The organism is Pollutimonas thiosulfatoxidans (assembly GCF_004022565.1).
Taxonomy (GTDB): Bacteria; Pseudomonadota; Gammaproteobacteria; order Burkholderiales; family Burkholderiaceae_B; genus Pusillimonas_D; species Pusillimonas_D thiosulfatoxidans.
This window is the reverse complement of the sequence record NZ_CP022987.1, coordinates 1,366,893-1,482,235: the sequence shown is the minus strand read 5'-3', so window position 1 is coordinate 1,482,235 and position 115,343 is coordinate 1,366,893. Positions and strand designations below refer to the sequence as shown.

Annotated in this window: 96 protein-coding genes, 1 tRNA gene and 2 pseudogenes (2 of these 99 cut by a window edge); 71 read left to right on the top strand and 28 right to left on the bottom strand. The window is 59.9% G+C overall.

Annotated features, from left to right (window positions below; all coding sequences use genetic code 11):
• The 8 genes from paaG to CKA81_RS07040 all read left to right on the top strand — a co-directional run.
• On the top strand, window positions 1-466 hold the 3' portion of the coding sequence (gene paaG / locus CKA81_RS07075; RefSeq protein WP_128354671.1) for a 2-(1,2-epoxy-1,2-dihydrophenyl)acetyl-CoA isomerase PaaG. The gene continues 323 nt to the left of window position 1, outside the view; the window shows 466 of its 789 coding nt (coding positions 324-789); its start codon lies beyond the left edge, outside the window; its stop codon occupies window positions 464-466.
• Window positions 466-942, top strand: a complete 477-nt coding sequence (gene paaI, locus CKA81_RS07070; RefSeq protein WP_128354670.1) for a hydroxyphenylacetyl-CoA thioesterase PaaI — start codon at window positions 466-468, stop codon at window positions 940-942. Before paaG ends, paaI begins: the two co-directional genes overlap by 1 nt.
• Before the next feature lie 43 nt (window positions 943-985).
• Window positions 986-2,302, top strand: coding sequence for a phenylacetate--CoA ligase PaaK (gene paaK / locus CKA81_RS07065; protein WP_128354669.1), 1,317 nt, complete (start codon window positions 986-988; stop codon window positions 2,300-2,302).
• 71 nt (window positions 2,303-2,373) lie between these two features.
• Complete coding sequence (gene acpS, locus CKA81_RS07060) at window positions 2,374-2,811, top strand: holo-ACP synthase (RefSeq protein WP_128354668.1); 438 nt, start codon at window positions 2,374-2,376, stop codon at window positions 2,809-2,811.
• A gap of 11 nt (window positions 2,812-2,822) precedes the next feature.
• Complete coding sequence (gene nagZ, locus CKA81_RS07055; protein ID WP_128354667.1) at window positions 2,823-3,881, top strand: beta-N-acetylhexosaminidase; 1,059 nt, start codon at window positions 2,823-2,825, stop codon at window positions 3,879-3,881.
• The gene (gene uvrC / locus CKA81_RS07050; RefSeq protein ID WP_128356656.1) at window positions 3,844-5,667 is read left to right on the top strand and encodes an excinuclease ABC subunit UvrC; all 1,824 of its coding nucleotides are present in this window, start codon (window positions 3,844-3,846) and stop codon (window positions 5,665-5,667) included. The genes nagZ and uvrC overlap by 38 nt, the downstream gene beginning before the upstream one ends.
• A gap of 15 nt (window positions 5,668-5,682) precedes the next feature.
• The gene (gene pgsA, locus CKA81_RS07045) at window positions 5,683-6,264 is read left to right on the top strand and encodes a CDP-diacylglycerol--glycerol-3-phosphate 3-phosphatidyltransferase (protein WP_128354666.1); all 582 of its coding nucleotides are present in this window, start codon (window positions 5,683-5,685) and stop codon (window positions 6,262-6,264) included.
• A gap of 21 nt (window positions 6,265-6,285) precedes the next feature.
• On the top strand, window positions 6,286-7,584 hold the full coding sequence (locus CKA81_RS07040) for an MFS transporter (protein ID WP_128354665.1): 1,299 nt from the start codon (window positions 6,286-6,288) through the stop codon (window positions 7,582-7,584).
• A 3-nt stretch (window positions 7,585-7,587) separates the two neighbouring features.
• Here the strand turns inward: CKA81_RS07040 and queF are convergent, their stop codons facing one another.
• Window positions 7,588-8,412 carry an NADPH-dependent 7-cyano-7-deazaguanine reductase QueF gene (gene queF, locus CKA81_RS07035; RefSeq protein WP_128354664.1) on the bottom strand — a complete coding sequence of 275 codons (825 nt, stop codon included), beginning with the start codon at window positions 8,410-8,412 and terminating at the stop codon, window positions 7,588-7,590.
• A gap of 313 nt (window positions 8,413-8,725) precedes the next feature.
• On the opposite strand from queF, the gene aceA reads away from it, so the two are divergent.
• From aceA to CKA81_RS06985, 10 genes are all read left to right on the top strand, one after another.
• Window positions 8,726-10,051 carry an isocitrate lyase gene (gene aceA / locus CKA81_RS07030; protein WP_128354663.1) on the top strand — a complete coding sequence of 442 codons (1,326 nt, stop codon included), beginning with the start codon at window positions 8,726-8,728 and terminating at the stop codon, window positions 10,049-10,051.
• Between the two features lie 156 nt (window positions 10,052-10,207).
• Window positions 10,208-11,176 (top strand): P-type ATPase, encoded by a 969-nt coding sequence (locus tag CKA81_RS07025; RefSeq protein WP_128354662.1) that lies wholly within the window; start codon window positions 10,208-10,210, stop codon window positions 11,174-11,176.
• Window positions 11,177-11,178: 2 nt separating this feature from the next.
• On the top strand, window positions 11,179-11,355 hold the full coding sequence (ccoS, locus tag CKA81_RS07020; RefSeq protein ID WP_128354661.1) for a cbb3-type cytochrome oxidase assembly protein CcoS: 177 nt from the start codon (window positions 11,179-11,181) through the stop codon (window positions 11,353-11,355).
• Between the two features lie 29 nt (window positions 11,356-11,384).
• A complete protein-coding gene (gene ccoN / locus CKA81_RS07015) occupies window positions 11,385-12,869 on the top strand; it encodes a cytochrome-c oxidase, cbb3-type subunit I (RefSeq protein ID WP_128354660.1) in 1,485 nt (494 codons plus the stop codon).
• Between the two features lie 11 nt (window positions 12,870-12,880).
• A complete protein-coding gene (ccoO, locus tag CKA81_RS07010; RefSeq protein ID WP_128354659.1) occupies window positions 12,881-13,537 on the top strand; it encodes a cytochrome-c oxidase, cbb3-type subunit II in 657 nt (218 codons plus the stop codon).
• On the top strand, window positions 13,537-13,710 hold the full coding sequence (locus CKA81_RS07005; protein ID WP_128354658.1) for a cbb3-type cytochrome oxidase subunit 3: 174 nt from the start codon (window positions 13,537-13,539) through the stop codon (window positions 13,708-13,710). The genes ccoO and CKA81_RS07005 overlap by 1 nt, the downstream gene beginning before the upstream one ends.
• The gene (ccoP, locus tag CKA81_RS07000; protein WP_128354657.1) at window positions 13,703-14,626 is read left to right on the top strand and encodes a cytochrome-c oxidase, cbb3-type subunit III; all 924 of its coding nucleotides are present in this window, start codon (window positions 13,703-13,705) and stop codon (window positions 14,624-14,626) included. The genes CKA81_RS07005 and ccoP overlap by 8 nt, the downstream gene beginning before the upstream one ends.
• Window positions 14,627-14,635: 9 nt before the next feature.
• Window positions 14,636-16,132, top strand: a complete 1,497-nt coding sequence (gene ccoG / locus CKA81_RS06995) for a cytochrome c oxidase accessory protein CcoG (protein WP_128354656.1) — start codon at window positions 14,636-14,638, stop codon at window positions 16,130-16,132.
• A gap of 15 nt (window positions 16,133-16,147) precedes the next feature.
• Window positions 16,148-16,402, top strand: a complete 255-nt coding sequence (locus tag CKA81_RS06990) for a hypothetical protein (protein ID WP_128354655.1) — start codon at window positions 16,148-16,150, stop codon at window positions 16,400-16,402.
• A 25-nt stretch (window positions 16,403-16,427) separates the two neighbouring features.
• On the top strand, window positions 16,428-16,682 hold the full coding sequence (locus tag CKA81_RS06985; RefSeq protein ID WP_128354654.1) for a hypothetical protein: 255 nt from the start codon (window positions 16,428-16,430) through the stop codon (window positions 16,680-16,682).
• 5 nt (window positions 16,683-16,687) lie between these two features.
• Here the strand turns inward: CKA81_RS06985 and fnr are convergent, their stop codons facing one another.
• Both fnr and CKA81_RS06975 read right to left on the bottom strand, forming a co-directional pair.
• Window positions 16,688-17,416, bottom strand: coding sequence for a fumarate/nitrate reduction transcriptional regulator Fnr (fnr, locus tag CKA81_RS06980; RefSeq protein ID WP_128354653.1), 729 nt, complete (start codon window positions 17,414-17,416; stop codon window positions 16,688-16,690).
• Between the two features lie 55 nt (window positions 17,417-17,471).
• Window positions 17,472-18,404, bottom strand: coding sequence for a LysR family transcriptional regulator (locus CKA81_RS06975; protein WP_128354652.1), 933 nt, complete (start codon window positions 18,402-18,404; stop codon window positions 17,472-17,474).
• 93 nt (window positions 18,405-18,497) lie between these two features.
• Between CKA81_RS06975 and clpB the strand changes: the two genes are divergently transcribed.
• A complete protein-coding gene (clpB, locus tag CKA81_RS06970; protein WP_128354651.1) occupies window positions 18,498-21,092 on the top strand; it encodes an ATP-dependent chaperone ClpB in 2,595 nt (864 codons plus the stop codon).
• 21 nt (window positions 21,093-21,113) lie between these two features.
• Here clpB and CKA81_RS06965 read toward each other — a convergent pair whose 3' ends face one another.
• Both CKA81_RS06965 and glnE read right to left on the bottom strand, forming a co-directional pair.
• The gene (locus tag CKA81_RS06965; protein ID WP_128354650.1) at window positions 21,114-21,800 is read right to left on the bottom strand and encodes an epoxyqueuosine reductase QueH; all 687 of its coding nucleotides are present in this window, start codon (window positions 21,798-21,800) and stop codon (window positions 21,114-21,116) included.
• Between the two features lie 53 nt (window positions 21,801-21,853).
• On the bottom strand, window positions 21,854-24,631 hold the full coding sequence (glnE, locus tag CKA81_RS06960; protein WP_128354649.1) for a bifunctional [glutamate--ammonia ligase]-adenylyl-L-tyrosine phosphorylase/[glutamate--ammonia-ligase] adenylyltransferase: 2,778 nt from the start codon (window positions 24,629-24,631) through the stop codon (window positions 21,854-21,856).
• A 46-nt stretch (window positions 24,632-24,677) separates the two neighbouring features.
• Here glnE and CKA81_RS06955 point away from each other — a divergent pair, with 46 nt between their 5' ends.
• On the top strand, window positions 24,678-28,232 hold the full coding sequence (locus CKA81_RS06955; RefSeq protein WP_164878363.1) for a YhdP family protein: 3,555 nt from the start codon (window positions 24,678-24,680) through the stop codon (window positions 28,230-28,232).
• Here the strand turns inward: CKA81_RS06955 and gdhA are convergent.
• The 3 genes from gdhA to trxA all read right to left on the bottom strand — a co-directional run bounded on the left by gdhA (window position 28,226) and on the right by trxA (window position 31,366).
• Entirely contained in the window at window positions 28,226-29,566 is a 1,341-nt protein-coding gene (gene gdhA, locus CKA81_RS06950) for an NADP-specific glutamate dehydrogenase (RefSeq protein WP_128354647.1), read from the bottom strand. The genes CKA81_RS06955 and gdhA overlap by 7 nt on opposite strands.
• A 153-nt stretch (window positions 29,567-29,719) precedes the next feature.
• The gene (gene rho, locus CKA81_RS06945; RefSeq protein WP_128354646.1) at window positions 29,720-30,976 is read right to left on the bottom strand and encodes a transcription termination factor Rho; all 1,257 of its coding nucleotides are present in this window, start codon (window positions 30,974-30,976) and stop codon (window positions 29,720-29,722) included.
• A 63-nt stretch (window positions 30,977-31,039) separates the two neighbouring features.
• Entirely contained in the window at window positions 31,040-31,366 is a 327-nt protein-coding gene (gene trxA / locus CKA81_RS06940; protein WP_128354645.1) for a thioredoxin TrxA, read from the bottom strand.
• 219 nt (window positions 31,367-31,585) lie between these two features.
• Here trxA and CKA81_RS06935 point away from each other — a divergent pair, with 219 nt between their 5' ends.
• From CKA81_RS06935 to CKA81_RS06910, 6 genes are all read left to right on the top strand, one after another.
• Window positions 31,586-33,547, top strand: a complete 1,962-nt coding sequence (locus tag CKA81_RS06935) for a DNA topoisomerase IV subunit B (protein WP_228255840.1) — start codon at window positions 31,586-31,588, stop codon at window positions 33,545-33,547.
• Window positions 33,548-33,568: 21 nt separating this feature from the next.
• Window positions 33,569-35,872 (top strand): DNA topoisomerase IV subunit A, encoded by a 2,304-nt coding sequence (gene parC / locus CKA81_RS06930; protein ID WP_128354643.1) that lies wholly within the window; start codon window positions 33,569-33,571, stop codon window positions 35,870-35,872.
• Between the two features lie 58 nt (window positions 35,873-35,930).
• Window positions 35,931-36,965 (top strand): CDP-6-deoxy-delta-3,4-glucoseen reductase, encoded by a 1,035-nt coding sequence (locus tag CKA81_RS06925; protein ID WP_128354642.1) that lies wholly within the window; start codon window positions 35,931-35,933, stop codon window positions 36,963-36,965.
• 18 nt (window positions 36,966-36,983) lie between these two features.
• The gene (locus CKA81_RS06920) at window positions 36,984-38,237 is read left to right on the top strand and encodes a D-amino acid dehydrogenase (RefSeq protein WP_128354641.1); all 1,254 of its coding nucleotides are present in this window, start codon (window positions 36,984-36,986) and stop codon (window positions 38,235-38,237) included.
• A 5-nt stretch (window positions 38,238-38,242) separates the two neighbouring features.
• Window positions 38,243-39,562, top strand: coding sequence for an extracellular solute-binding protein (locus CKA81_RS06915; protein WP_128354640.1), 1,320 nt, complete (start codon window positions 38,243-38,245; stop codon window positions 39,560-39,562).
• Between the two features lie 836 nt (window positions 39,563-40,398).
• Window positions 40,399-40,620, top strand: a complete 222-nt coding sequence (locus CKA81_RS06910; protein WP_128354639.1) for a hypothetical protein — start codon at window positions 40,399-40,401, stop codon at window positions 40,618-40,620.
• 282 nt (window positions 40,621-40,902) lie between these two features.
• Here CKA81_RS06910 and CKA81_RS06905 read toward each other — a convergent pair whose 3' ends face one another.
• From CKA81_RS06905 to uraH, 8 genes are all read right to left on the bottom strand, one after another.
• On the bottom strand, window positions 40,903-41,571 hold the full coding sequence (locus CKA81_RS06905) for a uracil-DNA glycosylase (protein WP_128354638.1): 669 nt from the start codon (window positions 41,569-41,571) through the stop codon (window positions 40,903-40,905).
• The gene (locus tag CKA81_RS06900) at window positions 41,568-42,713 is read right to left on the bottom strand and encodes a nucleoside triphosphate pyrophosphohydrolase family protein (RefSeq protein WP_128354637.1); all 1,146 of its coding nucleotides are present in this window, start codon (window positions 42,711-42,713) and stop codon (window positions 41,568-41,570) included. The genes CKA81_RS06905 and CKA81_RS06900 overlap by 4 nt, the downstream gene beginning before the upstream one ends.
• Window positions 42,706-43,329: an Nmad2 family putative nucleotide modification protein gene (locus tag CKA81_RS06895; RefSeq protein ID WP_128354636.1), complete on the bottom strand. Its 624-nt coding sequence runs from the start codon at window positions 43,327-43,329 to the stop codon at window positions 42,706-42,708. Before CKA81_RS06895 ends, CKA81_RS06900 begins: the two co-directional genes overlap by 8 nt.
• Window positions 43,330-43,337: 8 nt before the next feature.
• Window positions 43,338-43,808, bottom strand: a complete 471-nt coding sequence (locus tag CKA81_RS06890) for a TIR domain-containing protein (RefSeq protein ID WP_128354635.1) — start codon at window positions 43,806-43,808, stop codon at window positions 43,338-43,340.
• 54 nt (window positions 43,809-43,862) lie between these two features.
• Window positions 43,863-44,675, bottom strand: coding sequence for a hypothetical protein (locus CKA81_RS06885; RefSeq protein ID WP_164878362.1), 813 nt, complete (start codon window positions 44,673-44,675; stop codon window positions 43,863-43,865).
• Entirely contained in the window at window positions 44,672-45,856 is a 1,185-nt protein-coding gene (locus tag CKA81_RS06880) for a toll/interleukin-1 receptor domain-containing protein (protein WP_164878361.1), read from the bottom strand. The genes CKA81_RS06885 and CKA81_RS06880 overlap by 4 nt, the downstream gene beginning before the upstream one ends.
• Before the next feature lie 323 nt (window positions 45,857-46,179).
• Window positions 46,180-47,433: a urate hydroxylase PuuD gene (locus CKA81_RS06875; protein WP_128354634.1), complete on the bottom strand. Its 1,254-nt coding sequence runs from the start codon at window positions 47,431-47,433 to the stop codon at window positions 46,180-46,182.
• Window positions 47,434-47,445: 12 nt separating this feature from the next.
• Entirely contained in the window at window positions 47,446-47,799 is a 354-nt protein-coding gene (uraH, locus tag CKA81_RS06870) for a hydroxyisourate hydrolase (protein ID WP_128354633.1), read from the bottom strand.
• 110 nt (window positions 47,800-47,909) lie between these two features.
• Here uraH and CKA81_RS06865 point away from each other — a divergent pair, with 110 nt between their 5' ends.
• From CKA81_RS06865 to trmD, 13 genes are all read left to right on the top strand, one after another.
• Window positions 47,910-48,659, top strand: a complete 750-nt coding sequence (locus CKA81_RS06865; protein WP_128354632.1) for a GntR family transcriptional regulator — start codon at window positions 47,910-47,912, stop codon at window positions 48,657-48,659.
• Window positions 48,660-48,684: 25 nt separating this feature from the next.
• On the top strand, window positions 48,685-49,626 hold the full coding sequence (puuE, locus tag CKA81_RS06860) for an allantoinase PuuE (protein ID WP_128356650.1): 942 nt from the start codon (window positions 48,685-48,687) through the stop codon (window positions 49,624-49,626).
• Entirely contained in the window at window positions 49,623-50,144 is a 522-nt protein-coding gene (gene uraD, locus CKA81_RS06855; RefSeq protein WP_128354631.1) for a 2-oxo-4-hydroxy-4-carboxy-5-ureidoimidazoline decarboxylase, read from the top strand. The genes puuE and uraD overlap by 4 nt, the downstream gene beginning before the upstream one ends.
• Window positions 50,145-50,147: 3 nt before the next feature.
• Window positions 50,148-51,206, top strand: a complete 1,059-nt coding sequence (alc, locus tag CKA81_RS06850; protein WP_128354630.1) for an allantoicase — start codon at window positions 50,148-50,150, stop codon at window positions 51,204-51,206.
• Complete coding sequence (locus CKA81_RS06845; RefSeq protein ID WP_128354629.1) at window positions 51,203-51,730, top strand: ureidoglycolate lyase; 528 nt, start codon at window positions 51,203-51,205, stop codon at window positions 51,728-51,730. The genes alc and CKA81_RS06845 overlap by 4 nt, the downstream gene beginning before the upstream one ends.
• Before the next feature lie 9 nt (window positions 51,731-51,739).
• A complete protein-coding gene (gene xdhA, locus CKA81_RS06840; protein WP_128354628.1) occupies window positions 51,740-53,185 on the top strand; it encodes a xanthine dehydrogenase small subunit in 1,446 nt (481 codons plus the stop codon).
• A gap of 11 nt (window positions 53,186-53,196) precedes the next feature.
• A complete protein-coding gene (xdhB, locus tag CKA81_RS06835; protein ID WP_128354627.1) occupies window positions 53,197-55,563 on the top strand; it encodes a xanthine dehydrogenase molybdopterin binding subunit in 2,367 nt (788 codons plus the stop codon).
• Window positions 55,556-56,509: a xanthine dehydrogenase accessory protein XdhC gene (gene xdhC / locus CKA81_RS06830; protein ID WP_128354626.1), complete on the top strand. Its 954-nt coding sequence runs from the start codon at window positions 55,556-55,558 to the stop codon at window positions 56,507-56,509. Before xdhB ends, xdhC begins: the two co-directional genes overlap by 8 nt.
• 59 nt (window positions 56,510-56,568) lie before the next feature.
• A complete protein-coding gene (gene alaS / locus CKA81_RS06825) occupies window positions 56,569-59,190 on the top strand; it encodes an alanine--tRNA ligase (protein ID WP_128354625.1) in 2,622 nt (873 codons plus the stop codon).
• 15 nt (window positions 59,191-59,205) lie between these two features.
• A complete protein-coding gene (locus CKA81_RS06820; protein WP_128354624.1) occupies window positions 59,206-59,457 on the top strand; it encodes a sulfurtransferase TusA family protein in 252 nt (83 codons plus the stop codon).
• A 107-nt stretch (window positions 59,458-59,564) separates the two neighbouring features.
• Window positions 59,565-59,819 (top strand): 30S ribosomal protein S16, encoded by a 255-nt coding sequence (gene rpsP / locus CKA81_RS06815; protein WP_128356648.1) that lies wholly within the window; start codon window positions 59,565-59,567, stop codon window positions 59,817-59,819.
• A gap of 42 nt (window positions 59,820-59,861) precedes the next feature.
• Window positions 59,862-60,479 (top strand): ribosome maturation factor RimM, encoded by a 618-nt coding sequence (rimM, locus tag CKA81_RS06810; protein WP_128354623.1) that lies wholly within the window; start codon window positions 59,862-59,864, stop codon window positions 60,477-60,479.
• A 29-nt stretch (window positions 60,480-60,508) separates the two neighbouring features.
• A complete protein-coding gene (gene trmD / locus CKA81_RS06805) occupies window positions 60,509-61,279 on the top strand; it encodes a tRNA (guanosine(37)-N1)-methyltransferase TrmD (protein WP_128354622.1) in 771 nt (256 codons plus the stop codon).
• Here trmD and CKA81_RS06800 read toward each other — a convergent pair.
• A complete protein-coding gene (locus tag CKA81_RS06800; RefSeq protein ID WP_128354621.1) occupies window positions 61,276-64,149 on the bottom strand; it encodes a valine--tRNA ligase in 2,874 nt (957 codons plus the stop codon). The two genes, trmD and CKA81_RS06800, sit on opposite strands and share 4 nt — an antisense overlap.
• A gap of 228 nt (window positions 64,150-64,377) precedes the next feature.
• Between CKA81_RS06800 and ndk the strand changes: the two genes are divergently transcribed.
• The 20 genes from ndk (at window position 64,378) to CKA81_RS06700 (ending at window position 86,046) form a co-directional block, all read left to right on the top strand.
• Window positions 64,378-64,803 carry a nucleoside-diphosphate kinase gene (gene ndk / locus CKA81_RS06795; protein WP_128354620.1) on the top strand — a complete coding sequence of 142 codons (426 nt, stop codon included), beginning with the start codon at window positions 64,378-64,380 and terminating at the stop codon, window positions 64,801-64,803.
• 32 nt (window positions 64,804-64,835) lie between these two features.
• Window positions 64,836-65,993 carry a 23S rRNA (adenine(2503)-C(2))-methyltransferase RlmN gene (rlmN, locus tag CKA81_RS06790; RefSeq protein ID WP_128354619.1) on the top strand — a complete coding sequence of 386 codons (1,158 nt, stop codon included), beginning with the start codon at window positions 64,836-64,838 and terminating at the stop codon, window positions 65,991-65,993.
• A complete protein-coding gene (locus CKA81_RS06785) occupies window positions 65,990-66,484 on the top strand; it encodes a helix-turn-helix domain-containing protein (protein ID WP_128354618.1) in 495 nt (164 codons plus the stop codon). The genes rlmN and CKA81_RS06785 overlap by 4 nt, the downstream gene beginning before the upstream one ends.
• On the top strand, window positions 66,481-67,797 hold the full coding sequence (gene ispG, locus CKA81_RS06780) for a flavodoxin-dependent (E)-4-hydroxy-3-methylbut-2-enyl-diphosphate synthase (protein ID WP_128354617.1): 1,317 nt from the start codon (window positions 66,481-66,483) through the stop codon (window positions 67,795-67,797). Before CKA81_RS06785 ends, ispG begins: the two co-directional genes overlap by 4 nt.
• Window positions 67,798-67,807: 10 nt before the next feature.
• A complete protein-coding gene (hisS, locus tag CKA81_RS06775; RefSeq protein ID WP_128354616.1) occupies window positions 67,808-69,097 on the top strand; it encodes a histidine--tRNA ligase in 1,290 nt (429 codons plus the stop codon).
• A gap of 3 nt (window positions 69,098-69,100) precedes the next feature.
• Entirely contained in the window at window positions 69,101-69,736 is a 636-nt protein-coding gene (locus tag CKA81_RS06770) for a YfgM family protein (RefSeq protein WP_128354615.1), read from the top strand.
• Between the two features lie 4 nt (window positions 69,737-69,740).
• A complete protein-coding gene (bamB, locus tag CKA81_RS06765; RefSeq protein ID WP_128354614.1) occupies window positions 69,741-70,895 on the top strand; it encodes an outer membrane protein assembly factor BamB in 1,155 nt (384 codons plus the stop codon).
• Between the two features lie 5 nt (window positions 70,896-70,900).
• Window positions 70,901-72,328 carry a ribosome biogenesis GTPase Der gene (der, locus tag CKA81_RS06760; RefSeq protein ID WP_128356646.1) on the top strand — a complete coding sequence of 476 codons (1,428 nt, stop codon included), beginning with the start codon at window positions 70,901-70,903 and terminating at the stop codon, window positions 72,326-72,328.
• Window positions 72,325-73,407 (top strand): histidinol-phosphate transaminase, encoded by a 1,083-nt coding sequence (hisC, locus tag CKA81_RS06755; protein ID WP_128354613.1) that lies wholly within the window; start codon window positions 72,325-72,327, stop codon window positions 73,405-73,407. Before der ends, hisC begins: the two co-directional genes overlap by 4 nt.
• A 115-nt stretch (window positions 73,408-73,522) precedes the next feature.
• Window positions 73,523-73,759, top strand: a complete 237-nt coding sequence (hfq, locus tag CKA81_RS06750; RefSeq protein WP_013742471.1) for an RNA chaperone Hfq — start codon at window positions 73,523-73,525, stop codon at window positions 73,757-73,759.
• An 84-nt stretch (window positions 73,760-73,843) separates the two neighbouring features.
• Entirely contained in the window at window positions 73,844-74,947 is a 1,104-nt protein-coding gene (gene hflX / locus CKA81_RS06745; RefSeq protein WP_128354612.1) for a GTPase HflX, read from the top strand.
• Window positions 74,916-76,232: an FtsH protease activity modulator HflK gene (gene hflK, locus CKA81_RS06740; protein ID WP_128354611.1), complete on the top strand. Its 1,317-nt coding sequence runs from the start codon at window positions 74,916-74,918 to the stop codon at window positions 76,230-76,232. Before hflX ends, hflK begins: the two co-directional genes overlap by 32 nt.
• 9 nt (window positions 76,233-76,241) lie before the next feature.
• Window positions 76,242-77,138 (top strand): protease modulator HflC, encoded by an 897-nt coding sequence (hflC, locus tag CKA81_RS06735; protein WP_128356643.1) that lies wholly within the window; start codon window positions 76,242-76,244, stop codon window positions 77,136-77,138.
• A 172-nt stretch (window positions 77,139-77,310) separates the two neighbouring features.
• The gene (locus CKA81_RS06730; RefSeq protein ID WP_128354610.1) at window positions 77,311-78,489 is read left to right on the top strand and encodes an ATP phosphoribosyltransferase regulatory subunit; all 1,179 of its coding nucleotides are present in this window, start codon (window positions 77,311-77,313) and stop codon (window positions 78,487-78,489) included.
• Between the two features lie 38 nt (window positions 78,490-78,527).
• A complete protein-coding gene (locus tag CKA81_RS06725) occupies window positions 78,528-79,823 on the top strand; it encodes an adenylosuccinate synthase (RefSeq protein ID WP_128354609.1) in 1,296 nt (431 codons plus the stop codon).
• A 144-nt stretch (window positions 79,824-79,967) separates the two neighbouring features.
• Window positions 79,968-80,513, top strand: coding sequence for a phosphoribosyltransferase (locus CKA81_RS06720; RefSeq protein WP_128354608.1), 546 nt, complete (start codon window positions 79,968-79,970; stop codon window positions 80,511-80,513).
• Between the two features lie 69 nt (window positions 80,514-80,582).
• Window positions 80,583-80,795 (top strand): 30S ribosomal protein S21, encoded by a 213-nt coding sequence (gene rpsU, locus CKA81_RS06715; protein ID WP_013742464.1) that lies wholly within the window; start codon window positions 80,583-80,585, stop codon window positions 80,793-80,795.
• Window positions 80,796-82,736, top strand: coding sequence for a DNA primase (gene dnaG / locus CKA81_RS06710; RefSeq protein WP_128354607.1), 1,941 nt, complete (start codon window positions 80,796-80,798; stop codon window positions 82,734-82,736).
• A gap of 242 nt (window positions 82,737-82,978) precedes the next feature.
• Complete coding sequence (rpoD, locus tag CKA81_RS06705) at window positions 82,979-85,372, top strand: RNA polymerase sigma factor RpoD (protein ID WP_394342535.1); 2,394 nt, start codon at window positions 82,979-82,981, stop codon at window positions 85,370-85,372.
• A 128-nt stretch (window positions 85,373-85,500) separates the two neighbouring features.
• Complete coding sequence (locus CKA81_RS06700) at window positions 85,501-86,046, top strand: NADPH-dependent FMN reductase (RefSeq protein ID WP_128354606.1); 546 nt, start codon at window positions 85,501-85,503, stop codon at window positions 86,044-86,046.
• On the opposite strand, the gene CKA81_RS06695 is transcribed toward CKA81_RS06700, so the two are convergent.
• Window positions 86,043-87,962 carry a sigma-54-dependent Fis family transcriptional regulator gene (locus CKA81_RS06695; protein WP_128354605.1) on the bottom strand — a complete coding sequence of 640 codons (1,920 nt, stop codon included), beginning with the start codon at window positions 87,960-87,962 and terminating at the stop codon, window positions 86,043-86,045. The genes CKA81_RS06700 and CKA81_RS06695 overlap by 4 nt on opposite strands.
• Window positions 87,963-88,174: 212 nt before the next feature.
• Here CKA81_RS06695 and exaC point away from each other — a divergent pair, with 212 nt between their 5' ends.
• On the top strand, window positions 88,175-89,701 hold the full coding sequence (exaC, locus tag CKA81_RS06690; RefSeq protein WP_128354604.1) for an acetaldehyde dehydrogenase ExaC: 1,527 nt from the start codon (window positions 88,175-88,177) through the stop codon (window positions 89,699-89,701).
• 187 nt (window positions 89,702-89,888) lie between these two features.
• Window positions 89,889-90,647 (top strand): LamB/YcsF family protein, encoded by a 759-nt coding sequence (locus CKA81_RS06685; RefSeq protein ID WP_128354603.1) that lies wholly within the window; start codon window positions 89,889-89,891, stop codon window positions 90,645-90,647.
• A gap of 32 nt (window positions 90,648-90,679) precedes the next feature.
• Here the strand turns inward: CKA81_RS06685 and CKA81_RS06680 are convergent, their stop codons facing one another.
• Entirely contained in the window at window positions 90,680-91,864 is a 1,185-nt protein-coding gene (locus CKA81_RS06680) for a benzoate/H(+) symporter BenE family transporter (protein WP_128354602.1), read from the bottom strand.
• A gap of 148 nt (window positions 91,865-92,012) precedes the next feature.
• Here CKA81_RS06680 and CKA81_RS06675 point away from each other — a divergent pair, with 148 nt between their 5' ends.
• Window positions 92,013-94,769, top strand: coding sequence for a PQQ-binding-like beta-propeller repeat protein (locus CKA81_RS06675; protein ID WP_128354601.1), 2,757 nt, complete (start codon window positions 92,013-92,015; stop codon window positions 94,767-94,769).
• 93 nt (window positions 94,770-94,862) lie between these two features.
• Here CKA81_RS06675 and CKA81_RS17060 read toward each other — a convergent pair whose 3' ends face one another.
• The 5 genes and pseudogenes from CKA81_RS17060 to CKA81_RS17055 all read right to left on the bottom strand — a co-directional run bounded on the left by CKA81_RS17060 (window position 94,863) and on the right by CKA81_RS17055 (window position 98,811).
• A complete protein-coding gene (locus CKA81_RS17060; protein WP_164878360.1) occupies window positions 94,863-95,000 on the bottom strand; it encodes a hypothetical protein in 138 nt (45 codons plus the stop codon).
• 149 nt (window positions 95,001-95,149) lie between these two features.
• A pseudogene (locus CKA81_RS06670) lies at window positions 95,150-96,949 on the bottom strand (BCCT family transporter); the annotation flags it as partial.
• 142 nt (window positions 96,950-97,091) lie between these two features.
• Window positions 97,092-97,604: a hypothetical protein gene (locus tag CKA81_RS06665; RefSeq protein ID WP_394342534.1), complete on the bottom strand. Its 513-nt coding sequence runs from the start codon at window positions 97,602-97,604 to the stop codon at window positions 97,092-97,094.
• Between the two features lie 675 nt (window positions 97,605-98,279).
• On the bottom strand, window positions 98,280-98,327 hold the full coding sequence (locus CKA81_RS17285) for a hypothetical protein (RefSeq protein WP_228255839.1): 48 nt from the start codon (window positions 98,325-98,327) through the stop codon (window positions 98,280-98,282).
• A 325-nt stretch (window positions 98,328-98,652) separates the two neighbouring features.
• Window positions 98,653-98,811, bottom strand: a complete 159-nt coding sequence (locus tag CKA81_RS17055) for a hypothetical protein (protein WP_164878304.1) — start codon at window positions 98,809-98,811, stop codon at window positions 98,653-98,655.
• 163 nt (window positions 98,812-98,974) lie between these two features.
• Between CKA81_RS17055 and CKA81_RS06655 the strand changes: the two genes are divergently transcribed.
• Window positions 98,975-99,169, top strand: coding sequence for a hypothetical protein (locus CKA81_RS06655; RefSeq protein WP_128354600.1), 195 nt, complete (start codon window positions 98,975-98,977; stop codon window positions 99,167-99,169).
• A gap of 37 nt (window positions 99,170-99,206) precedes the next feature.
• Here the strand turns inward: CKA81_RS06655 and CKA81_RS06650 are convergent, their stop codons facing one another.
• Window positions 99,207-99,647, bottom strand: coding sequence for a PACE efflux transporter (locus tag CKA81_RS06650; RefSeq protein WP_128354599.1), 441 nt, complete (start codon window positions 99,645-99,647; stop codon window positions 99,207-99,209).
• A 309-nt stretch (window positions 99,648-99,956) separates the two neighbouring features.
• On the opposite strand from CKA81_RS06650, the gene CKA81_RS17545 reads away from it, so the two are divergent.
• The 3 genes and pseudogenes from CKA81_RS17545 (at window position 99,957) to CKA81_RS06635 (ending at window position 101,861) form a co-directional block, all read left to right on the top strand.
• Complete coding sequence (locus CKA81_RS17545) at window positions 99,957-100,118, top strand: DUF1016 N-terminal domain-containing protein (RefSeq protein WP_128354598.1); 162 nt, start codon at window positions 99,957-99,959, stop codon at window positions 100,116-100,118.
• Between the two features lie 158 nt (window positions 100,119-100,276).
• Window positions 100,277-100,578: pseudogene (locus tag CKA81_RS06640) on the top strand (PDDEXK nuclease domain-containing protein); the annotation flags it as partial.
• A gap of 233 nt (window positions 100,579-100,811) precedes the next feature.
• A complete protein-coding gene (locus CKA81_RS06635; protein ID WP_128354597.1) occupies window positions 100,812-101,861 on the top strand; it encodes a RelA/SpoT domain-containing protein in 1,050 nt (349 codons plus the stop codon).
• A 657-nt stretch (window positions 101,862-102,518) separates the two neighbouring features.
• Here CKA81_RS06635 and CKA81_RS06630 read toward each other — a convergent pair.
• From CKA81_RS06630 to CKA81_RS06620, 3 genes are all read right to left on the bottom strand, one after another.
• Complete coding sequence (locus CKA81_RS06630; protein ID WP_164878359.1) at window positions 102,519-103,712, bottom strand: AAA family ATPase; 1,194 nt, start codon at window positions 103,710-103,712, stop codon at window positions 102,519-102,521.
• 645 nt (window positions 103,713-104,357) lie between these two features.
• Window positions 104,358-104,996, bottom strand: a complete 639-nt coding sequence (locus CKA81_RS06625; RefSeq protein WP_237183411.1) for an SOS response-associated peptidase — start codon at window positions 104,994-104,996, stop codon at window positions 104,358-104,360.
• Window positions 104,997-105,249: 253 nt separating this feature from the next.
• Window positions 105,250-105,328 (bottom strand) — tRNA-Ile (locus tag CKA81_RS06620).
• A 134-nt stretch (window positions 105,329-105,462) separates the two neighbouring features.
• Between CKA81_RS06620 and CKA81_RS06615 the strand changes: the two genes are divergently transcribed.
• The 5 genes from CKA81_RS06615 to CKA81_RS06595 form a co-directional block, all read left to right on the top strand.
• Window positions 105,463-111,405: an alpha-2-macroglobulin family protein gene (locus CKA81_RS06615; RefSeq protein ID WP_228255811.1), complete on the top strand. Its 5,943-nt coding sequence runs from the start codon at window positions 105,463-105,465 to the stop codon at window positions 111,403-111,405.
• Window positions 111,350-113,587, top strand: a complete 2,238-nt coding sequence (pbpC, locus tag CKA81_RS06610) for a penicillin-binding protein 1C (protein WP_228255810.1) — start codon at window positions 111,350-111,352, stop codon at window positions 113,585-113,587. The genes CKA81_RS06615 and pbpC overlap by 56 nt, the downstream gene beginning before the upstream one ends.
• A gap of 112 nt (window positions 113,588-113,699) precedes the next feature.
• The gene (locus tag CKA81_RS06605; RefSeq protein WP_128354593.1) at window positions 113,700-114,311 is read left to right on the top strand and encodes a SecDF P1 head subdomain-containing protein; all 612 of its coding nucleotides are present in this window, start codon (window positions 113,700-113,702) and stop codon (window positions 114,309-114,311) included.
• Between the two features lie 35 nt (window positions 114,312-114,346).
• Window positions 114,347-114,688 carry a hypothetical protein gene (locus CKA81_RS06600; protein ID WP_128354592.1) on the top strand — a complete coding sequence of 114 codons (342 nt, stop codon included), beginning with the start codon at window positions 114,347-114,349 and terminating at the stop codon, window positions 114,686-114,688.
• Between the two features lie 111 nt (window positions 114,689-114,799).
• On the top strand, window positions 114,800-115,343 hold the start of the coding sequence (locus CKA81_RS06595) for an aspartate carbamoyltransferase (RefSeq protein WP_128354591.1). Its footprint extends 749 nt past the window's final position; only the first 544 of its 1,293 coding nucleotides appear in the window; the start codon lies at window positions 114,800-114,802; its stop codon lies off the right edge, out of view.

Genomic DNA, 115,343 nt, shown 5'->3' with positions numbered 1-115,343 from the left:
CGTGGCGGCGGGTGCAGGTGCCAATTTGGCCCTGGCTGGCGATATCGTCATTGCGTGTGAGTCGGCCAGCTTCATCCAGCCGTTCTGCCGCCTGGGCTTGCTGCCCGATACCGGCGGCACCTATGTCTTGCCCAGGCTGGTCGGGCAGGCGCGCGCGGCCGGGTTGGCTTTGCTTGGCGACAAGCTCAGCGCCCGCAAGGCCGAACAATGGGGGCTGATCTGGGAATGTGTGACAGACGATCAACTGAGCGCACGCCTGGATGAGCTAGCCCAGCATTTTGCCGCGGCGCCTACCAAGGGCCTGGCCTATACCAAGCGCGCGCTCAATCAAAGCCTGGCCAACACCCTGGATCAGCAACTTGATCTGGAGCGCGACCTGATGCGCGAACTGGGCGCAACGGCCGACTACGCCGAAGGCGTATCGGCTTTTCTTGGTAAACGCCAGCCTGTGTTCAAGGGTAAATAATGAGCTTGCCTTCTTCCGTCGCCGCCGCTGCCGGCGCGTCGACCTTGCCCGATGATCCCCAGGCACTGGCCGAGCTTACTGCCAGAACCATGTATGACGGCGATGCCGCCTCAAAGGCACTGGGGGCCAAGGTGGTGTCCGTGGCGCCTGGCGCCGCATCCATGAGCATGACCGTACGCACCGATATGCTTAACGGTCACAAGACCTGTCATGGCGGCTTCATATTTGCCTTGGCCGACAGCACCTTTGCCTTTGCCTGTAACTCGCGCAATGCCACCACGGTGGCATCGGGCTGCACCATCGATTTTCTGGCACCCGCCTTCCAGGACGATGTATTGACGGCAACGGCCAGCGAGTACTCACTGGCAGGCCGTACGGGTGTCTACGATGTACAAGTGACCAATCAGGACGGCAAGCGAATTGCCATTTTTCGTGGCCGTTCGTACCGCATCAAGGGCCAGGTCGTGGCCGACTGAATTCCGTGCAACTAATTTAAACAGCAAAGGGTAGGAGTGGAAAATGTCTGAATCCGAATCGTCGGGCGCCGGTCGCGACGCCATAGAGCATGCCAGTAAAGACGAGTTGCAGAACCTTCAGCTGGAGCGCATGAAGTGGTCCTTGAAGCATGCTTACGATAATGTGCCGCATTATCGACAGGCGTTCGATCAGGCAGGCGTACATCCGGACGATTTGAAACAGCTATCCGATCTTTCACGCTTTCCGTTCACGACCAAGCAAGACCTGCGCGATAACTATCCCTTCAAGATGTTTGCCGTCCCGCGCGAGCAGGTGCTGCGTATTCATGCATCCAGTGGCACCACAGGCAAGCCCACGGTGGTGGGCTACACGGCCAAGGACATCAGCGTCTGGGCCGACCTGGTCGCGCGCTCGATTTGGGCCGGCGGCGGTCGGCCGGGAGACATCGTCCACGTGGCCTATGGCTATGGACTGTTCACAGGCGGCTTGGGGGCGCATTACGGAGCCGAGCGCCTCGGTTGTTCAGTCGTGCCCATGTCCGGCGGACAGACCGAGAAGCAGGTGCAACTGATCACCGACTTCCAGCCAGACATCATCATGGTCACGCCTTCCTACTTCTGCAATATTATCGAAGAGATGGAACGGCAGGGCATAGATCCGAGCAGCAGTTCCTTGCGTATTGGCATATTTGGTGCCGAGCCGTGGACCGGGCAGATGCGCCAGGACATTGAGCAGCGCGGCGGCATAGATGCGGTCGACATTTATGGCCTGTCTGAAGTCATGGGGCCGGGTGTGGCAATGGAGTGTGTCGAATCCAAGGATGGCCCGGTCGTGTGGGAAGACCACTTTTATCCAGAGATCATCAACCCGAACACGGGCGAGGTGGTGCCCGATGGCGAGGAAGGCGAGCTGGTGTTCACGTCCTTGACCAAGGAAGCCATGCCCGTGATCCGCTATCGCACCCGCGATCTCACGCGCTTGCTGCCGCCCACATCACGCAGCATGCGCCGCATCGGCAAGATCACCGGTCGCAGCGACGACATGCTCATCGTACGCGGGGTTAATTTGTTTCCCACCCAGGTCGAAGAGATCGTTCTGAAAACGCCCGAGCTCGCTGCACAGTATCAGTTGGTGCTGACGCGCAGCGGCAATATGGACGAACTGGAGATCCTTACCGAGGTGCGGCCCGAGTTCGATCACCTTAGTGTGGCCGATCGCGATGTCGTCGCCGGCAAGCTCAAGCACGCCATCAAGACCTATATCGGGGTTTCGGCCCGCGTTACGGTGCAGTCGGCCGGACTGGTAGAGCGTACGCTGACCGGCAAGGCCAGGCGCGTGGTCGACAAGCGCCAGCGCTAGTACGGCAGGCCCGGCGCCAGCGTAGCGAACAAGGTATCATTTAACGTTCGATCAGGCTTACGGACGGACGAATGGATGCGCGGGAAGGTGTAGCTGCTGCGTTGGGTGGGATAGGCGTGGATTTACTGCGGGTTGACCGCATCGGGCAGGTATATGCCCGCCACGGTGACCGTTTCGCCCGGCGCATACTGGGCCCGCAAGAGTTTGAAAAATTCCTGCTGCGCCACGGGCGCGACCCAGCCCGCGGCCTGCGCTTCCTGGCCTCCCGATTTGCCGCCAAGGAAGCCTTCTCCAAAGCCATAGGCCTGGGCATGCGCAGTCCCATGACCTGGTCCCGCATGCAGACGCTTAACGAACCCAGCGGCAAGCCGCGGGTACAGCTGACCGAACCCCTGGCTGGCTGGTATGCGCAGCGCTTTGGCGCAGCTCATGTTTCAATTACCGACGAGAGCGATATGGTCGCGGCATTTGTCGTGGTCGAAGCCCTGAACTCATCCCGCAAGGTTTAACGGAAAACTCTATGACAGCGAACAGCACGTCGGGCCGCCTGCCGCCCGGTCCCGTTATGGTCGACGTGGAAGGCACTGTGCTGACCGACCACGAACGCAAGCGCCTGCGCGATCCCTTGGTAGGCGGCGTCATCTTGTTTGCGCGCAACTTCGAGGACCGCGAACAACTGGATCGCTTGTGCCGCGCGATTCATCAAGAGCGGGACGAGCCGCTGCTGATCGCGGTGGATCATGAAGGGGGGCGGGTGCAGCGTTTTCGCACCGATGGTTTCACCCCAATTCCAGCCATGAGCGTCTTTGGCGAACTATGGTCGGAAGACTCGCTGGCAGCCATGCGTCTGGCATCGGAAGCCGGTTATGTACTGGGAGCCGAATTGCGCGCCTGCGGGGTGGACCTGAGCTTCACACCGGTCCTGGATCTGGACTACGGCGTCAGCAAGGTTATCGGCAATCGCGCCTTTCATCGCGATCCGCGTGTCGTCACCATGCTGGCGCGCGCCTTGATCCAGGGCTTGATGCTGGCCGGGATGGCGGCTTGCGGTAAGCATTTTCCCGGCCACGGTGCGGTGGAGGCCGACTCGCATCATGAAATTCCGGTGGACCCCCGTGATTTTGAAACCATCATGCAGGAAGACGCGGCTCCGTATGGCTGGCTAGGCGACATGGTGCTGCCATCCGTAATGCCGGCTCATGTTGTTTACCCCGAGGTCGACCCACATCCTGCCGGCTTCTCACGCCACTGGATACAGAAAGTGCTGCGCCAGGACCTCGGCTATGACGGGGTGGTGTTTTCGGACGACCTGACAATGGAAGGCGCGACGGTGGCCGGCGACATCCTGGCGCGTGCGCAAGCTGCGCTGGGCGCTGGCTGCGATATGGTCCTGGTATGCAATCGGCCCGATCTTGCCGACGATTTGCTGGCGCGTCTCGCCTTCGATCATGATGCGGCGTCCGTGGCGCGTATCCGCCGGTTGCTGCCACAACAGGCGGCACCCGGCTGGGATGCGCTGCAGGCCGATGAACGTTATCAATATGCCCGACGACTTCAATCTCAAATCGTTTCTGGCTGAGCTGCCGAATCTCCCGGGCGTCTATCGACATATCGATGCGCAGGGCGAGGTGCTTTATGTCGGCAAGGCGCGCGACCTTAAGCGCCGTGTTGCCTCGTACTTCCAGAAAACGCACAGTAGCCCGCGTATCACCCATATGGTGGCTCGCGTGGTGCGCCTGGAAGTGACGGTCACGCGCTCAGAAGCCGAAGCGCTGCTGCTGGAAAACAACCTGATCAAGCGGCTCAAGCCGCGCTACAACATCATCTTCCGCGACGACAAGTCGTATCCGTATCTGATGCTCAGCGGTCACGAGACCCCGCGCATTGCTTATTACCGTGGCAGCACGAGCGGGAAGGGGCGTTATTTCGGTCCCTACCCCAATGCATGGGCCGTGCGCGAAACCATACAGATACTGCAGCGCGTATTTCGCCTGCGCACCTGCGAAGACAGCGTCTATGCCAATCGCTCGCGTCCGTGCCTGCTGTATCAGATCGGACGCTGTTCGGCGCCTTGCGTGGACTTGATCTCCGCAGAGGCCTATCAGGCGGATGTGGACAGGGCAGTGCGTTTTCTGGATGGGCAGGCCACCCAGGTGCTGCGCGACATCGAGCAGCGCATGCACGATGCTTCGGCAGCGCTGGACTTCGAGCAGGCGGCGGCCCTGCGTGATCAGATGGGTGCGTTGGCCAAGGTGTTGCAGCAGCAATCCATGGAGAAGGTCGGCAACGACGATGTGGACGTGATTGCCGTTGCGTCGGCCGGCGGGCGTGTCTGCGTGAACCTGGCCATGATACGGGGTGGTCGCCATCTGGGCGACAAGCCTTTCTTTCCCACACACACGCACGACGATAGCGCCGGCGACGTGCTGGCTGCATTTGTTGCCCAGCACTACCTGGATACCGGCATGCCGCCAGTACTGGTGTGTTCCCATCCCTTGCCCGATCCGGACCTGATAGGGCTGCTGGCCGAGCAAACCGGCGTGAAGGCCCGCGTGCTGATCAAACCGCAAGGTGTGCGCAAGACCTGGCTGGAACAGGCCACCAAGAACGCGGAGCTCGCCTTGGCCCGGCTATTGAGCGAGTCCAGTGCCCGCGCTGCGCGCACCCTGGCGCTGGCCACCGCGCTGGAGCTGGATACTGACGAAGCGGCACTGGACGCCCTGCATATCGAGTGCTTTGACATCAGCCACACCTCGGGCGAGGCCACCCAGGCGTCTTGTGTGGTCTATCAGCATCATGCGATGCAGCCTTCGCTGTATCGGCGCTACAACATTGCCGGCATCACGCCTGGCGACGACTATGCCGCCATGCGCCAGGTATTGACGCGGCGCTTTGCCCGTGTTGCAGACGGGCTGGCCGATATGCCCTCGGTGGTGCTGATCGATGGCGGCAAGGGGCAGGTTGAAGTTGCCCGCCAGGTATTCGTTGAATTGGGATTGGATACGCGCAGCATTGTTGGCGTTGCCAAGGGGGAGGGCCGCAAGGTGGGGCTGGAAACCCTGGTGTTCGTCGATGGACGGCCTCCCGTCGCCCTGGGCATCGAGTCTGCCGCGCTGATGCTGGTGGCACAGATCCGGGACGAGGCGCATCGGTTTGCGATTACCGGCATGCGGGCGCAACGGGCCAAGGCGCGCAATGTGTCGCGCCTGGAAGAAATAGAGGGGGTGGGTGCACGCACGCGGCAAAAGCTGCTGGCCCGCTTCGGCGGATTTTCCGGTGTGGTGGACGCCAGCATCGACGATTTGCGCTCCGTGGACGGGATTTCCGCCCAATTGGCAGAACGCATCTATCTGGCGCTCCGATAAGGTAGTATTGATCTTATGCCAATTAATCTGCCTATTGCCCTGACCTGGCTGCGCATTGCCATGATTCCGCTGGTCGTGGCGCTGTTTTATGTGCCGTCGGACTGGATCTCGGTTCCCGTGCGCGATACCGTGGCGGCATTCGCCTTCATTGTGGCTGCGCTCACCGACTGGTTTGATGGTTGGCTGGCCAGGCGCTGGAACCAGACTTCCTCCTTCGGCGCTTTCCTGGACCCGGTGGCCGACAAGCTGATGGTCTGCGCGGCGCTGCTGGTGCTGCTGGACCTGAATCGTGTCGACACCTTTATTGCGCTGATCATCATCGGCCGCGAGATCACCATCTCGGCGCTGCGCGAATGGATGGCCAAGATAGGCGCCAGTGGCAGCGTGGCGGTGCACCGGCTGGGCAAGTTCAAGACGGTGGCGCAAATGGTGGCCATTCCCTGCCTGCTTTATTGGCGCCCACTATATGGCGTGTCGCTCGAGTTGCTGGGCGAGGTGCTGATCGTGCTGGCTGCCGTCCTGACGGTATGGTCCATGTGCTATTACCTGCAACGTGCCTGGCCCGAGATCCGCGACAAGTCCGGTCGGCAGGGCTGACAACCGCAATGCAAAATCACCATGAGCGCCATACCTGATACTGAAGCCGTCGATTTTCGACAGATACGTCGCAAAGACTGGACCATCATCGGACTGATTGGCTCGGCGCATTCAGCATCCCATTTTTTTCAGCTGGTCTTTCCCACTTTGTACTTGTCGCTGGCTCACGAGTTCGGCTACGACTTCGTCAAGCTGGGTCTGCTGGCGTCAATTTTCTTTCTGGTGTCTTGCCTTGGGCAGGCATCGTCCGGGTTTGTTGTCGACCGCATAGGGCCAGCGCCGGTGTTGCGGTTCGGCCTGGCCAGTTTTGTGGTGTCGGGCGTGTTGATCGGGAGCGCCAACGGCTATGCCATGCTGGTGCTGGCGGCTGTAATAGGAGGCATGGGAAATTCGGTTTTCCATCCCGTCGATTACTCCATCATGAATCACCGGGTCAGCCCCGCTCGTCTGGGTCACGCTTTCAGTACGCATGGCCTTACCGGCAATCTTGGGTGGGCGCTGACTCCCGTTTTCATGGCAACCATTATTCATTTGTCCAACTGGCGCGTGGCCGCTTTCAGTGCGGCAGGGCTGGTTGCCTTCGTTCTGGTGCTGACTTGGCTGGGCCGCAGCCTGCTTGCGGGCACCAATCAGCAGGCGGTCGCGGCATCCGCTGCGCCGGGCGCCTCATCGGGTTCGCAGGTGGATCTGTCCCGTCAGTCGGTCGGCCAGACGCTCGCAACACTGCTCGTGCAGCCGGCCTTGTGGGGCGCTTTCCTTTTCTTCATGTTCACCTCGGTGGCCCTGTCGGCGGTACAAAACTACACCATACCGATGTTGGGTGACATCTACGCCATCGACAAGGTGCTGGCTGGCGGCACCTTGTCGGCCTATATGATCGCGGCGGCGGTTGGCATGCTGGCGGGCGGCTTCCTGGTGGGCACGACGCCCAACACCGAACGCACCGTCTTCGTATCGCTATTGCTGGCCGGTGCCCTGCTTGCGGTATTGGCCCTGGGTACGGTGCCGCCTGTGGTCGCCATGGGCCTGGTAGCGCTGGCCGGTTTCTTCTCGGGCGTGGCGGCACCCTCGCGCGATATGCTCATACGGCGGGTAACGCCCAAGGGCGCGACGGGCACGGTGTACGGCCTGGTTTACTCCGGCATGGATGTGGGCTCATCGCTCGCGCCCGTGGGCTTTGGCTTGATGCTGGATGCCGGCCTGGGGCGCGGACCGTGGTTTGGCGCAGCGACCGCTTTTGCCATTGCCGCCGTGTTGGCAGTATGGGTGGCCCGCTGGGCCGGGCGCAGCGTGGCGGCGGTCAGTACCGCGCGAGCCTAGGACTTACTGGCGGGGTGTGCGCGCATCGACCACGGTGGTGGCTGCACTGCTGCGCCATGGATTGATGTCCAGTCCGCCGCGTCGCGTATAGCGCGCATACACGAATAGCGATTCGGGCTGGCAAGCCTGCCAGATATCGCAATACATCTTCTCGACGCAGTGCTCGTGGAACTCGGTGTGGCGGCGCAGTGAGACGATATAACGCAGCAGGGCATCCCGATCTATACGGGGGCCTGTATAGCGTACCTGCACACTGCCCCAGTCGGGCTGACCGGTAACGGGACAGTTCGATTTGAGCAGATCTGAGGTCAGGGTTTCGGTGACCTGCGGGGCGTCAGCCACGCACTGCAGCAATCCCGGCGTGGGCTCATAAGCACTGATCTCGATGTCGGCACCGTCAATGCTGATTCCGTCCATGGGTGCACACTGCAGCGCCTGCCCGTCGCCCAGCCTTTGCAAGCTGACTTCTACCGGCCCGCCGCAAGCGCGTTCGAGATCGCGCTGGAGCGTGCCGCGCACAGTGGCCTCGTCCTGCTGGCGTTCTTCGTTGAAGGAGTTCAGGTACAGCTTGAACGACTTGGACTCGATCAGTCGCGGGCTACTGTGGTCAAAGACGAACCGTCCTATCGCCACAACTGGCTTGCCGCGCGCGTCCAGCCAGGAAAGCTCGTAGGCATTCCAGATATCGGCGCCGTGCCACACGGAAGGGATGTTCAGTTGCTGGCGATTCCGCGCGCGTTCTATGGGGAACAGCAGGCCGGCATCGTAGGTAACGGGATAAACGACATCCTGGCCCAAAGGGGCGTGAGCGAGGTGAGTATCTTGCATGGTGGGTAGCGAAAGTTGGTGCTGCGGACCAGTAGGCCCGCATCAGGTTAAGCCATTGTACCGTCTGGACCGTACCGTTTCATATCATGAAATTGCCATTTCGCATCGTGAAATTGCGATGCTGCGTTGCATGATCTTGCTTTTCATACGGAAGAAAGTTGTTCCGCATCCTGAAATGAAATTCGTATCATCTTGAAATTTAAGCGCAATATTTTTTGTCTTATATAAGACATAAGTGTGGTTTGCCTTGCAGCAAGCCCGTAGACTTTAGTCATCGGGTTTACCACTTTTTCTTACTTTGCAGGGACACATCATGAGCACACGAGAAACCGAAATTCGCGACCTTCAACGAACATGGGCAGAAGATGCCCGCTGGCAGGGTATCAAGCGCGGTTATGGGGCCGAAGAGGTCGTGCGGCTGCGCGGCTCGGTCACGGTGGAGCACACGCTGGCTCGTCGCGGCGCTGAAAAACTGTGGGGCTTGCTGCATGAAGAGCCTTTCATCAATGCGCTGGGCGCCCTGACAGGCAACCAGGCCATGCAACAGGTGAAGGCGGGGCTCAAGGCCATATATCTGTCCGGTTGGCAGGTCGCCGGCGATGCCAATGGCGCGGGCGAAATGTACCCCGATCAGTCGCTGTATCCGGCCAACTCGGTGCCCCTGGTGGTCAAGCGCATCAATAATGCCTTGACCCGTTGCGACCAGATCCAGTGGATGGAAGGCAAAAACCCCAAAGACGAAGATTACCTCGACTACTTCGCCCCCATCGTGGCGGACGCGGAAGCCGGGTTTGGCGGCGTACTGAATGCCTTCGAACTCATGAAGTCCATGATCGAGGCGGGTGCAGCCGGCGTTCACTTTGAAGACCAGTTGGCTTCGGTCAAGAAGTGCGGGCACATGGGCGGGAAGGTGCTGGTGCCCACTCGCGAAGCCGTCGCCAAGTTGGTGTCGGCACGTCTGGCCGCCGACGTACTGGGCGTTCCTACCTTGTTGCTGGCTCGTACTGACGCCGATGCTGCCGACCTGGTAACCAGCGACATCGACGAGAACGATCACGCCTTCATTACCGGCGAGCGCACCGTGGAAGGCTTCTTCCGCACACGTGCCGGTATCGATCAGGCTATTTCGCGTGGGCTGGCCTATGCACCTTATGCCGATCTGCTGTGGTGCGAAACTTCCACACCCAACCTGGAATATGCCCGCAAGTTTGCCGAGTCCATCCATAAGCAGTTCCCGGGCAAGATGCTGGCCTATAACTGCTCGCCATCGTTCAATTGGAAAAAGAACCTGGACGACACCACCATCGCCAAGTTCCAGCGCGAGCTGGGCGCCATGGGCTACAAGTTCCAGTTCATCACGCTGGCCGGCTTCCACGCCCTGAACTACGGCATGTTCGAGCTGGCGCACGGTTATGCCCGCAACCAGATGAGTGCCTTCGTTGAGTTGCAGCAGAAGGAATTCGCGGCGGCCGACCTTGGCTTCACGGCCGTGAAGCACCAACGCGAGGTGGGTACCGGCTACTTCGATGCCGTCACGCAAGCTATTGAAGGCGGTCGCTCGTCCACCACGGCACTGACCGGCTCTACCGAGGAAGCACAATTTGAAGGGTCGCCCAAAGACGGCCTGAAGGTGGCCTGACGGCCAGCCCCCGTACGAGACGGCTTACCTGGCGTCGTCTTGTACAGCAGTATTTTTGCGGCGCCCTCGTGGCGCCGTCTTTTTTTTGCACTATCGGGGAAGCCTGTTGATTTATATCAAGACTGGAGGCCACTAGCTGGCCTATAGTGCTCCGTAATGCGCGCCTTCTCGATATTCTCCATTCCTGTACAGCTTGCCGACCATGATCGCCAAAAGCGACGCCATATGCTTGCACGCATGGGCCTGGCCTGGCTGGGCATGATGCAGGTCATGATGTTTGCCTTCCCCGGTTACTTGCGGTCCGCCAGCATGGGGGCAGAGAACCTGCGTACGTTGGACGAGGCCATTGTGTTGATGAACTGGATCAGCCTGGTCATTACCGTGCCGGTAGTGTTGTATTGCGCCTGGCCGGTATGGGGCGGCGCCCTGCGACGCCTGTTGCAGGGCAGGGTAGGCATGGATCTTCCGGTGGCCCTGGGCATCGTGGCCGCTTTTATCCCTAGCGTCTGGACGACCTGGATGGCGCGCGGCGAGGTTTATTTCGATTCCGTCGCCATGTTCGTGGCTTTCCTGCTGACGGCCCGATACCTGGAGCTTTGTGCCCGACAATCCGTAGCGGGCGGTGCGCCGGCTCATCAGTTCATCGAGCAGTTTCGCGAGGCAGTGTCCAGGCGCGCCGATCACATTGCTTTCTGGTTCGTGGTGGTGCAGCTTGCCCTGGCTTTCCTCGCGGGAGCCGCCTGGTATCTGTATGCACCCGATCGTGCCATCGGCGTGATGGTGGCGCTACTGGTCATGAGCTGCCCCTGTGCAATGGCCATGGCGGTCCCGACTGCCGTTGCAGCTGCACATGCCAGCCTGTCGGTTCGATCATCGAGCACCGAAGTCGATGTGCTGCGGCTGACTCAAGCTACTGGTCGGCTGGCTCGCCAGAATTTATATGGTTCGGTTGCCTGGCATCTGTTGATGACGCCGCTGGCCGCTGCAGGGCTGGTCGCACCCTGGGTGGCTGCCCTGACCATGCTGTTGTCGTCCTTGGCGGTGGCCGGGAACTCGTGGCGCTTCTATCGGCGACAGACCGTCCCGCGCACCGGCAGGCTGCAAGCAGCGGCGGTACAGGCCTGACCATGCCCTCATTGTATTTGCTGCTGCCCATATCGCTGTTGCTGGTCATTGTCATAGGCGCGGCGTTTTGGTGGGCTATTTTTGCAGGGCAGTTCGACGACACGTCGCATGCGGCGCAGTCGATACTGCTTGATGACGATACCCCGGCCAATGCCGGGAACGACAAAGATTTTGATTGATTTGTTTTACTTGATTTAGGGGAAGCTCGATGGGTACGTCCGATACTGTCGGAACACAGGCCGAAGTCTTCAACTATGGGGTCGTGCGTCAGTTCACGATAGCCACCATAGTTTGGGGCGTGGTCGGCATGGCGGTGGGGGTTCTGATCGCCGCACAGCTGATCTGGCCGGAGTTGAACTTCAATACCCCGTGGCTGAGCTACGGCCGCTTGCGTCCCTTGCATACCAACGGCGTGATCTTCGCCTTTGGCGGCAGCGCGCTGTTCGCCACCTCGTATTACGTGGTGCAGCGTACCTGTCAGGCGCGCTTGTTCAGCGACAAGCTGGCCGCCTTCACTTTCTGGGGATGGCAGGCGGTGCTGGTGGGTGCTGTAATTACCTTGCCGATGGGCTACACGTCCACCAAAGAATACGCCGAACTCGAATGGCCGCTGGATATCCTGATCGCCCTGGTCTGGATCGCCTATGCCGTGGTGTTCTTCGGCACCATCGCCAAGCGCAAGATGCGTCACATCTATGTGGCCAACTGGTTCTTTGGATCTTACATACTGACCATCGCCGTGCTGCACATCTTCAACAACCTGGAGCTTCCCGTATCGATGTGGAAGTCGTACTCGGCCTTTGCCGGGGTGCAGGATGCAATGGTGCAGTGGTGGTACGGGCACAATGCGGTCGGTTTCTTCCTGACCACCAGTTTCCTGGGCATGATGTATTACTTCGTGCCCAAGCAGGCCGGGCGTCCCATTTATTCGTATCGCTTGTCCATCGTGCACTTCTGGGCACTGGCCTTCACTTACATGTGGGCCGGTCCGCACCATCTGCTGTATACCTCGTTGCCTGACTGGACGCAATCGCTGGGCATGGCCCTGTCGCTGATACTGCTTGCTCCTTCCTGGGGCGGGATGATCAACGGCATCATGACCTTGTCGGGCGCCTGGCACAAGCTGCGTACCGATCCCATACTGAAGTTCCTGGTGGTGGCCTTATCTTTCTACGGCATGGCAACCTTCGAGGGCTCGATGATGTCCATCCGCACGGTCAACGCCCTGTCGCATTACACCGACTGGACAGTCGGGCACGTGCACGCCGGCGCACTGGGCTGGGTTGCCATGATTACCTTTGGCTCCTTCTATTACATGATTCCCCGTTTGTACGGCCGCAGCGCCATGGCCAACATGGGGCTGGTTTCCCTGCATTTCTGGTTGGCCACGCTGGGCGTCGTGCTGTATATCAGCTCGATGTGGATTGCCGGCGTGATGCAGGGCCTGATGTGGCGCGCGACGGGTGCGGACGGCACGCTGACCTACAGCTTTGTGGAAGCCGTGAAGGCTACCTATCCCTTCTACGTCATACGCCTGGTGGGAGGCCTGTGCTTCCTGGGCGGCATGTGCGTCATGGCATGGAACACCTTCATTACCGTGCGGGGCCAGACCCATAGCAATCCGGTCATTCCGCAGTTCAACCCGGATGCGCGCGACCCCGCGATGCGCCAACCGGCCACGGCCACGGCTTAAGGAGATACAACATGGCCAAGAAGAAGTCCGGATTCAGTCACAAGCTGATCGAGCAGAACGTCGGGCTGCTCATCATCCTGTCGATCGCCGTCATATCGTTTGCGGGTCTGGTGCAGATCGTTCCGCTGTTTTTCCAACACTCAACCACCACGCCCACCCCGGGCGTCATGCCCTACGAGCCGCTGAATCTCGTCGGGCGCGACGTATACATACGGGAAGGCTGCGTGGGCTGCCATTCCCAGCAGATACGCATGCTTAGCTCCGAGGTGCAGCGCTACGGCCCTTATTCCCTGGCCGGCGAGTCGACCTACGACTATCCCTTCCTGTGGGGTTCCAAGCGCACCGGTCCTGACCTGGCTAGGGTGGGTGGCCGCTATTCCGACGACTGGCACCGCGTACACCTGCGCAACCCGCGCGATGTCGTGCCGGAATCGAACATGCCCGCGTATGGATGGTTGGCGCGCAACTCGGTCGAGAACGAGAACGTTCAGACCCGCATGCGCGTATTGCGCAGGTTGGGGGTTCCGTATACCGACGAACAGATCGAGCAGGCGCCGGAACAACTGAAAGGCAAAACCGAAGAAGACGCCCTGATCGCCTATCTGCAGGATCTGGGCGTGGCCGGGCGCGCCGCCGCCGCTAAGGCCGTTGCCGAGGGAGCACTGTAATGGGCTTGTTGAATGGTTTGGCAACCATTATTGCCATGCTTACTTTCCTGGGCATCGTGGTCTGGGCGTTCTCCAAGGGCCGGGCCGACGCCAATCGCGAGGCCTCCATGCTCCCGTTCGCCGTGCCGGACGAGCGTTTGATGGACAAGAAAAAAGAGGAAACCCATGAGTGATTTCGTCAGCGGCTTCTGGAGCTACTACATCGGGGCGATAGCCATCGCCGGCATTGTGTTCTGTGTGTGGCTGCTGTTCTCGCAACGTGCCTGGCTGAAGAAAACCGTCGAGCATACCGAGGACACCGGCCATGTATGGGACGGCGATCTTACCGAGCTGAACAATCCTGTGCCGCGGTGGTGGACAGTGTTCTATCTGGGGCTTTGCATAGTCGCCGTTGCCATTCTGGTCTTGTATCCGGGCTTGGGCAGCTACGAGGGCACCCTGAAATTCACCTCTGCCAACGAGGTGAAGTCGCAGCGCGAAGCCCTGAATGCGCAGATCCAGCCGGTGTATGAGCGCTTTGGCAAGATGTCGATCACTGAAGTGGCCGGCGACCCGGATGCGCGCGAAATCGGCCAGCGCCTGTTCCTGAACAACTGTGCGCAGTGCCATGGCTCGGACGCCCGAGGCAGTGGCAACTTTCCCAACCTGGTGGACGGCGACTGGTTGTATGGCGGCGAGCCGGAGCAGATCATGCACTCCATTACCAAGGGACGGCACGGCATGATGCCGGCCTGGGGCGCACAGATCAAGCCGGCCGAGGCAGCCGACATTGCACAATACGTACGTTCCTTGTCCGGGCTGGCCAGCGATGCATTGCGCATCGTGCCGGGCAAACGTGGCTTCGATATGTTCTGCGCCGCCTGCCATGGCGCCGAAGGCAAGGGCAATACCGCGCTGGGCGCGCCCAATCTTAGCGATAACATCTGGCTCTATGGCAGTTCCGAAGCCTCGATCGTGGAAACCATACTGAATGGCCGCGAAAACCGCATGCCTGCTCAGGAAGGCATCCTTACGGAAGATCAGATCCGCATGCTTACCGCATGGGTATGGGGCTTGTCCAACCCAGGCAGCCGGATGGCTGCCCGATAGAAGCACAGCATGAGCAGCGAACCGCCCGTCGACCTGAACCCGGTACCAGCCGCCGCTGTGCCGGCCTGGCAACCCCCGCGGGTCACGCCCGCGGGCGGTAAGTCTCCTCATGTCGAGAAAGCGCTGTCCGATGTGCGCGGCAAGATTTATCCGCGTTCGGTATCCGGACTGTTCGCGCGCTGGCGCGTCGCCATGGTGGTCATCACCCAACTGATTTTCTACGGTTTGCCGTGGCTGCAATGGAATGACCGTCAGGCCGTGCTGTTTGATCTGGCGGCACGCAAGTTCTATATATTCGGCATGGTGCTGTGGCCGCAAGATGTCATTTATCTGGCTGTTTTGCTGGTCATCTCGGCTTTTGCATTGTTCCTGTTCACGGCCATGGCAGGGCGGTTGTTCTGCGGCTATGCCTGCCCACAGACCGTCTACACCGAGATCTTCATGTGGGTCGAGCGCCGTATCGAAGGCGACCGCCTGGCCCGTATTCGCCTGGACGAACAGCCCTGGTCGCTGCGCAAGCTGCGTATCAAGGCCTCCAAGCATTTTGTCTGGATCCTGATCGCATGGTGGACCGGGTCTACCTTCATCGGGTATTTCTCGCCGATACGCGAGCTGGGCATGGGCCTGCTTACGCTTAGCCTGGGGCCATGGCAGTGGTTCTGGATGGTGTTCTATGCGTTTGCCACCTGGGGCAACGCCGGCTTCATGCGCGAAGCGGTGTGCAAGTACATGTGCCCGTATGCCCGCTTCCAGAGCGTTATGGTCGATGACGACACCTTTGTCGTTACCTATGATCACGTCCGGGGCGAACCGCGCGGCGGGCGTTCGCGTCGCATCGATCACAAGGAAGCCGGCATGGGCGATTGCGTGGACTGCAGTCTGTGCGTGCAGGTCTGCCCAACCGGTATCGATATCCGCGACGGTCTGCAATACATGTGCATAGGCTGCGGCGCCTGCGTCGATGTCTGCGATACCGTCATGGACAAAATGGACTACGACAGGGGCCTGATCCGCTATACGTCGGGGCGCGCCATTACCGATGGGCTGTCGCAATCCCAGGTTCGCAAGCGGTTGCTGCGTCCCCGCGTGCTGGTGTACACGAGCCTGTTGGCCATCATCGTGGCAGGCTTTGTTTTTTCCCTGGCTACACGCAACCCTTTGCGGGTGGATGTCATACGTGATCGCGGGGTGCTGGGCCGTGAAGTAGCCGGTGGCATGATAGAGAACGTGTATCGCCTGCAAATGATCAACACCTCCGAGTCTCCGCTGACGCTTAAACTTAGCGCCACCGGGGTGCCCGAGCTTGCGATCCTGACTGCCGACGAGGGCACAGATACCGTACAGGTGGATGCCGCCTCGAACCGATTGGTTCCCGTCGTGGTACGTGCCCCGGCTGGCACCCTCACACCTGGCTTGCATGAAATCGAATTGACCACTGTGGGCAATTACGGATCGGACCGCGAGGTCACCGTCGTTGAGCGATCCAGCTTTTTTGTTCCCCGATAACCCAGAGGCCAGTAGATGTCACAATTTCCCGACCCCGCAGAGCAGCTTGTAGGGCCCAGCAAGCCTTGGTGGCGCGAGCCCTGGCCCTGGCTGCTGATGGCGGGCCCCTTCGCGGCGATGGTGGGCTGTATTATTACGATTTTTCTCGCCGTGGAGCACTACGGCGATCAGGCAATTACTGATGGTGGCATCAAGCGCGGGCTGAAGGTCACTCGTCAGGATGAAGTACCGGCGGCTCCGCAGCCGCCGAAGGCGCAAGCGCGCGAATAATTCCAAGAATAATCAGGAGACAACTATGCGTAGACGTTCATTGATGTGGATTTTATGGCCGTCTTTCTTGATCGCCGGGGCGACCAGCGCCGCCGTGTTCGCGGCAATCGACCCGCTGGATATTTCTTTCTTTGGCTTCTTCCAGGCAGAGCGACAAGCTGTCTATGCGGGGGGCTTTTTCTTGTTCTGGGTGATGGCAGCGCTATCTAGCGCGTTAACGCTGCATTTGGCGCCGCGCGGTCGCCTTGAAGACGAATTTGGCGACCCGGTGCCCGACTAGGCGGCTCAACCGCAGTCGGTCCCAGCCAGCGCCTGCAAGCCGTGCATATCCAGTATATGCACTTCGCGCTGTCGCACGCGTATCAGGTTCTCGCGCGCAAATCGCGAGAACAGCCGACTGACGGTTTCCAGGGTAAGGCCCAGGTAGTTGCCGATCTCTTCTCGGCTCATGCGCAGGATGAATTCGCTGGCAGAATAGCCCAGCGCGGAAAGCCGCTGCGACAGGTTGACCAGAAAAGCGGCGAGTCGCTGTTCTGAGCGCAGTGCGCCCAATGCCATGACCAGTTGGTGAGAGCGGCCGATTTCCTTGCTCATGAGGCGGCGCAACTGTTGTTGCAGCACCGGCAGGTGCCTGGCCAGTTCGTCCATCTCGTCGATGCGGATGATGCATACTTCGGAGTCTTCCAGCGCGATGGCATGCGATAGATGGACGTTGTCCAGCAGGCCGTCCATGCCGACGATTTCACCCGGCAGCAGAAAGCTGGTGATCTGGATCTGGCCCGACGCATCTTCCAGTTGCGTCTTCAACGAACCGGAACGGATGCCATAAACCGCTTCCGTCTTCTCGCCCAGATGGAATAGCGCGCTTCCCTTGGGGATGCGGATTCGTTCCTTGATGAGCTCGTCAAGCTTGGCCACGTCATCGCGTGCCATGCCCAGTGGCAGGCACAGTTCGCTTAGCATACAGGTGGAACAGCGGGTGGATTCGGGTGCGACCGGGATACGTTTAGGCATGCAGGACAGATCTGGGTTTCAGTTGGCTGTCAGTATAGGCTTCTCGGCGGATAAGTCATGTCGCGAGTGTGGTTTTTTCGTCAGTTGCCGCCCAATACGACGGCGTGGCATAGCGTTCTTTGAGCATGTCAACGAATAGCCGCACACGCAAGGGCAGGTGTTTGCGCTCGGGCAGCATGGCAAATATGCCATTGGGCGGCGCTGCGTAGTCGTCCAGCACGGTAAGCAGCCGACCTGCTGCCAGATCGTCGCGGACCTCCCAGAGTGATCGCCACGACAGCCCGATGCCGGCCAGCGTCCATTGATGCAGTACCGATCCATCGCTGCAGGCGAGACTGCCTTTTGCCCGGATCGCACGCAATTGCCCATTTTGCCGCAGCAGCCAGCCCCTGGCCTGGTTGCCCTGGTTGCCGAAGGACAGGCAGTTGTGTCGTGCCAGGTCGTCTGGTGTTGCGGGGCGTCCGTGCCGTTCCAGATAAGAAGGGGCGGCGACGATAACGCGCTGGTTATCGGCCAGACGCAAGCCCACGATCTGCGAGTCGTCCAGTTCGCCCAGGCGTATGGCGCAATCGTAGCGCTCTTCGATCAGGTCGACCAGGCGATCGGACAGATCCAGGGTGACCGAGACGTCCGGGTAAGTGGCGGTGAACTCGGGCAGCAGGGGAGCAACATGCCTGCGCCCAAAGCCGGCCGGCGCGCTGACGCGCAAATGGCCGCCGGGCTTCACGCTACCCTGCGTGATACGGGCTTCGGTGTCGTTCAGGTCGCGCAGGATGCGCTGCGCTTCCTCCAGCAGTGCGGTGCCCTCGGAGGTAAGCGACAGGCGGCGGGTCGAGCGCAGCAGCAGTTTCACGCCCAGGCGGCCCTCCAGCGCGGTAAGGCGTCGGCTCATCATGGCGGGCGCCACGCCTTCGGCGCGTGCCGCCGCAGTCAGGCTGCCCAGCGTCGCAACGGCCACGAAACTTTCCAGTTGTTTGAATTTATCCATAGGGGCGGCGAGGGCTCTACCTTGAAATAGGGCCGTTAGGCCGCACATATTCATTATTCGAGCCCATGGCTCTCTCCACTTTCAAAGAACACTATGCGATTCGACAAACTTACCACCAAATTTCAGCAGGCCATTGCCGATGCGCAAAGCCTGGCTGTTCAGCATGATAATCCTTATATCGAGCCGGCCCATGTGTTGGCGGCGCTATTGGCCGATAGCGACAGCGGCGCGGGCAGCCTGCTGGCGCGTGCCGGCGTGGCGGTCAATCGCCTGAGCCAGGCTTTGACCGCGCAGATCGAAGCCTTGCCGCAAGTTCAGGGGGCCGAAGGCAACATACAGGTCAGCCGCGAGTTGCAAGCGGTATTGGCGCGTACCGACAAAGAAGCCAGCAAACGCGGCGACTCTTACATCGCCAGCGAGCTTTTCCTGCTGGCACTGGCCGACGATAAAGGCGAGACGGGCCGCCTGCTACGCGAGGCGGGCTTGCAACGCAAGCCCCTGGAAGCCGCCATCGAAGCCGTGCGCGGGGGTGCCAGCGTTGCCGACTCCGAGGGCGAATCCAACCGCGAGGCCCTATCCAAATACACTACCGACCTGACCGATCTCGCACGCCAGGGCAAGTTGGATCCGGTCATAGGCCGCGACGACGAGATCCGTCGATCCATCCAGATCTTGCAACGTCGCACCAAGAATAATCCGGTGTTGATCGGTGAGCCCGGCGTGGGCAAGACGGCGATCGTCGAAGGACTGGCGCAGCGGATTATCAATAACGAGGTGCCCGAGACCCTCAAGGGCAAGCGGGTGCTGTCGCTGGATATGGCGGCTTTGCTGGCCGGTGCCAAGTATCGCGGCGAGTTCGAAGAACGCCTGAAGGCGGTTCTTAAAGAGCTTTCCCACGACGACGGCCAGACCATTGTTTTCATCGACGAGCTGCACACCATGGTGGGCGCAGGCAAGGCCGAGGGCGCAATGGACGCGGGCAATATGCTCAAACCGGCCTTGTCGCGCGGCGAACTGCATTGCATAGGCGCGACCACGCTGGACGAATACCGCAAATACATCGAGAAAGATGCCGCGCTGGAGCGGCGCTTCCAGAAAGTCCTTATCAACGAGCCCGACGTCGAGTCGACCATCGCGATCTTGCGCGGCTTGCAGGAGCGCTACGAACTGCATCACGGCGTGGCCATTACCGACCCGGCCATTGTGGCGGCTGCCGAGCTGTCCAATCGCTACATCACTGATCGCTTCCTGCCAGATAAGGCCATCGACCTTATCGACGAGGCGGCTGCGCGCATACGAATGGAGATCGACTCCAAGCCCGAGGTCATGGACAAGTTGGATCGACGCATCATCCAGTTGAAGATCGAGCGCGAAGCGGTCAATAAAGACACGGACGAGGGCTCACAGCGTCGTCTCAAGGCTATCGAGGACGAACTGCTGAAGCTGCAGCGCGAGTACAACGATTTCGAGGAAATCTGGAAATCCGAGAAGGCCGCTGTCCAGGGCTCGCAGTCGATCAAGGAAGAGATCGAGCGCACGCGCGCCGAGATGGCCGAGCTGCAGCGCAAGGGTCAGTTCGACAAGCTTGCGGAGCTGCAGTACGGCAAGTTGCCCGAGCTGGAGGGCCGCCTGCAAGCAGCCGAAGCCGGCCAACAAGAGGCCGCCGACGCCGACAAGCCGCGCTTGTTGCGTACCCGGGTGGGTGCGGAAGAGATCGCCGAGGTCGTGTCCCGGGCTACCGGCATTCCGGTGTCCAAGATGATGCAAGGAGAGCGCGACAAGCTGCTGCAAATGGAAAGCTATCTGCATCAGCGGGTCGTCGGTCAGGACGAGGCCGTAACCCTGGTGGCTGATGCGATTCGCCGTTCACGGGCCGGCTTGTCGGACCCATCGCGCCCTTATGGTTCCTTCTTGTTTCTCGGCCCCACTGGGGTAGGCAAGACCGAACTTACCAAGGCGCTGGCCGGCTTCCTGTTCGATTCGGACGACCACCTGATACGCATCGACATGAGCGAGTTCATGGAGAAGCACTCGGTGGCGCGTCTTATCGGAGCGCCTCCCGGTTACGTGGGCTACGAAGAGGGCGGCTATCTGACCGAAGTGGTGCGCCGCAAGCCTTACAGCGTCATTTTGCTGGACGAGATCGAGAAAGCGCACCCCGACGTATTCAACGTGCTGTTGCAAGTGCTGGATGACGGCCGCCTGACCGATGGCCAGGGCCGTACGGTGGATTTCCGCAACACTGTCATTGTCATGACGTCCAACCTGGGCTCGCAGCATATACAAAGCATGACCGACCAGCCCTACGAGGTGGTCAAGGAAGTAATCTGGGAAGAGCTTAAACAGGCATTCCGCCCCGAGTTCCTGAACCGTATCGACGAAGTCGTGGTGTTCCATGGTCTGGACGCCAGCCATATCGAGTCGATTGCGCGCTTGCAGATACAGCGCCTGGCCGAACGCCTCGTCCAGATGGACATGCGCCTGGAAGTCACAGATGCTGCCCTGGCACAATTGGCCCGTAGCGGCTTTGACCCGGTGTTTGGGGCACGCCCGCTTAAACGCGCCATCCAGCAGCATGTAGAGAACCCGGTCGCGCGACTGATACTGGAGGGCAAATTTGGGCCCAAGGATGTCGTGCCGGTGGACTGGCAGGACGATCAGTTTGTGTTTTCGCGCACCTTGCAGTAAACGTCTGCTGGGGCGTCGGCCTTACGCGTCGGCGCCCGGCGGCGGGTTGAATTCCAGTTCGTCCTTGCCGTAGAACTTGATGCCTATCTTGATACGTTCGCGGCCTTGTTCGCGACGATGCCGATTGGTATCGCGCAGCGAATAGACACAGCCGCAGTACTCTTGCTGGTAGAAGGTTTCGCGCTTGCTGATTTCGATCATGCGTGCTGACCCGCCACCTTTGCGCCAGTTGTAGGTCCAGTAGATCAGTTCGGGGTAGCGCGCAGCGGCGCGCTCGCCCGAACCGTTGATCTGGTTCATGTCCTTCCAGCGCGAAATACCCAATGAGCTGGTAATGGTGTCAAAGCCGTGCTCGTGAGCGTATAGCGCGGTGCGCTCGAAGCGCATGTCGAAACAGACCGTACAGCGTTGTCCGCGCTCGGGCTCGTCTTCCAGGCCGCGTACGCGCTCGAACCAGTTGTCCCGGTCGTAGTCGGCGTCGATGAATTCGATGCCGTGCTGCTCTGCAAAACGAATGTTCTCGTTCTTGCGGATCTCGTACTCGCGGTCCGGGTGGATATTTGGGTTGTAAAAATAAATGGCGTATTCGATGCCCGATGCGGTCATGGCTTCCATGACTTCGCCGGAACACGGCGCACAGCAGGAATGCAGCAGCACCTTGCGCCGGTTGTCGGGCAACTGAAGTATGGGGCGTTCGGTCAGGGTCATGGCAGACGATTGCAGCCTTGCGGCGCAGTAAAGATATGGCTCATGGGCGTATTTTAGTCGCCTATGACGGTATTCCAAAGTGTGCCCACCGCCCGGCGTTGAAGAATCAATTGATCGCTGGGTACGCGGGCCTTCTCGGCACCCTGCAGACGCAAGGCATGTTGGCGGCGACGATATTCGCGATAGGCGTCGGCGACGTCTATGGCCAGATGCCTGGGGATGAGGCCGACCTGGGCAGCCAGCCCCAGCAGGGCGATATTTCCGAGGTTATCCAGCAGCACCGGATAGGTCGCTGCGTGGCACAGCACCAGGTATTGCGTCACGAACTCCACATCCACCATGCCGCCACGGTCGTGCTTCAGGTCGAAGTCGTCGCTGCGATTGGGATGCCCTGCGCTGATCTTCTCGCGCATGCCACGCACTTCGTTGCGTAGCGCAACAGGATCACGCGGCAGCAGCAGCACTTGGCGGCGTATGGCCTCGAAGCGCTGGCCAATCGCGGCGTCACCCGCAACGAAACGGGCGCGTGTGATGGCTTGATGCTCCCAGGCCCAGGCGTGCTGCGTCTGGTATTGCTCGAAGGCGTCGATCGAAACGGCCAACAGGCCGGCGTCGCCATCCGGCCGCAGGCGCAGGTCGATCTCGTACAGGCGCCCGGACGACGTCATGGTCGATAGCCACGAGGCCATGCGTCGGCCCAGCTTGGCATAGAGCTCGCTGGCTTCGTCGGTGGGGTCGTCGTAAAGGAAAACCAAATCCAGGTCGGACGCGTAGCCGATTTCCTTGCCGCCCAGCTTGCCATAGGCAATGATGGCGAAGTGCGGGGCGGGAAGGGGGCCTGCCTGGCCGCGCGGCTGCACCAGCGGCCATACACGATCGATGGTCTCAGCCAGCAGCAGGTCAGCCAGCGCCGAGAGCCGATCCGCCAGGTGTTCCACCGTAAGCACGCCTTCCAGATCCTGGGCCAGCAACTGAAAAGTCACCTGGTGCTGGGTGTCGCGCATCAGGTTCATTTGTTGTTCGACGTCGGGTCGGCCGTCAGGCAGCACGCAGGCATCGAGCTCGCTGCGCAATTGGCGCCGTAGCTCGTCGAAGTCTGGCGGCTCGAGCAGCGAATGCCACTCGATCAGGCTATCCAGCAAAATAGGGTAGCGGGCCAGGTACTGCGATGCCCAGGGGCTGGCGCCAACGATGCGGGCAACCCGTGCAAGTGTCTCGGGATACTCGGCCAGCAGCGCCAGATAGGCACTGCGCTGGACGATGTGTTCGACCAGCTCAAGCAAGCGTATGGCCGTGGTGGGCGGCGTTGCGCTCTTGGCTGCCATGTCGATGATGGCAGGCAGCAAGGTCTTGACGCGTCGCCGGCTGCTTGCGGGCAAGCTGCGGATGCGATGGCTATCGAGCAGTGACTCGACGCGTTGGCGTATGGTGTCGGCGTGGTCGCCCAGCAGTTGCTCGATCTGCTCATTCAGGTCGCTGTATGGCGTATCGGTGGTCCGGGCCGCAGGGGTGTCCTCGCCATGGTCGGTTTCACCCATGCCGGCAATACGGAAAGCGTCGCGGAAGGTTTGGGTCACGAAGGCGCGATGTTCGGTCAACGTGGTTTCAAACGCCGCCTGCTCCATGCCCATGGCATCAGCCAGAGCGGTGCACAGGGCCGGGTCGCGCGGCAGCAAGTGGGTCTGCTCGTCTTCGCGGTACTGCAACAGATGCTCCACCCGCCGCAAAAATTCGTAAGCGATGGCCAGGCGCTCGGCGACCTCGTTGGCGATCACGCCGGCATTGGCCTGCGCCTGCAGGGCGGCAAGCAAGCCTCGTTGTTGCAATGACGGCATCCGACCGCCGCGTATCAACTGATTCAGCTGCACGACAAATTCGATCTCGCGTATGCCGCCTTCACCCAGCTTGATGTTATGGATGGTGTCGACACCATTGCGGGCCAGTGCGCGGCGTTGCCAGTCGAGCCGGATTCTTTCGCGCAGCCCGCGCATGGCAGCCAGGGCGTCGAAGTCGAAGTACTTGCGGTACACGAAGGGGGTGCGCAGCGATGCCAGTTGCCTGACCTGCTCGGATGAGTCGCTACCCTCGAAGGCCCGGCAAGGAATGATCCGGCCTTTCAGCCAGGCGTAGCGTTCCCATTCCCGACCTTGCGTCACCAGATAGTTCTCCAGGGCGTCAAGGCTCCAGGCCAGCGGGCCAGAGTCGCCATCGGGCCGCAGCCGCAGGTCAGTGCGGAATACCTGCCCATCGCCATCCATCTCGGACAGCACCGGCATCATGCGTTGCGTTACCCGGCCATAGAACTCGTGGTGGCTGATCTTTCGGCGTCCGGTGGTTTCTCCTTCTTCACCGTACAGCATGATCAAGTCGATGTCTGACGAGACGTTCAGTTCGCGGCCTCCCAGCTTGCCCATGCCGACGATAAGCAGCTCTTGCGGGCGCCCGGTATTGGGGTCTACCGGTACGCCATGGATATCCGCCAGTGCGCCCGCAACGCTCTTGTAGGCTTCCGCCACGGCCAGGTCTGCCAGGGCCGACATGGCCGTCACGACTTCTTCCAGCGGGGCAAGGCCATTGATGTCGCGCAGCATCAGCGTGTAAAAGGTACGTTCACGCAATAGGCGCAGCGCACGGCGCACATCGGCCACCGGCAGCGTGGCATCGCCTTCCCCCCCGCGAAGCTCGTCGTACCAGCCATGCAGGGTCTTGCGGGTAAGCGGCTGCTGGGCGGCGGCCGTCAGCCATTCGGCGAAGGGGGCATAAGCGCTGGTCTTGCGGCGCAGCGCGCCCGACCAGCGCAAAGCTCGCTCTAATATAATGCCTGCAGACATAGGGTCGCACGAGGGTGAAAAGATGAAGTATAAGGGGTGCCGACTCTTGAAGATCGCACTGGCCGCGTATTTTGCGCTGGCCCTGCTGGTGCTGGGCGTCCGCTATCTGGTTTTGCCCAATATCGACCAGTGGCGTCCTCAAATCGCCGCGCAACTATCGTCCCGTCTCGACCTCGATGTCACCCTGGGTGCCATACAGGCCGAATGGAAGGGCCTGAACCCCAGCCTGCGTCTGCGCAATGTCCAACTGGCCCGTCCCGGCCAGCCGGCAGTGCTGGAAGTGCCCCAAGTGGATGCCCGCCTTAGCTGGCGCAGCCTGTTCTCGCTTTCGCCGCAGTTTCTCAGCCTCAGTGTGCGCGGGATGACCTTGGACGTGAGCCGCGATGCGAACGACCAGTGGCGGCTGATGGGCCTACCGATCGATCTGGCCGAGGCAGCGCAACAGCCTGCGGACCGCGGCGATGGCTTCCTGATCTGGCTGGCGGCTCAACGGCATATTGTGTTGCGCGATGCCACGGTACGCTGGACCGATGCCTTGCGCCAGGCGCCGCCCCTGGTGTTGGAGGGCGTTACGCTGACAGTTACCGGCCGGTCCGGCAATCACGACTTTTCATTGATAGCAACGCCGCCTGCCGGCCTGGGCGACCAACTGGAAGCGCGTGGCCATATTCGGACGGACGGCGCAGAGGCGGCGAGCAGCTCGCGCCTGCGCTCCGCGGAGGGCCGCTTGTATGTGCGTATGCCCAACATGGCCCCGCTGGCGTGGGACCCATGGCTGCCCTTGCCCCCCGGGCTGCAATCCGGTCAGGTCTCCATGCAGTCCTGGCTTGAGTTCCAATCCGGTTCGCTTGCCCGGGTAGTGCTGGATGCGCATGTGGCTGATGCCCGCTGGGAGTTTCCAGAGCAGGTCGCCGCCAGCGTTGGCTCCTTCCGTCTTTATCTGGACGGCCCCGGTAGCGCTTACGGCAAACTGGCCGCCGGTAATCCGGATCCGGGCCTGGCTTTCAGTCTGGCTGCGAAGCATCTGACGGTCGAGGCTCCCGAACTATTCCAGCACACCTTGTCATTTGATCTTATCGATGCGGATGGCAGCGTGGGGCACGAGGATGACGGCGCCCTGGCATTGCGGTCAGCGCGCCTGGCTGTGGTTAATCTCGATATGGACGCCGCCTTTCAAGGGAATTGGAAGGAGGGCGGATCGGGCGTAGCGGGAATGGTCGACGTCCAAGGCGTTTTTCGGCGCGCCACGGTGGACGCCATTGATGACTACTTGCCAAGCACCGTTGATCTGGACGCGCGCGAGTGGATGGCTGCCAGCCTGATGGACGGCGAGATTGCCGACGCCACGGTCGCCGTGCGAGGCGACCTGATGCACTTTCCGTTCGGAGAGCATCCGACCGCCGGCGATTTTTCCTTGCAGGGGCGGTACTCGGGCGGGGTGATCGACTATCTGCCGCCAGACGATGGCTCTCTGGGCTGGCCGCGCCTGACAGACATGCGCGGTACGGTCGCCATGCATCGATCCAGCTTGCGGGTAACGGCGGATGAGGCTTTGATGCTGCCCACGCCTGACATGCCCATACGTTTGCACGAGGTGCGCGCCGACATTCCCGATATCGAGATGGAGTCCATCCTGGAGATCGACGGGCTGACGTCGGCCCGGGCCGAAGCTTATCTTGCCTTGATGAGTCATTCGCCGTTGGGCGACCTGCTTGACGGCATCTTCGCGCAAAGTAGTGCCGACGGAATGTGGCAGGTGCCCTTGTCACTGACCATACCGCTGGCGCGCCCCGAAGACACCACCGTGAAGGGGGCCATCGAGTTTGCCGGCAGTACTGTCAGGCTTGCGCCCGGTATGCCAGAATTCACGAAGGTAAAAGGCGTGCTCGCCTTTACCGACAATCATATCGAGGCTACGGGTTTAAGCGGGCAGTTGCTGGGGGGACCGCTGAATATGGAAGGCGGCGTGGGCGTGGGAACCAAAGGCTTGACGATGCGCGGTCGAGCCGATGCTGGCGCACTGAACGCCTATGTCGGCCTGCCCGGCATGAGCCGGCTTTCGGGGCAATTGCCCTACAGGGCGACGCTGCAGCGCGACAAGAGCGGCGGCTTTTCGCTGTCGGCCGAGTCTGATCTGAAAGGGCTGGGCCTGGACTTCCCCGCACCGGTGGGGAAAGCGCCTGATAGCGCCCGCAAGCTGCGGCTATCCTGGAAGCCACAGGCGGACGCCAAAGCCATGCGCTTCGAAGCCAGCCTGGACGACGCGCTGCGCGCCAGCCTGGTGCATCGCCCGGGTCGAAAGTCAGCAAGCTTTTTTCAGGCGGGGGCCATCGGGCTGAATCAGCCTGCGAAACTGCCTGCGCAAGGCTTGAGTCTGGACATTCAGTATCCCGACATCGATCTGGATGCCTGGGATGCCGTCCTTGATGGGTTTTCAGAAATTGCTGCAAACGACGCTGCGCCAGGCAAGCCGGCAATCTTGCCTGATGTGAGCCAAGTCCGCTTGCAAGCGGGACAGGCACGGGTATGGGGCGTCGATCTGGACCAACTGACCTTTACCGCCCGTCAGCCGCAGCCTGCCCAATGGCGGGTCGATATCAGTTCTTCGCAGACCGCAGGCACGCTGTTCTGGCGCGAATCTAAGGGCCGAATTGCGGGCAGGGTAGACGCGAACTTCGACAGGCTATCGCTGGGCGCTGAAGCCAGTACGCCAGCCTCGTCCGACAGCGACCCGGCCATGCAGTTTACGGATGACCTGGATATTCCCGGCGTCAACCTGCATGTCAAGAAGCTTAGGCTTTATGGGCATGAGGTCGGGGAGCTGTCGGTCGTGGGGGTCAATCAGGCGCGCGGACACTTATGGCGCCTGGATCAATTGACGCTTTCCAGCCCCGCCGCTGTGCTGAGCGGAACCGGAACCTGGCGCCTGAGCGGCCCGCAGCGTGGCCTGACGCTGGACGCCGAAGCGCAGGTGCACGATCTGGGTGCTTACCTGGATGAAGCCGGTTTCAAGGACATGACCAAAGGTGGTTCGGGTACCTTGAAAGGAAACATAGAGTGGCGCAACTTGCCCTGGACCTTCAGCAAGGCCGATCTTGAAGGGCAGGTGGAAATCGCCTTGCAGGACGGCAGGTTCTCGACGCCCAATTCGGGTTCCGCGCGCCTGCTGGAGCTCTTGTCGCTGCAATCGGTAAAGCGCCTGGCCAAGCTGGAATTCAAGCCGGCCGGGCTGGCCAAGGAAGGCTACCCCTATGACAACTTGAAAGGCACCATAGCCGTGTCCAAGGGCGTGACCACAACGGACAACTATCGCGTGACCGGTCCGGTGGGCACCATCGTGATCGGGGGCAAGTCTAATCTGATCCACGAGACCGTGGATCTTCGGGCGGTGGTCATCCCGAACCTGGATGTCAGCGGCGCTGCCATTGCGGCCGGTATTGCGATCAACCCTATCGTGGGGGTGGGCGCTTTCCTGACGCAGTGGCTGCTACAGCAGCCACTGGCCAAAGCCATGACAGTGGAATACCGCGTCAGCGGAACGTGGGACGACCCCCAAATAGAAGAAGTCTCACCCGCGTCCAAAGCCTTGACGCATCAATAAACGCCCTGGTGCAGCATGGCGTCGGCCACTTTCACGAAACCGGCAATGTTGGCGCCGTTGACGTAGTTGACCGTCTTGCCTTCCGCGCCGTGCAGCACGCAGTTGTCGTGGATGTCGCGCATGATGGCGTGCAGCTTATTGTCAACCTGATCGCGCGTCCAGTGCAGGCGCTGCGCATTCTGGCTCATTTCCAGGCCCGACACCGCCACGCCGCCGGCATTGCTGGCCTTGCCCGGCGCATACAGAATGCGCGCCTGCACAAAGGCATCGACGGCCGCCAGGCTGGTGGGCATGTTGGCGCCTTCTGCGACACAGCGCACGCCGTTCTTGATGAGAGTTTGTGCGTCTTCCAACTCCAGCTCGTTTTGCGTGGCGCAGGGCAGGGCCACGTCCACGGGCACATGCCAGGGACGTTTGCCGGCCTGGTAGTCCAGCTTGAACTTGTTGGCATAAGTTTCGACCCGGCCACGCTCTTCGTTCTTCAGGCGTATCAGTTCGGCCAGCTTTTCCGGCGTGAAGCCGGCCTTGTCGACGACGGTGCCGTGCGAGTCGGATACCGTGACCACACGCGCGCCCAACTGCATGCATTTTTCGATGGCGTATTGCGCCACATTGCCGGACCCGGACACCGATACCGTCAGGCCTTCGATGGACTGGCGGGCGTGCTTGAGCATTTCTTCGGCAAAGTAAACCGTGCCATAGCCGGTGGCCTCGGGACGGATCAGGCTGCCGCCGTAGGTCAGCCCCTTGCCGGTGAACACGCTGGCCGACGAGTTGGACAACTTCTTCATCATGCCCGTCATGAATCCGACTTCACGGGCGCCGACACCAATGTCGCCAGCCGGCACATCGGTGTCCGGCCCCAGGTGGCGGTAGAGTTCGGCGATGAGCGCCTGGCAGAAGCGCATGACCTCACCGTCCGACTTGCCTTTGGGGTCGAAGTCCGAGCCGCCTTTGCCGCCGCCCATGGGCAAGGTCGTCAAGGCGTTCTTGAAGGTCTGTTCAAAGGCCAGAAATTTCAGTATGGACAAATTGACCGAAGGGTGAAAACGCATACCGCCCTTGTAAGGGCCTATCGCCGAGCTGTGCTGGATGCGGAAGCCGCGGTTGACCTGGACGCGTCCCTGGTCATCGACCCAGGAAATGCGAAACTGGAAGGCTCTTTCGGGCTCTACCAGTCGTTCCAGTATGCCGTGAGCGGCATAGCGGGGATTGCGTTCAATGAAGGGCCACAAACTATTCATCACTTCTTTGACTGCCTGCATGAACTCGGGCTGATGCGGGTCGCGCGCGCGGATTTGGTCAAGAAACTGATCTAGTGTTGGTAGGTTCATCAAGGAATGCTCTGTTGTAGTACTGAGTAAGCAAGACTCAGCGAAGATTGAAAAATGTAAGCTCTTGGCGATGCAGCGGGTCTGCGCACGCAATGCGGGCGCACATCGCAAGTAAGCCTCTCGGGCGAGAGGCTTACAGGTGTGCTTATCCGCTTACTTCTTCATCATGTCGAAGAATTCGGAGTTGTTCTTCGTTGCCCGGATCTTGTCCATGATGAACTCCATGGCTTCGATTTCGTCCATGTCGTGTATGAACTTGCGAAGCACCCAGATCTTTTGTAGAAGCTCTGGTTTGATGAGCAGTTCTTCGCGCCGCGTACCCGATTTGTTCAGGTTGATTGACGGATAGACCCGCTTTTCGGCGAGGCGGCGTTCGAGGTGAACCTCGGAGTTGCCGGTGCCTTTGAATTCTTCGTAGATGACTTCGTCCATGCGGCTGCCGGTCTCGACCAGCGCTGTGCCGATGATGGTCAGCGAACCGCCTTCTTCCACATTGCGCGCCGCGCCGAAGAAGCGCTTGGGGCGCTGCAGGGCATTGGCATCGACACCACCGGTAAGTACCTTGCCGGAGGCGGGCACAACGGTGTTGTAGGCACGAGCCAGACGGGTGATGGAATCGAGCAGGATGACGACGTCTTTTTTAAGTTCGACCAGGCGCTTGGCTTTCTCGATGACCATCTCGGCCACCTGCACATGGCGGGTGGCGGGTTCGTCGAAGGTCGATGCGACGACTTCGCCGCGCACCGTGCGTTGCATTTCGGTGACTTCTTCAGGGCGCTCGTCCACCAGCAGCACGATCATGATGGCGTCAGGATAATTGGCGCTGATGGCGTGTGCCATGTGCTGCATCATGACGGTTTTACCGGATTTCGGGCTGGCGACGATAAGGGCGCGCTGGCCTTTGCCTATGGGGGCAAAAATGTCCAGGATGCGTCCGGTGATGTTTTCTTCGCTTTTGATGTCGCGCTCGAGCGTCATGACCTCATCGGGGTGCAGCGGCGTGAGGTTTTCGAACATGATCCGGTGCTTGATCGCTTCCGGTTGCATGCCATTGACTTTATCCACCTTGACCAGCGCAAAGTAACGCTCGCCATCCTTCGGCGTGCGGACCTCTCCTTCGATGGAGTCGCCGGTATGCAGATTGAAACGTCGGATCTGCGAGGGCGATATGTAGATATCGTCGGTGCTCGCCAGATACGAGGTGTCGGGCGAACGCAGGAAGCCGAAGCCGTCGGGAAGCACTTCAAGTACGCCGTCGCCGAAGATCTGCTCGCCTTGTTTGGCGTGCCGCTTCATGATGGCGAACATCAGTTCTTGTTTGCGCAGGCGGCCGGCGTTGTCGATTTCGAGCGCGGCGGCCATTTCCAGCAGCTTCGAGACGTGCTGCGTTTTTAATTCTGTGAGGTGCATGTGAGGAGAGGGGGTATTTGCCAGGCGGCGAGCCCAGAGGGGGCTCGCGCGGAAAAGTCGGTGTTAAAGGGATTCGTCGAGAAAGGAGCCCAGTTGCGATTTGGACAATGCGCCCACTTTGGTGGCTGCGGCTGCGCCGTTCTTGAACAGCATAAGGGTGGGTATGCCGCGGATGCCGTACTTGGCTGCCGTATCGGGGTTTTCGTCGACGTTGACCTTGGCGATGATAACACGGCCTTCATACTGCTTGGCGGCGTCCTCGAGTAGGGGCGCAATCATTTTGCAGGGGCCGCACCAGGGGGCCCAGTAGTCGACCAGGACGGGGACGTCGGATTGAATGACGTCGGCCTCGAATGAGGCATCGCTCACGTGTTTGATGGATTCGCTCATGATAAAAAGAAAAAGAAGCTGCGGGAATCAGAAAGGCATACGAGAAGGCATGCAGCCCACACCATGTATTCTATTAGTGGTGTGCAGACGTTGCCGGATTTCGACAAGCATACCACTGTCGGCGACGCGCGCATACTGTATAGAGACCACCGATTGCGTGCCCTACCCGGCAGTTTCCGTAAAATAGCGCAACTTTTTCAGCAAGAACTTGGAACGACATTGGCAATACCACGCTACGACGAAGCTTCAATCCGGGTATTGAAGGGACTTGAACCGGTCCGTCAACGGCCCGGCATGTATACCCGAACTGACAATCCACTGCACATCCTGCAGGAGGTTATCGACAATGCCGCCGACGAGGCCCTGGCGGGCTTTGGCAAACACATCAAGCTTACCTTGCACACTGATGGCAGCGTATCCATCGAGGACGACGGACGCGGTATCCCCGTGGGCATGCACCCGGACGAACATGCGCCGGTGGTCGAGCTGGTGTTCACGCGCTTGCACGCCGGCGGAAAGTTCGACAAGAAGGCCGGCGGCGCCTATGCGTTTTCGGGCGGCCTGCATGGCGTGGGCGTGTCGGTGACCAACGCTTTGTCGACCCGCCTTGAAGTGCGCGTATGGCGCGACGGCGCCACTCATGAGCTGATTTTCGCCAACGGCGATGTATTGACGCCCTTGCAAGAGCTGGAACCCGTGGGGCGCCGCAAGACCGGTACCCGGGTGCGTGTCTGGCCCGACCCCAAGTATTTCGATACGGCCACCATACCGATGCCCGAGTTGGTCCACGCGTTGCGCAGCAAGGCCGTATTGCTCAATGGGACCAAAGTCAGCCTGATTGTCGAGAAAACCGGAGAAACCCGCGAATGGCAGTATGAAGAGGGCTTGCGCGGTTATCTGGATGAGGCGCTGGGCGACGCCGAACGTATTGTTCCCGCGTTTGAAGGCAAGCAGTATGCGGCGGACGACGACGAGTCGTTTGCGTTGGGCGAGGGCGCGCAGTGGGTGGTGGTCTGGACGGCTGACGGCGCCGTCGTGCGCGAGTCCTATGTCAATCTCATTTCGACAACGGCCGGCGGTACCCATGAGGCTGGATTGCGCGACGGCCTGTTCACGGCGGTCAAAACCTTTGCCGAGCTGCATTCCCTCGTGCCCAAGGGCGTAAAGTTGCTACCCGAAGACGTATTTGCCCGTGCCAGTTTTGTGTTGTCGGCAAAAGTGCTCGATCCGCAGTTTCAGGGACAAATCAAGGAAAGGCTCAATAGCCGCGACGCCGTGCGCCTGGTCGGCGGATTCGTCAGGAACGCTCTGGATCTCTGGCTGCACGCCAACGTGGACTACGGCCGCAAGCTTGCCGAGATCGCCATCCGTCAGGCGCAAGCCCGTGCCCGCTCGTCCCAGAAAGTGGAAAAGCGCAAGAGTTCCGGGGTGGCGGTGTTGCCGGGCAAGCTTACCGATTGCGAATCCAGCGATGCTTCGCGCACCGAGATTTTCCTGGTCGAAGGCGATTCGGCCGGCGGATCGGCCAAGATGGGACGCGACAAAGAATTCCAGGCCATCTTGCCGCTACGGGGCAAGGTGCTTAACTCGTGGGAAGTCGATAGAGACCGGCTCTTTGCCAATAACGAGATCCACGACATTGCCGTGGCGATAGGAGTGGATCCGCACGGGCCCACCGACACCGTGGACCTGTCCGGCCTGCGTTACGGCCGCGTCTGCATATTGTCGGATGCCGATGTGGACGGTTCGCACATACAGGTGCTGCTGCTGACCTTGTTCTTCCGCCATTTTCCGAAACTGGTCGAGGCGGGCCACGTGTTTGTCGCCAGGCCGCCGCTGTTTCGCGTCGACGTGCCCGCGGCCGGGAAGCGGCCGGCACGCAAGGTTTATTGCCTGGACCAGGGCGAGCTGGAAGCCGTCCAGGACAAGCTGCGCAAGGAAGGCGTACGCGAAGGATCGTGGAGCATCAGCCGCTTCAAGGGCCTGGGCGAAATGAGTGCGGAGCAGTTATGGGACACCACCATGAACCCGGACACGCGGCGCCTGATGCCGATCAGCTATGGAGCCCTGGGGGTGGAGGCGACCACGCAGATGTTCGACATGCTGATGGGCAAGGGCGAATCCGCGCAGCGGCGCAGCTGGCTCGAAGAAAAAGGCAATCTCGCCGAAGTAGACGTTTAAACGCAAGTTCGAGAAAAACAAATGGATAGTACACAAGCCGGTTTGTTCGATGATGGACAGGGGGGCGACGCCATTACCCTGGGCCACTATGCCGAACAGGCCTATCTGGATTACGCGGTATCGGTAGTGCGGGGCCGAGCCTTGCCCGATGTCACTGACGGCCAGAAGCCGGTGCAGCGCCGCATTTTGTATGCGATGCAGGCCATGGGGCTGGCCGCTGGCGCCAAGCCCGTGAAGTCTGCCCGTGTGGTGGGCGATGTATTGGGCAAATATCACCCGCATGGCGACCAGGCCGCCTACGATGCCATGGTGCGCATGGCGCAAAGCTTCAGCTTGCGCTACCCACTGGTAGATGGCCACGGCAACTTTGGTTCGCGCGACGGCGACAATGCGGCGGCCATGCGTTATACCGAGGCGCGTTTGACGCCGTTTGCCCGCATTTTGCTGGACGAGCTGGATGAAGGCACGGTGGATTTCGTCGCCAACTATGACGGTAGTCAGCGCGAGCCGCTGCTGCTGCCTGCGCGCTTGCCCGTCATGCTGCTTAATGGGGCATCCGGGATCGCCGTGGGCATGGCGACCGAGATCGCCTCGCACAATTTGCGCGAGATCGCGCGTGCCTGCGTGGCCCTGATCCGCAACCCCAAGCTGCCCGATGAAGAGCTGTACGAGATCGTGCCCGGGCCGGACTTTGCAGGCGGCGGCCAGATCATTTCCTCGCCGGAAGACATTGCCCATGTCTATGCCAGCGGACGTGGCTCCATCAAGGCACGTGCCCGTTGGGAGTTCGAAGAGATGGCGCGCGGCCAGTGGCAGTTGGTGATCACTGAACTGCCGCCCGGCACGTCGACCCAGCGGATCCTGGAAGAAATCGAAGACCGTACCAATCCGAAGGTGAAGGCCGGCAAGAAAAGCCTGACCGCCGAGCAACAGCAAACCCGGGCGCTGCTTCTGGGCTTGCTGGACACCGTCCGGGACGAATCGGGCAAAGATGCCGCGGTGCGCCTGGTGTTCGAGCCCAAGACCAGTCGCATTCCCCGGGACGAATTCGTCAACACCTTGCTGGCCCAGACCAGCATGGAAACCAGCGTGTCCATGAATCTGGTCTGCATAGGCACGGATGGTCGGCCGGGCCAGCGGGGCCTGCGCCAGGTGCTGGTGGATTGGCTGGGCTTCCGTGCGCACACCATGACGCGGCGCACCCAGTTCCGCCTGGACAAGGTAACGGACCGCATCCATGTGCTCGAAGGGCGCATGGTCGTCTATTTGAACGTCGACGAGGTCATCCAGACCATACGCGAGGCGGACGAACCGCGTGCGGCATTGATGGAACGCTTCGATCTGTCCGAGCGGCAAGCAGAAGACATCCTGGAAATGCGCTTGCGCCAATTGGCCAGGCTGGAAGGGTTCAAGATCGAAAAAGAGCTGGCCGCCCAGAAGCAAGAACAGGAACAATTGCGCGAGCTGCTGGACAACCCAGGCGCCTTCAAGCGCTTGATGATCCGCGAGATCGAGGCCGATGCGAAGCAGTATGGCGACGACAGGCGTACCTTGATCGAAGTGGCAGAGCGGGCGGTGCTGGAAACCAAGGTGGTCCAGGAACCCGTCACGGTCATTATTTCGGCAAAAGGGTGGCTACGATCCCGGCAAGGGCATGGCCACGACCCCGCGCAGTTCAATTTCAAGAGCGGCGACGCGGCTTATGACGTCATCGAATGCCAGAGCACTGACGATCTGGTGGCTTTTTCCAATACCGGCCGTGTCTATACCGTAGCGGTAGCCAGCCTGCCTTCGGCTCGCGGCGATGGTCAGCCTATTACGTCCATGATAGAGACCGAGCCTGGGGCACGGATAGTGCACATGATCGCCGGGCCGGCCCAGCAGCGCTATATGATAGGAACCCAGTCAGGTTACGGCTTCATGGCGACCTTCAAGGATCTGACCACCCGCCAGCGTGCCGGTAAACAATTCGTGTCGCTGGAGCAGGGCGACGTGCTGATGAAGCCGCTGCGCATGCGTGCGACCGACCAATACCTGGCCATGTTGGCCCGTAAAGGACGCTTCCTTCTTGTAGAGCTGTCCGAAATCAAGAAGCTGTCCGGCGGGGGGCGCGGTACCATCCTGATGGGCCTGGACGATGGCGATGCCCTGGATCAATGGGTGCCCGTCGGCCCGGACGGCATACTGGCTACGGGCGTCTATCGCAACAAGAGCACCACAGTGGCCCTGGGGCCGGACGAGCTGGCAGAGTACATAGGCAAGCGCGCCCGCAAAGGCAAGGCCTTGTCGGTCAAGGTCAAGCAGCCCGTGCTCGCACCGGCCTGATGGCCGGGTGCGTCTAAAATGGTCGGCTTTATCTCACTATTACTTTAAGTCAGGTGCTATGAGTTTCAAGGTTATCGTTCAACCCAGCAATCATGAGTTTGAGGTTCAAGATGGGCAAACCGTGCTGGATGGCGCGCTGGCGGCCGGTATCGTGCTGCCCTATAGCTGCCGTAATGGCGCTTGTTCCACCTGCAAGGGCAAAGTGCTGGCGGGCGAGTTCGACGCCGGTGCTGCGCCTGCCCAGATTCTCTCTCCGGAAGACTTGGAACAGGGCTATACCTTGTTCTGCCAGGCGCGGCCCAGCTCGGATATGTTGATCGAGGCGCACGAAATCCGCATGGCGACGGATATCCAGATCCGCAAGATGCCCTCGCGCGTCATGGAGTTGCACCAGGCGGCTCCCGACGTCATGATCGTGAAGCTGCAGTTGCCCGCCGCCGATCCTTTCCGGTATTACGCCGGCCAGTATCTGGAATTCATCCTGCGTGACGGCCGCCGCCGCAGTTATTCCATGGCAACACCGCCAGCGGACAACAATCTGGTAGAGCTGCACATCCGCCATACCCCGGGGGGCGCCTTCACCGATCACGTCTTCGGAGCCGGCGAAACGCAAATGAAAGTGCGCGAGATCCTGCGCGTGGAAGGGCCGTTCGGCTCGTTTTTCCTGCGCGAAGAGGGCGACAAGCCCATCGTTTTGCTGGCCAGCGGGACGGGGTTTGCGCCCATCAAGGCCATCGTCGAACGCATGATTGCCAACAAAGATCCGCGCAAGGCAGTGCTTTATTGGGGCGGTCGCCGGCCGGCCGACCTTTATCAGCACGATACGGCGCGCGAATGGGAACAGCAGTTGCCCGGCTTCAGCTATGTGCCGGTCGTGTCGGATGCGCAATCGGGTGACGGCTGGACAGGCCGTACCGGGTTTGTTCATCAGGCCGTGCTGCAAGACTATCCCGATCTGTCCGGCCATCAAGTCTATGCCTGCGGCGCGCCCATCATGGTGGAAAGCGCGAGGCGCGATTTCATCCAGTTGGCCGGCCTGCCGGAGGACGACTTCTTTGCTGATGCGTTCACGACCGAGGCCGATACCTTATAGCGGTTAAAGGAAACGACAATGAAGATTGCGGTACTTGGCAGCGGTATTATCGGCACCTCTACAGCATGGTGGTTGCGCCAGGCCGGGCACGACGTCGTGGTTGTTGACCGGCAAACCGGCCCCGCACAAGAGACCAGCCGCGCCAACGGCTGCCAGATTTCCGTGTCGTATTCCGAACCCTGGGCCAATCCGCAAGCGCCGCTGAAGCTGGCCCGCTGGCTGTTCAAAGAGAACTCGCCGCTGTTGTTCCGGCCGCAGCTCGATCCCAAGCAATGGTGGTGGGGCATGCTGTTCCTGCGCGAATGCATGCCGGGCCGGCTGGCGCCCAACATACGCGCCATGGTGCGCATGTCCGAATACAGCCGCCGCACCCTGCGACAGATGCGTACCGAACTGGGTATTCAATACCATCATCTCGAGCGCGGCATCCTGAACTTTTACCGCGACCAGGCCGAGTTCGAAGACTCTCAACGCATGGCGGGCGTCATGCGCGATTTCGGGGTGGACAGGCGCATTGTCAGCACCGACGAAGTCGTACAGATTGAACCGGCCTTGGCGGCGTCGCGCCACCATATTGTGGGGGGCGACTACACCGCTGAAGACGAAACCGGCGATATTTATTTGTTTACCACCGCGCTGGCTGAGAAAGCCAAGGCGGCGGGCGTGGAGTTTCGCTTTTCCACCCGCGTCAGCCGGCTGATTTCTGCAGGCGGTCGCATACAGGCGGCCGAACTTATCGGCCCTGACGGGCTTTACGAAACGCTGAAGGCGGATGTCTACGTGGCGGCGCTGGGTTCATTCACGCCGCAACTGGTGACCCCGCTGGGCGTTCCCTGCCATGTTTACCCCGCCAAGGGTTATTCGGCCACGTTTGATATCGTCGACCCGACCGCAGCACCTACGGTAAGCTTGACCGACAGCGCCCACAAGGTCGTCTATACCCGACTGGGCAATCAGTTGCGCATGGCCGGCACTGCCGAGCTATCCGGCTATTCCCGAGGCCTGAATACAATCCGTTGCGAATATATGGCCCAACAGGCCCGAGAGTTGTTCCCAAGCGCCCTTGATTTTGATAATGTACGCTACTGGTCTGGGCTGCGTCCTACAACGCCGTCCAATGTTCCGCTTATCGGCGGGACCCGAATTCAAAACCTTTACCTGAACACCGGCCACGGCACACTGGGCTGGACCATGGGCGCGGGCTCCGGACGCGCGCTGGCAGACTTGATTTGCGGCCGCCGGCCTGATGTCGAATTTCCTTTTCTGGGCTAATTTCTATGAAATCAAATCGCTATTGCGGCGTCGGCGTGTCGGCACGCAAGCTTGCGTGGATGACGGCGGGCGGTCTGCTGCTGTCGTCCCTGGCCGCTACGGCTGCCACTGAAGTACGGATCTGGCATTCGCTAAGTTCCTATAACGCTGAAGTGTTCGAAGACCTGGTTGATGATTTCAACAAGGATCAAAAAGACGTCAAGGTAAAGCTCAAGTCCTTCGAGTCCGAAGAGGCCATCGAGGCGGCGCTGGCCGCAGCAAAGAAGCGCGACGACCGCCCGCATTTGGTGCAACTGGACGACGACCGCTCACCCGAAGAAATTGCGGGGCGCTCGTATATCCAGCCCTTGCATGCATTGCTGGCCCACCACCCGATCAAGGATGCCAAGTGGTTCCTGTCCGAGCGCAATACCTTTGCGCGCGACAGCAAGGGACGCCTGGTGGCGTTTCCGTATATGGTCGATGTGCCGGTGATGTTCTACAACCTGGACGCTTTCAAGAAAGCGAACCTGAAACCCACGGTGCCCCAGCGTGCCTGGAACGGCCTGCAGGACCAATTGGTAACGCTGGCCAACAATGGATCGCGCCGCTGCCCCTTGACCACCGACCAGCCCGTGTCCATCAACCTGGAGAACCTGGCCGCCGTCAATAACCAACTGTATGCCAGCCAGGGCAACGGCCTGACCGGCAAGGGCAAGCCGGCCTTCATGTTCGACGTGATGTACATCCGGCATTTGTCGCTGATGATCAGTTGGGTGCGCAGCGAGCTCATGGTCAAGCCAGAGTTCGACTCCGTGGCCGGCCAGCGTTTTGCCAGGGGCGAATGCGCCGTGTTGCTGTCCACTTCGGGCAACCTGGGCTGGTTCAAGAACGATAAAAAACTTGATTTCGCGATCAGCGGCCTGCCGTATTACCCACAGGTTACCGACAAGCCGGGCAATCCTTTTGTAGGTGGATCGGCCTTGTGGGTAACCGCCGGTCACTCCAAGGATAGCGACGCCGCCAGCGCGCGTTTCCTGTCCTTTTTGGCACAGCCTCAACGCGCCTCGAAGTGGTATCAGGAAACCGGCTTCTTGCCCTTGACCAAGCAGGCTTTCGAGCAGACCCAAGACGGCTACTACAAGAACCTGGGCGAGTGGAAGCAACTGGTTGCGGTCAATCAGGCCGCGCCTGCAGCCAACAGTCGTGGCTTTCGCATAGACAATTATCCGGAAATCCGGGCCATGTTTCAGCAAACGTTGCAAGCCGCCCTTAGCGGCAACCAGCCCGCCGTGACGGCGCTGAAAACCGCCGCCACGCAAGCCAGCGCAATGATGAAGAAGTAGCGCGAAGTCAGCCCGGACCGGGGCCTGGACGACAAAACTTTCCGTCCGTACAACTCGGTCTGGCGCAGCAGGCCCAAGCCATCCAAGATAAGCCGCAACGTCCCCAGGGGGGCGATTGCGGTTTGTTTTTGGATGTCTTCATGCCTACAAGCTCACTGATAACCCTCACGCTGATACTGCTGCAAGGCTGCGCCGGCTGGGCCGCGTGGCCGCTGCCGCGCCTTTGCAAGTCTTTGACGAGGGCGGGCGCTGGTCCTGCGCGGTGGCCAGCCCGGTCCCCTTTCCTCGCGTGCCGCGCCGGCTTGGTTGGCTAGACCCTCCAGCCAGACCACTGTGATGTCGACGCTGGTGTCCTCATTGTAGGTTGGGCCCTGCCTACGCTAGAGCGGGCTTCAAATGTCCGTTAGCAAGCGTTCCAACCGCTCTTTTGCCAGGCATCTATTCTCAAAACATAGGCAGCTGGCCCAGTGCTGATGCGGACGTGCTGCTGCCATTCAAGCGTAGCTAACGATCGAGTTTCTTTGTGTATTGCATCCCGTCGACATTAATTGCTAATGGAGTTGATAGCACCTCTCTAGCGACCTACGCGGGTGCTAACCCTCATTTCCTCCGCACTCCAAATCCTTTAGCCTGTGGCTAGCAACAAGGCTGTCGTCCTTACAGTCCAAGCCCTCGCAACGCCGTCTCCCGCGTCCACTAACTCAGTGGCCAGAATTCGATATCACGCGCATACGGGGAGGCGTCAAGGGTAAGGTACACAGCGGCGAACCGGATTTCACCGCTATTTAGCTGGAGTGGATAATGCACGCGATGATAAAGCTGCTGGAGGAGTGGTCGTGCCGCTACTGATCGCTCTGGATGAATATGAGTCGGCGCTACGCACCGTTTCCATTCATGCACAGATTGGGCTGGAAGCGGGGCCCCATGAGGCGCAGGCAGCCCTACGCATGATCTTCGCGACCTGCGAGAAGGCAGCTGGGACGGTCGAGGATGTGCTTTCACATCCGGACGCAGCCGCCCAGGTCTGTGCGATCGATACGTCGTCCCTAGGTACATAGTCAAGTCGTTTCGCGACTGGAGGGCCATCCGCTACTGCGAGCGAGGCATCTGTAATCGTCGCTCATCATCCATCGCGCAGCTCGGACAAGTTCGAGAGGCTAATTGAGCTCGGTAAAGGTGGATGTCGATGGGACTGATTCACCCGCAGCCGAACAGCTGGCCCACCAGCGAGGCCAATCACCAGTGATCGTCCGATTTCGACCCTGAACGGCCGCTCGGCTGAAGCGGGAGTAGGCCTTTGCCAACAAGGGCAATAGACAGACAATAGCCCATCCCGCAGCCTACAAGAGCGTGCGTTGGCCGCGCGCCTCGATCCCATAGAGCGCACTGATTTGCGCAACGAACTGTTTTTGGCCACCGTAACTGGGATGCCGAACGGCTACGGTCGGAATCGCGCCTTGGAACCGGCCAAGCGCGTCGTATGCATTGTTGCCGATGCAAACAATGCGTTTAGGACGCAGAAGCCCAATGAGAGCGGCAAGAGCCTCCTCCCCGAACCGCCGTTCCAAAGCGTTGTGTTGACGATTGCTGAACGGGTTGCCAGGCTCATGAGGATGAAGCGGAAATACGTTCCACAAGAAGACGTTTGACTGCGTCTGACTCAGCATCTGCCAGATCACAGCCGCGGTACGCTCGGCTACTGCTGCACCGACAGTTGGCCTCTTAGCCATCAGCCCCCATCTTGCGAGATGCGGGGCTATGTGAACATCGTCCGTAAGCGCCAGCCCCGTACGGCGCCCACCCCGATAACCAAGATCACGACCTATCCAGATGGCATCGACCTCGCAGGCTTCAGCGCGCTGGATCAACCGAGAAAGGGTATTTGCCCTCTCTGTTGGGGCATCTTCAGAATCGTGAACAGGGCACCTGTCAGCATATGGATTGAAGCAGTGTTCGAATTGCTCAGCCGCAACTTGCTCAACAAATGCATGGAGTTTGGCTTCAATCATAGGGGCTCAAAACAAATCGTTCTTGTTGTACGGTTTCCAATAACCCAGCCACCCTTGGCGTCACGGATTTGGCGAAACACCGCATAACCATCGAGTATAGCTCGCTCCCACAACTTCACTGGGCATCGAGAAACTTCATAGCCGGACGTGAATTCCTCGATCGTCTTCAGAATGTCGAAAGACACTTTTTTCTGACCTTCGAAATAGTTGAGCTCCTTGGCCCTCATGAAAATCCACGCGGTCAAACCTTCCTCTACAACGATTGCACGGCCACTGTCTTGCTCCTCATCGAAGCGACCCTTGCTCTTACGTTTTTGCTTTATTAAGGCTCGAAACACCGGCGACCAATGAAGTATGGCTGCATGTGCCAAGTGAAAAACATCATGAAAGCGATAGCCATCGGGATCGCCAACATTGTCGGTCAGAGGGTCCCCTATGAAGACGTCATTCCATTGGAGGTAACTTCTACCGGCATTCCTTTGGCTTATCCTTATTCTGAAATCATTCGGCAGGCGTTCCTCCTCATTGAATTCATCATCGAAAGTTGGAAGCTCATTCGGGTTCGGTTCGATGAATGCACCACGCGTCTTCGATATATTTCTCCGTACAACGTCCGCGAATACTAGGTTGGAGGAATGAAGCGCCCTGAGGTAGGTGCGGGCAAACTCAACAAGCTTTGGCCGTCCTTCATCCCGCAACCTTTGAGGCTGTCGTAGTAGTTCGGCAGCGCGTAAGCCTAGATTAAACAAGGACTCGTCAATGTGCCCGGCGTCGATTGGAGTCGCGACGTGGGCCACACTACCTGGCGTAGCACCGCTGGCCGCACAAGTCGTCGCGAATGAGGGTCCGGTCGCAGCCTCTGCAAAGATCTGCTCTAGAGGTGCATTGGCCCGTCTACACACTGCATTGAAGTACCATAGAGTATCGCCAAACTCTTCTTCGGCCGCTCGCCTGAATCCTGGGTACGCGTCGCCCTCCCTGACGTGTTTCTTGGCCGACGACATGATCCCGCCAACTTCGCCGTAGAGGCCCATCAGTGCGCGATTGATGTCATCTGGCTGCAGGATATCTGTAGGGAGCACATCAGCCGCATATTTCGTTAGGACGACTGAGCCGCTAGGGTAATCTGTGTCTTTAGCCACGAAGCATTCTCCATTCAAACGGCGCGGACTGATAGCCGCTTACGCCGAGGGAACGTATCCAATGGACAAACTGGGTAATAAGGTCCGGATCGCGAAAGGCAGAGACACCTCTGCCTGACTTGCAAAGGTCCAAACCGTGAAAATCACGTAGATACTCTGGAATTGCTGGGCCATACCCACCGAAATAGACATAGTCCTCGCTGACTAGAACGCGGTCGACACCGGTGTCACGGTTCACATGCTGAGGATGAAGGCTTCCGTCCTCGTGGCTGTGAAATGAATCCCGCTGAAACCATTCGGAATCATCAGCGTTGCGAAAATAGATGTTGTCTCCGCAACTCTGTTTTCTACTGCCCCGGCGGTACGGAATCTTTTTGGCGAATCTAGGGTCAGCGCTATACGCTCGAAAGTCCAATGCTTCGGTGACGCGCATCGCGTAGACCAGATACCCACCTCGGCGCACAGTCCTGTCGTTACTGCCGCAACCAACCACCCAGTCACCAATTGCAGCGCTTCTACGAATTGGCGGCTTGCAGGTGGCGAGCGTGCAGTAACCGCCAAATGGATTTGGAGCAAAGCCGCTGTCGTAGCGGACTACGTATGAATACAGTCTCAAGCACCACCTCAGCAGCGGTGACGCTTAATTGACATTGGATCGCAAGGCCCCCCATCGGGCTTTTCCCAACTGTCTTTGCCATTGATGGCATCAATGATTGAATTGCCGTGCCACCCGACCACTGCGTCGGCATATTCCTCTAGCGCAGAAGGAAGCTCACAGTCTTTTGTTCCATGTTCCCAAACGCCGATGATGCGCTTGTCATTCTTAGCTGCATATTCGATTTCCCAATTCACCCACTCGCTGTCTTTGGTGTTAGGAGAAACATAAACAAGCAGCGTTCCAGCCCAGTCAATTTGCGGTGCGAGGATTGACGACTTGATATAGTCTGGATCCCTTGCGTTGTTTGGGTTGGAGGAGTTGATCGAGGAGTCGCGGATGGTCAAGCCATTCTTTTCGAGGAGCGATTTTAGTTTCCCGAGGCCCGCATCATCTTCATGGATGTGGGAAATGAAGACGTTCTTGGTGTCTTGCGCCATGTACTCTCCCTTACGCCGTCAATGGACGTGTGGAAACCATAGCGCTAATTGTATCTAATTGTCAATGTTCATGAGGCCCTTCAAGATCAAAATGATTGCCTGGTCGATGTGGGGAGTCTTGGCCAGGATTCGGTTCTCAACTTCGGTGAGGCCGTTCTTGAGGCTATCAGGGCCAAACTGAGAAAAATGTGCACGCTCGGCCCAATCTCGGTTAGAAGACGCCCATGGGGCCACCAACCCCAATGTCTCAGCGATATCACGGGCGCACCCACCAAAGCCTCCGAGCACGAACAGCGGAGCGCCCAAATTAAGCGAGAGGAGGGATTCCTCGGCAATACCGGGCATCGAACCCTTGAAGCTCTCGACACGTCCACCCAGGACGATGCGTGCGTGACTTTCGGTTTGAACAGTGTGCCGCATTGCAGTAAGGCCGTCGGCCCATTCTGCAGCGGAAGGCTCTCGTTCCTGGACCTGATGACGAAGCGGCAGGGACATGCGCACGCCTTTCTCATCGAGGCAAACAAGTTCGGCAATGCCCGCCAGATCGTCCGCAACTCGATTCACGTCTGCAAACGGCATACGAAGGTGCACGGGCCATGCCAAGAAGTTGGATATGCCCACTGGCGAGTCTTCGTCGACAACATCTCGTCTATGCCGCTGTACGAGCTCGAAGAGAAGCTCGCTGAAACCACCCTTTCGAAGATCGCCACCGTAGCTGAGCCGTGCGCCAAGCGCGAGGAGATGTCGCGCAAGCTCTGTCATCGCGTCCCACAAGTGCTCTGCGCTTAGTCCGAGGTAGGCCATGTCAGGGCTCTCCGACGCGGAGATCGCGATCACGTGTTCCCGTAAAGCTTCTTGATAGCTCATCGCACGGCCCCCGATAGCCACTCCGTCAGACTGCGAAGCTGAACGCGTGGCGCGATCTCGAAAAAGAGGCGCTCCTCCTCCTTGCTCAGGGGTGGATCGGGATAGACGATGATTGGGGCGGGCACATCGGCCTCGGAAGGCAGCGTAGCCAACGTGATTAGTTCGGGCGGTCTCGGGATGAAGACGACTGCGGGACCCGCAGCCTCGGTCGAGATGGCGATCCGACAGCGCCAGAGAAAGTCTTTCAGAACCTCGTCAAGAAGCCGAGCGATCACCACGTCGATTCGATCTGGCCCTTCGGGATCGAGGCGGACCACTGGAACGTTACCCATATACGGGAACCCGCGCTCATCGAGATCGCTGATGCAGTCTGCGACGACCAGAGGAACGTTATGGCGCTTCGCCTCGATGATTTCTTTACGGCACCACTCCCGGGACGAGTAGGTATCGGTATGTACTGCAACCATCGCGCTAACCCGAACCTGTAACAGCAATACCTTGTGAAAGCGTAACCCGGCCGGGATATCATGTACGTCGAAGAAGCTTGCGAGGCCGTGCCCAGCCTGGAGGCGATCCCGTATCAGCCTGGCAGTTCGCTCGCCCGTATCGTCATGCTTTGAGTGGCTCAGGAAGATCTGAACTTTTCGGAGATACGCCTCAAGTGCGGCCTCATCCTCATCAGGCCGCTGCAGGTGCTCTAGGAAGTGCCGAAGCATTCGGCAGAACTCATAGGTCAGTTCGCTGAGGAGCCGCTTAGTACGCGTTGCCGAGTCGCCGTCCCACAAGTCCCATCGCAGTGCCTGCTCCGTCATGTTAAGCGGCGCGAGAACCGCTCGGTCTACAGACGCTGGAAATGTCCTAACGTGCAGCCCAGCCGCCTCAGCTTGTTCTCCGAGCTTGCGTGCGTATGCGACCCACTGAGGGTCTGCAGCAAGTACGTTGTCGGCCAGGATGACGATGGTCGTCGTGTGCGCCTCGTTAACGTCAATTTCGAGCGGCACCGCACCTCCCGGAGGCGGTAATGAGCGAAAAATGACGCTGAGACCCGCTCCGCCCGCGACGTTCTCATACAGCTCACGCCGGAAGTGGCCGCGAATCGCTTCCGCGATCATGGGCCCTTGGTCAAAACCGGGGTGCCACGCCACGTAGACCACGAGAAACGGACGAGTAGGATCGGGCACAAACCTTCCTTATATTTGGTAGTGGCGATTTTACTATGCTCTCTTTGGACGTCGGCGGCGACAGTTGCGTGCTGACAAGAGGGAGGAGGGCAAGTCCCCCTCCAGGAGGAGAGCAGATCGCAGCACCAAGCGGCCGCTCTTGGCCGAAATTTGACCCTCGTACCAATCGTTTCCCGTTATAGCCTTCCGGAATCTCAACGGGAAATTCAGAAGGATTTTCCTTTACATCTAGCTCGCCCATTTAGTGCATCCATGGTGCAGATCTCCGACAGCGGTCCATTGGCCTTTCCGCACGGTCGCACGGTGGGCTTTCTGTGTATAGGCTAGGGCAGTTGCCAGGCAGCAATGACGGCGCGTTCGTCTTCTGTCATGCCGGTAAGATTGCCCAGCGGCATGTATTTGCTGGCCACGGTTTGCTTGATCTGGGCGGCATGCAGCGCAAGTTGTGCATCGCTGGTCAGCGAAATGCCCAACGGCGCGGTGGGGAAGCCGGCCTGGGTGGGTTGCTCGGCATGGCATTGAACGCAGCGCGCCTGCACGATGGCTCGCACGATTTGCATGTCTGCCTCCTTGCTTGCCAGTGCCGTGCCAGCGTCGGCCATCGATGCGCCGTCGGCCCGCGCCGCCGAACCTGACGCCGGCGCGATGCCGCCAGGCTGGGCCAGCCAGGCGGCAAGCGCCAGCAGTGCCACCCCGGCCAGCGGATACGCCGGCTGATGGATGCCGCTGTGGCGCAATACAAAATACTGGCGTATCAGCGCCCCGGCAAAGATGAACAAGGCCATGATCACCCAGGCATGCGGGCTGGTGTAGGTAAACGAGTAGTGGTTGCTCAACATCAGGAACACCACCGGCAAGGTGAAGTAGGTGTTGTGTACCGAGCGTTGCTTGCCGCGCTTGCCGTCCAATGGATCGGGTGCCGTGCCGGCCTTCAGGGCCGCCACCATACGCCGCTGCCCGGGGATAATCCAGAAGAACACATTGGCCGACATGCAGGTGGCCATGACGGCGCCGGTAATCAGAAAGGCAGCCCGGCCCTGGAACAGCTCGGTGCTAAGCCAAGCCAGTGCAACCATCATCACGGCCACCGCCAAGCTCAGGACGCCGTCTCTTTCCATGTTGGGGCTGATCCGGCGGCATAGCTGGTCGTAGACGATCCAGCCTATTGCGAGCAGGGCAACGGCAAGCGCACTGGCTTGCCAACCATCCAGCGCCGCAACCCATGCCCAATCGCTGCCCGGGTTTACCAGATAGAACTCGGGCTTGATCAAATACATAATGCTGAACAGCGCAAAGCCTGACAGCCAGGTGGAATAGGCTTTCCAGAACGACCAGTGCAAGTCGGCGGGCAATTGCGGTGGGCTGGTCAGGTATTTTTGGTTGTGATAGAAGCCGCCGCCATGTACGGCCCACATTTCTCCGTATACGCCGCTGCTTTTTGCAGAAGCATGGCGCGGCGGCCGAAGGCTGTTGTCCAGCATCACGAAATAAATGGATTCGCCTATCCAGGCGATGGCGGCGATCACGTGCAGCCAACGCAGCAGCAGGTTGCCAAACTCCATTGCATAAGCTGTCATGCCCAGCGCCCCTTAGCTGCCACGGTAAGTGGACCAGGCCCAGGGGCTGACCAGGAGGGGGACATGGTAGTTCTCGTCAGCCTGTGCAACGCCAAAGCAGACACTGACCTTATCGACAAACCGCGGCTCTGGCAGAGCCACGCCGCGTGCCGCGAAATAGTCGCCGGCATGGAAGACCAGTTCGTAAGTGCCGCGCTGCAGCGCCTCGCCCTCCAGCAAGGGGCCGGGGCAGCGCCCGTCGGCGTTGCTGCGCACAGAGGCTTTCAGGCTGCGCGAGTTTTCGTCTACGGCATACAGCTCTATCAGTACGTCGTTTGCCGGTACGCCGTGCATAGTATCCAGGACATGGGTAGAGAGTTTCCCCATTGATTTGTCTCCGCGTTAGCGTTAGGCTTGGATTGTTAACAATTTATGTTGACGATTCTCTGGCCCAGCATGTTTATTGTCAAGCGGGCCACTCACTTGATGACTTCGCCATGCTACACCTGCAGCGTCCTCCAGCTTCATCAGAAATCATTGCGCCTCGTCCCTCGTCGCTGCTGAACGGGCACGATACCGATACGGATATCGATCGCGTGTACAACGAGATTTTCGATGCCGTGATGGATAGGCGGCTGATGCCCGGTGCAAAACTGACCGAAGCCCGGTTGTGCCGGATATTCCTGTGCTCGCGGGCCACCGTGCGGGGCGCCTTGGCGCGGCTGGCCCACGACAAGATCGTGACCCTGCAACCCCATCGTGGGGCGTTTGTCTGGCGGCCCGACCGCAAGGAGACGCAAGATGTTTTCGAGCTGCGCCGCGCCATCGAATGCGTGGTGGTGGATAAATTATTAAGCATGCCCGATCTGGACGCCCATCTTGAACCCTTGTATGCCATGGTCGAGCACGAGAAGGCGGCTTTCGAACATGGCGATCGCGTAAGCTGGATACGCTTGTCCAATGCCTTCCATGTGCGCATGGCAGCCGTGGCCGGCAACGATGTGCTGACCGAGCTGATGCATAGCCTGTGCGCACGCAGCACCATCATCATCGCGCATCACGACACGCCGGCCGAGCAAACCTGTTCGTATGTCGAGCACCGGCATATTCTGGATTTACTGGCAGCCCGCCAGCGCGACGCCGCCCTGGATGCCATGCATCATCATTTGCAAGATTGCGAACACCGCATGCAAGAGACCGATGGGCGCCAGCCCGATCCGTGGTTGGCATTCGGCGCAGGCTTATAAGGACACAGAAAATATGCCAGACAACATGATGCCCGCCGACTACCCACGTGACCTGATCGGTTACGGCCGTAATCCTCCGCACGCCGATTGGCCCGGCGGGGCGCGCATCGCCGTGCAGTTCGTACTGAATTACGAAGAGGGCGGCGAAAACTGCGTGCTGCACGGTGACCCGCAGTCCGAACAATTTCTGTCCGACATCATAGGCGCGCCTGCCTTTGACGACCGCCATCTGTCGATGGAGTCTTTGTACGAGTATGGTTCGCGGGCCGGCGTATGGCGCGTCCTGCGCGAATTCGAGCGGCGTCGACTGTCCTTGACGGCCTTCGCCGTGGGCATGGCGCTCGAGCGTAATCCGGACGTCGGCCATGCCCTGGTCGAGGCCGGCCACGAGATCGCTTGCCACGGCTATCGCTGGATCCATTATCAATCGGTGCCCGAAGCGCTGGAACGCGAGCACATGCAACGCTGTGTCGAGGTTATCGAAGGCTTTACGGGCACCCATCCCGAGGGCTGGTACACCGGTCGCGACAGCCCCAATACCCGACGCCTGGTCATGGAAGAGGGCGGCTTTTTATACGACGCCGATTACTACGGTGACGACCTGCCGCTGTGGCAGCAAGTGCGCATGCGCGATGGCTCGTTGCGGCCGCAGCTTATCGTTCCGTATACGTTGGACGCCAACGACATGCGCTTTGCCACGCCGCAAGGGTTCAATGCGGGCGACCAGTTCTTCAGCTATTTAAAGGACGCCTTTGACGTGCTGTACGCCGAAGGCGCCACATCGCCACGCATGATGTCCATCGGCTTGCATTGCCGCATAGTCGGTCGGCCGGGGCGCTTCGCCGCGCTGCAGCGCTTCCTGGATTACGTACAGCAGCATGATCGCGTCTGGATCGCAAGGCGTGCCGATATCGCACGCCATTGGGCGCAGCGTCATCCCTATGTGGCAAGCGGGGTTGCAACATGAGCAGCCTGACGCTGAGGCAACTTAACGCCTTGCCGGCTGCGGAATTCGTTGCCAGGCTGGGTGGGGTATTCGAGCATTCGGCCTGGGTGGCCCAGGGCGTGGCAAGCCAGCGGCCCTTTGACAGTATCGACGCGCTGCACCAGGCCATGACAGTCTGCGTGCAGACCGCAAGCCCGCAGGCCCAACTGCAACTGATACGCGCCCATCCCGAACTGGCCGGCAAGGCCGCCGTACGCGGCGAGCTAACCGAGCATTCGACGCGCGAACAGGCCGGCGCAGGGCTGGATCAATGCTCTGAACAGGAATACAAGGCACTGACGCAACTGAATCGCCAATATCTGGACAAGTTCGGTTTCCCCTTCATCCTGGCCGTACGTGGCTACGACAGGGCGGGCATCATTGCACAGATGCAGCGTCGCCTGGCCAACGATGTCGATCAGGAGCAAAACGAAAGCCTGCGCCAAATCTACCAGATTGCGCGCTACAGGCTGGACGATATTTTTAGTGATCTGGAGTGATTTATGGCAGTCGATAATTTACCGGTAGGCACCATTGTCAATGCAGCGGCCGCGGACTTTCCCGAATTTGCTCGGCGCTATGTCAATCTGGCGTCCGCCGATTTTGGCGCCAAGGTACTGAAATGCTCCGACGAGTTCTTCGCGTCGGCTGACCGCATGCTGCAGTCGTCCGAGCCGGTGTTCATCGTCGGTAAATTCGACGACCATGGCAAATGGATGGACGGTTGGGAAACCCGCCGCAAGCGCGTTGCCGGTCACGACACGGCCGTGGTGCGCCTCGGCATGCCGGGTGTCATTCATGGCGTGGATATCGACACCAGCCACTTCACCGGCAACTTTCCACCAGCCGCGTCGCTGGATGCCTGCTATTGCGCAGGCGACCCCGATGAAGACACGGTGTGGACGCCGATCGTGGCGCCGATATCGCTAAAGGGCAACGCCCACCATTTCATCGACATGGCACGCGAACAGCGAACCTACACGCATCTGCGCCTGTCCATCTACCCCGATGGGGGCGTTGCACGGCTGCGCGTTTATGGGCAGCCGGCTTGCGATTGGGCGGCGCGCGACCACAGCGTTTCTCACGAGGTCTCCGCGCTGGCCAATGGCGGGCGCATCGTGGCCTATAGCGACGCCCATTACGGGACGCCGTTTCGCGTCCTGATGGAAGGGCGCGGCGTCAATATGGGCGACGGCTGGGAAACTCGCCGCCGTCGCGAACCGGGCAATGACTGGTGCATCGTCGAACTGGGGCACGCCGTCACGGTGGACAAGATCGAAGTCGACACCGCGCATTTCAAGGGCAATTACCCGGACCGCATCTCGCTGCAAGCGGCGCACGTCAGCCAGGCCACCGACCAGTCCCTGGTGACACAGGCCATGTTCTGGCCCTACTTGCTGGAGGAGCAGGCCACCGGCATGGATGCCCAACATTTTTACGAAGAATCGACCATCAAGGCCCTGGGCCCGGTCACCCACGTCAAGCTCAATATCATCCCCGACGGCGGCGTCAGCAGGCTGCGGGTATGGGGCAAGCTGGCCGCGCAAGGGACGCAATCATGAGCATACTGAAGCTGGAAATACTGACACGTGTAGCGTTTGCCCCCTTTGGCGATGTGATCGAAACCGAGGGCCGCGAAAGCTACCCCATCAATAAGGGCACGACTCAGCGCTTTCATGATTTGGCCTCGGTGCAGATAGCCGACGCGCAGGGTCGGGCCGGCATCAGCCTGGCGCGGGGCAATGCCTTCAACTACCCCTTGTCCATCACCATGCTCGAGCGCCATCCTTTGGGTAGCCAGGCCTGGATCCCATGTAATCAGACGCCCTTTGTTGCTATCGTCGCGCCCAATGGGCCGAACGACACGCCGGACGAATCGGGGCTGCGTGCCTTCTATGTCCAGGGCAACCAGGGGGTGAACTATCACCGGGGCACCTGGCACCATCCGCTTATGACGTTGGGCCAACAGGGCGATTTCATCGTGGTGGATCGCGTAGGCGAGGGCGAAAACTGCGATGAACACGAGCTGAGCAAAAGTTATGTGGTCGACGGGTCTTATGCCGGTAGCCAGATGGTGCAAGCCTAGGAGAACAGCATGCAGCACAGAGACACCGTTCATTTTTACCTGAACGGCAAGGCGTACAGTGTGAAACCGGCGTCGCCGACACAGACGCTGCTGCAGTATCTGCGCGAAGACTTGCGCCTGATCGGAACCAAAGAGGGCTGCGCCGAAGGCGACTGCGGTGCGTGCACGGTTACCGAAGCGGCCTTGCAGCCGGATGGCTCGTTGGCGTATCGCGCCGTCAACGCCTGTATCCGCTTTCTGCCCATGGTCGACGGCAAGGTCTTGTGGACGGTCGAGGCGCTGGGCGATGCTGCGGGCCAACTGCACCCCGTCCAGCAGGCCATGGTGGATCATCATGGCTCGCAGTGCGGATTTTGCACGCCGGGTTTTGTGATGTCGTTGTACACGATGTACCGCAAGGGCCTGGTCCGTCCCGATCGCGAGCAAGTCCTGGATCATCTGTCCGGCAATCTTTGCCGCTGTACCGGCTACCGGCCCATTATCGACGCTGCGCTCGACATGCACGCCTACGAGCCCGTCGTGCCCGATGACGATCTTGTGCATGGCCAGCTTGCACAGCTGCGCGAGCGCTGCGCGGCGACGCTGGTGATAGTGGCAGGAGGTAGCCGCTATATCGCGCCCACCACCACCAGCGAGCTGGCCGAGGCCGTTCGGCAGGATCCGGACGCCGTGGTTCTGGCCGGCGGAACCGACGTGGGCCTGTGGGTGACCAAGCAACTGAAGACCTTGCCCAATATTATTTCCGTAGGCGCCGTGCAAGCGCTGCACGAGATCACGCTGGATGACGACGGGCTTCGTATCGGCGCCGGCGTGTTGCTCGAGGAGGGCTACGAGGCCGTCGTGGCCGAGTACCCCGAAGCCACCGAGCTATGGAAGCGGTTTGCCTCCATGCCTATCCGCAATGCCGGCACGCTGGTCGGCAATCTGGCCAATGGTTCGCCCATAGGCGACACCGCGCCGCTACTGATTGCCCTGGGCGCGAAGGTGGTCTTGCGCAAGGGCGCGCAGCGGCGTAGCCTGAATCTGGACGCCTTGTATCTGGATTATCGCAAGCAGCAACGCGACCCCGGCGAGTTTCTCGAAGAGGTCTGGGTGCCCCGGCGCAAGCCAGGCGTAAAGGTCGCCACCTACAAGCTGTCCAAGCGTTTCGATCAAGATATTTCGGCGGTTTGCAGTGCCTATGCGCTTACGCTGGATAACAACCGGGTAAAGGCCATCAGCATTGCCCATGGCGGGATGGCGCCCACTTCGCGTCGCGCGCCTCGCGCCGAACAGGCCCTGCTTGGCCGCAGCTGGAACGAAGGCAACGTTCGGCAAGCCATGCAGGCGCTGGAAGACGATTATCAACCCATGACCGATATGCGGGCCAGCAGCGACTACCGCCTGAAGGCTGCACGCAATTTGCTGTACCGCTTCTATCTGGAAAGCACGGGCGTAGACGGCACCCGCGTGTAAAGGAGTTCGCCATGCAAGCAAGTACTTATCAAACTGTTGGCCAACCGCTGCCGCACGAAAGTGCGCGCCTGCATGTGGCAGGCAGTGCGCTGTACACCGACGACTTGCCCGAGCGGCATGGCACGCTGCACGCTGCATTCGGCTTGTCGGACCGGGCGCATGCACGTGTGTTGGCTATCGACCTGGAGGCGGTGCGCAGCGCGCCGGGTGTGGTGGATGTCATCTGCCTGGACAACATCCCCGGTCATCGCTATTTGGGCCCGGTGGTCGCCGACGAACCTGTGCTGGCCGATGAGTTCGTGCATTACGTGGGGCAGCCGCTGTTTGCGGTTGCTGCCGCCACGCACCATATGGCGCGGCGCGCGGCACGGCTGGCCAAGGTCCAGTACGAAGACCTTCCCATTACGCTTACTGCCCAGCAGGGCGCAGAGCAAGCCTCTTATGTATTGCCGCCGGTGCGGATATCGCGCGGCGATATCGAAGCGGCCCTGGCACGGGGTCCCCGGCGCCACAGTGCCGAGCTGACTTGCGGCGGACAAGAGCAGTTTTATCTGGAAGGGCAGGTGGCCTACGCCTTGCCTGGCGAGAATGCCGAAATGCAGGTGTACTGTTCTACGCAGCATCCGTCCGAGATGCAGTCCATGGTGGCCCATGTGTTGGGCCAGCCGGCGCACACGATACGGGTCGAGTGCCGGCGCATGGGCGGCGGCTTCGGCGGCAAGGAGACCCAATCGTGGCAATTCGCCACCGTGGCGGCCGTGCTGGCACAACGCAGCGGCAAGCCGGTAAAAATGCGCGCAGACCGCGATGACGACTTCCTCATCACCGGCAAGCGTCATGATTTCCGCACTCGCTACGATGTCGCTTATACCGACGACGGCCTGATTACCGGCATCAAGTTCGAGCACCAGCTGCGCTGCGGCTACTCGGCCGACCTGTCGGGTGCGGTGGCTGACCGGCAGGTCTTTCACACCGACAATACTTATTTCCTGGATACCTTCGATATCCGCTCCTTGCGTGTGCGGACCAACACGCAGTCCAACACGGCTTTTCGCGGCTTTGGCGGGCCGCAAGGCATACTGGCCATCGAGTATGTCATGGACGATATCGCCATGAGGCTGGGCAAGGACGCGCTGGATGTGCGCAAGATCAACTTCTATGGCCGCGAGGATCGCAATCTGACTCCCTATGGCATGACGGTCGAAGACAACGTCATACACGAACTGGTCGATCAGCTTGAAACCACCAGCGACTATCGGGCTCGGCGCGAACAGATTCGCCGCTTCAATGCCGGCAGCACTATCCTGAAGAAAGGCTTGGCGCTGGTGCCGGTCAAGTTTGGCATTTCGTTCACGGCCACCCACATGAACCAGGCGGGGGCGCTGCTGCACATCTACACCGATGGTTCGGTACTGATCAACCATGGCGGCACGGAAATGGGCCAGGGCCTGAACACCAAGGTTGCCCAGGTGGTGGCCGAAGAGCTGGGCCTGGACATAGGCCGGGTGCGCGTGTCGGGCACAGATACCTCCAAGGTGTCCAACACCTCGGCGACCGCAGCATCCACCGGAACCGACCTGAATGGCAAGGCCGCGCAAGACGCCGCTCGCAAGATCAAGGCTGCCTTGTGCCGCTACGCAGCCGATCACCATGGCTGCGACGAGTCGCAGATTGTGTTTGCCGGCAACCACGTGATGTGTGGCGACCATCCCCCCATTCCTTTCGACATCTTTGTCCAAAGCGCCTACAAGGCGCGTGTGCCGCTGTGGTCCTCCGGGTTTTATCGCACGCCCAAAATCCATTACGACTTCAAGACGCTTACGGGGCGGCCCTTCTACTACTTTGTGTATTGTGCGGCCTGTGCCGAGGTTGTCATCGATACTCTCACGGGCGAAAGCCGTTTGCTGCGCGCCGATATTCTTTACGATGCCGGGCGCTCGCTGAATCCGGCGGTCGACCTGGGGCAGATCGAGGGCGGCTTCATACAGGGCATGGGTTGGCTCACCACAGAAGAACTGTGGTGGAACGACGCCGGCCGGCTGATGACGCATGCGCCGTCCACCTACAAGATTCCTTCCATCTCCGATTGCCCAGCCGTGCTTAATGTGGCGTTTTTCGACAATGGCAATGCCGAGAACAACATCTACCAGTCCAAGGCGGTGGGCGAGCCACCCTTGCCAACAGCCGTATCGGTCTTGCTTGCCATCCGTGATGCGGTCGCCGCCACGGGCCAGGGCGCACTGCCGGTGCTCAATGCGCCAGCCACCCCCGAACGCATACTGGATGCACTGGCCTCGGTCCAGGCGCCGTTGCCCACGATACTGCCAGACGACGATACCTTGGCCGAGGCTCCGCCCGCCGAGATAGGGTATGACTGAACCAGGTCATTACGCGTCTACCGCCTATGGCCGCGCCATCACGGCTTTGCAGTCGGGTCGGTGTCTGGTGCTGGTTACGGTGCTGCGCACCCAAGGCTCGGCGCCTCGCGACGCCGGCACCCGCATGTGGGTCGGCGCGCACAATCAGCTCGACACCGTCGGCGGCGGCAACCTGGAATGGCAGGCACTGGCGCACGCGCGGCAGATGCTGGAGGCCAGCCAACCCAGGCGCGAGGTCCGCCGCTACCCCTTGGGGCCAAGCCTGGGGCAATGCTGTGGCGGCGTTGTCTGGCTGGCGTTTGAACACCTCGATCAGCGCGATCTGCCCTGGTGCATGGCCGTGCATGACGCGCTTGGCAAGGATCAAGCCGTGCTGCGCCATGTTCCTCTTCAAGAGGGCGAGCCGCGGATCACGCCCGCATCAAATAGCAGCTCGGGCGAGGCCTGCCAGTGGGACGAGGCCGCCAACGCCTTTACCGAAACCATAGGCATGGTCCTGGCGGATGTCATTGTTTGCGGCGCCGGCCACATCGGCCACGCCTTGCTCAAGGTGTTGTCCGACCTGCCCTTGCGCATTACCTGGCTGGACCCGCGCAGCGACTGCTGGCCGGAAAGCGTCCCCCCGCAGGTGCGCATCGTGCAGGGCGATGCCGACGAGGTTCCTGATTTACCCAACGATGCCTACTGGCTGGTCTTGACGCACAGCCACGCACTGGACCTTGAGATCATCGAGGCGGTGTTGAAGCACCGGTCCTTCAAATTTCTTGGCCTGATCGGCTCCCGGACCAAGAAGGCGCGTTTCGTGTCACGGCTGCGAGGTCGCTACCCGGCCGAACAAGTGGCGCGCATTCAGTGCCCCATTGGGCTGGTGTCCACGTCCAGCAAGGAACCGGCGATCATTGCGGTTTCGGTGGCTGCTCAGTTGCTGGCGCTGATGCAGGCGTAACGCTTCGTTAAAACCTCCTCTATAATCAACGGTTACCCATCTACTCGTGCTTTTCTGCAATGAAGACCTCCGAAATACGTCAAAAGTTTTTGTCCTTCTTCGAATCGAAGGGCCATCAGGTCGTGCCATCGTCCTCGTTGGTGCCGGGCAATGACCCCACGCTGCTGTTTACCAATTCGGGGATGGTGCAGTTCAAGGACGTGTTTACGGGCAAGGAAACACGGCCGTACAGCCGGGCAACCAGCTCGCAGCGCTGTGTGCGCGCCGGCGGCAAGCATAACGACCTCGAGAATGTCGGCTATACCGCGCGTCACCATACCTTCTTCGAGATGTTGGGCAACTTCAGCTTCGGCGACTATTTCAAACGCGAGGCCATCCAGCATGCCTGGACCTTGTTAACCACTGTCTACAAGCTGCCCGCCGAGAAACTGTGGGTCACGGTCTATCAGGAAGACGACGAAGCCTACGACATCTGGGCCACCGAAATCGGCGTGCCGCCCGAGCGCATCATTCGCATTGGCGACAACAAGGGTGCGCGCTATGCATCCGACAACTTCTGGCAGATGGCAGACACCGGCCCTTGTGGTCCTTGCTCGGAAGTCTTCTACGATCATGGTCCCGGCATCTGGGGCGGGCCTCCTGGGTCAGCCGAAGAAGACGGTGACCGCTATATCGAAATCTGGAACCTAGTGTTCATGCAGTTCGAGCGCGATGCCGCCGGCAACATGACGCCGCTGCCGCGCCCCTGTGTGGATACCGGCATGGGCCTGGAACGCATTGCCGCCGTATTGCAGCATGTGCATTCCAACTACGAAATCGATCTATTCCAGTCGCTCATCAAGGCGGCGGCGCGCGAAACCCGTGTAACGGATCTGGACAACAATTCCCTCAAGGTGATTGCCGACCATATACGCGCCTGCAGCTTTCTGGTCATAGACGGCGTCATTCCCAGCAACGAAGGCCGTGGCTATGTATTGCGCCGCATCGTTCGCCGTGCTTTGCGCCATGGCCACAAGCTGGGTCAGTCGGGCTTGTTTTTCCATAAGCTGGTGGCGGATCTGGTGGCCGAGATGGGCGACGCCTATCCTGAGCTTACCGCCCAGCAATCGCGCGTCGAGCAGGTCTTGCGCCAGGAAGAGGAACGCTTCAGCGAAACCCTCGAAAACGGCATGAAGATCCTTGACGCCGCGCTGGCTGCCGTCCCCAAGGATGGTGTGCTGGACGGCCAGACGCTGTTCACCCTGTACGACACTTATGGTTTTCCGGTGGACCTTACGGCTGACATCTGCCGCGAACGCAACGTGCAGGTTGATCTTGACGGCTTCGAAGTCGCCATGACGCATCAGCGCGAACAAGCGCGTGCAGCGGGCAAGTTCAAGGCCGTCGAAGGCTTGTCGTACAGCGGCGCCGAAACCCGCTTCGAAGGCTACGAAAGCCTGCAGGGGCAGGGCACCGTTATCGCACTGTATGTCGATGGGACGGCAGTGGCAGCGGTCGAAGCTGGCCAGGACGCCATTGTTGTGCTGGATGCCACGCCGTTTTACGCCGAGTCCGGCGGTCAGGTTGGCGACGCCGGCGTGCTGCGCTCGGGCGAGGCATGTTTCGAGGTTGCCGACACCCAGAAAATCCAAAGCGGCGTGTTCGGCCACCATGGCACGCTGAAAAGCGGCAAGCTGGCCGTGGGCGACAGCGCTGAGGCGCAAGTCGACGTCGAGCGTCGGGCGCGCACGGTACGCAATCACTCGGCTACGCACCTGATGCATAAAGCATTGCGTGAGGTGCTGGGCGGCCATGTGCAGCAGCGCGGTTCCTTGGTGGATGCCGACAAGACGCGCTTTGACTTCGCCCACGATGCACCCATGACGCATGCACAGATCGCCGAGGTCGAACGCATTGTCAACGCCGAAGTCCTGGCCAATCATCCGGCTACGGCGCAAGTCATGCCTTACGACGAGGCAGTGCAGGGCGGTGCCATGGCCTTGTTCGGCGAGAAATACGGCGATACCGTGCGTGTGCTTGATATCGGCTTTTCGCGTGAACTGTGCGGTGGCACCCACGTAGACCGTACCGGTGACATCGGTCTGTTCAAGATCATTTCGGAAGGCGGCGTGGCGGCCGGTGTGCGGCGCATCGAAGCCATTACCGGAGACAACGCCGTACTATGGGTACAGCAAACGCAAGACACCTTGCTGCGGGCCGCAGGCCTGTTAAAGACACAGCCCGCCGAACTTGCAGACCGCATCGCCCTGATGCAGGGGCAAATTAAATCGCTGGAACGCGAGCTTGATCAAATCAAGAGCAAGCTGGCATCTGCCGCTGGCAATGACCTGGCCGGCAATGCCATCGTCCTGGACGGCAAGGCCAAATTGCTGGTGGCCAATATCAGCGGCACCGATCCCAAGGCCCTGCGCGGCATGGTGGATCAGCTTAAAGACAAACTGAAGTCGGCCGTCGTATTGCTTACGACGGTTGCCGACGACAAGATCAGTCTGGTGGCAGGCGTAACGTCCGACCTGGCCGGTCAGATCAAGGCGGGCGACCTGGTCGGCATGGTGGCTGCGCAGGTGGGTGGCAAGGGCGGCGGTCGACCCGACATGGCCATGGGCGGCGGCAGCGATGTCGCAGCACTGCCAGCCGCTACGGCCAAGGTTGAAGCCTGGGTCCGCGAACGTCTGGTCTGATCGCGGGTTATCATCATGACTACGCCATCTTCTGCCTTGCCCGACGCCGACCTGGAAGTCGACGCCTCGGGCCTGAAGTGCCCTTTGCCTATTTTGCGCGCCAAGAAAGCCTTGGCCCAACTGGAAAGCGGCCAGATGCTTAAGGTGGTGACCACCGATCCGCATGCCATCAGCGACTTTCAAGCCTTTGCCCGGCAAACCGGAAACAAGCTCGAGGCGCAGATCGATACCGAATCCGGCGCCCTGCATTTCCTGCGGCGGCGCTAGTTGCAGTTTTCTTTATTATTAAGCGGTTCTTCACGATTCCAATTGCGAAAGCCTTCGGAAAAGTGCTAGAATCTTTTGTTTTTCACAGAATTTTCAAAGGATTACCAATGGTTGTGATTCGTCTAGCCCGCGGTGGCTCGAAGAAGCGTCCGTTTTACAACGTTGTAGCAGCCGACCCGCGTAATCGCCGCGATGGCCGTTTTATTGAGCGTCTTGGTTTTTACAACCCTGTTGCCAACGAAGGCCAAGAAGCTTTGCGCCTGGCGATGGATCGCGTTCAGTACTGGCAAGACAACGGTGCGCAATTGTCGCCGGCCGTTACCCGCCTCGTAAAAGAATTCTCGGCCAAAGCAGCTGCCTGAACGTAGGCATATTGCCAACGTTACGCAATCGCTGACCTCCAGGTGAGTACGTCCGCCGCTGCGCCCGCTCAAGCGCCTGCAGATCTCGTCGAACTGGGCCGTGTGGTATCGGCTTATGGCGTGCGGGGCTGGATCAAGATCCAGCCGCACTCTTCAAAAGATGGGCTGTTGGCGGCGCAAACCTGGTGGCTGAAAGCGCCCGCTCCTCGTGGAGAATCGGGCGCTTTGCCGTTGGCGTTTCCTGTGCAGGTCAAGCAAAGCCGGCCGCAAGGCACGACGGTGGTGGCCGAGATCGACGTGGTTGCGGACCGCGACCAGGCTGAAGCCATGAAAGGCCACACGGTGTGGGTTCCCCGTGCCGATTTTCCGCCGGCCGATAGCGATGAGTATTACTGGGTAGACCTGATAGGGTGCCGTTTGTATGGCGACCTGGAAGGGCAGAGTGCCCTGATCGGTGTCGTGCAAGACGTCATCGACAACGGCGCGCATGCGGTGCTGCGCGTACAGCGCAAGACCGAGTCAGAACAGGGCGAACTATCGCCCGTGCTCAACGACAAGGACAAGCCGCTGGAAGTACTGGTTCCGTTTGTCGCCGCGCATGTGCACGGCGTCGATCTCGAGGCTAAACGGCTGGACAGCAACTGGCCGGTTGCGTTCTGAACGCCAGCCATAACGGGGCGGGCCGCGCGATGCGCTTTGATGTAATTTCTCTTTTTCCGGACATGTTCTCGGTCGTGCGCGACCTGGGTGTGACTGGCCGCGCCTATAAGCAACAGCTATGGTCCCTGGGCTTGTGGAACCCGCGCGATTTCACTCACGACATACATCGCACGGTGGATGACCGGCCATACGGCGGCGGCCCCGGCATGGTCATGATGGCCGAGCCGCTGGAGCAGGCCGTCGACGCCGCCAGGGCCAGCCGTAGCGACGCCGAACCGGCACCGGTTGTATTGATGAGCCCTACAGGCAAGCGCTACGATCAAGGCGTGGCGCAGCAATTGGCCGACAGTACCGGCGCCATTCTGATTTGTGGTCGCTACGAGGGAGTCGACCAGCGCTTTATCGATCGCTGTGTAACCCATGAGCTATCGCTGGGCGACTATGTGTTGTCTGGCGGCGAGATCGCCGCCCTGGCGATTATCGACAGTGTGGTCAGGCTGCTGCCCGGAGCACTGAATGATGCGGATTCTGCACTGCAGGACTCCTTCAATGCCACGCTGACCGGCCTGCTGGACAGCCCGCACTACACCCGTCCGGACACCTATCAGGGCCTGGCCGTTCCGCCGGAACTGATGTCGGGCCACCATGTAAACATTGCACAGTGGCGCCGGCGGCAGTCGCTGGCACTGACCGCCCGGCGCCGGCCCGACCTGATTGTTGCTGCCCGCCGGGACGGCCTGCTGTCCAAGGCGGACGAGGCCTTTCTCAAGAGCCTCGACGCCAGCGTAATACAGCCTTAGGCCAGCTTTTCCAGCTGGCCCTTTACCTTGTCCAGCGTTTCGCCGAATTGTCCAACACGGATTTTTTCCTGCTCGACCACTGCCGCCGGCGCACGCTCAACAAAGCTGGCGTTTGACAGCTTGGCGTGTGCCTTGGCGATCTCGCGCTCCAGGCGTTCGATCTCTTTACCCAGGCGGGCGCGCTCGGCGTCGACGTCGATTTCCACATGCAGCATCAATTGCGTCGTGCCGACTACCTGCACGGGCGCGCCCACATCGGGCAACTGGTCTACGACGTCTACGCCTTCCAGTTTGGCCAAAGCGGCCAGATACGGGGCATTGGCATTCAGCACAGCGCTGTCGCCCTGTGCGATCAGCGGCACGCGCTGAGCAGGCGACAGGCTCATCTCGCCACGCAGCGCGCGCACCGCTTCCACTTGTGCCTTCAGTACGGCAACTTGCGCTTCCGCCTGTTCGTCGATGCGCCCGGCGTCAGCGACCGGGTAGGGCTGGATGGAAACGCTGGCCTCTTCGTCGATACGGCGTTTGCCGGCAACGACGGCCACTTTCTGCCACAGCTCTTCAGTAATGTAGGGAATGATGGGATGGGCCAGGCGCAGCACGGTTTCCAGCACGCGTATCAGCGTGCGCCGGGTGCCCAACTGCTGTGCCGCGCTGCCGTTCTGTATCTGGACCTTGGCCAGCTCGACATACCAGTCGCAGTACTCATCCCAGACGAAGTGATAGATGGCATTGGCAATGTTGTCGAAGCGGTAATCGGCAAAGCCCCGGGCCACGTCGGCTTCAAGGCGCTGCAACTGGCTGGTGATCCAGCGGTCGGCAAATGACAGCTCGGCCGTAAGGGCATCGCTGCCCGAGCCCACGGTGTCGCTGGCCAAGTCATGGCCTTCGGTGTTCATCAGCACAAAACGGGTGGCGTTCCAGAGCTTGTTGCAGAAGTTGCGATAGCCTTCGCAGCGCTTCAAGTCAAAATTGATATTGCGGCCCAGCGTGGCATAGGCTGCCATGGTGAAACGCAAGGCGTCCGTGCCGTAAGCCGGAAAGCCGTTTGGATAATCCTTGCTGGTCTTCTTGCGTATGCTGGCCGCTTGCTTGGGATTCATCAGCCCGGTGCTGCGTTTCTCAAGCAAGTCTTCCAGGGCGATGCCATCGATCAGGTCAACCGGATCGATGGTATTGCCCTTGGATTTACTCATCTTCTTGCCGTCCATGTCGCAGACCAGGCCGTGTACATAGACGGTGCGGAAGGGCACTTTGCCGGTCATGTGCATGCTCATCATCACCATGCGCGCAACCCAGAAGAAAATAATATCGAAGCCCGTAACCAATACGCTGGAAGGCAGATAGCGGTCCAGATCCGGTGTTTGCTCGGGCCAGCCCAGATCGGTAAACGGCACCAGCGCAGAGGAAAACCAGGTATCAAGTACGTCGGGGTCGCGCGTCAGCGGGCCTTTTACGCCAGCCGCGTCCGCCTGCTTGCGCGCCTCGGCCTCGTTGCGGGCCACGAATATCTGGCCGTCCTCGGCATACCAGGCAGGGATCTGATGGCCCCACCACAATTGCCGCGAGATGCACCAGTCCTGGATTTTTTCCAACCACTGGTTGTAGGTGGTGGTCCAGTTCTCGGGGTAGAACGCAATGCGTCCGTCGGCAACGACCTCCAACGCGACATCGGTAATGCTCTTGCCGGGGTGCAAAGTGCCTTCGGGCGCCGGTTTGCTCATGGCCACAAACCATTGGTCGGTCAGCATGGGCTCAATAACCGTGTTGGTGCGATCGCCGCGCGGCACCATCAGCTTGTGGGGCTTGACGCTTTGCAGCGCATCTTGCGCCTTCAGGTCTTCGACGATTTGCTTGCGTGCCGCAAAGCGCTCCATGCCCTGGTAGGCCGTCGGCGCGTTTTCTGAAATGTGGGCGTCCAGCGTCAATACGCTGATCATGTCCAGGCCGTGCCGCTGTCCGACCGCGTAGTCGTTGAAGTCGTGCGCGGGGGTAACCTTGACCACGCCGGTACCGAACTCGCGATCGACATAGTCGTCGGCAATTACCGGTATATGCCGGCCCACCAGGGGCAGCACCACATGCGCGCCGATCAGGTGCGCGTAACGCTCGTCTTCGGGGTGCACCATCAGGGCGACGTCGCCCAGCATGGTTTCTGGCCGTGTCGTTGCGACCACCAGGTGCGATAGGCCGGGCAGGGGGTTGACCAGCGGATAGCGGATCTCCCACATGAAGCCGTCTTCTTCCTCGCTGACCACTTCCAGGTCGGACACTGCCGTGCCCAGGACGGGATCCCAGTTGACCAGCCGCTTGCCGCGATAGATCAGGCCTTGCTCGTGCAGCCGCACGAAAGTTTCGACCACGCCCACCGAGAGCTTGTCGTCCATGGTGAAGTATTCGCGGTCCCAGTCGCAGGAAGAGCCCAGGCGGCGAAACTGCTCGGTAATGGCATTGCCCGACTTCTGCTTCCATTCCCAGACCTTTTCGACGAATTTTTCGCGGCCCAGGTCATGGCGCGACACCTTCTGCGCATCAAGCTGGCGCTCGACAACGATCTGGGTGGCGATGCCGGCGTGGTCGGTGCCCGGAATGAAGACAGTGTCGTCACCGCGCATGCGATGGTAGCGGACCAGCCCGTCCATGACAGTCTGGTTGAAGGCGTGACCCATGTGCAGAGTGCCGGTGACGTTGGGTGGCGGGAACTGGATGGCAAAGGGCTGGCCGCCGTTCGGCTCGACTGGCGCTACATGTTGCCCGCCCTTGAAGTATCCGCGTCGTTCCCATTGCGCGTACCAACGCGATTCAATATCTTGGGGTTCGAAGCTTTTGGAGAGTTGCTGCGGGTCGTTCTGTGCGGGATTTGAAGTCATGGCGGGAAGAAAAAAATACGGCTGGCCGCAGAGCGGCAAAAAATTGACGATATCTGAAGTCTCTATTCTACGACGACGCGGCTGGCGAGCTGCTGCGTGGTAAAATGCCCGGTTAACATAAACTTTGCAAAAGTTGTTGTTTTCATTGGCGAAACCACGGTTTCGCCGGGCGAGCAACCCATGGCTGCAAACCCTTATCGCAAACCCGCTTAATTTTCTGGATTCTACATGGCTATCGAACGCACCCTTTCCATCATCAAGCCTGATGCCGTCGCTAAAAACGCAATTGGCCAGATCGTTGCCCGCTTCGAGCAAGCCGGCCTGAAGGTCATCGCCGCCCGCCTGCAGCAATTGTCGCGTGCCGACGCCGAGCGTTTTTATGCCGTTCACGCTGCGCGTCCTTTTTTCAAGGACCTCGTCGACTTCATGATCTCGGGTCCGGTTTTTGTCCAGGTGCTTGAAGGCGAAAACGCCATCCAAAAGAACCGCGACCTGATGGGCGCCACCGACCCCAAGAAAGCCGAGGCCGGCACCATACGCGCTGATTTCGCCGACAGCATCGACGCCAATGCCGTGCATGGTTCCGACGCTCCAGAAACCGCGGCGGTCGAAATCGGCTTCTTCTTTGCCGAAAGCACCATCCACAGCCGTTAATCAGCAAGACCGCGCAAGCGCGCGTCAAGACCATGTCCTCTACCGAATCCGTAAATCTTCTTGGCTTGCCTACTCAGGCGCTGACCGATCTGGTCGCGCAGTGGGGCGGCAAGCCCTTTCGCGCCCGCCAGCTGCAACGCTGGATGCATCAGCGCGGGGCAGATTCGTTCGATCAGATGACCGACCTGGCGCGCGACTTCCGCCAACAGCTTACCGAGCACTGTTCCATACAGGCGCCGGCGGTAACGCTGGAACACCGCTCTACCGACGGCACGCGCAAGTGGCTGTTCGATGTGGGCAAGAATAACGCTGTCGAAACCGTTTTTATCCCGGAAGACGACCGGGGCACGCTGTGTATTTCCAGCCAGGCTGGCTGCACGGTTGCCTGCCCGTTCTGCTCCACCGGCTATCAAGGTTTCAACCGCAACCTGACAACGGCCGAGATCATCGGCCAGCTGTGGCATGCCCGGCGCGTGCTGCAGGACGACATTGCCAGCGCGCGCATAGGCGCCGAAGGGCAGGCGTCGCCCGAGCCCACCCGCGTTATCAGCAACGTGGTCATGATGGGCATGGGCGAACCCCTCCTTAATTACGATCAGGTCCTGGGCGCCCTGCAACTCATGCTGGACGACAATGCCTATGGCCTGTCGCGGCGACGCGTTACGGTGTCGACATCCGGTGTTGTGCCCATGATGGACCGGCTGGGCCGCGATTGTCCCGTTGCGCTTGCCGTGTCGCTGCACGCTCCCAACGATGCCCTGCGCGACCGGCTGGTGCCGCTCAATCGCAAGCATCCGCTGGCCGAATTACTGGCCGCGTGCAATCGCTACCTCGAGCATGCCCCGCGCGATTTCATCACTTTCGAATACATCATGCTCGATGGTGTCAACGACACTGACCAACATGCACGCGAATTGATTACTATTGCGAAGCAAGTGCGCTGCAAGTTCAATCTGATTCCGTTCAATCCGTTCCCGCAATCAGGCCTTAAGCGTTCGCCAGCCGCGCGCGTGCGCCTGTTCGCTCAGCGTCTGATGGACGCCGGGGTCATTACAACAGTACGCAAGACGCGAGGCGACGACATCGCCGCCGCTTGCGGGCAATTGGCGGGCGATGTAATAGACCGCACCCGCATCAACGAGCGGCTGCCAGATCGTGCGGTCATCGCTATCAAACAGGAGCGTGGATGAATCAACCCCTATTAAAAGAAGCTCGGCCAGAAGTCGATGCCCAATCGGCCCCCACGGGTGTCGGCGCCACCTTGCGCAGCTTGCGCGAGGCCAAACGGCTTTCTCCCGCCGAGGTATCGGCGCGGCTGAAGTTCACCAACCGCCAACTGGACGCACTGGAAACCGAACAATGGGATCGCTTGCCCAGCGGCGTGTCGCTGCGCGGTTTCGTCAAGAACTACGGCCGCTACCTCGAGGCCGATGTCGACGCCTTGTTGATCATGCTGGACAACCAGGTAGGCCCCACATCAATGCCCAGGGTTGCCGTCAGCAATGCGGCATCGCTCGGGCCCTCCGACCTTCCCCTGCAGGGCGAGCCCACTCACCGGCCCTGGGGCTGGTTCGTCATTATTTTGATTCTCTTGTTCGTGGCCGGCTTTTACGCCGTCGAGCGTGGCTGGGTGCCTGACTCCTGGCTGGTGTTCGACTGGCTCAAATCCCTGAAAAAATGAGCAACACACCAGACCGCATGCCGGCCAACAGCCCATTGCCTGTAGGCGCCGCTTTGCGGCGGCCCACCAGGCCGGCCATTGTGCGCTGGGGCGATCACGTCGTGCGAGTCGGCGGCGACGCACCCGTAGTGGTGCAGTCCATGACCAATACCGATACCGCCGATGCCATTGCCACGGCGGTGCAGGTCAAAGAGCTCGCCCAAGCGGGTTCCGAGCTGGTGCGCATTACGGTCAACACGCCCGAGGCGGCGCGCGAAGTCCCCGCCATACGCGAGCAACTTGACCGCATGAATATTTCGGTCCCGCTGGTTGGCGACTTTCACTACAACGGCCACAAGCTGTTGGCGCAGTTTCCCGAATGTGCGCAAGCGCTGTCCAAGTACCGCATCAACCCCGGCAATATGGGCGGCGGCAAGAAGCGCGACGATAACTTCGCGCAAATGATCGAGGTGGCTTGTCGCTACGACAAGCCCGTGCGCATCGGCGTGAACTGGGGCAGCCTGGATCACGAGCTCATGGCCCGCATGATGGACGAAAACGGCAAGCGGGCGCAGCCCTGGACTGCGCAGGCGGTCATGCGCGATGCCCTGGTGGTATCTGCCATCAGCAATGCGCAGCGTGCCGAAGAACTCGGCCTGTCGCCCAATGCCATTGTGTTGTCCTGCAAGGTAAGTCATGTGCAGGACCTCATTACCGTCTACCAGGACCTGTCCGCACGCTGCGACTACCCCTTGCATCTGGGCTTGACCGAAGCCGGCATGGGCAGCAAGGGCATTGTGGCTTCCACCGCAGCCTTGTCGGTCCTGCTGCAGCAAGGCATAGGCGACACCATTCGTATTTCGCTTACACCAGAGCCCGGCGGCGATAGGCGTCGCGAGGTGCAGGTTGCACAAGAGATCCTGCAAAGCATGGGGCTGCGCGCCTTCACTCCCATGGTGGTGGCCTGCCCAGGATGCGGGCGCACCAGCAGCACGGTGTTTCAAGAGCTCGCCAACAGTATTCAAGGCTATTTGCGCGACCAGATGCCGGTCTGGAAAAACCGCTATCCCGGCGTGGAGTCCATGAACGTCGCTGTCATGGGTTGTGTCGTCAACGGCCCGGGCGAAAGCCGCCACGCCGATATCGGCATCAGCCTGCCCGGCACCGGCGAGGTGCCGTCCGCCCCGGTATATGTCGACGGCGAACGCACGGTCACCCTGAAAGGCGATCACATCGCCCAAGAGTTCCAGGCCATCGTCGAGCAGTATGTCCAGCGCCGCTATGGCCACGCAAATCACGATAACAACAACGGACGCGGCCCGACCGCGCCATGACACGCTACTTATGACCCAGTCGTTCCAGAAGGTTCGTGCCCTTACCGGCATGAAAGACGTATTACCCGAGTTCGGCGCCCAGTGGGAAGCGCTGGAAGACACCGTCCGCGTATGGTTGGCCGCCTATGGCTATCGCAATATGCGCACACCGGTGCTCGAGCACACCAGGCTGTTTACACGCGGCATCGGCGAAGTCACCGATATCGTCGAAAAAGAGATGTACTCGTTCACCGATGCGCTAAACGATGAGCATCTGACGATGCGCCCCGAGTTCACCGCCGGCATGGTCCGCGCCAGCATCGAGCACAACATGCTGTACGACCGGCCGCATCGGGTCTACACGATGGGGCCGGTGTTTCGGCACGAGAAGCCCCAGCGCGGTCGCTACCGCCAGTTTCACCAGATCGACGTCGAGGCCCTCGGTTTTGCCGGCCCCGATGTCGATGCCGAGCTCATCATCATGCTGGGGCGGCTGTGGAAAATGCTGGGCCTGACCGATATCCGCCTAGAGCTCAATTCGCTGGGCCAGGCAGACGAGCGCGCCGCTCATCGCAATGCGCTTATCCAATACCTGGAGCAGCACACGGCCGTGTTGGACGAGGAAGCAAAGCGGCGCATGCATACCAACCCCTTGCGGGTCCTGGACACCAAGAACCCGGCGATGCAGGAAATGGCCAACAATGCGCCGCGGTTGTTTGACTTCCTGGGCGCAGAGTCCCTGGCGCATTTCGACGCCGTCTGCACCCGCCTGCAAGACGCCGGCATCGAGTACCGCCTTAACCCACGCCTGGTCCGGGGGCTGGACTATTACAATCTGACGGTTTTCGAGTGGGTCACCGATCGTCTCGGTGCCCAGGGTACGGTTTGCGGTGGCGGGCGCTACGATGGCCTGATCGAGTTGCTGGGCGGCAAGCCGGCCCCGGCGGTAGGCTTTGCCATAGGCATGGAACGTTTGCTGGATCTGTGTTCGCAATCTTCCGACGGCGCGGCGCCGCCGGAATGCGATATCTACATGATCCATCAGGGCGATGAAGCATCACGGCGGGCCGCCGCGATTGCTGAAACACTGCGCGATGCCGGTTTACGCGTTATTGTTCACGCCGGCTCGGCAGGGTTCAAGTCGCAGTTCAAGCGCGCCGACGCCAGTGGCGCGAAAGCGGCCGTGATACTGGGTGCTGACGAGCTCGCCACGGAGTCCGCCAGCATCAAGTGGTTGCGCGCAGAGGTGGCTGACCAGCAGCCACAACAGCAGACCGTACCGCTAGTCCGTCTGATTACCGAATTGAAACTAAAGGTTTAACGCATGGCATACGATTTAGAAGAACAGGAAAAGCTGGACGCGCTGCGTGCATGGTGGGATCGCTACGGCACTTTATGCGCCATACTGATTTTCGTGGTGGTCGCGGCCATCGTCGGTTGGCGCGGCTGGCAGTGGTATCAAGGCCATCAGGCCAGCCAGGCCATGGGCTACTTCGAAGCGCTGGAGGGCGCTGCAGGACAGCAGGGCGAAGACGCCGTCGCCCGCATCAAGGCCGCCAGCACCACCTTGCGGTCTGAGTTTGCCGAGTCCGGCTACACGCCACGAGGCGTCTTGCTGGCTGCACAAGCCTTGCAGGCCCGCAACGACCTGGATGGCGCGCGCGAGCAACTGGAGTGGCTGGTAAAGAATAGTTCCGATGCGGCACTGATACCCTTGGCGCGCCTCAGGTTGGCGGGTGTTCTGCTGGAGCAGAAGCAATACGACCAGGCCCTGGCCCAGTTGTCCGACGCGCCGGCATCGTTTGCCGGACTGTATGCCGATCGCCAGGGCGATATCTTGGCTGCCCAGGGCAAAACGGATGAAGCGCGTGCCGCTTGGGAAGTTGCTTTGAAAGCACTGGACGGCGATCCGGTCGCCCAGATTGTCCAATTGAAAATCGATGCTTTAGGTGGAGCCTGAAACCATGCAGATAGCCCTTAGTCGCATTATGCGTAGCACCGTGCTGGCCCTGGGGGTCGTCGCCTTGGCAGGTTGTTCCATGTTCGCCGGCGACAATCCGCGCTACCAGCCTGCCGAGCTTACCGAGTACGCACCCGGTATTTCGGCCAGTGTTGCCTGGTCCACATCGATAGGCAGCGGCAGTGGCTACGGCTTCGTACCCGCGGTGGTAGGCAACGCTGTTTATGCGGCAGCGCCCAACGGCAATGTCAGCAAGCTGGATCTCGCCTCTGGGGGCGTCGTGTGGCGCGCCAGCCTGGACGCCGACCTGACGGCCGGTGTGGGCTCGGACGGCAGCACGACTGCCGTTGCCGCCGACGATGGCACCGTCATTGCGTTTGACGATGCCGGTGCCGAAAAATGGCGTACCCGTGCAACCAGCGCAGTCAATGTGCCACCCGCTGTGGGCGCAGGGATCGTAGCGGTGCGCAGCAGCGACTACCGCATCCAGGCCTTCGACGCCGCCAATGGCGAGCTGATCTGGAGCCTGCAGCGGCCCGGACCAGCGCTGGCGCTCAAGACCAGCATGCAGATGCTGATCGTCGACGGACTCGTGCTTACCGGCTTGCCCAATGGCCGCCTGATGGCTATCGACGCCCGTAGCGGCAGTGTGCAATGGGAAGGCACCGTGTCGGTATCGCGCGGCGCGACCGATCTGGAACGTATCAGCGATGTTGTCGGCGCACCTCAAATCCAGGGGCCGCTGCTTTGCGGTGTGACTTACCAGGGCCGCATGGTGTGCTTCGACGTCTCGCAAGGCGGCCGGCCAATCTGGGAGCAGAACTTCTCCAGTAAAACCGGCATGGCGACCGACGGTCAACATGCTTATGCCGCCAATGGCTCCGATGTGATCTACGCCTTCGCGTTGGTCGACGGGCACGAGGTATGGAAGCAGGAAGGCCTGAAGAACCGCCGCCTGTCCGGTCCGGCCGTTGTGCCGCAGGCCCTGGCCTTTGGCGACTTTGAAGGCTATGTGCATTTTCTTTCGCGTTCCGACGGGCAACTGCTCGGTCGCGTACAGGTAGGCGGCGGCGCCGTCCTATCTCCCTTGGTTGCCACGAACCGCGGCGTGTTGGTGCAAAACGGTAGCGGGAACCTGGTTTTGGTTGGTGTGAATTGAACAGTATTGCTTTTAAACCGGTCGTGGCCCTGGTGGGCCGCGCCAACGTCGGTAAATCCACCTTGTTCAACCGGATCACCCGGTCTCGGGCAGCGCTGGTGGCCGACTTTTCCGGACTCACCCGCGATCGCCACTATGGCGAGGGGCGGGTCGGTGATCGCCCCTTCATTGCGGTCGATACCGGCGGGTTCGAGCCTGTAGCAAAAGACGGCATATTGCTGGAGATGGCACGCCAGACCCAGCAAGCCATAGCCGAGTCCGATGTCGTTATTTTCCTGGTGGATGCCCGTGCCGGCGTGAACGCGCACGACCACGAAATCGCGACACTGTTGCGCAAGACCGGACAGCGCGTCATGCTGGCTGTCAACAAGGCCGAAGGAATGCGCTACGGGTCGGCCACGGCCGAGTTCCACGAACTGGGCCTGGGCGAACCGCATCCAATTTCCGCATCGCATGGTGACGGCGTGGTCGATCTGATCGAACTGGCGCTGTCTTACCTGGACGAAGAAGGCGCGGCTGTTGCGGAGCACGACGAAGAAGACATCGCTTTTGATACCAGCGAGCCTACCGACGAGTCGGCCCAGGACGACATTGCGGCAGAGGCCGCAGAGGCCGCGCCCGACCATCGCATCAAGCTTGCCATTGTCGGGCGGCCCAATGTCGGCAAGTCAACCTTGATCAATACACTGCTGGGCGAAGAGCGCGTCATTGCATTCGATATGCCCGGCACCACGCGCGACGCCATCGAAATCGAGTTCGATCGAGGCGGCGTGGGTTATACGCTGATCGATACCGCCGGACTGCGGCGCCGGGGCAAGGTATTCGAGGCGGTCGAAAAGTTTTCGGTCATCAAGACCCTGCAAGCCATCGAGGCCAGCAACGTGGTGGTCCTGATGCTGGATGCCCAGAACGAAATATCCGACCAGGACGCGCACATTGCCGGTTTTGTGCTTGAGACGGGTCGGGCGCTGGTGGTGGCCATCAACAAATGGGACGGCCTGGACGGCGAACACCGCGACCGTATCTTGCGCGAGTTCGAGCGCAAATTGCGTTTTTTGTCGTTCGCCAAGATGCATACCACTTCGGCCCTGAACGGGCAGGGCGTCAATGCCTTGCTCAAGTCCGTCATTGCCGCGCATGCGGCCGCTTTCGCCAAGCTGTCCACGCCGCGTTTGACCCGCGTGCTGCACGCCGCGGTCGAGCAGCAGCAGCCACCGCGCAAGGGCATCTTCCGCCCCAAGATGCGTTATGCGCACCAGGGCGGCCAGAATCCGCCGCTGATAGTCATTCACGGCAATGCGCTGGACGCCATTCCGGACTCTTACCGCCGTTATCTCGAAACGCGATTCCGCACGGAATTCAAGCTGGACGGAACGCCGCTACGCATCGAGTTCAAATCTTCCCATAACCCGTATATTCAGGGGACACCGTGAGCCGTTACTGGAGCGACCATGTTGCCGGCCTGGCGCCTTATGTTGCGGGCGAACAGCCCAAAGTGACCAAGCTGCTCAAGCTGAACACCAACGAACATCCTTATGGCCCGTCGCCCTTGGCGCTGCGGGCCATCCAGGCCGCGGCCACCGATCAATTGCGGCTGTATCCCGACAACCAAAGCACGGCGCTGCGTGTAGCCATCGCAAGCTTGCACGGCTTGCAGCCGGATCAGGTCTTTGTCGGCAACGGCTCGGACGAAGTGCTGGCCCATGTTTTCAATGGTTTGTTTCGCAGGGCCGGCCGCCCGCTGCTGATGCCCGACATCACCTATAGCTTTTACAAGACCTATTGCAAACTGTTTGATGTACCGGCCCAGCTGCTGCCCTTGGCCGATGACTACACCCTGACGGTCAGCGATTACACCCAGGAGCGGCAAACGCCAGTTGCAGGCGTCATATTCGCCAACCCCAATGCACCCACCGGCATTGCCATGTCGCTGGAGGCCATTGCGCAGATCGCGTCGGCCCATCCCGACGCCCCGGTGGTGGTCGACGAGGCCTACGTTGATTTCGGTGCGGATTCGGCAACGGCATTGCTGGGGCGGCACGACAACATCGTGGTGATACACACCTTATCCAAGTCGCGTGCCCTGGCGGGCTTGCGCGTTGGCTACGCCATGGCCAGCAAGGACATAGTCGCCGGCCTGAACCGCGTCAAGGACAGCTTCAACTCGTATCCGCTGGATGCGCTGGCTCAGGCTGGTGCAATGGCCGCCATTAACGACACCGCCTATTTCGATCAGATGCGTAGTGCCGTCATACAGGCGCGCGAGGCGTTAACGCAACAATTGGCTACGCTTGGATTCGAGGTATTACCGAGCCGGGCCAATTTTGTGTTTGCCCGACATCCCGATCATGAGGGTGCGACGCTGCAGCAAGCCCTACGGGCGGAGGGGGTATTGGTGCGGCATTTCAATATCGAGAGAGTCCATCAATTTTTGCGTATTACGGTGGGAACTCCCGAGCAGTGCGAGCGTCTATGTAATACCTTGGCCAAAATCCTAACCAATCAACATTAAATTTACGCGCATACTCCGAACACAACTTTCCGGGCCGTGCGTTATGCGGGAAAACCCTGTAAAGTATACGTCTACGCCAGACATTTCACATAACAACATAATTGGAGCCTAGCCGATGAGCAATAAAGGGCAAACACTACAAGATCCATTTCTAAACGCCCTTCGTAAGGACCACGTCCCCGTATCCATTTATCTGGTTAACGGTATCAAGCTGCAGGGGCAGGTTGAATCCTTTGACCAATACGTCGTGCTGTTGCGCAACACCGTAACTCAAATGGTCTACAAGCACGCCATTTCTACCGTCGTACCGGCCCGGCCTGTCAATTTCCAAGTGGATGAGCCTTCTGAATAAGCAGTCTATCCAGCCATACCAGCCCAACACCGAGACACCCGCCGCGCGCCTCGCGCCGGCGGGTATTTCGTTTGGAGTCCGCTCATGAAGACACTTATTATCAGCGTCGACCTGGGCGAGCCCGACTACCAGGCGCATGCCGACGAATTCGTCATGTTGGCAAAAGGCGCCGGGGCAGAGATTGTGGCGTCCATCGTCGCGCGCCGGGCCCGCCCGGACGCCGCTCATTTCATTGGTTCGGGCAAACTGGAAGAGGCCATATTGGTGGCTGACGAGGCGGGCGCGGAAATCGTGCTGTTCGATCAGCCGCTCACGCCAGCGCAGCAACGCAACCTTGAAAGAGGTTTCGAGCGCCGCGTGGTCGACCGCGTCGCCCTCATACTGGACATTTTTGCACTACGTGCGAAAAGCCACGAGGGCAAGTTGCAGGTCGAGCTGGCTCAGTTGCAGCACCTATCCACGCGCCTGACCCGCATGTGGTCCCACCTGGAGCGGCAACGCGGCGGTATCGGCATGCGCGGCCCAGGCGAGGCGCAGCTTGAAATGGACCGGCGCATGATAGGCGACAAGGTCAGGTTGCTGCGCGAGCGCCTGGCAAGGGTGCAACGCCAGCGCACCACGCAGCGGCGCTCGCGTTCGCGCAGCAGCACGCTGTCTGTCTCGCTGGTGGGCTATACCAACGCCGGCAAATCGACATTGTTCAATGCCCTGACGCGGGCAGACGCCTATGCGGCCGATCAGTTGTTCGCCACCTTGGACACCACGACGCGTCGCGTCTGGATAGAGGGTGCCGGGCAAGTGGTGGTGTCCGATACAGTGGGCTTTATCCGCGATCTGCCGCCGACCCTGATTGCGGCTTTCCGGGCCACGCTTGAAGAGACGGTACAGGCCGATTTGCTGCTGCATGTTGTCGATGCCTCCAGCCCTCAGCGCGATGAGCAAATCGCTGAAGTCAACAAGGTGCTTGCTGATATCGGGGCCGACGACATCCCTCATATTCTTGTCTATAACAAAATCGATGCAGCCGGTTACGAACCTCGAGTCGAACGTAACGAACATGGTACGATTGCACGAGTTTTTGTCAGTGCCCTGGGGCGCTTGGGGCTAGACGGTTTGCGTGGGGCAATTGTCGAATCCGGTCAAATCGCGGGAAATAATGCGTTTACTATCGAAAATGTTCAATCTTAACGATCCCGGTTGGGGTCGCGGCAATAATAATGGTTCCGAACCGCCTCGTCGGCCGAGCAAGGGCGATGGCCCTCCTGATCTCGACGAAGTGTGGCGCGATTTCAATAATCGGCTGGGCTCCTTGTTCGGGCGCAGTCCGCGTCGCGGCGGCAATCGTTCCGGCGGTGGCGGCAACGATTCCGGCGGCGGCCAGTTCCAGTTTCCGAAGGGTTCGCCTAAAACCATAGGCGTTATTGCGGTCATCATCATTGGCCTTTGGTTGGCCAGCGGTTTCCTGATCGTCCAGGAAGGGCAGGTTGCCGTCGTTACCAAGTTCGGTAAATACACCAAAACGCTCGCTCCGGGCCTGCAGTGGCGCTTGCCTTACCCGATCGAAGCGCATCAAACGGTCAATATCTCGCAACTGCGTACCTTCGAAGTCGGATTCCGTGGCACGGCGCGCAACAAGGTCTTGCCCGAGTCGCTCATGCTGACCACCGACGAAGCCATTGTGGACATGCAATTTGTCGTGCAGTATCGCTTGCTGCCCACCGGGGCGCCCGACTACCTGTTCAACACCAGTCAGCCCGACGAGTCCGTACGCCAGGCCGCCGAGACCGCCATGCGCGAAATCGTCGGCAAGAAGCCCATGGACTTCGTGCTGTATTCCGGTCGTACTGAAGTCGCCACCGAAGTACAGGCACTGGCGCAAAGCATACTGGACGTCTACCGCACGGGCATACAGATCAGCACGGTGGCCATCCAGAACGTGCAGCCGCCCGAGCAGGTTCAGGCCGCTTTTGACGACGCCGTCAAGGCCGGTCAAGACCGCGAACGCCAGATCAACGAAGGTAATGCGTACGCCAACAAGGTCCTGCCGGAAGCGCAGGGTCAGGTGGCGCGCATGATGCAGGATGCCGAAGGTTATCGCGCCACGGTTGTGGGCGATGCACTGGGTGACACCGCGTTGTTTACCAGCGTCGAGCAAGAATACGCCAAGGCACCCGCCATTACCCGCGAGCGTCTGTATTTGTCGACCATGAAAGACATCCTGCAAAACAGCAGCAAGATCATGATCGATACCGAAGCCAGCAACAACATGCTGTACCTGCCGCTGGACAAAATCATGCAGCAAACGGCCTCCAATCCGTCCGGTGCAAGCAGTTCGTTCGAGACCGCCGCCGCAGCGGCCGCAGCAGCGGTCACGCAAGCCAGCAACTCGACACCGTCCCGTCCCTCCACCCGCTCGACTGATGCAGCGGGGTCATCGACCTCGCCGGCGTTGGCGAACCCGTATTCACGCTAGGAGGCCATGATGCAACGTTTTTTCCCTGTCCTGATCGGCCTGGTTATTTTCCTGGCCATCCTCTCCTCCTGCGTCTTTGTCGTGCGCGAGCGCGATGCCGTGCTGGTATTTGCCTTGGGTGAAGTTCGCGACACCGTCACCGAACCCGGCTTGTACTTCAAGCTGCCGCCACCGTTCGAGAACGTAGTCCGCCTGGACAAACGCCTGCAAACCATCGAGTCCAACGACCCGGAACGTATCCAGACCGCCGAGAAAAAGAACCTGCTGATCGATTCGTTCGTGAAGTGGCGTATTGCAGATCCGCGCCTGTTCTACGTAACTTTCGGTGCCAATGACCGCGCTGCGGTAGAGCGCCTGCAGGCGCAAATCCGCGATGCCCTGAACGCCTCGGTCAACGTGCGTACTGTCAAGGAAGTGATCGCCAACGAGCGCGACACCATCATGAAGGAAGTCCTGAACAACGTCGAGGCGCGTGCCAAGCCGTTGGGTGTCAGCGTCGTGGACGTCCGCCTGCGTCGTATCGACTTCGCACCAGAGATCTCCGAGTCGGTGTACCGACGCATGGAAGCCGAGCGCAAGCAAGAAGCCAACCGCCTGCGTGCTACCGGTATGGCCGACAGCGAGCGCATCCGTGCACAAGCCGATCGCGAACGCCAAGAGCTCCTGGCCAAGGCCTATGCCGAGGCACAGCAGATCAAGGGCGAGGGCGAAGCCAAGGCCGCCGCTATTTATGCGGAAGCCTATACGAAGAACCCCGCCTTCTTCAGCCTGTACAAAAGCCTGGAAGGCTACCGCGCAGCTTTTGCCGGCAGCAACAGCGCCATTGTGCTAAGCCCCGATTCCGATTTCTTCCGTTTCTGGAACTCGGCGCAGGGCGCAGCGCCCGCGTTGCCCGCTCAGCCCTAGCGATACAAAAGGGCCCGGCCCATGGCCGTGGCCCGTTTCACTTATTGAAATCTATCGTTTATACTAGCGCGTAAGTTTTGTTTACCTTTACCGCAAGCGACTTGGCGGGCTTACGCCCCAGGTCGCTTTTTGTTTGGTTTTCTTTTTCTGGATCCTAGCTTAAGGCTACAAGATGTCCAAATGGTTGTTGCCGGAAAGCCTGGCCGATATATTGCCTGCCGAGGCGCGCCGCATCGAAGAACTGCGCCGCGACCTGCTCGATCTGTATCGCACCTACGGCTTCGAACTGGTTGCCCCGCCCCTGGTGGAGTACCTTGATTCCTTGCTGTCGGGCAGCGGCGCCGACCTGAACCTGCGCACCTGCAAGCTGGTGGACCAGCTTTCCGGCCGCACGCTGGGCGTACGGGCCGACATGACACCGCAGGTCTCGCGCATTGATGCGCACTTGCTCAATCGCGAAGGCGTTACTCGTCTTTGCTACTGCGGTTCGGTGCTGCATGCGCGGCCCACGGGTCTGCTTTCCGACCGAGAGCTGCTGCAGATCGGCGCCGAAATCTACGGCCATGCCGGCTTCGAGGCCGACATCGAGATCATCGAGCTGGCGCTCGAGAGCGTAAAGCGGGCAGGGGTACGAGAGGCCAGGCTGGACCTGAATCATCCGGCGGTGTTGCGCGCTATCGTTGATGCCGATCCCGCCTTGGCCGTTGCGTCCGACGAGATCCATCGTTTGCTGGACACCAAAGATGTTCCAGGTCTGGATGCGCTGCACGGGCAGCTTACCGGTGTACGGGCCGACAGTATTGAGTCCTTGCGCGTATTGGCAAGCTTGTATGGCGGCACCGAAGTTATCGCCAAGGCTCGCCTCAGCCTGCCAGCACTGCCTGCGATCCAGGCCGCGCTGAACGACCTCGAAACGCTGATCCGGGCATTGCCCGACTACCAGTTCAGCGTCGACCTGGCCGATATGGGCAGCGGCTATGGCTATCACACGGGGGTCGTGTTTTCTATCTACGCCCACGGTTGGCACGATGCGCTGGTGCGGGGCGGCCGGTACGACGGAGTGGGCAGCGCATTCGGACGCTCGCGGCCGGCCACCGGCTTCAGCCTGGACCTGCGCAAGCTTTCCTCCGGCCTGCCGCCGGCAGCACGGGCCCGCGCCATACGCGCACCGTGGGGCACCGATGCGGCGCTGGTCAATGCACTGCGCAAGCTGCGGTTGGCGGGCGAAATCGTTGTGCAGATGCTGCCGGGCCAGGCGCAAAGGATGGACGAGTTCTCGGTAGACCGCGAGCTTGTCCTGGACGATGGAACCTGGAAAGTAAGAGCGATAAGCAATCCGTCTGCGGACTGATTTATCGTATGACTTGAACCTATTAATCGATACGTGACATGAGCAAGAATATTGTGGTGATCGGCACCCAGTGGGGTGACGAAGGCAAGGGCAAGATCGTTGACTGGCTGGCCGAGTCGGCGCAGGGTGTCGTGCGTTTCCAGGGTGGCCATAACGCGGGCCACACACTGTGGATCAATGGCAATAAAACCATTCTTCGCCTGATACCCTCGGGCATCATGCATCCGCACGTTACCTGCTACATCGGCAACGGCGTGGTGCTGTCGCCCGAGGCGCTGCTGAAAGAAATCGGCGAGCTCGAACAGGCCGGCCTGGACGTGCGTGCGCGCTTGCAGATCTCGCCCGCATGCCCGCTTATCCTGCCTTACCACGTTGCTGTCGACCAGGCACGCGAAGCGCGCAAGGGCGAAGGCAAGATCGGCACCACGGGGCGGGGCATAGGCCCGGCCTACGAAGACAAGATAGGTCGGCGGGCCTTGCGTGTGCAAGACCTTTACGATCCTGCCATCTTCGAAGAAAAACTGGCCGAAGCGCTGGATTACCACAACTTCGTCCTGACTCAGTATCTGGGCGGCAAGGCAGTATCGGCCCAAGAGGTAACCGATCAGGCGATGGCGTTTGCCCCTCAGCTTGAGCCCATGGTGGCTGACGTTTCCGCTAATTTGCACCTTGCGCGCAAGGCTGGCCACAAGCTCTTGTTTGAAGGCGCCCAGGGCACTTTGCTGGACATCGACCACGGCACCTATCCCTTCGTGACCAGCAGCAACTGCGTGGCCGGTGCGGCTTCGGCCGGTGCCGGCATAGGCCCCCAGGCGCTTAGCTATGTGCTGGGTATTGCCAAGGCTTACACCACTCGCGTGGGTTCCGGCCCATTCCCAACCGAACTGCTGGACGATACCGGCGTACGGTTGGCCACGGTGGGCAAGGAATTCGGTTCGGTCACCGGGCGGCCTCGCCGTTGCGGCTGGTTTGACGCCGCAGCGATGAAGCGCTCGGTCATGATCAACGGCATCTCCGGCTTGTGCATTACCAAGCTGGATGTGCTGGACGGCGTCGAGCAACTGAAGATCGGAGTAGGTTACCGCTATAAGGGCCAGTTCCTTGATGTGCTGCCCTACGGTGCGCACGCTGTAGCCGAAGCCGAGCCTGTCCTCGAAGAGATGGCGGGCTGGACAGAGTCCACGGTGGGCATTACCGAGTACGACAAGCTCCCGGTGAATGCACGCCGCTATGTCGAGCGCATTGCCGAGGTATGCGATGTGGCGATCGACATGGTTTCGACAGGTCCGGATCGCCTGGAAACTATTGTGTTGCGCGACCCCTTCAGCGGCTGATACACCCGGCACTGCATTCATTGCGCAACAGAAAACCCCCGAATTCCTCTCGATTCGGGGGTTTTTCCGTTTGCGGCTTTCCCCTTGGCTGGTGTTCCGTTTATGATAATGATCCTTTGAGTCAAGACCCGGAAAGTACAGTTCATGAGCCTGCCGCCTAGCACCGATAGAGATCTTTGGATCAGTTGGGATGAATACCACAGCCTCATCGAGCGATTGGCGCTGGCCGTACACGAGTCGGGCTGGAAGTTCGACAAGATAGTGTGCCTTGCCCGTGGCGGCGTGCGTGTCGGCGATGTGCTGTCACGCATCTACGATATGCCGCTGGGCATACTGGCCACCAGCAGTTATCGCGAAGCTGCCGGTACGCAGCAGGGGCAGCTGGACATTGCCCAGTTCATCACCATCACGCGCGGTACGCTGGACGGGCGAGTGTTGCTGGTTGACGACATGGTCGATACCGGCATGACATTCAATCGCGTGCGCGACCACCTGCTGTCGCAGTTTCCCGCCATTACCGAAATGAAAACAGCAGTATTGTGGTGGAAAGGTCATTCGCAGGCGACGCCCGACTATTACGTCGACAAATTGCCGACAAATCCCTGGATCCATCAGCCGTTTGAAGATTACGACAGCATCAGACCGCATCAGTTGGAAGCTTGGGTGCGCAAGGGTGTGCGCAGCAAGTAGCTTCATGGTAGAATTCTAGGTTGTCGTTTTATTTACTAATTTCCTTTTAAAGAGAAGGCTCTAGATTACATGCCTATCGTTCGTCTGAAAGAAAACGAGCCCTTTGAAGCCGCGCTTCGCCGCTTCAAACGCACTATTGAAAAAATTGGCCTCTTGACCGAGCTGCGTTCGCGCGAATTTTACGAAAAGCCCACGGCCGAACGTAAACGCAAGCATGCTGCAGCCGTCAAGCGCCACTACAAACGCATCCGCAGCCAACAACTGCCTCCGCGTCTGTATTGATTGATTCCTGAATCATTTGTTCAGGAACTTCTCGCCCGTGTAGATGTAGTTGATGTAGTCGGGCGATACGTACAGTTGCGCAAGGGCGGGGCCAATCTACTTGGCCTTTGCCCCTTCCACAACGAAAAAAGCCCATCTTTTACCGTAAGCCCCACCAAACAGTTCTATCACTGTTTTGGTTGCGGAGCGCATGGCAGCGCCATTACTTTTTTAATGGAGCACACCGGGGCCAGCTTCCCGGAAGCCGTACGTTCGCTGGCCAGCAATGCCGGCATGACCGTACCGGAAGCTTCTCGCAGCCCCGTGCAACGGGCCGCCGACAAACGCCGCAAGGAAGAAGTCTCGCGCCACCAGCAAATACTGGATATGGCGCAAGCGCACTATGTGGCGCAGCTTAAGCTGGCACAGCCGGCCATTCGCTATTTGAAGCAGCGCGGCTTGTCCGGCGCCATCGCGGCGCGTTTCGGGCTGGGGTGGGCCGGCACTGACCGACGCGGGCTTGCGGCAATATTTCCGCAGTACGAAGACCCCCTGCTGGTGGAGTCGGGTCTGGTAATCGAAGCCGACGACGGCCGGCGCTACGATCGCTTCCGCGAGCGGATCATGTTCCCGATCCGTAATACGCGCGGCAAGTTGATCGGCTTTGGCGGCCGCATTATTGGCAAAGGCGAGCCCAAGTACCTGAACTCGCCGGAAACCAGCTTATTTTCCAAGGGCCACGAGCTTTACGGCCTATGGGAGGCTCGAGCGGGCATACGCAGTGCTGGCCATGTGCTGGTGGTTGAAGGCTATATGGATGTCGTGGGCCTGGCCCAACATGGCGTCGAGAACGCCGTGGCCACGCTGGGTACGGCGACGACGGCTTTTCATATCGAGAAGCTGCTGCGTGCCAGTCACACCATTGTGTTCAGCTTTGATGGCGATACGGCGGGGCGACGCGCCGCATGGCGGGCGCTGAATGCTTGCCTGCCATTGGTGCGCGACGATGTGGCCATGCGGTTTCTGTTCCTGCCTACGGAGCACGACCCGGATTCCTATATCCAGGCGTATGGCGCCGAGGCGTTTCGCGCCACGGTGTCCGAAGCCATGCCCTTGTCCCGTTTCATGATGGACGAGCTGGCTTCACGGCACGCCATGCATGAAGCCGAGGGGCGTGCAGCGTGCGTACACGAGGCCTTGCCTTTGCTGGCCATGCTGCCCGAAGGCACCCTCCGACTGCAAATCGAGCGCGAGTTTGCCAAGCGCGTGCAGCTTACCCCGGAAGAGTTGTCCGGGATGATGCGCGATGCACCGCCGCCGTCCAATGCCGAGCCATCGCCCGAGCACAACGCGCCGCCGCCTTACGGCGGTCCGCAGGCCAGCGACTATGGTGCGTATGACGAGCCGCCGGGGTTCATGGATGGTGCCTCGTACGAAGACCAGGGCCATCAGGTTCACCAGGCGCCGATGCATGAGCCGGTCGCCCGGGCGGGTAAGCGCAGCGCTCGCGCGCCAGGCAAGACGCGTTCGGTCACGCCCTTGGCAAAGCGCTTGCTGCGTTTATTGCTGGCGCATCCCGAATTGGTAGGACAGCTGGGCGATCAGCAGCTTGAAATTTTGCATCATGGCCCCCATCTGGTTTTAGTACGAGACCTGATCACCTTGGCCAACAGCAGTGGGGCGCGCCATGCAGGTGCCCTGTTGCAAGCCGCCGAACCGGGTTCCGACCTTGAAGGCGTGCTGGCGTCATTGACGCCAGAGCTGTTGGCCGGAGAAGAACTGCCCGATCCGCAGGCAGAGTGGAATGACGCCTTGGGACGTATCGAGCTCGAAGCCATCAAGGCCGAGCAATCTGCCCTGGTTCAGGGTGGTCTGAAGGACGATTTTTCACGCCGGCGGTATCAGGAATTGACGCGCAGGATAGCACTGTTAAGTAGTGCTTCTTCGCGTCAAGTGCGGTAAAATAGAGAGTTTTCGCGAAATCTGTTACATCAAGATGCACGACCGGGATGCCGGCCAGCTTGCCCCTTATTGCCTTGCAACGCCACGACGCGTCAAGCATACCTTGTTTTGGGCGGCATGAGCTCACATCTACGTGACTGCACGGTGTTGCACAGGTTACGCGATACATAAAGTAAGTTCTGCCCTGCAACACTCGTCGGTCATTTGGCTGGCCGAGTGTTTTTGCGCCTACGGAAGCGACTATGACCCAAGTTACTGGTAAGACCCCCCTGACACCTGACGACGCTGTTAAAAAAGCGAAGACTGTTGCGGCGACGAAAAGTGTCGACAAGACAGCAGTGAAAGCCGGGGCCAGCGTCAAGGCAGTGAAGGCTGCTGACGCCAAGCCTGCCGCCAAAAAGGCGCCTGCCAAGAAGGCACCTGCCAAGAAGGCCGCCGCCAAGACCGCGGTCAAGATGGCGGAAGGTACAGAGGCTGCGGCGCCCGCCAAGAAGGCGACCAAGACGGCAGCCAAGACAGCTAAAACCGCCAGCAAGACCGCCGCTAAAACCGCCAAGACGGCAGCCAAGGCAGCCGGCGCCACTGATGCCAAGAAGGCCGCCAAGGGTGCGACCAAGGCAGCTTCGCGCCCTGCGCCTACAGGCCGACGTCCCGGACGCCCCGCCAAGAACGCCAATAACGACTCTGCCGATTACAGCGATGACGACAACGGCGACGCCGAAGTCATCCCCGAGCTCAAGCCGCTGCCCAAGCGTGGCGGCAAGCGCGGCAAGGCCGACAAAGATGTACCCGCACGCAGCCAGATGACGCCTGAAGAGCAGGAAGCCCGGCGCAACCGCCTGAAAGTGCTCATCAAGCTGGGTAAAGATCGCGGCTACCTGACGTACGGCGAAATCAACGATCACCTGCCCGACGATCTGGTCGACGCTGAAGCCATCGACGGCATCATCAGCACCTTCAGCGATATGGGCATATCGGTCTACGACCAGGCGCCCGACGCCGAAACGCTGCTCATGAGCGACAACGCACCGGTTGCGACCAGCGACGACGACGTCGAAGACGAAGCCGAGGCTGCGCTCACCACAGTAGATTCCGATTTCGGCCGCACGACCGACCCGGTGCGCATGTATATGCGCGAGATGGGCACGGTCGAGCTGCTGACTCGCGAAGGCGAGATCGAAATAGCCAAACGCATCGAAGACGGCCTGAAGCACATGGTCATGGCAATTGCTGCCTGCCCAACCACCGTCAACGAGATCCTGCAGCACATCCAGCGCGTGCGCGACGGCGCCGCCCAGATCGATGAGGTCGTTGACGGCCTGGTCGACCAGGAAGGCGAAGAGTACGCCGGCGCTGGCGTGTCGGTCGACGACGACGAGAACGAAGACGGCCCCGCAGGCGGCATGAGCAGCAAGCAGCTCGAGTACCTGCGCACCAAGGCCCTCAAGAAGTTCGAGATCATCAACGAGTGGTTCGACAAAATGCGCAAGGCCTTCGAGCGCGACGGCTATCAGGCGCAGGAATACATCACCGCCCAGGAAGCCATCCTGAGCGAACTGATGGGCGTGCGATTCACCGCCAAGATGGTCGAGAAGCTGGCCGATACGCTGCGCGAACAGGTGGCAGAGGTACGCAAGCTTGAACGCGCCGTACTGCATACCTGCGTGGACCGCGCCGGCATGCCACGCGCCTATTTCATCAAGGCATTCCCCGGCAACGAAACCAACCTGTCGTGGGTACTCGAAGAGGTCGCTGCCAACCATCCTTACTCCGAGACTCTCGAGCGGCATATTCCTGCCGTGCAAGAGATCCAGCAGAAGCTCATCGACCTGCAGTCCAGTGTCGTGTTGCCGCTAAAGGACCTCAAGGACGTCAACAAGCGGATGGCCACCGGCGAAGCCAAGGCACGCAAGGCCAAGCGCGAAATGACCGAAGCCAACTTGCGTCTGGTCATTTCCATCGCCAAGAAGTACACCAACCGTGGCTTGCAATTCCTGGACCTTATCCAGGAAGGCAATATCGGCTTGATGAAGGCAGTGGACAAGTTCGAGTATCGCCGTGGCTACAAGTTTTCAACGTACGCCACGTGGTGGATACGCCAGGCCATCACGCGCTCTATTGCAGACCAGGCGCGCACCATTCGTATTCCGGTGCACATGATCGAAACCATCAACAAGATGAATCGCATCAATCGCCAAATTCTGCAAGAGACCGGCGCCGAGCCAGATCCCGCCACGCTGGCGCAGAAGATGGACATGCCCGAAGAGAAGGTGCGCAAGATCCTGAAGATCGCCAAAGAGCCGATCTCCATGGAAACGCCTATCGGTGACGACGATGATTCCCACCTGGGCGATTTCATCGAAGATACCGGCACGCTGTCGCCGTCCGAATGGGCCTTGCACGGCTCTATGCGCGATGTGGTCAAGGAAGTCCTCGACTCCCTTACGCCGCGTGAAGCCAAGGTCCTGCGCATGCGCTTCGGCATCGAAATGAGCACCGACCAAACGCTAGAAGAAGTGGGCAAGCAATTTGACGTAACGCGCGAGCGCATACGCCAGATCGAAGCCAAGGCCCTGCGTAAACTGCGTCATCCCAGCCGGGCTGACAAGCTGAAAAGCTTCCTCGAAGGGCAGTAAGCGCGTTTAGTGGTCTGAATAACGGCGGCTTATGCCGCCGTTTTCCATGATGCGTCATTATGATGGGGTCTGGTCTTGCGAGGCCCGACCCCATTTACCAACCCCGTTCAGTTCAACAAAGGACAGTCATGCAGCCAAAGAATATTGCCGTTATTGTTGGGAGCCTGCGTCGCGAATCCATCAATCGCAAAGTTGCGCAAAGCCTGGTCGAGCTTGCGCCAGACACGCTGGCCCTCGAGATTGTCGATATCAGCCAGCTACCCCTGTACAACCAGGACTACGACGAAGATTCCCCGCAGCAGTATGTCCAGTTCCGCCAGAAAATCGCGGCGGCTGATGGGGTATTGTTTGCCACGCCCGAGCATAATCGCTCGATGCCGGCTGCCATGAAAAATGCCGTCGACATCGGTTCCCGGCCGTACTCGAAAAGCGTTTGGGATGGCAAGCCCGGCGCCATCATCAGTGCATCGCCATCGTTGCAGGGCGCATACGGTGCCACGCAGCATTTGCGCGCCTCGTTGGCCGGCTTGAACATCTATTGCATGGCCAATCCAGAAACCTATCTCAGCCAGGCCGATAAGCTCTATGATCCGGCAGGTGCAGTCACCGAGACGGGCAGGGCGCTTCTGAAGCGTTTCATTGACGCGTATGCCGAATGGGTGGCCCGCTTCTAGCCGGGCCCGGAATCCCTGGATTTCAGGCGCGCCAGGTGTCGATACAGTGTGCTGCGATGCACGCCCAGTACTGTGGCAGCCTGGCTGACGTTGTAGCCGCACTCGCGCACGACTTGTTCTATGGTGCGCTCGGTCATATCGCGCAGGGTGGCCGCCGGGACGTCGCCGCTGGGCACCACCGCCATGGCGCTGTCGGCCTCTGAAGCGATAGGCGCGCGGACAGAGTCTGTTTGCGCCAAGGGCAGGTCTTCCCGGCGTATCAGGCTGCCCGCCGGCTGCAATACGACCAGACTGCGCAGCAGGCTTTGCATCTGTCGGTAATTGCCCGGCCATCCATAAGCTTCCAGCGCATCAAGTGCCGCATCGCTGAGCGTCATGCCGCGCTCGGTGCCGCCCAGTCTTTTGAATTCGGCGCACAGGAACTCGCGCAGGCGCGGGCGTTCGCGCAGCGGTGATAGCGTGATGGTGTAGTCTTGCAGCCGGTAGTACAGGTCGGCTCGAAACAGCCCTTGCGTGATCAGCGTCGACAGATCGCGGTTGCTGGCACTGGTCAGGCCGAAGTGCACGGGTACGCGTTTGTCGGATCCCAGCGGTTGCACTTCGCGCTCTTGCAATGCCCGCAACAACCGGGTTTGCAAGGCCAGCGGCATGTCGCCGATTTCGTCCAGGAACAGCATGCCACCTTGCGCTTCGCGTAGCCGGCCCTGTGCCCCCTCGCGACGGGCGCCTGTGAAGGCACCGCCTTCGTATCCGAACAGCTCGGACTCGATCAAGCTTTCGGGCAGTGCGCCACAATTGATCGCCACAAATGGCCCGCGATGCCAGGCGCTGTTGGCGTGCAGATGCCGCGCAAATATCTCTTTGCCCGCCCCTGTTTCGCCCTGCAGCAGCACCGCCATGCCGCCATCCATGGCCGCAACGGCCTGGAGCAGGGCCTGCTTCGCGGTGTCCTCGAGCTCGGGCAGCGGGGCGGATGCTGTCCTGATGTGTTGCGGGGCAACGGGCAATGGTGTGGCCCGAGGCCGCGCATGCTGGGGGCTGGCTTGGGCGGTTAAGCTTTCCTGTCCGCGGTGCAACTGCCCCACCAAAGCTTGGCCGGAGCGCGTCCGTATGCCATCCGTACGGCCTGCCAATGACGACCAGCCATCCACCCAGTCATCCACAGGGCTATCGAGCAGACGCCAATCGGTGTCCAGCAAATGCAGGGCTGCTTCGTTGGCACCCACGATGCGATCATGCTCGATAAGCACAATGGCGCGTTCGGCCGAGTCCAGCAAAGAGGTCTGGCGCTGGAACACCAGGCGATGCAGGCGATGGTCGGTGTAGTCCAGCAGCCGGTTCGCTATCTGCGTGGCGCACAGGCTGGCCAATCCGAGTGCATAAGCATGCAGGGTGGCGGCGTCTCCGGAGATATCCAGCACGCCGATCACGTCGCCGCGGGGCGATCGGATAGGGGCTGCATGGCAACTGAGGATGCGGTTGCATGACAGGAAGTGTTCGCTGCCGTGTACGCGTATGGGCGCGCCCTCAAACAAAGCCGTACCGATGGCGTTGGTACCGCGCAGCGACTCGGCCCAACTGACACCGGGGCGTAGCGCGACACGCTCGGCTTTGTGCAGAAATTCGGTACTGCCTGCCTCTTGCAAGATCACACCGGCTGCATCGGCCAGCAGCACCACGCTTTTTGCGCTGGCGACCAGGCCGGCCAGGGTTTCCAGTTCGGGCTGCGCAAGCTCGAGCAAGTGAGCGTGCTGTTCGCGGCGCAGTTGCAGATCGGCCAACAGCATGGGATCGGGGTCGGTATGCAGGTCGTAGCTGACGTCGGCGCAGCGCTCCCAGGAACGCTTGATGGAGGACGACTGGGTGACGAGTCGTTCAGGTCGTGCATGAGATGCAGTGGGCCTAAGGAAATTCATTTCGAAGTCTCCGTGGTGTCGCGTTGTGCGTCACGGCTGTCGCGAAGTGCGTCGCGACATGTCGGGTTCTGCGACAGATATACAGCTCACCATACACCTTCGCCGCCGTCCTGCCTATCCCGTGGGCGGCCGTGCGACGTTGGCACGGATGTTGCGTCTTTAAGCTTGCAGGCGCGATCCAAGACGCCTGTCCACAACTTACGGAGACCGCCATGGATTTGACTCAACTGAAGTATTTCGGCATCGATGTGGAATACCCCTACAAGCGCCATTACGAGAATTTTATCGGTGGCAAGTGGGTGCCGCCGGTATCGGGCAATTATTTCGACAACGTTTCGCCTATTACCGGTGAAGTGTTCTGCGAGGTGCCCCGTTCTGACGCCGCAGATGTCGATCTGGCACTGGATGCCGCCCATGCCGCCAGCAAGCAGTGGGGCCGTACCTCGGCCACAGAGCGGTCGAACACGCTGCTGCGCATCGCCGACAAGATGGAGAAGAACCTTAAAACCCTGGCGGTTGCCGATTCCATCGACAACGGCAAGCCGCTGCGCGAGACCATGGCGGCCGACCTGCCATTGGCGATCGACCACTTCCGTTATTTTGCCGGATGTATACGGGCGCAAGAAGGCGGGATATCCGAAATCGATGACGACACGGTTGCCTACCATTTCAATGAGCCTCTCGGCGTAGTCGGTCAGATCATTCCCTGGAATTTTCCGCTGCTGATGGCCGCCTGGAAACTGGCGCCCGCCTTGGCAGCGGGCAACTGCGTAGTGATGAAGCCGGCCGAGCAGACGCCCGCTTCGATACTGGTGTTGATGGAAATCATCGGCGACCTGCTGCCGGCAGGCGTGCTGAATATCGTCAACGGTTATGGCAAGGAAGCCGGCCAGGCGCTGGCAAGCAGCGACCGTATTGCCAAGCTGGCATTCACGGGCTCTACGGCCACGGGCAAGCACATCTTGCATGCCGCGGCCGAGAACCTCATCCCCTCGACGGTAGAACTGGGCGGTAAAAGCCCCAACATCTTCTTCGCCGATGTCATGGACCATGACGACGCCTTCTTCGACAAGGCGCTCGAAGGGCTGGCCATGTTCTCCTTGAATCAAGGCGAAATCTGCACCTGCCCGTCCCGCGTGCTTATACAGGAATCCATCTACGACAAGTTCATCGAGCGTGCCGTGAAGCGCGTGGAAGCCATCAAGGCCGGCAATCCACTGGACAGCAACACGATGGTCGGCGCTCAGGTCTCGCAGGCGCAAATGGACAAAATCCTGTCCTACATCGACATCGGACGTCAGGAAGGCGCAAAGTGCCTGACGGGCGGCGCTCGCAACGCACCGGGCGATGGCTTGGACGGCGGCTTCTACATCAAGCCGACGCTGCTCTTTGGCGACAACAGCATGCGCGTGTTCCAGGAGGAGATCTTCGGGCCGGTGGCTTCAGTCATGACCTTCAAGGACGAAGACCATGCAGCCGAGTTGGCCAACGATACCGACTACGGTCTGGGCGCCGGCGTGTGGACGCGCGATGGCACCCGTGCCTATCGGATGGGCCGCCAAATCAAGGCGGGCCGCGTCTGGACCAACTGCTATAACCTGTACCCGGCCCATGCCGCGTTTGGGGGCTACAAGAAGTCTGGCATTGGGCGCGAGAACCACAAGATGGCGCTGAGCGCGTATCAACAGACCAAGTGCCTGCTGGTTAGCTACAGCCCGGACGCGCTTGGGTTCTTCTAAGGCCGTGCACGGATAGCCGTATTTGGTCTCTTCTGTTTTATGATGATGCTTTTGGTGGGGTTGATGGGGTCAGGTCTTGCAATCACGCATGCGCCGATGCGCCCACAGAAATTCAGAGGTCTGTGATCGCATGCATGATTGCAAGACCTGACCCCACTTCCCCACTCGTAATCCAGCGGAGTGCATCATGGGTTTGGCTATCGACTTGAACTGCGACATGGGCGAGAGCTTTGGCGCCTGGAAAATGGGGCAGGATGAAGACATCCTGCCCTATGTCACTTCAGCCAATATTGCTTGCGGGTTTCATGCCGGCGACGCGGCCACGATGCGCAAGACCGTGGCCGCCGCACTGCGTCACGGTGTTGCGCTGGGCGCGCATCCCGGTTTGCCGGATCTGGTGGGTTTTGGCCGGCGCAACATGGATGTCAGCGCACAAGATGTTTACGACATCGTCATTATCCAGGTGGGTGCGCTGGCAGCGGTTGCAGCCAGCCAGGGCGGCAAGCTGCATCACGTGAAGGCGCATGGCGCCCTTTACAACATGGCTGCCCGCAATGGCGAACTGGCAACGGCCATCGCCAAGGCGGTGCACGACATAGACAGCACCTTGTTGCTGTATGCCTTGGCCGGCAGTGTGCAAGTCAAGGCGGCCGAAGATATGGGCCTGGCCGTAGCCCAGGAAGTCTTTGCCGATCGCAGCTATCAAAGCGACGGATCCTTGACGCCACGCAAGCAGGCTGGCGCCATGATCGAAGACCCGGCCATCTCCATCAAGCAAGTACTGCGCATGGTGCAAGAGGGCAAGGTTGCTACGCAGCAGGGTTCCGACGTCAATGTGCGTGCCGATACGCTATGCATACATGGCGATCAGCCGGACGCCGTCGTTTTCGCCCAGGCGATACGCAAAGCGCTGGGTGAAAACGGTGTGCAGGTGCGAGCCATATAGACGGAGCGAACTCGGGCTTGCAAGCTCCAGGGTCATCGTCGCACGCGCGACTGCAAGGCCTGACCCCAGCTTCCCAGGGCGGCATGCACGCATAGGCCCAATACCAGGCCCCAGAAGGCACTGCCTATTCCCAGGAAGCTCATACCTGACGCAGTGCATATGAAGGTCACCAAGGCGGCATCGCGTCCGCCTTCGTCGGCCAGCGCACCTGCCAGGCTACTGCCTATGGTGCCCAGCAACGCCAGGCCGGCGATTGCCGCAATCAGTTCCTGCGGAAAAGCGGCGAACAAGCCCACCACGGTGGCGCCAAAGATGCCGGTCATCAAATAGAACACGCCAGCCCAGACCGATGCCAGGTAGCGGCGGTCCGGATCAGGATCGGCATCGCGGCTCATGCAGATGGCAGCCGTGATGGCAGCCAGATTGAATGAGAAGCCACCGAAGGGCCCCAGGACGAGACCTGTGACGCCCGTGGCGGTAATGATGGGAGACGCCGGCGTCTGGTAACCATTGGCACGCAACACCGCCAGGCCAGGGACGTTCTGCGATGTCATGGTCACGATGAACAGGGGTATCCCCACGCCGATCAGCGCCGACAAGGAAAAGTCGGGCAGCATCAGGGTGGGCCGTGCGGGCGTCCAGTTTAGGGAATCAAGCTGCAATAAGCCCAGCATGCCGGCGCTGGCAATGCCCACCACCAGAGCCAGCGGAACCGTATAGCGCGGCATCCAGATGCGGCCCAACAAGAAAGCCGCAAACATCAGCCCCACCATCAGCCATTGGGTTTGCATGGCGATGAACAAATCCATGCCGAAGCGCATCAGTATCCCGGCCAGCATCGCGGCGGCAATATGGCGCGGCATGAGTTGCATCAACTTCTGGAACCAGCCCGTCACACCGCAGATCGTGATCAGCAAAGACGAAAACAGGAAGGCGCCGATGGCCTGGTTCATGGAAAGCCCGGACAGGCTGGTTACCAGCAAGGCAGCACCGGGCGTGGACCAGGCCGTCAAAACGGGCGTGCGATAGCGCAGGGACAAGCCGATGCAACTGGCTCCCATGCCTATCCCCAGCGCCCACATCCAGGAATCGAGCTGGGCGGCGGTCGCACCTGCTGCGTTGGCCGCCTGGAAAATAATGGCCACGGAGCTCGTGTAGCCCACGAGTACGGCAATGAAGCCGGCGGCAAGATGAGAGACTCTGAACCAGTTTTTCACGGACGGCCTGATTGTTGTTCTTGGGTGAGCAAAAGAGGCGGCAATGCAAGGTGGCTATGCTAGCACTGTCTCGGGGGCAGGCATTCGATTTGCTGCGCACAACAAGATCGAAGCTTTCATCTAACTGAATCGGACCCAAGGAGACCTCATGCAGAAAATGCAGCGAAATACCGCCTTGTTGGTGGCGGTGTGTCTGAATGCCATTTTTGGAATTGTGCTAACGGTTGGCGGTGTCTGGCTTATTACGGTGGGCGGCTCGTGGTACTACGCTTTAGCAGGGCTTGCCCTGTTGCTGACCGCCGTGTTGCTGCATCGGCGGCAGAGTACTGGCTTGTGGGTGTATGCCGCGCTGGTCTTCGCGACGCTGCTGTGGGCATTGTGGGAAGCCGGGCTCGATTGGTGGCCGCTGGCAGCGCGCGGCGATGTGCTTTTTCTGCTGGGTTTGTTCATGCTGACGCCGTGGGTAACGCGGCCGCTGGTTCATCGCCTGCGCAATACAGACGAAGCACGCAGGCAGTATGCTCCGGCCGTGCGACGCGCCAGTCTGCCATTGATGGCGTCCTTGCTCCTGTTTCTGGTGGTTGGAATTGCTTCCTGGTTTGTCGACCCCCATCGCGTCGAAGGCAGTCTACCGACTGCCAGGGCGCAAGTGGCAGCCGATGCGTTGGGCGTGCCTCCCGGCGAGTGGCATGCCTATGGCCGGACCGGGCACGGACAGCGGTATTCGCCGTTAAGCCAGATCACGCCCGACAATGTTGCGCAACTGGAAGTCGCCTGGCATTACGAAACGGGCGATATGCGCGGTCAAGAGGGCGATCCCGTGGAAACGACCTTCGAGGTGACGCCATTGAAGATCGGCGAGCGGCTGTACCTTTGCACGCCCCATCAGTCTGTCATTGCGCTGGATGCCACGACAGGTGAGCAGGTATGGCGCTACGATCCGCAGATCAAGGGCGAGCTGGCCTTGCAGCATCTGACCTGCCGTGGCCTTTCTTATTACGACCCGAGCAAGGTGGCTGCCGCGCCCGCTGTAGCTGCTGCTGCTGCTGCTGCCACGGCGGGCCAAGGCGCGACCAGCCAGCCGGACGCTGCCTCCGCCGAGCCGTCAGCCGCGGTCGACCCTGCCGCGCCGGACGGCGCCCAACCGGCGGAAGCGCCCACCGCTGAGACACCGTCCGTAGAAGCGCCGGAAGCCGCAACGGGGCTGGATGTTGATGGCTCGAGGGAAGGTTCAGACAACGAAAACGTAGGCCGAGAGGGCGACAACGGCACCGGCGATACGGGTGCTCAGGCTCCTACGGATCAAGCCGGAGCAGCCGCGACAACCCTGGAAGAGCTTGATCTGCCCATTGCGGCCGAAGACAGCTCCACCACGGCGCAATGCGACGCGAAGCTCTTCATGCCCACCGCCGATGGTCGCATCATTGCCCTGAACCCGGACGACGGCACGGTATGTGCAAACTTCGGAGGCGGCACCGGTCAGATCAATCTGTGGGCCAACATGCCTCATGCTGATCCGGGTGGCTATTACTCAACATCGCCGGTAGTCGTGACACAATCATTGATTATTGTGGGCGGTACGGTGCTGGACAACGTCTCGACCACCGAACCATCCGGCGTCATCCGCGCCTTTGATGTCAACAGCGGCCAACTGGTATGGAACTGGGATCCGGCCAAGCCCAATGAGACCGAGCCGCTGGCACCCGGAGAGACCTACGTACCTACGACGCCCAACAGCTGGTCCATCTCCAGCGTGGACGAAGCCTTGGGCATGGTCTACGTACCTATGGGCAATGCGCCACCGGACCAATGGGGTGGAGAGCGGGGCGAGGCAGCGGATGACTACGCCTCGGCCGTGGTGGCGCTGGATCTCGCCACAGGGAAGGTGCGATGGCACTTCCAGACCGTGCATCACGATCTCTGGGACTACGACGTACCCGCTCAGCCGAGCCTGATCGACCTGACTGTCAATGGTCAGACAGTCCCCGCGCTGGTCCAACCCACCAAGCAGGGCGAGCTGTTCGTGCTCGATAGACGCAACGGCGAACCGATCTTGCCGGTAAAGGAGGTCGCTTATCCGCAAGGTGCGGCCGCTGGGGACCGAACGGCGCCCACGCAGCCGGTGTCGGCGCTGTCATTCGACCCGGTACCGCTGACCGGCGCCTCCATGTGGGGGGCCACAATGTTCGACCAACTGGCCTGCCGCATCGAGTTTCAGAAGCTGCGTTACGAAGGACGCTACACGCCGCCGTCCACGGAGGGAACCTTGGTATACCCGGGTAACTTCGGTGTATTTAACTGGGGTGGCATCGCAGTCGACCCGGAAAGGCAAGTGGCATTCGCCACGCCTACTTATCTCGCCTTTATCGCCAAACTGATTCCACGCGAAGACGACACCACCCTGTATGTGCAGGACGAGGACCGACCGCAGGATAGCCTGCCAGCCTTGAACGAAAACTTTGGCGCGCCCTTCGCAGTGCAGCTTAGTGCGTTCACTTCCGCGTTGGGCCTGCCATGCCAGGAGCCACCTTGGGGCTTCATTGCAGGGGCTGACCTGACGACAGGCAAAGTCGCCTGGCTGCACAAGAACGGCACAGTGCGCGACAGCTCTCCCATACCCTTGCCCTTCAAGATGGGCGTACCCAACCTGGGAGGCCCCATCATGACGGCTGGCGGTGTCGCCTTCCTGACAAGCACGCTGGATTACTACGTGCGGGGCTACGACGTCACGACCGGTGAAGAACTGTGGAAGGCCCGTTTACCGGCAGGCGGTCAGGCAACCCCCATGACCTATACCGGCAAGGATGGCAGGCAGTACTTGCTGGTGGTGGCCGGTGGCCATGGATCGCTGGGAACCAAGGCCGGTGACGATGTGATCGCCTATGCCATCCCGAGTGCGCAATAGCCCGCATTTTCAGCAGCCAAGAAGATCCTGACGTGGAAAAGAGATCAGCGGCCCATGGGCCGCTGATCTCTTTCCAGGGCTCAAGGGAACGGATTAATGAGCGGTTTCCGGCCCGTTCCCGGTGCTCGACCTGTTGTCTTCACTTTGTTCACGCCAGTTGATGTAGATGACGGCGACGGCCAGGAAGATTCCCAGTGTGTAGAGCATTAGCGGAACGCTTTCATACGACATGTGACCCTCCGTTTGGTAAACGCTTATATTCAGAGACGTCTCGTAGCAAGTTCCGTGCCCGGGCTCCATGTCAATCCGCTAAACGACGGTCATTCCTTATTGTTTTGAAGGTTTTGGAGATCTCCAGCATCTTTCGGCACCATGGGTGGTTCGTCTTTTGGTGTTACTGCCGGCGTCAACACGGAGGCAGTATCGGTCTCGGTAGAGACGGTCAGGAAGGCCAGGTGGGCCTCGTATCGCTCCAGCACATCGTCGATAATCTGCTGCCTGGTCAGGCCCATCAGGTCGTATCCCCCCGAGCCCGTCTGGGTAAAGACTTCCAGCCGGTAGTAGACGTCGGTTTCGCGGGTCATTCGACCACTGAACATCGGCACGGGCGCCTCGACGATGGCAACCTGGTAGTGAAAGGCCCGGAAGGTATCCATCGAGACCCGCAGCAGGGCTCTTCGATGCCATGTGCGTTGGGCATGGCGGTACGTTCCATCTCGTAGCCCTGTTTCTGGAACTCGGCCGCCACATCGTCGAGCGCGGGCCGCACAGTGCGATCCAGGAACTGCGTAGCCTGCCGCAGCGATGGGAAGGCACGCAACTGCTCCAGTCGCTGCTTCCAGGAGCGCTCTGGTACCTGGCCGCCCATCGGCGCCATGGTTGGCCGGCGCAAGACCTGACCCTCGCGCTCGGCCCGCTCCATGCGCAACACCTTATAGAAGGATGCCATCGTGAGGTAAGCGATGATAGTCACTGGCAAGGCGAAGATTAGCGTTGCGTACTCCATGGTCGTTACGCCGCCTGCCAGCAACATCGCCACGGTCAGCACGGCCGTCAGTACAGCCCAGAAGATGCGCAACCATTTCGGCCCATCTTGCGAGGGGTCCGGAATGGAGGCCGAGAAGTTCGACATCACCATCGCGCCCGAGTTGGCGCTGGTCAGGTAGAACAGCAAGCCGGACAGCGTCGCCAGCCGGATCAGGAACATTGCGCCCGGGAACATCTCCAGCAGCGCGTACCAGCCGCGTTCGGGGCTTTGCACCGCCAGCTCGGCAAACGCCGTGTTGCCCTGAATGACATGGAACAGCGCTGAATTGCCGAACAGCGAGACAATGACAAAGTCACACAAGACGGGGGCGGTGATGGCTGCAATCACGAACTCGCGCAGCGTGCGCCCGCGCGAAATGCGGGCAAGGAACACACCCACGAACGGTCCCCACGCAAGCCAGAAGGCCCAGAAGAAGAGGTCCAGCCGCCCATCCATTCCGAGCCGCCGGGCTCATAGGCAAAAGTCTGCAGCGTGCGCGCAGGAAACGTAAGAATGAAACGGCCTATGTTTTCGGTAAGGGCGTTAAGAAGGAATGCCGTCTGACCTGTGACCAGGATGTAGACCATCATCGCCACGGCGCTCCACAGGTTGAGCTCCGATATCCAGCGTATGCCGCGGTCGACGCCGGACGTTGTGGCCGCAATGGTCAGCACCACTGCACCGAGGACCAGCGCGATCTGCAGCGCGAGGCCTTGCTCGAGCCCGAAAATCAAGGAGAAGCCCACGTTGAGCAATACCACGCCGATGCCCATGGACGTGGCAACGCCGAACACCGTGCCGACCAGCGTCCAGACCACGGCATCTTGCATCGCAGCCGCTGTGTTGCCATCGCCCGCATCCGGCACCAGCATGACCCAGATCGAGAAAGCAAGAATCACTGCCGATGAAATCAGCAGCACGCCCCAGTTGATGCGGGATTTGCGGTGTTCGAGGAGCTCCTGCGGGCCTTTGCTGAGGTCACTGCGCGATACAGGGGCATCGTCGTCGAAGGCGCGATCAGGTCGGCGTGCGTGCCGCCGAACTTGCTGCGTTCTATGTGGGGGCGGGGTGGTGGGGGTGACGTGCCATGCGCGGGCGGCATGCCGGGCTGGCCAGCTTCGGCGGATTTGTCGTCGGGTGGCTTGTTGGGCATGAGGTCCTTCGTCGTGGGGCGATGCTTCCTGTGGAAGCTCAGATGAGACGAATTATGGCCTTATCTGACAAACAAACGCAGCAACAAATGAGGGCAGGCGCGATTATGTTGTAAAACCTCTGCGGCTTCCGCTATGCCGCGATCACGACGGCCGAGCGAAGTTGTTGGCGACCCAGTCGGCTGCGCTTTCGCGACTTAGCTTGAAGCCGGGTTGTACCCGGACTCTTGCAAGTTCCTCACCGAACCCGTTGTGTGCGCTTAGCTCGGCATACGGTTCGTACTCGTCAGGAATGATATCCAGATCAATGCGCAAGCGGTCAGAGCCGGAGTCTATCGTCACGTTCTTGTGCAGCAGAGCGTGACGTTGCTGCTCGTGCCTGCGCAGCACTTCGGATGCCGTCTTTACCAGCGTGATGAAAGCGGCTGAATCCAGCGGCTTGGGGTTCTTCTTGTCGCGCCCCATGGTCCAGGGCCCGACCAGGGCTGGCTCGTCTTCGCCTTCCTGAGTCATTTCGACTGCCCAGCCATCGTCGTCCCCGTTCTTGATGACTTTGGCGGTCCAGCCGTCATCACGCCATAGCCGGGCTTCGTGGGCACGGGTGGCTGGCTCGTGATCCAGGTCGATGTCGTCGGACGTTGCGGGGGAATCGGTCACTGCGATGAGGCTCCATGGATTTGGCTGTAGTCGCCCATGGTAGCGTATGGGTCCTCTTTCGGCATCCGCGCTGCTTAAAGCCTGGGCTTGGTGGTGTCCATCTCGGGTGGGATGGGCTGACCTTGACCAGGATCTTCCGGATCGGATGGCGTAGTGCCCGGTAGGTCCGGATTCTCCGGATTCGGCAGCGGTTGTCCCGGCTTTGGTGGTACGTTGATGTCCGTGTCCCGCGGGCGGTCAGGTCTGTTATGGCTAGCGGACTGTTGCATGTAGGCCTCCTGTTGCGATGCCTGGGCAGTCTCGGCTGAGTCGTCATCCAGCATTGCTGTGTGCAATGGGCAAGGCGTATGCCTATGGTTCTGATTGCTCTGTAGTGGTCGATGGTGCGTCCGATGCGCTTGGGCTCTGCTGGCCCATCTTGTAGATGGCAAATCCGATAGCAATAGCCAGCAGGATGCGTAAAGGTTGGCTCAATTTAATAATTCCTTGCTTTGCTGGGTGGTCGGCGGATACAGTTATCCGATATTACCAGCAGCTCTTTGCTTGCTCGTTGACCACGTAACCCCAGAGCGCATAGCCGCTGGCTCACCAGACGTTGCCCCGAAGTTATCCCTGGAGTTATTCACAGAATCGGTGGATAAGTCGGTCCTCATTCGCCACGGTTGCATAGGGGTGTCATTTCCGAACATAGCTCTTCTTTCCACTTTTGGCATAGCAATACACGCCGCCCTCGGGCCCGTGCAGAACGTTCCGGTGGCACAGTCGCAAGTAGCTTCCGAGCTAGCCTTTTGTTCTGCCAGTTGGGCTTCGCGCTGATTTCCTGGCGCGGTGCAAGTCCTCTTGCTCGCACTAATCGAGCCGTCATTGCAGACGAACTTTCCACTGGCACAGTGTGAGATGCCGCCTTTCTTACCCGAGCACGGTTGGTTCTGCGCATAGGCGGGTACTAGCATGGAGACAAGCGTCATGACGAACACAGCTGTCAACACGACTTTATAGAAGGCTCTACAGTAGAAGAGCAATGCAATGAAGAGCAGGGAAGCGCGCACTACTTCTCGCTTCGTTGTTGTTCCAACAATTGAATGATTCTATCCAGTCTGCTTTTGATGCCGAACACAGCGAATGGCAGGGCGATCCATAGGATGGCGATTAGCAGGGCTATAAGCGCAACGATGACCGGTGCCTTTTGCCCAAGAATTTCCATCATGGTTGACTCTCCAGTGCCCTACATGCGTAGATAAACTTAGTTACTTTTACTGCGCATGGGCTGCAGTCACCATTGGGGTTTATAGTTAGCGCTTAGCGCGTCCAAAGAACTGGCCGAGCTTTTGCCTGTGGCATACTAAAGCCGTTCACCCAATGGAGCTTGTATGTCAGATGAATCAATTAAGTTAAAAGAAAGTCGATCCAGCCGGAAGCACCGGGCCAGAGCTGAAAGAGTCGTCGGGCAGTTCCTCGCCATAAGAGACAGCTTGAAAAAAGCCGAGGCCGACGCGGGCGAGATCGACGATCTCGATGAGATTGCGGCTCAGCTGACCGTGGCTGCATTCAAACCAGCGAAGTGATCGCAGACGCGATAACGGGGCCCCAGCTAAGGGGCCCTCATGCGCTTTGAGGCTCGCGCTGATTCGGAAGCTCAAAGACGGTATCAAAAAGCAGGGTAAAGATAAACGTGTAAATGAGGAAAAACACGAGTAGCGCGGCTACCATCGTGAAGGCCTTGTACACGCCGATGTTGTACCAAAGCATGTATAGCGGCAGGGTGGCCGCCAGCAGCCCCGCCTCAAATCCCGCAGCATGTATGCACCGGATTTTAACGGTGCGCGCGAAGACACCGCTACGCCTCTCCCATGATTCGAAGAGCGTGTTGTAGATATAGTTCCAAGCAACTGCCAGCGCGGAGACGGCGATCGCAATAGGCAGTGATCCTTGAGCATTTCCGCCGCTCAGGATCATCAATATGATGGTTGAGAACAGGACAGCAAAAATCTCGAAAAGCACGACGTAGGTAATGCGCCGTTTGATCGGGGATAGATAAAACAAAGTAACTCCAGTAAAAGAGCCTTCTGACTCTTGTGAAGAGCCGGCCCGTCCCGGTGATTACTTGATGGTGAGATGGAGGCCATCTCGTGCAGAGCCACGGTTTCCGCTTGCGTGGCTATATTCTAACCGAGGCGTGGATGATAGGTTCATGTTCATGAGTGCTGTGCTCTAGCTGTCAAGATGGACATGATGCTCACAGCGCACAAGACCGTGGCGATGTTCATGCGTTATGTTCATCCCCAGGATGCGCCAGTGCGAAAGGCGACTGAATGGGGGCAAACCGGCATAAGGTGATCTTCCGCGTACCGGATGCCGTGGCAGTGGGCCAGGTACGGTGAAGAAATCCTACCGGCGTTGGCCGCGAAACTTTCTCTGGACTATGGGCGTCGATTCGGAGAGAAAAACCTGCGCCGGATGGTCAAGTTCACCATCGCTTTCCCGGATGAGTCAATTGTCGCCACACCGCGTTGACTCGTCATATTTGCTACCTATGATGATCTGTTGCCTCATGTAATGTGTTACCCGTCGGATGGGCCGACGGGAGCCCATCATGACGAGGCAACTTAGCATGGCTACGCGTAAAGAATTGATCAACGCCGTCCGACAGCGCTACGGCAATACGGGGCACGCAGGGAAGCGATCTCCGAACGGCCATCATTCGCGAAATGGAATCTTTCTTGCTGGAGTTGGGCGCAGGTTCCTCCTTCCTCGTCCGGCAGAAGCGCATCCAAATCGATTACGAAGATTTCACCTTGATCTGTTGTTCTACAACCGTAAGCTGCCGCGGCTGGTCGCGATGGAATTGAAGATTGGCGAGTTCGGCCTACAAGCGACAGATGGAACTTTATCTTCGTTGGTTGAAAAGCATGGATGTGAACCGGAGGAAGCTTCGCCGTTGGTGATCATTCTCTGCACTGGCTTGAAACGACAATAGGTCGAATTGTTTGACTTGGTAAGTCCGGTATTCATCTTCGTCGCTGATATCCTGCAACCGCTCGGCGCGGGGGCCGTCATAACAGCTAGCATTTGCGCTCTACCTGTCCAGACCGGGCGTCGTGACCATGTCCACGATATAGTACAACGCCCGCAACGCCTGCGGAGACATCAACCCATCAGACATTTTTCAGTGGTATAAAATAGTTACGTCTTTCCACATGAGCCCCTATGAGCGATTACCCATACCCCGGCGGATCTAGAAAACGAGTTAGTAAAGCGGGCGAAAACATTCGCAACGGTTCGGCTACAGCAGAGGACATGGAAGTCATCGAGAAGTGGCGAGCAGCCCATCGCGGGGTACTAAATACATTTCAAGCCATTCTTAGGACTCGGACCAAGGGCGCTGGCATTACTGTTGCCCAGCGCCACAAGAGAAAAAATACGATTTTCGGAAAGTTAGACAGACTTCCGGATATGAAGCTTGCCAGGATGGACGATGTGGCTGGATGTCGACTTATTTTTAAATCGATTAAGGAGCTGGAGGCATTTCGTTCACGATTCCATAATGCGAGATTCAAGCATCGAAGGCGCAACGAAGAGGATAAGTACAACTATATAAAGATGCCAAAATCAACTGGATACAGGGGCATCCATGATGTGTACGAATACGATGTCAATTCGGAAGCGGGGAAACGCCTGACAGGCCTGTTCATTGAGATCCAATACCGCACTCTTGTTCAGCACGCCTGGGCGACTGCAGTTGAAGTAATCGGCTTCGTCACCGAGAGCCAACCGAAGTTTCAGCAGGGAGATGATCGTTATCAGCACGCAATGGCGTTGGCGAGCGAGCTACTTGCTCGAGCGCACGAAAATCGATCTGGACCATTCCCGTCGATGGGCGACCGTGAGGCCTTGCAAGATTTTTTGAAGCTAGATGCCGAGCTTTCATTGCTTCAAACCCTTAGGGGACTTAATCAGGCAAAAAGCGACATTTCGACCAAAAAGAATGCCATTTTGATCTTCTCTAAAGAAGGGAAGCTGGACATTAGGAGTTATGACGACGCTCCAGATGCGCTTCGCGCACTATTCGATCTAGAAAAGCAAATGCCGGAAAATGACATCGTTCTTGTGCGGGCCGATTCCAGCGAGGACGTGCGCCTAGCATTCCGAAACTATTTTTCAGATGCCCGTGAATTTGTGCGCTTGGTAAGCACTGCTTGTGTCAAATTAGGTGGCGCCCGGCCCAAAAAAAATTCAGTTAGTCGAGTGTCGTCGTAATCCTAGGTTAAGCGCTTCAGTAAATTCCCGACGCGGGTGCTTGCCAAGGCGGCCTGTTGCGAGGCCCTTGGTTGTCGTTTTGGTCCGACTGTCAACAAATTGATTCGACGCTGTGTACGGGCGGTTCAGCGCCGTACCGATCTCGATGAATCAATCGAGGTTTGAGGAGGCTTCATTTCTTGAGAGCATGAAGCCATGCGTACGAAGAACAGGTTTTTCCTGAAGTCCGTGAGCGCGCCGTGCGACTGGTGCAGGAACATTGCCGTGAGCACCCCTCATAAGTAGGCAGCGTGCAGTCCATTGTGCCCAAGATTGGCTGTTCGGCCCACACCCCGGCGAAGTGAGTCCAGCTCTAAGAGGTCGACTCCGGTAATGCGAACACCAAACATCGGCGTGCAGTTCTTACTGGCAATGCTGCGCTACGTAAGCTGGCTTGTATGTGTCACGACCGTTATGGGTCGCGCAGGACGCACGGTCGTCACCCCGCGAATACGGCCCTGATCTAATACCACTGGTCCCGACTGGATCGGAAGTTTCGCAGCGTGCAACAGGAAATATAAGCGCTCGGCTACTGATGTTATAGGCGGGCCGATCAAGTGAACAAACTGCAGAGGTGTACTAATGCGATTAGCGCTCTACGTTAAATCTGAGGCGGACTCAAACAGGGATGTCAGTCTCTTTAATGAGCTGTCTCTTTATTCCATTCATCAAAACGTACGGCTGGAGCAGGGGGTTAATGAAACGAAAGCGATACCGGCGGGCGCTTCCGGTTCGTTGCAAAACCGGCCCCCTGCCAGGATCGCAAAATGCGTTAAGGTGTTGTGAAAAGGCTGGTATGTCATAAGCTTTCCCCATGATCTTGCTTAGCGGGGCACGAATATCTACGGCAGCAAAGTAGCCCAGGTTGTCCTGCTCAGCCATTGCGCACGCCAATAGCACTTGCGGATATAGGTTTTCTCTGGGGCTATTGGTTGCCTTGTGATAAATGCCGATAGTGCTTTGCTGTGCTTTAGCTAATGCGTTGTCAATAGCCGCACGGACGTCTGCAGCGTTTACTTCTGACCTGCCGGTAATAGCAGCGCGTTGGGCTGCATTTTGAGCCAGTAAATGGGTGTAATGAGGGAGCCCCTGAGAAAGCGCGGCGATCTTCTGGCGTGCTTCGACGGAAATTGTCATGTTTGCTTTTTTTAATCCGCCCTCGACGATGTCATTTAGTTCTACGCGTGACATTCTTGGCATTCTAATTTGGATTAATGCCCTTTCAACGGATTGATGTTCGCTTATCAGCACTTCAACGGAGTCTGCAACACCGACCAACAGCAGGGTAGTGTCAACTGCGTGATCCGATAGAGTCTTGACAGTATCAGCCATAAGAGTCGATGTTTCACCATCTGTGATTCTGTCAAACTCGTCGATCACGATTAGTATCTTGCGCAGACGCGAGAATAGATGACGAATATCATCAGGAGTCACCGTTTCTGGCAAGTGATTTGCTAGACTGCTGACTTGATGACTCGTTCCTGCTGTAAATCCAATTCCGCCTTTACTCGTAGCGATTGGGATTTCTCGAGCAATTTTTCTCCATAGCGAATCAAACGTGGTGGTGGGGTCGCAATTGACCGACGCTACGGTAGTTTCGCTGCCTTGGCTGATTGTAGAAATAACGCGCGCCAGCGATGTTTTCCCCACGCCCCGCTCGCCGAACAGGATGGCGTGCTGCCCCTTTTGGGCAACAGCATTCATTACGTCCATCAGTTGAGAAATTCTTCCAGAGAAAAGCGAACGCTGATCAATGGGCGCGCTCGGGCTGAATGCTCTTGAGAGTGCGAGTAGCCGTGCATCATTATCCATTCCTACCTCCATAATTATTATTAGATTGGAGCGATTTTTTTTGCGCCTTACCTCTTGACAGCAAGGTAACCGCTGTGCAACTGCTGTTATTTAAATTAGTCCCGGTTAAATAAATATGTCGAGTCCGTTCCATTGCTCGATGAACGCTCGGCTGGCTTCAGGCAACGCCCGTACGTCCTAAACAGGGCTACTGGGAAATAGCTCCCCGAAATTCTCTAGGTCGGCTTTTCGCGGCGGGTTGGTCATATGGTTTGGGCTCAAGAAGAACAGCCGGTCGATCAGAATGCCTAGAACGATGAAACCGATTCTCTCACCCAATACCAGATACCCGACTAGAAGGCAGGTCGCGGCAATCCACTCCGTGGAATTGCTCACTAGCCCGGTAAAGTTTCAATCGTTAGCAACATACGCGCCGACCCCGACGCACACAACCCCAGCGATAAGTCGGGATATTAAGCCTGGAGCCCCGGAACTCCATCGACATGATCTAAGATCTAAGGGTCGGACGGCGATGGGACGATACGCTCTAGCTTATCGTCTAAAGGTAGAGACTGTTATCTGACTCCTAGCCGCTGGTTCAAGCGTGTCACATTTTATAACACATGTGGGCAGGCGAGCTCAAAGCCAAGCGGTAAGGTAAGGCGGTCATTTAAGCCCAAGCCATAGTGGTTCAATCGCATCCGGTACCTGATACCGGCTATTTCCCACAGCCCGCGTAACCTGCCACCATTGAAACGCTGACTCGGGCCTGGCCGTAGATAGCAGCTCAAGCGCTTCAACTATGGGCGTTTCAGGATCAACCCACTCCAGTGCATCATCAGGCGTCAATGTAACGGGGCGCCGGTCATGTATGTCGACCACTCCGCCAGCCGAATCATCGGTCACGATGGCGAAGCCTGTCTCGGCCAGAACTTCTCGACCGGGCAGCCACGCAGTCAGGCCCGGCAACAGAATTGGCTGGCCGTCTTTTGGACTGATGTACCAGGGCTGTTTGTCTCCCTTTTCGCCGGTCCACTCATACCATCCGTCCGCCGGAACGATGATACGGCGCGCAAGCAACGGCTTCCAGAATGGCGAGCCTTTCAAGACCGTGTCGAGGCGCGCATTCCTGGCAGGACCGCGTTTGTACCAAGGCGGCTTGTATCCCCAGAAGAGATTGTCGGCATGCTGGGCGCCGTCGCCCAGTCGATGAAAACTTAATGGCCGCGTTCCGGGCGGCACGTTATGCCTAAGCCGTTTTTCGTCATCGAACAGCGCCCTCGGGTCCCAGTTCATCGTCTCCATGTACTGTTCGCCATCACCGGCTTGCCTAATGCGACCACACATTTCAGTCTCCGAAATGATCCGGCTTCATATTAACGCGCCCGCGTCGGCGTTAGGCCTGACACTGCTCGTCGGCGTATGGTTCGGGGCCAATACAGCCCTTCAAAAGGAGAAGCAGCCCGAAGGCCGGGCGGTCAGGTTGCCTTTTGCGGAGCGGGCTCGTTTTTCCGAAGCAACAAAAAGGCCCCCGATCTCTCGGAGGCCTCGTAAACACTGGTGCCCCCCCGCAGAGTCGAACTGCGCACCAACGGATTATGAGTCCGCTGCTCTAACCAAGCATGAGCTAGAGGGGCGTACCGCAACCGGATGTTGATCCGACTGACGATAGCCCGCAATTATTACATAAACGAAAGCTGCTTGCCTACCGCCGCCGAAGGCAGCCCAAACAGTGGTATGGTTGCCGAAAATCAGAGGGAAGGGGCGTAAATTGCACGGCGTACGTATTGCGGTTCTGGCATCTGTCTTCGTCCTATCCCCTGTTTGGGGCGCGAGCGTTACGCAGTTTTCTCCCCAGGGCGAAGTCGCCAAGGTCGAAAGCATCAAGCTGTCGTTTGATACGGACGTTATCGCTTTCGGCGATGATCAGGCCGCTGCGCCCGTCGACGTAAGCTGCAGCGATCCTGCCGTAAGCGGCGAGGGCCGATGGCTGGATGCGCGCCGCTGGACCTTCGTCTTCACCCAGCCGCCCGGTGCCGGCGTGCAATGTACCGCTCAAATCAAACCCGACTTTCGTACCTTGACGAACGCAGCCGTGTCGGGCAAGCAGCAGTTCAGCTTTCATACCGGTGGCCCTATCGCCACCCATCATGCTCCTTATGGCAAGACCATCGCCGAGGACCAGGTTTTCGTATTGAGCTTCAATGGCGCAGTCGATACCGACAGCCTGCTCGCCAGCACAGAGTGTGTGGTCGAAGGCCTGGGCGAAGTAGTGCCTGTCCGGACGATCACCGGTGATGTGCGTACACAGATTCTGGAATCGGTGTTCTATAGCGATAGCCAGGCTAGGGATACGGCGGCCACGCAGTTGCTGCAGTGTCAGCGCCGCTTGCCAGCAGAAGCCGCAGTGCAGTTGCGGGTGGGGCCCGGGGTAGCGACAGTTGCGGCAGAGGGGCGGCCGGCGGTCGCCAATACCACGGCACAGGTCTATGACTATGTGGTGCGCAAACCGTTCAAGGCCAGCTTTACTTGTCTGCGCGAGAATGCGGCGATGCCGTGCACGCCGGTGTCGCCTCTGGCGCTGGAGTTTTCAGCGCCGATAGCGCGCGATGCTGCCCAGGCCATCCGGCTGACGATCGCGGGCAAGGAGCTTAAGCCCTCCATAGCGCAAGACGATACGTATCTGGGACCCTTGGAGCGGGTGCGTTTCGATGGGCCGTTTCCCGCGGATGCCGAGCTGGTGCTCTCCATCCCGGCGGATCTGACGGACGAAGCGGACAGGCCGCTGGTCAACGCGGGGCAGTTTCCCTTGCGCTTTACGACGGCGGCCTACCCGCCGCTGGTGAAGTTTGCGGCCTCGCCCTTTGGTGTGATCGAGCGGTTTGCCGATGCGCCGGCCAGAGCAAGCGCCGGGGTGGACAGCGCAAGCGCCAGCGTGCCGATCACGGTACGCCGGGTCGAGGCGGCCTTGCGTACTAAAGAGCTGACGCTGTCGGCGGGCCAGGTAGGTGATCATGTCGTGCGCGAGGATGTGCAGGTGTTGCGTTGGTATGCACGCCTGCAGCGCTTGGATGAGCGTAGCTGGACGGCCAATCAACTGAAAGACATCATGGCGGATCGCCAGCCGCGTTCTGAAGATATGCCGATGCAAGATACGCGCGGCATGCAGGTGTTGGATAGAGAGCAGGGTGTTCGACAACTGACTTTGCCAGGCGTGCAGGCGGAAGACCCGCGGCCGTTCGAGGTGTTGGGCATTCCGCTGCAAGAGCCGGGCTTTCATGTGCTGGAGGTGGAATCCGCCCGTTTGGGCGAGGCCTTGCTGGCAACGAAAAAGCCGATGTATGTGCGCACTGGAGTGTTGCTGACCAACCTGGCCGTGCATATCAAGACAGGCAGGGATGACATGCTGGCGTGGGTCACTACGCTGGATGATGGCAAGGTGGTTCCGGATGCCGACATTACGGTTCTGGATTGTTCGGGCAATTTGCTGGCGCAAGGCAAGACGGATGCGCATGGCCTGTGGCATCACCAGCAGGCTTTGCAAGCAGAGGATTACTGCCAGGATACCGATCTTTCAGGGGTCTACGTTTCGGCGCGTATAGGCGCCGATCATCCGCAGGCCTACGGCCAGGCGGATTTTTCCTTTGCCTTGTCCACGTGGAATCGCGGAATAGAATCCTGGCGCTTCAATGTGCCTACCGACACCAGCGAGCAGCCCACGGTGGTGACGCATACGGTGTTCGATCGCAGTCTGCTGCGGGCCGGTGAAACCGTATCCATGAAGCATTTTGTGCGCACCCAGACCCGCGATGGACTCGGTATTCCAGGAGCATCGGCCCGGCCCGACACCTTGTTGATCGAGCACGAAGGCTCGGGCCAGCGTTATACCTTGCCGGTCAGTTGGGAAGCTACGCCATCCGGTGGCTTGTCCGCAGACAGTACGTTTGCCATCCCGCAGGAGGCCAGGCTGGGCAGCTATTCGGTACGCCTGACCGACGAGAATCAAAGCTGGTATGGCCAGGACGTGTTCCGCGTGGAGGCGTTCAGGCTGCCTTTGTTGGGCGGCCAGCTGCAGATCACTGGCCAGGCCGGGGACACCAGTCTGGTGGCACCGCCCAGCATTACCGCCGACTTGCAGATTTCTTATCTGTCTGGCGGGCCGGCCCGAGCGTTGCCGGTACAGTTGTCTGGCGTGCTGCAGGACCGTCAACTGCGCTACGAACAATACGATGATTACTCCTTCAACCCCCCATCGCCAGTCGATGATCAGGCGGAAGTTGTCAACGCGTCTGGTGGCTCTTCGCGTATTCTGTTCCTGGACAAGAAGCCGGTGCAGCTTGATAGCCATGGCAACGCTCGCGTGCCATCAATACCCATGCCTTCCATCGACCGGCCCAAGGCCCTGCTGTTTGAAGCCAGCTTTGCGGATCCGAATGGACAGATCCAGACCCTGGCGCAGACGGTGCCGGTATGGCCGGCAGCCATACAGACGGGAATCCGGGCGCAAGGCTGGATAGCGGCGGGCAAGCCGCTGCAGGTAAGCGCGTTGGCTATTGCGCCTGACGGCGAACCAAAAGCGGATGTCGACACAGCAGTGCGCGCGGTTCAGCGCATTACCTACTCTACGCGCAAGCGTATGGTTGGGGGCTTTTACGCCTATGACCACCATACCGAGACTCGCGACTTGGGCACCTTGTGCGAGGGCAAGACGGCAGCAAACGGCGCTTTGGATTGCGAGCTGACGCTGGACGCGTCAGGCTCTGTTGAGCTGATCGCGCAAGCGCGGGACGAGCAAGGAAGGATGTCGGTTTCGGCAACGACAGTATGGGTGACGGGCGCCGGCGAACTGTGGTTTGGCGGCGAGAACGACGACCGCATCGATATCATCGCCGAGCGCAAGACGTATCAGCCGGGCGAGACGGCCAGCTTGCAGGTACGCATGCCGTTTCGCCATGCCACGGCCTTGCTGGCCATCGAGCGCGAAGGCGTGTTGGCAACACGCGTACTCGAATTGTCGGGCACTGACCCGACTGTCAACGTAGAGATAGAGCCGCAATGGGGGCCCAATGTCTATGTGTCCTTGTTGGTTTTGCGCGGGCGCCTGCACGATGTGCCCTGGCATTCCTTCCTGGATTGGGGTTGGCGCGAGCCGAGCAGTTGGTACAAGGCCTACGCTGATTCCAGGCAGGGTTATACGGCGCCTTCGGCCTTCATCGATCTGGCCAAGCCCGCCTTCCGTTTCGGGCTGACCGAACTTCGCGTTTCGGATCAGCACGACGAGTTGAAGGTGTCGGTGCTGGCCGATCGCGAGCGCTACCAGATCCGGGAGCAGGCCACGGTAAAGATCAAGGTCAGCTTGCCGGATGGCAGCCCCGCGGCGCACGGGACGGTTGCTTTCGCGGCGGTCGACCAGGCGCTGTTGGAGCTAGCGCCGAATGAAAGTTGGGACTTGCTCTCGGCCTTGCGCCAACTGCGTAGCTATGGGGTCGAGACGGCGACGGCGCAAATGGAAGTCGTGGGCCGTCGACACTATGGCCGCAAAGCCTTGCCGGCAGGGGGCGGGGGCGGTACCAGCCCGACGCGCGAACTGCTCGACACCTTGTTGCTGTGGCAGCCCAATGTTCAACTAAACGAGAACGGCGAGGCCAGCGTTACCGTTCCGCTTAACGATGCGCTGACGCAGTTCCGGCTGGTGGCGGTGGCCGACCATGGCACCCAACGTTTCGGTACCGCCAGCACGACCATAGTCAGCACGCAAGACCTGCAGATTATTCCCGGGCTGCCCACGGTAGTGCGCGAGGGTGACCGCTATGTTGCCAGCCTGACGGCACGCAACACCACACAGCGCGCCATGCAGGTGCAGCTGGAGGCGCGTTATGAAGGCAAGGGCGTGCCCGAGGCCACGCTGCCTTTCCAGGCACTGCAACTGGAGCCAGGCTCGGCGGCCGTAGCTAGCTGGGACCTTACCGCCCCGGAAGCCAACACGCCGGACGATCAAGTGCCACTACGCTGGACCTTGTCCGCGCGCGAACAATCGAATCAAGCAGATGCCGCCACCAAGCCTGCGACAGACCAACTAAGCTTCACGCAAGTCTTGAAACCTGCTGTACCGCTGCAAACCCAGGCAGCGACTTTGCTGCAGCTGGATGCCGGCCAGCCGCCTGTCAGCTTGCCTGTTTCGCCGCCACCCGGTTCCTTGCTGGATGGCAACGGCGTGCCGCGTGGCGGCCTGGATGTGCAGTTGCGTTCGTCGCTGGCCGGCGGCTTGGCGGGCGTGCGAGATTGGTTCCAGGACTACCCGTATACCTGCGTAGAGCAACTGGCGTCGCGGGCGATGGGCTTGCGCAATAGCGAGCTATGGGCCGACTTGATGCGCAGGTTGCCCGGCTATGTCGATGAAGATGGCCTGGTCAGTTATTTTCCGGGCGGTATCGGCAATGAAGTGCTGACAGCGTATCTGCTAACGGTCAGCGATATTGCGCTGTCGCAGGACCAGCCCTTTGCCTTGCCGGCCGAGCAGCGCGATGCCATGGTCGCCGGGCTGGTCGCTTTTGCCGAAGGAAGGCTGCAACGGAATCGATGGTCGCCACGGCCGGATCTCGATATGCGCAAGCTACTGGTGCTGGATGCTTTGTCGCGCAGCGGGCATGCCCAGCCGCGCATGCTGGACAGCATCGCCATTGCGCCGGATCGCTGGCCGACTTCCGCAGTGATCTCATGGCTGGGCGTGTTGCAACGCATGCCGGCCATATCGGATCGCAACGCTCATCTGTCGCAGGCGCGGCAGATACTGACCGCACGCATGCTGGATCGTGGCACGCTTACCGTGTTTGCCGATGAGGGCGAGGAAGCGTGGTGGTTGATGCTGGGATCAGAGACCAATATGGCCAGGCTGATACTGCTTGCGGCGGACGACCCGGCCTGGCAGCCTCAGTTGCCCCGCCTGGTGCAAGGCCTGTTGTCGACGCAGCGGCAGGGAGCCTGGCGCACAACGACAGGAAATCTGCTGGGCAGCCTGGCGGTCGAAAAGTTTGCTCGGCTAGGCGAAACCACGCCGGTCTCGGGTGGCGTCGAACTTGCCTTGGCATCTGCAACACAGGCCCAGACCCGGGATTGGGCACAGGCCGTTGAAGTCGACGGCGTGAAGCAAGCCGATATTGCACTGGCATGGGCGACGACTGAAGTCGACCAATTGACCTTGCAGCAAAAGGGGCAGGGCACGGCATGGGCGCAATTGCGGGCAGTGGCCGCAGTGCCCATCACCCAGGCCGTTAATGCCGGCTACGCCTTGCAGCGCGAGATCACGCCGGTCAGCCAGGCGGTGCCCGGCGCCTGGGCGCAAGGCGACGTCTACCGAGTAACGCTGACGGTAAACTCGCGAGCCGCCACGACCTGGGCCGTCATCACCGATCCGTTGCCGGCGGGTGCCGCCATACTGGGTAGCGGATTGGCCCGCGACTCGGTCATTGCCACCGAAAGCGGTGCCATGGATGACCAGGCTGTCGATCCTACTTTTATCGAACGCAATGCGGACAGCTATCGTGCTTACTTCGAGTATCTGCCCAAAGGAGAGACCACCGTGCAATACACCGTAAGGCTGAACACGGCGGGCGACTTCCAGTTGCCGCCCACCCATGCCGAAGCCCTGTATCAACCCGATGTCTATGCCGATCTTCCGCAAGCCGAACGTTTTGTCGTTGGCCCGCAACCGTAAGCGTCTCGGCCTTGCGTGGGTCGGATGGCAGGGTCATTGTGCAATCGCCGTCGCATTGCTGGCGGGCTTGTGCGGCAGTGCCCATGCCTTGCCGTCCTACGACGAAGTCAGGCAGCGGCATCGTCCGTCCAGTGTGCTGTTGCTGGACCGTTCGGGCGTGCCGCTGGACGGGGTCCGCACGGACTTCCACGACAGGCGGGGGCAGTGGCTGCCGCTGGATGAGGTGTCGGTCGCCTTGCAGCGCGCCGTCATCTTGTCGGAAGATCAGCGCTTCTATGGGCACGATGGCGTTGATTGGCGTGCCGCCTTGGCTGCCGCCTGGGGCAAGGTGGCGCTAGGGCATCATCGCGGGGCTTCTACCTTAAGCATGCAACTGGTCGGCATCATCGACACGCAATACCGTCGTGGTCCGGGTGGTCGCAGTTTGACGCAAAAGTTCGATCAGGCGATGGCAGCGCGGCGGCTGGAAGCGGAATGGTCCAAGGCTCAGATCCTTGAGGCCTACCTGAATCTCGCGCCATTCCGGGGCGAGATCGTAGGGGTCGATGCCCTTGCGCGTGTCCTGTTCCAGAAACACGCCAGCGGGCTTAATGCGCGCGAAGCCGCGCTGGCGGCGGTATTGCTGCGTGGGCCTAACGCGGCCAGACCTTTGCTGGTGCAACGCGCTTGCGCCTTGCTGGTCGAATTGGGCTCGTCCCAAGAGTGCAAGCGCCTGGACGAGTTCGTCCATATCGCCTTGAAGCGGGCGGCATGGCCGTGGGCGGGTGCGCCTCACGCGGCGCCGCACTATGCGCAGTTTGTGCTTGGAAAGTTACGTGCGGCGGGTGATGACTTGCCCGATGTGGTGGTCAGTTCACTGGACGCCTCCTTGCAAGCCTTTACCTTGCAGACCTTGCGCCGCCGCTTGCATGACCTGGACATGGCCAATGTGCGTGATGCCGCCATTGTGGTGATGGATAACCGCAGTGGCGCCGTGCTGGCGTATGCCGGGTCTTCGGGCTCCTTGTCGCCGGCGGCCCGGGTTGACCACGCACGGGCCCTGCGGCAAGCGGGCTCGACACTCAAGCCCTTCCTGTATGAGCAGGCATTGGCCCAGCAACGCCTGACTGCGGCCTCTTTACTGCACGATGCCGAGCTGGATTTACCGACAGGCAATGGCTTGTACATGCCTCGCAATTACGATGAGGCCTATGCCGGCTGGGTCAGCGTGCGTACGGCGCTGGCGTCCTCGCTTAATATTCCGGCGGTCCGCGCGATTGCCATGGTGACGCCTGACGCATTCGCGCAGCGCCTGCGTGACTTGGGCCTGCCCCTGAAGCATGACGGTGACTATTATGGATACAGCCTGGCTCTGGGCAGTGCCGACCTTACGCTACTGAGCCTGACCAATGCTTATCGCGCCCTGGCGAATCTGGGCGAGTTTTCCAGGCCGCAATTTTTTGAAGCTGCTGCGCCATCAGGCGCAAGGTCCATCATGGACCCCGCCGCTGCGTGGATCGTGGGCGACATCCTGGCCGATCGCCATGCCCGAGCACGCACTTTTGGCCTGGATAGTCCCTTGTCTACGCCGTTCTGGACGGCAGTTAAAACAGGTACCAGCAAAGACATGCGCGACAACTGGTGCCTGGGTTGGTCGGCCGCCTATACCGTAGGCGTGTGGGTAGGCAATAGCGGAGGCGCCAGCATGCGCGAGGTTTCGGGCGTATCGGGCGCCGGGCCCATGTGGCACGACATCATGAGCTATCTGCATCGCAATATGCCCAGCGCGCAGCCGGCGCCCCCGCCCGGCGTCGAACAAGGCAGGGTCAGTTATGAAGGTGATATAGAGCCCGCCAGGCGGGAGGCCTTCCTGGCCGATACGCGTGTAGAGCGTGTGCGCCTGGCGCAAAACCAGCCGCAGCGCGTGCCCGGACCGGCACGCATACGCACGCCGGCGGATGGCACCATCCTGGCCCTGGATCCCGATATTCCGTCTGCCGTGCAGCTTGCGCGGTTTACGGCGGCCGATGCCAGCGGCGTACCCGTCCCGGCCAACTGGCGCATTGATGGCATGATAATGGGCCAGGGGGCGCACCTGCGTTGGCACCCCCGCCTGGGCAAGCATGTTATTGAATTGCTCGATAGCGAGGGCAGTCCCATTGACCGCATCCATATCGAAGTGCGGGGCGCGGCACGTCGCTAGGCGGCGGCACGATACTTGCTAGAACATCTTGATGATCTTTGACGCAGTTTTGCGTCCCCACCTGTTAAACTTTTCACATCCATCTTCATTATCTCGGTTAAGGGAATTTTCCATGAAATTTGTACGTACGCTGGGCCGCTTCCTTTTGCCGCTCAGCCTGGTCGCGCTGGCTGCATGCCAGACAACGCCAGGCCAGCAGACAACGGCGTCGCAGTCGCCTGCGACCGCAGCCGCCGACACCACGACGGCCCAACAGCCGCAGCCCGAAACCAGTATCCAGGCAGAACGCCAGGGCGCCCCGGTTGCTGTATTCCTTGCCGACACGACGCTGCGCTCGGGATGGACCCCCGTCAATCTTGATACCGGTACCTTGTATGTCAATCCGCAGCCGATCATCACACGGGCCGACCTTACGGGAATTCAAGCTGGGTCCAACAAGGCGGGCGATGGCCTGCTGGCGCTCGAGCTCAACGAAGAGGGCAAACGCAAAGTCATAGACATCACCACCCAGAATCCCAACCATCGCCTGGCGTTGGTGGTGGGGCGCACCATGCTGGCTGCGCCTGGCTATACAGAGCCGGTCACTACCGGGCACCTGATCTTTGCGGTCGGCACCGAGCAAAACGCAACCGCCGCGGCGCGGGCCATTGCAGGTGTGCCTCAAGATGGATCCGGCGACGCCACCGCCACGCCTGACACCAGTACGACTGCCCCGGCAAATTGAACTCCGACGAAGCCTTCGCGATGGCAGGAACAAGAATGCTGTCGAACAGCCTGATGCTGGGCTTTCGTTTCCTCGCGTGGCTCAATGGCCTGGGCATCCTGCTGGTGCTGGCATGCTCAGCCGGGATTATCGAAGTCAGCCTGGATCCAGGCTGGCTACGCATGCCCTTGGCGGGCTTCCTGGCAGGACTGTCTTTGGTGGCCTTGGGTCTGCTGTGGGTTTATCCCGTCCAGACCAGCCTGCTATCGCAGTTGGCGGCGGGGCGGCCGCGCCGCAGCCACTGGCTGCCCTTGGCCTGCGTGTTGATCGCCTACACGCTCAGTCTGCTGGCATTCGTGTTCAGTTCGTGGATGACGCAAGGCATGCTCGCCTTTTAGGCTGCGTATAGACAAACGTTGTATTTTGTCTTTCCGGGGCCGATTGTGCTCGTCAAGCTCGTTAGCTGCCAATAAAATATACGCAGTGCGTATATTTTATTGGGAACAACCATGGCCGTCTCGCAACAAGTCTTTCTTCGGGATGCCATGCGGCGTCTTAACTTGACCCGTGATGTCTTCGCCGGTCGCATCGGCGTAAAGCGTCGTGCGCTGGACACCTGGCTGTTGCCCGAGGGCTCGCAGGAGTTCCGGGCAATGCCTGAAGTGGTCAATCGCTTCGTGACCGAAATTGTCGAGAACGAAGCCTTGCTGCAAAAATACGCCCAAAGCGCGCAGTCCGGTCCGCTGCGCAATCGCATAGCCTTCGAAGGCAAGCCGCAATTACTCTCGGTCGACCAGTTTTCGCGCGAGTCCGTTGAAGAGTTCTTCCGTATTGCCGATCAGATGCAGCCCATCGCGCGGCGCCAGAAGGTGTCGCGGGTGCTGGAGGGTGCCGTCCTGGGAAATTTATTTTTTGAAGCCAGTACGCGTACCCGCGTCAGTTTCGGCGCCGCCTTTTGCCGCCTGGGCGGCTCGGTGTGCGACACCACGGGCTTTACTTTTTCGTCGATGGCCAAGGGCGAATCCATTTACGATACCAGCCGCGTCATGAGCG

What these genes read in the sequence shown, in the direction of transcription:
- rpoD (WP_394342535.1), top strand. Translation starts at nt 82,979, where the DNA reads ATGACCCAAGTTACTGGTAAGACCCCCCTGACACCTGACGACGCTGTT.
- CKA81_RS06785 (WP_128354618.1), top strand. Translation starts at nt 65,990, where the DNA reads ATGAATCAACCCCTATTAAAAGAAGCTCGGCCAGAAGTCGATGCCCAA.
- paaI (WP_128354670.1), top strand. Translation starts at nt 466, where the DNA reads ATGAGCTTGCCTTCTTCCGTCGCCGCCGCTGCCGGCGCGTCGACCTTG.
- ispG (WP_128354617.1), top strand. Translation starts at nt 66,481, where the DNA reads ATGAGCAACACACCAGACCGCATGCCGGCCAACAGCCCATTGCCTGTA.
- CKA81_RS06720 (WP_128354608.1), top strand. Translation starts at nt 79,968, where the DNA reads ATGAGCCTGCCGCCTAGCACCGATAGAGATCTTTGGATCAGTTGGGAT.
- CKA81_RS07040 (WP_128354665.1), top strand. Translation starts at nt 6,286, where the DNA reads ATGAGCGCCATACCTGATACTGAAGCCGTCGATTTTCGACAGATACGT.
- glnE (WP_128354649.1), bottom strand. Translation starts at nt 24,631, where the DNA reads ATGTCTGCAGGCATTATATTAGAGCGAGCTTTGCGCTGGTCGGGCGCG.
- CKA81_RS06905 (WP_128354638.1), bottom strand. Translation starts at nt 41,571, where the DNA reads ATGATTGAAGCCAAACTCCATGCATTTGTTGAGCAAGTTGCGGCTGAG.
- puuE (WP_128356650.1), top strand. Translation starts at nt 48,685, where the DNA reads ATGATGCCCGCCGACTACCCACGTGACCTGATCGGTTACGGCCGTAAT.
- xdhA (WP_128354628.1), top strand. Translation starts at nt 51,740, where the DNA reads ATGCAGCACAGAGACACCGTTCATTTTTACCTGAACGGCAAGGCGTAC.
- CKA81_RS06635 (WP_128354597.1), top strand. Translation starts at nt 100,812, where the DNA reads ATGAGCGATTACCCATACCCCGGCGGATCTAGAAAACGAGTTAGTAAA.
- ccoN (WP_128354660.1), top strand. Translation starts at nt 11,385, where the DNA reads ATGGGTACGTCCGATACTGTCGGAACACAGGCCGAAGTCTTCAACTAT.
- rpsP (WP_128356648.1), top strand. Translation starts at nt 59,565, where the DNA reads ATGGTTGTGATTCGTCTAGCCCGCGGTGGCTCGAAGAAGCGTCCGTTT.
- parC (WP_128354643.1), top strand. Translation starts at nt 33,569, where the DNA reads ATGGATAGTACACAAGCCGGTTTGTTCGATGATGGACAGGGGGGCGAC.
- CKA81_RS07005 (WP_128354658.1), top strand. Translation starts at nt 13,537, where the DNA reads ATGGGCTTGTTGAATGGTTTGGCAACCATTATTGCCATGCTTACTTTC.
- acpS (WP_128354668.1), top strand. Translation starts at nt 2,374, where the DNA reads ATGGATGCGCGGGAAGGTGTAGCTGCTGCGTTGGGTGGGATAGGCGTG.
- CKA81_RS06800 (WP_128354621.1), bottom strand. Translation starts at nt 64,149, where the DNA reads ATGACTTCAAATCCCGCACAGAACGACCCGCAGCAACTCTCCAAAAGC.
- trmD (WP_128354622.1), top strand. Translation starts at nt 60,509, where the DNA reads ATGCGCTTTGATGTAATTTCTCTTTTTCCGGACATGTTCTCGGTCGTG.
- CKA81_RS06990 (WP_128354655.1), top strand. Translation starts at nt 16,148, where the DNA reads ATGTCACAATTTCCCGACCCCGCAGAGCAGCTTGTAGGGCCCAGCAAG.
- CKA81_RS06605 (WP_128354593.1), top strand. Translation starts at nt 113,700, where the DNA reads ATGAAATTTGTACGTACGCTGGGCCGCTTCCTTTTGCCGCTCAGCCTG.
- alc (WP_128354630.1), top strand. Translation starts at nt 50,148, where the DNA reads ATGGCAGTCGATAATTTACCGGTAGGCACCATTGTCAATGCAGCGGCC.
- CKA81_RS06915 (WP_128354640.1), top strand. Translation starts at nt 38,243, where the DNA reads ATGAAATCAAATCGCTATTGCGGCGTCGGCGTGTCGGCACGCAAGCTT.
- CKA81_RS06630 (WP_164878359.1), bottom strand. Translation starts at nt 103,712, where the DNA reads ATGGATAATGATGCACGGCTACTCGCACTCTCAAGAGCATTCAGCCCG.
- CKA81_RS07025 (WP_128354662.1), top strand. Translation starts at nt 10,208, where the DNA reads ATGCGCGCCTTCTCGATATTCTCCATTCCTGTACAGCTTGCCGACCAT.
- uvrC (WP_128356656.1), top strand. Translation starts at nt 3,844, where the DNA reads ATGCCCGACGACTTCAATCTCAAATCGTTTCTGGCTGAGCTGCCGAAT.
- CKA81_RS06770 (WP_128354615.1), top strand. Translation starts at nt 69,101, where the DNA reads ATGGCATACGATTTAGAAGAACAGGAAAAGCTGGACGCGCTGCGTGCA.
- CKA81_RS06730 (WP_128354610.1), top strand. Translation starts at nt 77,311, where the DNA reads ATGTCCAAATGGTTGTTGCCGGAAAGCCTGGCCGATATATTGCCTGCC.
- fnr (WP_128354653.1), bottom strand. Translation starts at nt 17,416, where the DNA reads ATGCCTAAACGTATCCCGGTCGCACCCGAATCCACCCGCTGTTCCACC.
- gdhA (WP_128354647.1), bottom strand. Translation starts at nt 29,566, where the DNA reads ATGAACCTACCAACACTAGATCAGTTTCTTGACCAAATCCGCGCGCGC.
- CKA81_RS06965 (WP_128354650.1), bottom strand. Translation starts at nt 21,800, where the DNA reads ATGACCCTGACCGAACGCCCCATACTTCAGTTGCCCGACAACCGGCGC.
- CKA81_RS06845 (WP_128354629.1), top strand. Translation starts at nt 51,203, where the DNA reads ATGAGCATACTGAAGCTGGAAATACTGACACGTGTAGCGTTTGCCCCC.
- pgsA (WP_128354666.1), top strand. Translation starts at nt 5,683, where the DNA reads ATGCCAATTAATCTGCCTATTGCCCTGACCTGGCTGCGCATTGCCATG.
- CKA81_RS06600 (WP_128354592.1), top strand. Translation starts at nt 114,347, where the DNA reads ATGCTGTCGAACAGCCTGATGCTGGGCTTTCGTTTCCTCGCGTGGCTC.
- ccoG (WP_128354656.1), top strand. Translation starts at nt 14,636, where the DNA reads ATGAGCAGCGAACCGCCCGTCGACCTGAACCCGGTACCAGCCGCCGCT.
- aceA (WP_128354663.1), top strand. Translation starts at nt 8,726, where the DNA reads ATGAGCACACGAGAAACCGAAATTCGCGACCTTCAACGAACATGGGCA.
- CKA81_RS06685 (WP_128354603.1), top strand. Translation starts at nt 89,889, where the DNA reads ATGGGTTTGGCTATCGACTTGAACTGCGACATGGGCGAGAGCTTTGGC.
- CKA81_RS17060 (WP_164878360.1), bottom strand. Translation starts at nt 95,000, where the DNA reads ATGTCGTATGAAAGCGTTCCGCTAATGCTCTACACACTGGGAATCTTC.
- CKA81_RS06675 (WP_128354601.1), top strand. Translation starts at nt 92,013, where the DNA reads ATGCAGAAAATGCAGCGAAATACCGCCTTGTTGGTGGCGGTGTGTCTG.
- ccoO (WP_128354659.1), top strand. Translation starts at nt 12,881, where the DNA reads ATGGCCAAGAAGAAGTCCGGATTCAGTCACAAGCTGATCGAGCAGAAC.
- uraD (WP_128354631.1), top strand. Translation starts at nt 49,623, where the DNA reads ATGAGCAGCCTGACGCTGAGGCAACTTAACGCCTTGCCGGCTGCGGAA.
- ndk (WP_128354620.1), top strand. Translation starts at nt 64,378, where the DNA reads ATGGCTATCGAACGCACCCTTTCCATCATCAAGCCTGATGCCGTCGCT.
- xdhC (WP_128354626.1), top strand. Translation starts at nt 55,556, where the DNA reads ATGACTGAACCAGGTCATTACGCGTCTACCGCCTATGGCCGCGCCATC.
- queF (WP_128354664.1), bottom strand. Translation starts at nt 8,412, where the DNA reads ATGCAAGATACTCACCTCGCTCACGCCCCTTTGGGCCAGGATGTCGTT.
- paaK (WP_128354669.1), top strand. Translation starts at nt 986, where the DNA reads ATGTCTGAATCCGAATCGTCGGGCGCCGGTCGCGACGCCATAGAGCAT.
- clpB (WP_128354651.1), top strand. Translation starts at nt 18,498, where the DNA reads ATGCGATTCGACAAACTTACCACCAAATTTCAGCAGGCCATTGCCGAT.
- CKA81_RS06625 (WP_237183411.1), bottom strand. Translation starts at nt 104,996, where the DNA reads ATGGAGACGATGAACTGGGACCCGAGGGCGCTGTTCGATGACGAAAAA.
- exaC (WP_128354604.1), top strand. Translation starts at nt 88,175, where the DNA reads ATGGATTTGACTCAACTGAAGTATTTCGGCATCGATGTGGAATACCCC.
- hflK (WP_128354611.1), top strand. Translation starts at nt 74,916, where the DNA reads ATGCGTTTACTATCGAAAATGTTCAATCTTAACGATCCCGGTTGGGGT.
- CKA81_RS17545 (WP_128354598.1), top strand. Translation starts at nt 99,957, where the DNA reads ATGCCGTGGCAGTGGGCCAGGTACGGTGAAGAAATCCTACCGGCGTTG.
- CKA81_RS06875 (WP_128354634.1), bottom strand. Translation starts at nt 47,433, where the DNA reads ATGACAGCTTATGCAATGGAGTTTGGCAACCTGCTGCTGCGTTGGCTG.
- hisS (WP_128354616.1), top strand. Translation starts at nt 67,808, where the DNA reads ATGACCCAGTCGTTCCAGAAGGTTCGTGCCCTTACCGGCATGAAAGAC.
- CKA81_RS06655 (WP_128354600.1), top strand. Translation starts at nt 98,975, where the DNA reads ATGTCAGATGAATCAATTAAGTTAAAAGAAAGTCGATCCAGCCGGAAG.
- CKA81_RS06695 (WP_128354605.1), bottom strand. Translation starts at nt 87,962, where the DNA reads ATGAATTTCCTTAGGCCCACTGCATCTCATGCACGACCTGAACGACTC.
- CKA81_RS06820 (WP_128354624.1), top strand. Translation starts at nt 59,206, where the DNA reads ATGACTACGCCATCTTCTGCCTTGCCCGACGCCGACCTGGAAGTCGAC.
- nagZ (WP_128354667.1), top strand. Translation starts at nt 2,823, where the DNA reads ATGACAGCGAACAGCACGTCGGGCCGCCTGCCGCCCGGTCCCGTTATG.
- hfq (WP_013742471.1), top strand. Translation starts at nt 73,523, where the DNA reads ATGAGCAATAAAGGGCAAACACTACAAGATCCATTTCTAAACGCCCTT.
- hflC (WP_128356643.1), top strand. Translation starts at nt 76,242, where the DNA reads ATGCAACGTTTTTTCCCTGTCCTGATCGGCCTGGTTATTTTCCTGGCC.
- bamB (WP_128354614.1), top strand. Translation starts at nt 69,741, where the DNA reads ATGCAGATAGCCCTTAGTCGCATTATGCGTAGCACCGTGCTGGCCCTG.
- rho (WP_128354646.1), bottom strand. Translation starts at nt 30,976, where the DNA reads ATGCACCTCACAGAATTAAAAACGCAGCACGTCTCGAAGCTGCTGGAA.
- CKA81_RS06865 (WP_128354632.1), top strand. Translation starts at nt 47,910, where the DNA reads ATGCTACACCTGCAGCGTCCTCCAGCTTCATCAGAAATCATTGCGCCT.
- rlmN (WP_128354619.1), top strand. Translation starts at nt 64,836, where the DNA reads ATGTCCTCTACCGAATCCGTAAATCTTCTTGGCTTGCCTACTCAGGCG.
- alaS (WP_128354625.1), top strand. Translation starts at nt 56,569, where the DNA reads ATGAAGACCTCCGAAATACGTCAAAAGTTTTTGTCCTTCTTCGAATCG.
- CKA81_RS06975 (WP_128354652.1), bottom strand. Translation starts at nt 18,404, where the DNA reads ATGGATAAATTCAAACAACTGGAAAGTTTCGTGGCCGTTGCGACGCTG.
- CKA81_RS06920 (WP_128354641.1), top strand. Translation starts at nt 36,984, where the DNA reads ATGAAGATTGCGGTACTTGGCAGCGGTATTATCGGCACCTCTACAGCA.
- CKA81_RS06725 (WP_128354609.1), top strand. Translation starts at nt 78,528, where the DNA reads ATGAGCAAGAATATTGTGGTGATCGGCACCCAGTGGGGTGACGAAGGC.
- ccoP (WP_128354657.1), top strand. Translation starts at nt 13,703, where the DNA reads ATGAGTGATTTCGTCAGCGGCTTCTGGAGCTACTACATCGGGGCGATA.
- uraH (WP_128354633.1), bottom strand. Translation starts at nt 47,799, where the DNA reads ATGGGGAAACTCTCTACCCATGTCCTGGATACTATGCACGGCGTACCG.
- CKA81_RS06700 (WP_128354606.1), top strand. Translation starts at nt 85,501, where the DNA reads ATGCAGCCAAAGAATATTGCCGTTATTGTTGGGAGCCTGCGTCGCGAA.
- CKA81_RS06985 (WP_128354654.1), top strand. Translation starts at nt 16,428, where the DNA reads ATGCGTAGACGTTCATTGATGTGGATTTTATGGCCGTCTTTCTTGATC.
- rpsU (WP_013742464.1), top strand. Translation starts at nt 80,583, where the DNA reads ATGCCTATCGTTCGTCTGAAAGAAAACGAGCCCTTTGAAGCCGCGCTT.
- ccoS (WP_128354661.1), top strand. Translation starts at nt 11,179, where the DNA reads ATGCCCTCATTGTATTTGCTGCTGCCCATATCGCTGTTGCTGGTCATT.
- pbpC (WP_228255810.1), top strand. Translation starts at nt 111,350, where the DNA reads ATGTCTATGCCGATCTTCCGCAAGCCGAACGTTTTGTCGTTGGCCCGC.
- CKA81_RS06890 (WP_128354635.1), bottom strand. Translation starts at nt 43,808, where the DNA reads ATGGCGCAAGACACCAAGAACGTCTTCATTTCCCACATCCATGAAGAT.
- CKA81_RS06925 (WP_128354642.1), top strand. Translation starts at nt 35,931, where the DNA reads ATGAGTTTCAAGGTTATCGTTCAACCCAGCAATCATGAGTTTGAGGTT.
- CKA81_RS06885 (WP_164878362.1), bottom strand. Translation starts at nt 44,675, where the DNA reads ATGAGCTATCAAGAAGCTTTACGGGAACACGTGATCGCGATCTCCGCG.
- xdhB (WP_128354627.1), top strand. Translation starts at nt 53,197, where the DNA reads ATGCAAGCAAGTACTTATCAAACTGTTGGCCAACCGCTGCCGCACGAA.
- trxA (WP_128354645.1), bottom strand. Translation starts at nt 31,366, where the DNA reads ATGAGCGAATCCATCAAACACGTGAGCGATGCCTCATTCGAGGCCGAC.
- hflX (WP_128354612.1), top strand. Translation starts at nt 73,844, where the DNA reads ATGAAGACACTTATTATCAGCGTCGACCTGGGCGAGCCCGACTACCAG.
- CKA81_RS17055 (WP_164878304.1), bottom strand. Translation starts at nt 98,811, where the DNA reads ATGATGGAAATTCTTGGGCAAAAGGCACCGGTCATCGTTGCGCTTATA.